Source organism: Dyadobacter sediminis, from assembly GCF_005860765.1.
Classification (GTDB): Bacteria; Bacteroidota; Bacteroidia; order Cytophagales; family Spirosomataceae; genus Dyadobacter; species Dyadobacter sediminis.
Window position 1 is genome coordinate 1 of sequence record NZ_VCEI01000031.1, and the last position, 114,549, is coordinate 114,549.

A 114,549-nucleotide genomic window follows, 5' to 3' on the forward strand; every position below is an offset into this window, starting at 1 on the left:
GGACTATGCCCATCCGGAATTGGGGCATGATCCTGAATCAGTTTTTGACTATTTTTGAAAATAGGGTCAGGCTATAAGCTTCGCCCAACCCCGATTCAAAAGTTTACACAGTTAATGCGATAGTCCCAAAAATTCCTTGATAGATCTCTATCCGAAACATATTCAAACCACTCATTTGCACTAATAGGTAGCTCTTCGGCAAATTTTTCTCCATTTTTAAAATAAGTACCAGCCAAAGTATATTTTGGAACGTAACCGAAAGGTTGCTTCAACCATTTGAAAGGAAAATCATGACTGTGTTTAAACCATTTAACTTTACCTTGAACAGAGCATACGAGCATAATGGGATGTTTATCAATGGTCATAAGCCTGAGAACCGTGGCTGTTATGCTAGCTCCATATTTCTGACTTATATCTTGAACAAGACTGAAGTTAAATGAACGTTTCACACAGTCCTTTTTTACTCTGCTCGCTGGTAATAGAAGGGATGCCGCAAAATGATCAGCCTCTATTTCAATAGGATTTTTTGACGCAAAATTAGTATAAGATGGATGCGAGGGGGTTCGTCCATTCAATAAAGCTTGCCTATGCTCATCAATAAAATAATGACCCAGCTCATGTGCAAATGTAAATCTTGGTCTAGCTTGCCTCAAATCCCCATCTAGCTTAGTATTTACAAAGATGTGAAAAGAGCCGTTCTCAAATTCAATTAAGCCATCAAATGCACTTCCGTAGTCACCATTGCTGAATGTGATTCCCTTCATTGTAGCTATGTGCTCAGGAAGGACGATTTCGGAAGGGCAATACAGCTCAGCAATCGTTTCGGCAAGTTCTGATAATTCAATTTCTCTTTTCCTTGAAAGCATTAACCTTCGCTTTTTTTTCTTTGAGACGATTTAAGCTTGTCTTGTACCATTTTTTTTCTAATCTCCTCTGTAATCTCTCTCCCCTCTCTTGCTGCCTGAGCAAAATTTTGAGAATAGTCAGGTCTCATTTCAATCACACTGTTAAGTGATTTTTTCCCAACAATGGTTCGATGTAAAAAAACATACGGATCTTTAATACGCTCAGGCAGATCATTCCTAGCTGCATCAAGATCTAATTGGAGCTGACAAAAGTCACTAACTGTTTTAGGGAAGATAAAACCCAATTCTCGCAGGGACTTGTCGATACCGTCATCGAGCAAATCTTCAGTATTATTTATATCGTCAATCATGATTGGCCTATTTTCGTATGAACATATGTGGTTGCAGTTTCTCCTTAATTGAATCACGAAATTTCTGCAGTATCTTACGAATATTCTCTCGCGTCGTCCCCCACTTCTTTTCTAAGGCAGTTAAAACTTCATTGGGTGTATATTTCCCGGGTATATGATGATTATAAATAGTAAGTATTATATCTCGATCTCGTTCAGACAACCTTGACACGTACTCGCGGACGTTTTTTAAATTTTGCGAATCCTCAACATGTTCTGTCTCAATAATTGCAGATCCAACATCCAATAATTCTGATTTCTCCAGATTCTCAATAAAATCATCATAATCATCATCCAAATACTTAATGACACGAGCATCCTCAATTATGTGAGTGTCTGCAAAATCACTGTCAATTCCTTTGCTCTTGTACTGCTCCTGCAAGTAATAGTCATAAAAAACCCTTTGCATTATTGTAGTCATCCACTTCATAATAGAAATCCGCACATTTGACGGATTACGGATTTTACCCTTCTTAAACGTTGAGGCCTTGTTGTAAACGATATTAAAAGTGTCTGCTAGAAGATCCTGTGCTTCATCTTCATCTTTTGTGACTCCAGCTGCCACACGAAGCATAATATCCCAGTATCGACTGTATATCTTTCCATAGGCGTCAAGCGCCTCGTAAGGAAAATCGTCTTTTAGGCCCATCAACTCTATTAGATAATCGTCTGACTCGTCTAAGTCGGCCGATGTCTGTAAATTTTCTATCATTATGTGAGGGTATCTACGTAGTATACAAGAAAGTGTGAAAAAAGCATTTATACTGTATTCACGCAATTCCGTATATAGGTTAAGGAGCAACTAGTACAAATTTTAATTCTCAAAAAATATTTTCAAAGCATGACTAGTTGACGATGGGATTAAAATGATTTAAACTTAGAAAAAGCCAGTTCACAATAGAATTAAACAGAAATCTATATGAAATTAGAAAATCGGCAGTTACAACACTTTATTAATAAGATAAAACTTCATCCTGAAAACATGGAGAAATATCGAAATCAAGTAAAAAACTTGAAAGAAAAATTAGAAAAGAGAATCAGTGAAGACCGTTCAAATGGTCTAAAAGTCACTAAATACATTATTGCTGGCTCATGGAAGAAACATACAATATTAAAGCCCACGGGAGATAATCCAATAGATATTGACTTAGTACTTTTTGTCGCGGGGGACAGAAATATCCATAAAGACCTTAAGAAGTTATACGAATTCATCATCGAATATTTGACAAGTATCTATCCTCAAAAAGATATTAGTAAAGACGTAGATGCGGAGGGAAATACTAAATCAGTAACAATTACGTTTAGCGGCACTGGCTTACAAATTGATATTGTTCCGGTAGTACCCCTAGACGACCCCGCAGATTACGTTTGGCAACCTAGTAGACGTGGTGGAAAAAAATATATAACGAGCATAAATAGACAGCTAGCCTTTTCAGTAGATAAAAGAAAAAACAACCCGTCATATACCTCGATTGTTAGAGCCATTAAATGGTGGAAAAACTATAAAGAGTTGTATCCTACAGATGAAGAGCCTGGGCTCTCTTCATTTGCCATAGAGCTAATTGTAGCTCATTTAGACGAGCAATTTGGAGTTCAAGAAAATATTGAAGAGGGAATTATCAGAACTTTCCAGTTTTTAAGTGCTCCTACCTTCCCCATAATTACATTTAAAAATTCTATCAATTCTGTTCCTACAAATTTTGACACGCCAATCTACATTGCTGATAACACGAATAAAGAAAATAATGTACCTAGAAGAATGACCGACATAAAATGGAAAGAAATAGTTGATGAGGCAATAGATGCATTTGATACTTTGAATATTGCGCAAGCAAAAAACAATGAAGGAGACACTATTCAAGAGTGGAAATATATTTTTGGACCAACCTTTAACATTAAATAACGATGTACGGAACAACCACTAAAACTAGCACATATACAGTTCTCGATATTAGAAGAACCTTTGAGGGTTGTGAGGTCGACATTCGAACAATTGCTCGAAGAACAGGAAAATGGTCCATGGAATACGTTGATAAAATATTTCATGATATTTTAATACTTGCAGAAAGTGAGTACTTATATTCCGTTGATATCACCTTACTTGAAGATGGAACAAATAAGGTTTTGCGGGCTTCAAAATTTGTCGTTAATAGTCTTGGCACAACTACTGAAAGTGAACGGGCAGGCAAAAATAACGATTGGACAGATCTCTCTAACACACATCTGTCGGTTATCCTATCATATACTTCAAAATGGAATTCACTGTCCGAAGATCAAAGAATACATTTTCAGAATAAATTAAAAATTCTTTGGACACCATCTCAAATAGATAACAGTTTTCCACATCTTAGCAATAGCAATGCACAATTGTACGCTAGCAAAGGATATGAACTTCAAAAAACAAACTTCAAGTAAATGGAATCAATTTTTGACAAAATAATTGAGCTTCCAAGCTCCACAATTCAGGAACGAGCAAAAGGACTCGTTGGATTTGATAAAAAATTCAGCAGGATCTACTCTAATTTGAAATTACTACTTGACCAAGAGGGCCTAGTATCCTGGAGCAAGAAATTTCACAATACGGAGCTCCCAATCATAGGCCAACTAAATGAAAAATACCCACTGGTAATTTTAGCAGGAGATGCAGGTACAGGTAAAACTGTCACTGCAGAAGCAATAGCTGATAAAATTATGAGAGAATTAAAAAGAGATGGATTTTTTCTCAAACTCAGCACTAGAGTAAGGGGAGAAGGTTTACATGGTCAAATGGGGAACTTAGTAAACGATGCTTTTGCTGAACTGAAGAAACAAGCCGGGAAACGCAGAATTGCATTTTTATTGATTGACGAGGCCGATGCCATTGCATCTACACGATCAACATTACAGATGCATCAGGAAGAAAAAGCTGCTGTTAACACCCTTATTCAAAAAATAGATGAAATTAGAGAATTAGAGGGACGAGCTATACTTTTTATGTCCACCAACCGGCTACATTTTATTGATGAAGCAATTATTCGAAGAGCATCAATAATTTTAGAGTTTGAACGGCCGGACACAGCAGAAAGGATCCAACTATTTAAAAATAGCCTTGCTGGTTTCGAGCTTGCTGCCCATGAACTCGAAGAACTGGCTGAATTAACAGGTCCTGAACGCAATGGGGGATTAGGCTTTTCTTTTTCCGATATAAGGCTGAGAGTGCTCCCAGAAGCAATTGCCGCCGCATATCCAACGCATGCCCTTACATACAAGACGATCAAGGATGTTCTTTCTAAAATCAAACCAAGTCCGAAAATCATATGAAACTGTTCATCGAGGTTCTGGTATCTTGTATATTAATAGGTGCTGGTGCACTTAGCAGTCAACCTTTTTGGGAATCTGGATTCACTCAGGCAGGGGTAATAACCTTATTAACCTTCATTATAACTGCTACTGTTACAAACTTTAAGAGGTTGAAGCTCGCCTTACATTTGACATGGTTGTCAATTTTTAATAAGAGAATACGATTCTCAATGTCCTACCTTTACCTTATTAAAATTGATGATAAATACCTATTAGTCAAAAATTTTAATTTTGGGCACTACCAGCTAGTAGGGGGAAAATACAAACGGTTTGACAGAACTCAAAGTATTTTGCAAAATGACTTTAAAGCAATTGATGACTTGAAATTAAAAAATTCTGGAGGTATGAAGGATGACTTTGCCCTTTTCGTCCCAGCAAGAAAAGCGTTGAAGTTTATTGACTGGTTTAATTCGGGTAAAGATAGGGAAATATCTCATTGGCGAGAATTTTATGAAGAGTTGATCGAAGGCAAATCCTCAGTACTATCTCAAAAAAACTTTAAGTACGTTAATTACTATTTTAAGGGAACACTTACTACGCCTATTCATCGAACTCCTGGCTGGAATTGTAATGAAATTCTACAGTACGATATTCTTGAATTGATTCCTACTCCTGAACAAGAATGTGAGCTCAGAGACTTACAAAAAAATGGCGACACTGACTACGTGAAATGGGCAGACGAAGATTTAATTCAGTGCTTAGGTCACTGTAGGCGTCAAAAGAAACTCCTTTATAAAATAGGCGCTCACACAAAGTGGGCTTTAAATATGAAATGGGATGATAATTAAAAATTCGATTATATGGATGATGGATCAATAAGTGATAAAAACGAAATCGAGAAATATCAGAAAGAAATAAAAAGGATCAAAGTAGTTATAATATTTTTATTAATACCTTTCTTATTATATATCATAATTATAGTTTTTAGGTATTTTGCGCTTACAACATCTGAATATTACACGAATACTTCTATTGCTAAGAATCTAGGTATCATATGGTTTATGCTTATCGTTATTTCAGGCGGAATATGCCTTTTTTTGTGGCGAAATAGCAATCAACAGTTTTGGTACGGTGCTACTGAAGTAATTGGATCACTGCTCTATACATTTTACTATCTCGATGAAGAGACAAGTTTACCCTACATAAACTGGTTGACAGCATTTTATTTCTGTGTTCGTGGCTTTCAAAATATGTCTGATGGCTTTAAAAAGAACTTTGAATTTAAAGAAATGGTATTAACATTACTTTCACTAGGCATTAACTTATCCGAAGGAATATTCAATGTAATTAGAATAAACAAAAAAAGGTAATAGGAATTGTAAATCTGGACACTATTTTAAAATCTGTGTAGATGAGCTTTGTCCTAATTTTGATCCTTATGCACACAACTATTATCAAGCATGATTTTAAAAATTTAAGTACAAAGCACTTCTGCTAGGTTTACTTGGAGGATCACAAATTTTCTCGACTGATTTTTTGTAAATCACACTAATAAAGTGTTTTCAAGTAACTTTGCCTTTTTGCAAATAAACTAGCCTCAAACTTAGACTGCAATTGTTTAGCAGTAAACCCAACATCCTGCCCTTTAATTGGTATACCCCGATAACTATAACTAGTATACTTTAACTTTCCCTCTTCAACCTTAAACTTACACTGAATACCCTTCTCCTTTAACAGTAATTCTAGATCCTCAAGACTATTACACTTCTGCTTTAAAGCTGATTTAATAGCCAAATTAACAATCTTCTGAGCTTCCTTCTGATTCTCAGCAACATGCCGCAATTTCCCCTCTTGAAGCTTCTCTACTAAAGCAAAATTAAGTTCCTGTGTGATCTCCTTACATATCCGAACGTTACGCGCATAATTATGCGAAGTCTCCAATGCTTTACTCCCATCTGTTGGTACTCGGTTGATGTAAATATGTATGTGCTTGTGCGGCTTGTCATGATGCTGGTAAACTGCAATCTGATGATCTTTAGGATCAGCACCCATTTTGGAACAGTACAGATTTGCAGCTTCGATCATCTGCTCTTTGGTTGGGTTCTCTCCCGGTTTCCAGTTGAGAGAAGAATGCCATACTGGTCTTTTACACCGGCTGCCTGCTGCCTCTTGTTGCATTTCCATTGCTATACCGAGTGGATCTAGAGACACGACATTGTGCAGCAGCAAAAGTTCCGATTTACCTTCGATCTCTTTACCGTCTAAGCTATATCCAGCGCCATAGTTAATAGCACCTAGGAAACTAGATCCGATAGTTGTCTTTGCTATCATTTTTTCAGAATGCGTTTAAGTTCATCTAAAACTTCTGTGATCGGTTTTTGATAGAAAAAACCCTTATTAGCAAATGCAGCCAATTGATTGAGGTTAGTTCCAATCCCTTGTAGATTCCGTTTTTCCTCCTTGTCAAAACGAGCTTGTACCGGATGGCCAGTTCCAAGTTTGCGTAAATATTCTGATACTGAAAGTCCGGCCAGAGTAGCCTTTGATTTGATTTTAATGTAGTCCTGCTGGGTGACGCGTAGCGGAATCGTTTTGTCTTTGTTTTCCCTTTTAGCTTGGCTTGACTGACGGGTATCTTCATGAGAATTTTCTTCCATGGCGCTAATGATTGCTTTAAATATTTAAGTTGATGGGGTTCAGGGCGGAGCCCTGGCAAGACAAGGGAGGAACGACCGTTGTGTTTGCAACTGCAATTCGGAGCGTAGCAGAAGAATTGTAGTTACAAACACATGGCTTGCTTACAAGTGCCTAAAGAAGGTGGTATAAACAAGTCTAAAATGGTCGAATCCGGTCGAATTAAGTATAAATTTAATGGCAACTTATTGATTGTCAGACTCCAAAAGAACTATAACTGCTTTCTCTTTTTTTAGGTACTCATATTCCTTACCAATTTTTATTGAGTTGGCTTTGGCCGCAGGACGTAGTACCAAATACTTTTTAGATTCAAATTCTCGTATATCTGCCACTCTGATCATTTGCTTAAATGCATTGAAGTTGGGATACTGCTCTACGAAATTTGAGATCTCGTTGTACTTTTCGTACTGTCCGACATAATATGCAATGAATAAGATTCCTGTTAAAACAATGAGTGAAGGACTAAGCAATTTGCCCAAGCCAAAAAAGAACGCTTGCCTGTCATTTTTAAAATGAACTGCATGTACCTGACCTTTGATAAGTTGAGCTGCATTACCAATTTCCTTTGTGGACTGCTGAACCGTTTGACTGAAATTACCAAAGCGATCATTCAGTTCGGTCAGTATTACGGCTGTCCATTCATCCATTTCGTAGCCATACTTGGCTTGGAAGCTACCTTTTATTCTGGTTAGTTCTTCCTTAGTTATTTGTGAGCTCATCTTTGAAATTGTCGTTAAGTTCCTTTTTTAATCTGATTCTTGCCCCTGTCTGGTATTCATTAATACCATAACCTTTTCTCACGCCGTCAAGAATTTGGCTGCCTAGGTTTGAGCCAGGATCAAAATCTCCGAATGTTCGAAATCTTAATCCTAATACTTCACAGTTACGTTTTAGTTCTTCAGATAGTGTTGAAAAATTTTTAAACGTTGTGATGCTTTGCCAGACAGTCACTTCGAATTCACCACGCAGGGCAATCACAAGCTTTTGTAGATAATCTATGCTTGGAATGTATGCCCCACCGCCTCCAATAACTACGTGAAAATTAGCTTTACAATCCAGTTCATCAACGAATTGCTTGAATGGCAAGTCAAGCTCAAGAAGTGCTGGGAACTGCTCAGATTCCGGAGCACCTAAATCAAAATAAATCAGTTCAAATCGAGCATCCACAAGGCTCTCTATATAAGAAACCAGATTATCTCTCACCAAAACTTCTTTCTCATTAAGCAGCGATACTGCTTCTGTGCGGGATTCTCCTAAAAATTTAAGCTGCCGACTGGATGTACCAGTGGAGCTATCCAAATCCACAAAAAGGGATTTCTCGCAATTTTGATTAGCTATACCAAGTAGGTAGGTAAGCAGACTTTTTCCTACACCGCCCTTGGCTTGAAGGATGAAATTGAGCTCTTTCATTTGTTAGAAAATTTACTTTTACGTGGGAAATTTGAACTTGTATTATTTTCGTCCGGATCGGTCCAGCTAATATCCTGTACGTTGGCAGGTGTACTAGGTTTTGATAAATTCAAATCTATTAAAGGTGGCTTGGTTAATGATCGACCAATCTCTTTAACCGGATCTGACCCGTTAATCTTTCCATTGAAGTAATGACGGCAATACTTGATATCAGCAGCTTGAACCAAATCCTTCTCGCCCAATTCCTGATTGATAAGTTCTGCTATCATTGATAAGGAGGCGTTCATAGTGATTCTGTCTTTAAACAGATCGTAAAGCATCCGCTTTCGCTTTGGATCCTTTCTTTCATATAGCCGGAGCAGCACACTTTTGTTCATCACACTTTCTGTTTTGAGTTAAATAATCATTCAGATCCTTATGATCGGAGTAGAACATGCTCATATCTATCACACGAGGATACATCTGTTTGATATAGGATGCGGCTTTCGTTCCGGATAGATCATTATCGAGAAATAGGAATTTGGAGTCGTAAGCAGATAAAGGCTCTGATACCTTAGCAAGCAAAGAAAGAGAATTGAGGATTATGTAACTCGAGTTACTGACATGAAAAACAGGCAGCATCAGATATGATAGAAAATCCATAAAACCTTCAAAGACAAGTAAGTTACTACCTCCGTTTCCAATGAAAGTAATGTCCTTTGGTGCTATGCAGGATTTAAATCCTTTACTCCTTAGCTCGTAACCGCCTAACTGGTTTTTGAAGCCTAGTCCTCGAAATACATGACCCTGATTCGAGTAGGTAAGCTCTGTACAATACTGGTTAGCAACTTCAATGCAAATACCCCGTGTATTGAGATAATCAATCAAGGCAAGATCCTGAATGTAACCTTCCTTCACTATACGCAGCTTATTCCTACTTGGCATCTCTGGAACCTGCGCTGCTGGTTGCGGGTGAAAAGAAGAAAAATCACAGGTTATTAACCTGATCACCTCTCTTACGTCCTCCATTTTGAAAATTTTGCAGGCTAAGTCTATTAGATTGCCTCCTACCCCGATGCCATGGTCGTACCAAAGGTTTTTATTGATATCTACTTTAAATGAAGGATATGCTTCCAGATCCCTTATCATGCTGATATACCAATAGTTATCACCTTTTTTGGATGCAGGTTGAAAGCCGTTGTGGCTCAAAAAACCTACAATGCTATATTGCTGATTCAACTGTTTTGCATTCATTTTTTTTCTTTTTCACCCGCCCTTGTTCCGTTCCGTTCCATGTTCCATACGTTCCATTCGTTCCATTTTACTAAAAAATTCACCTATAGTATTGATAATCAAAGAGTTCCATTTTTAGCAAAAATTTTGGGCGAAAAATGTGGAACAAATGGAATTTTGGAACTTTTGGAACGAATGGAACAAACGGAACATCTGGAACAAATGGAACATCTGGAACAAAATGGAATTTTTGGAATGGTTGGAACAAATGAAATTTTGGAACGAATGGAACAAACGGAACGGATGGAACAAATGGAACAAAACGAAACTTTTGGAACGAATGGAACATCTGGAACAAAATGGAATTTTTGGAACGGATGGAACAAATGGAATTTTGGAACTTTTGGAACAATCGGAACGGATGGAACAAATAGAATTTTGGAATTATCAGATCATTTGATTGAGATCGTTCTATGCCTTTTTATTTCCTCGAACATTTTTCTCACAATCCCCTCTCATAAAATTTGGAGGGGTTGTGAGAGAAAATGTGAATCCATTATATCCACCTATTCGTTTAACCAGCGATGGATAGTCCCTTTGCCCCTATTTAATATTTTAGCAATTTGCTCTATGGTCTTTCCCTGATCCCTCAACTCACGGGCTAAGTCCTTTTGCTCCTCTTTTACCGGCATAGACTCTACTCCGATGTGCTGCGCTTCGTCAATATCATCTTGAACAAACTCGAACCATAAAGAATCAGGATTAAGCCGGATCAGCTTTGCCCCATCTGTCTCTTCGCAATGCCTAGATTTAGAGCGTTTGAGGATACGATACTGAATGTCTTGCTTACTTCTGCGAAGAAACATGTCGCTGTCTGTCAAATCAGACTTCACTCCTGACCCACTTTGAAGATCACTGTCAGTAAGCAAATTCTTTGTGTGCTTCCGAGTATGATCTGTTATAATGATTGTCGTGTCCAGCATATCACGAAGAGTTAAAATAAGGTGCATGGCTTTTGCGACTTCCTTTCCATTGTTTGTATCTGAATTTAAAAAAGCAACTCTAAAGTTGTCCAGGACAATCAATACCGGCTTGTGGATTCTCGACATTTCAATTATTGCCTGCGCTTCTTCTTCCAACCCCTTTTTGGTTGTATAGACATAACTCTGATAGGTCGAAAAATTTATCTGTTCTGGCGGTGCTTCAAACAGCCGAGCTAATCTTCTACTGATCGTGTCTTCACTCAACTCACAGTTTATAAACAACGTGTTGCCATGGTACTCGATTGGCTCATTCCATAGCTTCGGCCATCCTGACGAAATGGCTATACAAGCTTGGAGACCTAATAAGGTTTTTCCGGTACCTCGCTCAGCTGCAAAGATCACAGCGGAGTTTTCAAGTATGTAATTTCCAAGCAATCTCTTGAGAGGAGCGAGCGTCCTTCCATTGACTGCAAGATCCTCCATGTTGTTCAATGAAGATTTATGTAAAATCTTTCCTTCCAAATGGTTGTGAAAACCATTCAAGGCAGCTAATTTTGTCATACTAATTTTGTTAAGATTTTTTGGAGGGGTAATGCGGATCAGGCATTATCCCTTTTTCTTTGATTTCTGGTTTGTGTACATGTAATTTAATACCTCGGATTTCACAAAATAAATTCTTCGGTGAAGTCTGCGATATGGTAGTCCGTCCTTTTGCCACTGGTGAAGAGTCACTAGGGAGACGTTAAGCTCCTTGGCCATTTGCGCTCGTGACAGGAGTCTTTCATCACTAGCGGACACCTGATCAACCTTTGGGCTAAAAGCATTCTTAAACTCTTCTTGAATCACCTGTCTGGTGAAGTTTTTAAACTCGTCAAACTCAATTACTACTAGTTTGGTCATGGCACATTTGTTTTTGATAGATGATGGCAAATGTTGAGGCAAAGGCGCAAGAAAAGCAAGTATGAAAAAGTATGAACTTTGCGTTAACTAGTATTAAATGCATCTAGACGCTGTATAGGCGTATTTTGCTGAATGTCGTGTAGAGGTGAGAAAAAGCTAAATTTCTCCTTCGAGGTAAGAAATGATAAAGTTTGTGATATGGTTTTGTCGGAAAATGACAGGAAGAGCTCCGGATTCAGCAGTCTATTTCTGAAACCTTTTGTGAAAGCTGGATTAGGAAATACTGTAAACTTTGAAGTTGCAAATCTGGAATTTTGCAGGAACTGTAAACCAGAATGTAAACCAAACAAAAAACCGCTCGATAATTTTAAGATTATCAAGCGGTTAGCTTTGCATTCTGTGGTGATGGACGGAATCGAACCGCCGACACAAGGATTTTCAGTCCTTTGCTCTACCGACTGAGCTACATCACCGCTTTCAGTTGGCCCCGTTTGGGACTGCAAAAATAGAAGTCTGTTTTAGCTTTACAAACTAATTGAAGAAATATTTATGAAATTATTCAATTATATTTTCTACTTACCTCATTCCCTTGACTTTAACTTTCCATAATAATTATTTTGTTTGAAAACCATTTGCAGCCAGTTACATTTTTCCCATATTTGTTAGTAGTATGCTTGCATACTAATGACTTTTGCCAGAAACCAATTCATTTGCAATGGAAGCAATTCAGCAAATACTCTTTATCGTTGTGCTTGGAATAGCCGGCTGGATGGTTTTTCAGCGGGTGCAGCTTATCAAATCTACAATTAATCTTGGCAGGCCCGAAGATCTTACCGATCAGCCGCAGCGACGCCTTTCCACCATGATGCGCATTGCATTCGGTCAGAAAAAGATGTTTGACAAGCCTTTGATCGGTATTCTGCACTTTGCCGTGTACGCCGGTTTTATCCTGATCAACATTGAAGTCCTGGAAATTGTACTGGATGGAATTTTGGGAAAGCATCGTCTTTTTGCTTCGTTCCTGGGTTCGTTTTATCCGGTTCTCATCGGCTTTTTTGAATTGCTGGCAGTTGCTGTGTTGCTCGCCTGCCTTGTATTTCTTTTTCGCAGAAATGTGGTGAAAGTAGCGCGTCTGCAACCCGTTCGTCACCGTGAGATGAATGGCTGGCCGGCACTGGACGGAAAGCTGATTCTGATCTTTGAAATTGTCCTGATGATTGCCATTCTGACCATGAACGCTGCCGACAGTGTATTGCAGGATTTAGGCAGTGCGCATTATCCCAAAACCGGAAATTTTTGGTTTAGCCAGTTTTTAAAACCGTTGTTTGAAGGCTGGAATGAAAATGCGCTGATCCGTTACGAACGTGCCGCATGGTGGTTCCATATACTGGGTATCTTTGCATTTGCCGTTTATGTTACCTATTCCAAACATCTGCATATCATTCTTGCTTTTCCGAATACCTATTTTTCAAGGCTGATCCCGAAAGGTGAAATGAAGAACATGCCGGAAATTACCAATGAGGTAAAAATGATGCTTTGGCTGGAAAACTCATCGGGCGGAACTTCCGAAGTTCCGGAACGCTTCGGTGCAAAGGATGTACAGGACCTGAGCTGGAAAAATCTGATGGATGCTTATTCCTGTACAGAATGCGGGCGTTGTACCGCGGCTTGTCCGGCCAACATAACGGGTAAAAAGCTTTCTCCCAGAAAAATCATGATGGATACCCGTGATCGCCTCGAAGATGTGGGCAGGAACATGAAGGCCAACGGAGGAAAATTTGTCGATGACGGAAAAAGCCTGATCGGTGATTACATTTTGGAAGAAGAAATTCTTGCCTGCACAACCTGCAACGCATGCGTGCAGGAATGCCCTGTGCTTATTAATCCGCTGGATATCATTCTTCAGCTTCGCCGGTACAAGGTAATGGACGAAGCACATGCGCCCGGTTCCTGGAACACGATGTTCCAGAATCTGGATACCAATCAGGCTCCGTGGAAATTTTATGCCGGAGACCGCTTTAACTGGACGGAAGGTCTTGAACAGAAATCTGCCGGATAAGCAGCCATTCATCTAAATTGTAATTTCATGAGTGATTTGACATACAAGGTCCCGACAATGGCCGAAATGGCTGCTGCCAATGAATCTCCGGAAGTGTTGTTCTGGGTAGGCTGTGCGGGCGCATTTGACGACCGGTACAAAAAAGTGACGGTCGCTTTTGTAAAAATACTGAACAAGGCAGGAATCAGATTTGCGGTACTTGGAACGGAGGAAAGCTGTACCGGCGATCCTGCCCGGCGTGCCGGAAACGAGTTTACTTTCCAGATGCTCGCCATGTCCAACATTCAGGTGCTAGATATGTACGGAATCAAGAAAATCGTTACGGCATGTCCGCATTGCTTCAATACGCTGAAAAATGAATATCCCGAACTCGGCGGCCATTATGAAGTAATTCATCATTCGGAATATCTTCAGCAGCTGATCAATGAAGGCCGTGTCCGGCTGGAAGGCGGCGAAACATTCAAAGGCAAAAAAATTACTTTTCACGATTCGTGCTATCTTGGCCGTGCCAATGACATTTATGAAGCGCCGCGGCATGTACTGGAAGCGCTGGATGCCGATCTGGTGGAAATGAAACGCTGCCGCACAAAAGGCCTTTGCTGCGGTGCCGGCGGCGGACAAATGTTCAAAGAGCCGGAGCCGGGACGTAAAGACATTAACATTGAACGCATCGAGGAAGCAATAGCAACGGGAGCAAATACTATTGCGGTTGCCTGCCCGTTCTGTATGGTTATGATGACGGACGGCGTCAAGAACAAGGAAAAAGAGGACGCTGTAAAAGTGTACGATCTGGCCGAACTGATCGCACGGGCAGAAGGCTTGTAAACGAAACAACAGAACTTAGTTTTTACCGGTCTTGTTTTAAATTACCGGCAAATAGCCTTTCTTAAATCGGTTTTTCAGGAAATTAAAAATTACAAAGTTATGTACATTCCATTCAGCGATATAGATTTACAGTCAAGAGTCTGGATTTATCAGGCAGACAGAACCATAACCAATGAAGAAGCGGGCATTATTACCGAAATGCTCAAAGCTTCTCTGGATGAGTGGAAAGCGCATGGCAAGCCGCTTACGGCTTCGGCAAAAGTGTTTGAGCATCGGTTCGTAGTCATTGCCGTGGATGAAAGTGATGAACTGCCGAGCGGATGTTCGATTGATACTTCTGTTCATTGGCTGAAAGAAATCGGTCAGCGCATGAACATTGATTTTTTTGACCGTTCACTGGCTTATTTCGACGATAACAATACCGTTCAGACGATGGCAGTGCCAAAAATCAAACAGGCTGTCATGGATGAAGTGATTACGCCTTATACGACCATTTTTGACAATCAGGTGGCCAATAAAGCGCAATGGCTGAAAAGATGGAAAATACGTGCTTCCGACTCGTGGCTGAGCCGTTATTTTGCGCAGCAGACAAGTTCGTAAGTTTAAAATAGCTGTTTTGTGAATCAAATACCCGAATCCCGAATGAAATTTCTGCCCTTTGTCCGGCTGTTGTTAATTTGCCTGTTATTGTCAGGATGCAATGAAAATGTCGTTTATAAAGCGCATGAAAATATTGAGGACGGTCTTTGGTATATCAACAACAAACCTTCTTTCAAGGTCGAAATAACGGATACGGTAAGTGCTTACAACATGTATTACGTGCTGAGAAACGCATTTCAGTATCCTTATTACAATTTATATCTGACCAGAAATGTAATCGGCCCGGACAACAAGCAGATTTCCAATACGCTGGAAGAAGTTTATCTTTCCAATGAAGTATCCGGAAAACCGTACGGCCACGGGCTTGGCGATCTGTTTGATCATAAAATCCCTTTTCAGAAAAATTACAGGTTCAGAAAAGCAGGAATTTACACGTTTACACTCTCGCAGTCCATGCGCCAGAATCCGCTTCCGTTTATCATGAGCGTCGGAATCTGTGTTGAAAAAGTGAAAACCGAATAAACTGCAATCAGCTTTCCGCATTGGCTGCCGGCGAAGACGACGGAGGCGGATTGCCGGATTCATTCTTCTTTTTGGATTTGTTGCGGTACCGGCGGTAAGGCTTTTTCTTGAATTCCGGAGCTGCTTCTGCCTTTACATCGGTTTCTTCCTCTCTCCGTTCTTCCCTTCTCCGTCCTACCCTTTCTCCTTCCCTTCTTATTTCCGCTTTTTCTTCAGCTACTTCGTGTACAGGTTCTCCGAGTAAAAAGCCGTAAGGTTCAAGGCTCGGAATCGTATCCAGAACGACTTTCAGAATGGCGGTAACAGGTAACGCAAGGATTAATCCGGAAAGTCCCCACAATTGTCCGCCCAGAAACAAGGCAACAATGGCTGCAAGCGGGTTCACACTCACTTTCGACCCGACAATGTTGGGTGTTATAAAATTTCCTTCCAGAAACTGCACAAAGCTCATCACGCCGATCACGCCGACTGCATACCACGGTGAATCCATGGTAACAATGCTCAGCAAAGCAGGAAGTATGGAACCGATCAGTATGCCGATATAAGGGATCAAAATCAGGAACCCGGCCAGAAATCCGAAGAAAATGGCATGCGGAATGCCAAGGATCAGCAAGCCGATGCTGTTCAGAACACCGACAATGAGAATAACCAGAAACAATCCGGAAAGATAGCTCTGGATTACTTCATAGATTTTCTTCAGAAGCAGATTCAGTTCATCATTGGAAACATTGGTAACGGCCTTGTGAACAAAACGCCTGAAGAAATCGCGGTACAAAAGGAAAAAGAAGATGTATAAAGGAATCAGGATGAATGTGGAAATGGCTCCCGTTGTTGTAACCAGTGTGTTCAACAGAACGGCCCTTCCTTCGCTCAATGCATTGATCAGATACTTTTTTGCCTCGCTGACCTGCTGGCTCCGGCTAACGTTCAGATAGCGTTCGCCCATTGTAAGCGCTTGGTCCAGAATGGTTTCTGCCTTTTCAGTTATTCTGGGAAGCTCCTCTGCAAAACTCCCGATCTGGATCGAAACGACATAAACCAGAATGGTGATCACAACGAACAAAGCCAGTATGCTGAGCAAAATAGCCCCGATCCGCGGCACACGGTGACGTTCCAGCCATGCACAGACCGGATGCAGCAAAATGGCCAGCAAAATTGAAAATGCAAGTGGAATGATTGTTTCCCGCAATGTAAACAGAATATACACCGTTGCAATAAGCGCCACAAGTATGCTGGCCAGCTTCAGGTAAGCAGGTGTTTCTCTATCTTTGTTTGGGAGTGGACGTAATGTTGAATTCATGAATAAATTAATGTATCTGTGGTATGCGGTAAAAACGGTTTTGTGTACTTGTCAGCCGGATCATAGCATCAATAATTTCGAAAAGGTAAAATCCCATTATCAGATCAAAAAAATCGGTACGCTCCCGGCGGTTGCTGCTGAAAGTTCGGGGCTTGCTGCAGGTAACGGAGAAAATTCATTCTGGACTCATAATGACAGTGGCGGAAAAGCAGAACTTTATGAGTTCAATCTTTCCGGAAAATTGCTTTCAACAAAAACTGTTCCCGGTGCAAAAAATATGGATTGGGAAGACTTGGCAAAAGATCCGGAAAACAACATCTATATCGGAGATTTCGGCAATAACGCAGGAAACAGAAAGTCTTTTGACATTTACAGGATTCCGCCCGATCAGAATGCTACGGAAAAAATCACTTTTGAATATGCCGCCCAGAAAGGTACATCCGGAGCTTCGGATATACCGGAATTCGATTGCGAGGCATTTTTTTATCATGATAAAAATCTATACCTTTTTTCGAAAAACTGGACCAAAGACAAACAGGTAAAACTGTACCGCCTGCCTGCAGAAAAGGGGAACCACAGCCTCTCGCCTGTTGACAGCATTTATATAGATGCGCTCGTGACTTCTGCAGACATCAGCCCGGACGGTAAAACTTTTGCTGTTCTGACTTATGGAAAAGTACTTTTATTCGGAGTAAGCGGGAATGAAATCAACTTTAAAAAGCCGCTTGGCTGTTTCCGGCTGGTGAAAATGCAGAATGAAGCCATTCTCTTTTTGAATAATACCGACATGCTGGTTACAAACGAACAAGGCAGTATTTACCGAATTACTTATCGCTGATATTATGTTTGTGTTAACATTGTCCCGAAACATATAATCTGAACGTCACATCCGCTAATTTCATGCTGCGTTTTAATAATTAACTCAATGAGCACCGCTAAATCTGCCTCATCAGCCCCGAAAGTTCTGGTTGTTGATGATGACTCTGATATTGTTGAACTTCTGGAATACAATCTCAATAAGGAAGGCTACAACGTTCTGACTGCCTGTAACGGCAAGAAAGCAATTGAAATTGCCAGAACATTCATTCCGGACCTGATCCTGCTGGACATTATGATGCCTCAGATGGACGGCATTGAAACCGGACGGATGCTGCGCCAGAACCCGGATATCAGAAATACTTACATTCTTTTTCTAACGGCCCGTTCCGAGGAATATTCGGAAGTTGCGGCTTTTGAAGTGGGTGCCGACGATTACATTACAAAGCCGATCAAGCCGCGTGCGCTGATGAGCCGCATCAACGCATTGTTCCGCCGTGAAGCACAAAAAGCAGAATCCGGAGATCAGATCGATATTCTTGATTTATCCATCAACCGGAAAAACTATACGGTTACGCAGGATTCGGAAAAGTCTGTTGTTTTACCTAAAAAGGAATTTGAACTGCTGTTTTTTCTGGCCCAGACGCCCGACAAGGTCTTCAGCCGGGACGAACTGCTTCAGAAAATCTGGGGCGCCGACATATACGTGCTGGAAAGAACCGTCGATGTGCATATCCGTAAACTGCGCGAAAAACTGGGCGACCGATATATCAAAACGCTGAAAGGAGTCGGCTACATGTTCAGTACGGAACAGTAAGCTATTTCTCAATTTCATCCGGCTTGTTTTTGTCTTTTTCCTTGTCTTTCTTTTTGCGGAAAGCCAGTTTTATATTCACTTCGCCATTTTCATCAATAGCGCGGAGAAATATTTTTGAACCTTCTTTTTTCTCTTCATTATTGGGGTCAAGCACATAGGTTGAATCCCGCTTTTTAAGATTGCTGAGCGGTATCTGGATGTTGATATCTGTTTTGGTACCAAAGCTGTAAATACCGTCAATGTAAAGCGTAAGCACGTTGGATTCGATTTCCAGCGGCTGAATTTCTATTTCCTGTCCTTTCAGTATAAAGTCCGTCCGGATCGGCGCAAATTTTACGCGTTCAAAATTCCGGTTTTTAAAGATAAGCCGTTTCATTTTCATAAAAGGCTCAAAATTAATGATGTAGCCGTTTGTGAAATCGATCCGCAGATTTCCTTTCATCGTCGAAGGAACAAGCCGGACGTTGTTATTCAGCCTCGATTCGAAATTGAAATCCGTACTCAAAATGCCTTTCAGATTGTCGTGCGTAAACGTTTTCTGGCCAAAATTGTCAAAAGAATAAAAGACCGAATGGACATCTGCATTTGTAATTTTCCCTCTTACTGCCAGTCGCGGCAAAGGGCTTGCGCCTGAATTGTCCATTTCGCCGGAAATCCTGACCTTGCCTTTTCCAAATGCTTTCATTGTAAAATATTCGATGCTTACGGCATTGTTTTTAACTGTAAACTGTCCTTTTACATCTTTGGCGTTGAAGTTGCGGTACTTAAGATTTTTGGAATCCAGCTTGGCAACAACCTGCATCTGATCAATGGCTTCATCCAGCAACTCCGAAAGTTTCAGCTTCTTTTTCCTTTTGACCATTGTTTTTCTAGGCGCCAGCAAGGTTTCAAGCCAGTTCAGTTTCCAGGTCGGAATATTGATATTTACATTGGCTGTCAGCAGCCTAGGCGAACCAAACAGATAAGGAACCAGATCCACGACAGTTCCCTGCAGATACATCATGTTTTGCCCGTCGGAAAGGCTGATTGCCGGAAATACGAGTACTTTTTCATTGAATGTAAAATCCCCTTTGATTTTAGCCAATTTTACTTGCCGCGGCAAATAATCCATGGATATGTTATTGAGCGCTACTTTTCCGCTCAGCTTTCCGTTAAAGCGTTCTTTTTTGGGATCATAAAAGTTCTTGAGACTTCCGTCAAAGTGAAAATCAATTTTCGCCGTTCCGTTGCGAAACCGGTAACGAACCGGATCCAGAAGCTCGTTCATGTTACTGGAATCGGCAGAAACGACGCCGTCCAGCTTGGCAACAGGATTGAAAAAATTGGTAATGGCAAGGGAAAACTTGAACGGTATTTTTTCAAACATCCCGACAACATTCGGAGCAGTAATCCGCGAATTGTAAATGCTTGGAAACTGCGCGGTATCAGCCTGATTTGTAAAATGCCCCGTAGTCTGCATATTCCGCAGTACGCCGACAGGCAATTCATATTTGAACGGCTCCGTCTTGAAAAAAACGTCAACACGCGGCTGTTCGCCGTTCAGCTTTCCGTCCACTTTCACCTGCGTATCTACAGTAGCCTGAATACCAATGGAATCGAGCTGTTCCCGAAGTCTTCGTGTCAGGAGCGGCAATGCATTTTTGACAGCTATTTTCTTTACGCCGAAACTCAGGTTGAAAGCTCTTGTTGTGTCCGAAAAGTCAAACACTCCGTTAATGCCGATTTTATCATGCGTTGCACTTTCCAGTGAAGATGGTGCAATCAGGAGTTTTTTGGTATTTTCATTATACGAAAGCGCCAGATCAAGCATGGCTTCCTGCTTGACCAGAAATCCGCCTTTCCGGGGCTTGAATGTAAGCCCGTCAAAGAAAACAGATCCGGTAAACCGGGCATTCGTAGCGGTATCCGTGACATTCGTTATGTTGACAGCGTCATGAAAAAGGGCACCGTAATATTTTTCTTTGACAGAATCGGAATAGCTGACCGCGAAATTGATAAATCTCAGGTTTCCAAGTTTCTTCACGATTCCGTCCCGATGGCCTACGTCGCGGTTAATGGTTGAATCCTGCGGCGAGGACCTGAAAATCGTAAGGTTCGAGTAGCCGTCCTTTTGTACAAACATTTTCAGGCTGCCATTCTGTAAAATCAGGTTTTTGATCTTGATATCACCTTTGTAAAAGTTCTGCAGGTCCAGCGCAACCTGCATGTATTCTGCTTCCAGAAATGGCTTTTTATGAATCTGATAAAGGCTGTCGGTCAGTCTTACATGCTCCATGGTAAAGTTCAGGCCGAACTGACCTTTAAACGGCCGAAACTTAAAATCCTCAATTTCAAGGTGTCCGTTCAGGTTTTCATTCACCATTTCCTGGACCGTACGGAAGAATTTTTCTTTATTTCTGTAAACCCAAATTTCAACCGCGCCAAATAGAAAGAACGCACATAAAGCAACTACACCAAAGATTTTTAAAATTCTTGCAAACATGAACGGAGAAGGATTTAACGAATAGATGTATGTGTTAAACTACTGAACAGCCGGTTACTGTATACCTCATACGCAAGGTCATTAATAACGTGCCAGAAATCATACCGTTTGCTGGATACAGGATCTTGCCGGCTTTAATTTCGATATTCACGTCAAAATGTACTAATTTGGCGCACTATTTTGAAATACAGACATTTGTTATTTTAATTACTGCTGTAAAATGCTACTGAGCGAACAGGAAATATTACGTCGTCAAAAACGGGAAGAACTGATGCGGTTAGGTATTGAACCTTATCCTGCCGAAGAATTTGTGGTAAATACTTACGCATCCGACATTACCAAGAATTACGAAAACAACAAGATTGATTACAAGTATGTAACCATGGCCGGAAGGCTCATGGGCTTTCGTATTATGGGCAGTGCGGCCTTTGCCGAAATGCAGGACAGCACGGGCAGGATCCAGCTCTACTTCCGCCGCGACGACTTGTGCCCCGGTGAAGACAAAACGCTTTATAATACCGTTTTCAAGAAATTGCTGGATATCGGCGACATTATCGGCATTACAGGTTTTGTTTTTACTACGCAAACGGGCGAAATTTCCGTTCATGTCCAGGAATTTAAAATCCTTAATAAATCACTCCGTCCGTTGCCGGTTGTAAAACGGGACGAAGACGGGAATATATACGACGGCTTCACCGATCCCGAACTGCGCTACCGCCAGCGCTATGTCGATCTGATCGTAAATCCGGAAGTCCGGGATATTTTCATAAAAAGAGCCCGGATTATCACAACCATGCGCTCTTACTTTGATTCGAAAGGCTGGCTGGAAGTGGAAACGCCCGTGCTGCAGTCCATTCACGGTGGTGCGGCAGCAAGGCCGTTTGAAACACATCATAATGCGCTCGACGTTAATTTGTTTCTGCGTATCGCTACGGAGTTGCATTTGAAACGATTGATCGTAGGCGGTTTTGAAGGCGTTTACGAATTCGGCAAGCTTTTCAGGAATGAAGGCATGGACCGCACGCATAATCCGGAGTTTACAACCGTAGAATTGTATGTGGCATACAAGGATTATCTGTGGATGATGCAGATGACCGAACAGGTGCTGGAACAAGTAGCTATGGCCGTTAACGGAACCACAAAAGCGGTGTTCGGCGATAAAGAACTGAACTTTGCCGGCCCGTACCCGCGCCTGAGCATTACGGACGCCATTCTTCAGTATACGGGACTCAATGTGGACGAACTGGATGAAGCGGCCATTCGTGCAAAGTGCCGGGAATGGGGAATGGAAGTAAGCGAAAGCATGGGCAAGGGTAAATTAATTGATGAAATTTTTGGTGAGAAAGTTGAGGAAAATATTATCCAGCCCACATTCATCATTGATCATCCTGTTGAAATGTCTCCGCTTACAAAGAAACACCGTACCAAAAGCGGAATGGTGGAACGCTTTGAACTTTTCATTAACGGCAGGGAAATCGCAAATGCCTATTCCGAATTGAATGATCCGATCGAGCAGCGTGAACGCTTTGAAGACCAGCTTAAACTGAAAGAACGCGGCGACGACGAAGCCATGGAAATGGATGACGACTTTCTCCGTTCACTGGAATACGGAATGCCGCCTGCAGCGGGGATCGGGATCGGAATTGACCGCCTTACAATGCTGCTGACCAATAATTCCAGCATTCAGGAAGTACTGTTTTTCCCGCATATGCGTCCTGAAAAGAAGCCTGAAATGGCCAAAGAAACGGATTACATGAAAGCGGGCGTGCCTGCAGTATGGATTCCGGCTTTGCAAAAAATGAACATTCTGACCATTGAACAGCTGAAAGCAGCCAGTCCGAATAAAATTTTCAATGATCTTGGCGGCATGCGGAAGAAGCTTAAAATAGAAGAAAAAATGCCTTTGCTGGACGAGATAAAAGCATGGGTTGAATAGTTATAAAAGTAAAAATGCCGCAACGAATTGCGGCATTTTTACTTTTCGCAAAAAAAATACAACTATATCTTTTTTACCTGCACAGCGTTTAGTCCTTTCTTGCCTTCAACGACTTCGTATTCTACTTGATCGTTTTCACGGATAGTAAGTCCTCCCAATCCTGTCACATGGACAAAAATGTCTCTGTTTGTGTCGTCTTCAACGATGAAGCCGTATCCCTTAGCTTCATTGAAAAATTTTACAGTACCTGTTGGCATAATAGTTGAAATAAAAAAATTGAAATAAGGTGAAAATACAAAGGGGTTGCAAGCGTTTCAGATTTAACCTCTTATAACGTTACCAAATAATTGAGGGAGGCTCAACCCATTGGCAAAAGAAATTTTGGTATTTTTAGTCAGGACATGCTGATTATAATGAACAACTTACAAAACCTTCAATCACAAAGAAACAAAAATTGTTTGTAAAACAATTTATTTGAATAAAGAATTTGAAAACTTACGAGTAAGCGGTAAAGCAGTTTGGGAAGTCAATTTGAATTAAATTCAGGATTTGGATTGTATCTCAAAGCTAAAATCCTTAATTATGAATTAAATCTTGCAATAAAAGGTATGAACAGACTTCGGTATTACGTGGAAGACCAGATATTTGGTGTGTGTGCGAAGTTGGGCGAAAAGCTTAATTTCCCTGCCAGCAGTATACGGCTGTACTTTATTTATGCAACCTTCATGACCTTTGGCTCGCCTATTATCCTGTATCTGATCATGGCTTTCTGGATGGAAATCCGTCAGCACTGGCGCAGGCATAACAGTCCCACTATTTGGGAGTTATAGGATTTTTGATTCCTGTAAGCTGATAAAACCTGTGTTTTCCCAGCACAAAATACTCCCACACAACGCTTCTGTAATATAACGGAGCACGGTAAGTTGTTCTCTTTGTTGATTTCAACAAAGCCGGTATCATTCCGTAAAAAGCAAAGTGCGCCCTGATAATGGCAATTACATCCGGCCATGCGCCTGTGGCCATAAACCGTACACTGGAAATCCCATCCAGAACCAGTCTTATAAAAACCGTTTTCCATCGCCGGCCTTTCGGCAGGTTCTTAAAAAGCATGATGAGATTGTTCCTGTAATTCAGAAAGGTTTTCCTTGGATTGGACTTGTGAAGCGTTCCTCCGCCGACGTGGTAAACGACTGATTTTCCGCAGTACGTAACCCGGTACTGCATGTTAAGCAACCGCCAGCACAAGTCGATTTCTTCCATGTGGGCAAAAAACTGTTCGTCAAACCCGGATGCTTCATGAAATGCTTTGGACCTTATGAAAAGGCATGCACCCGTGGCCCAGAACACATCTTTTTCATCATCATACTGGCCGGAGTCCTCTTCCCGCGTATCGAAAATACGTCCGCGGCAGAACGGATAACCCAGATAATCCATGTAGCCACCGGCTGCACCTGCATATTCAAAATGTGTCGGAAGATCGTAGGAACGGATTTTAGGCTGGCATGCTGCAATGTTCTGATCCGAGTCCATAAAGGCAATTACCGGCTCGATCCAGTTGCTCGTGACCTCAATATCGGAGTTCAGCAGTATGTAGTAATCTGCCGAAATATGCCGGAGGGCTTCATTGTAACCTCCGGCATATCCGCGGTTTTCAGGAATCGAAAGCTTCCTGATTTCAGGATAATTTTCGTGCAGCCAACTGAGTGAATGGTCCGTGGAAGCATTATCTGCAACCCAGATATCGTATCCTTCTGAATACCGGATTACATATGGAAGAAACTTTTCAAGATAATGCTGACCGTTATAATTCAGGATTACAATCGCAACCGTGGAAGCCATTAAATTTCATTTTATTTCATAAACCCGCCAAGATCCAGTCCCGGGATGTTGGGTAGTACGCCGTCTGTTGCTTTCTGCAGGTGTTCTTTGATCTTAGGCTCAATATTCTCAAATGCCTTATTGACTGCCGCTACGATTAGATCCTGAAGCATTTCCTTGTCATCCGGATTAATCAGGTCTTTATCCAGCTCAAGGCCGATCAGTTCCTTTTGTCCGTTAACCGTTGCTTTTACCATTCCGCCTCCGGATTCTGCAGTCTGCGTAATTACTTCCAGCTCATCCTGAGCTTCTTTCATACGGGACTGAAGGTCTTTCATTTTACCCATCAGGCCCATCATATCTGCCATATTTCCAAACATATCGCTGCTGTTAAGTTTTACGCTGGTATAAGACCATTTTGATTAAAATGGTTCCTATCTCAGAAGCATAAATGTACCACTTTTTTCAACAGTTTGATTGATATCGTCCGTGAATGTAACTTTATAAATGTATGAACCCGTTGGTGCATTGACACCGTTTATTTTGCCGTCCCAGCCATCCGCAAGGGCATTTGAGTGGAAAATTACTTCTCCCCAGCGGTTGAATACGGAGAAGGTAAAGGTTTTCAGCTGCGCAGACTTTGCCAGCAGCACATCGTTGAAACCGTCGCCATCAGGCGTAAAAGCATCGGGAACAAAGACACCGGCATTCCGTCTGTAATGGATAACATTGGAAAAACTCTCGAAACCGGGCACACTGGAAATTGCCTTAACCTGAAAATCATATTCCAGCTCACTTTTCTTATCCAGCTTCATAAAATATCCGTGGCTTTTCTGAACCGGAATTTCCTGCTGTGTTCCGCTTGTACCTTTTTGTATTATGCTATACTCTTTCAATCCGCCCAAAATCGGAAGTTCTGTGTTCCAGAAAAGTTTTGTCAATTCATTTTTGAGCAATATTGTGCAGATCGGCTGAGTTGGCGGCAGTTTTTGCCCGCATGAATTCTGATAGCTTAACCGGTAGCAATACGATTTTTCAGCGGTTTTTACGGAAAGGTCAGCGTACTCGTTCTGATTATACAAAGTTGTGATTTTCTTGAACACGCTGCTGCCTGCTTCCGCTTTGTCTATGGATAAATCATACGTGCTGTTCGGGCCGGAACCTGGAATATTTGCCTTTATTGTTACGGAATTATCACTCATGACAGAAACCGAAGCCTGCTGAATCGGTTTGGGAACCGCTATTTCTGCCTTGATTCCTATTGGGGCCGAAGCCGAAGTTACGTCATTGATCCGGGCGACAATCTGATACTCGGCATAACTTCCGCACTGCACATCTTCATCGGTGTACGTAACTTCGGAAACCGATGAAAATGACTTGATAACCGTTCCGTCACGCAGCAGATCATAGCTTTTGAACCCGTCGGGACTGCCGTACTGGTTCCATGCAAGTACGATTTTTCCGTCTTCAGATTTTCCTGAAAGCACCATGGAATGGATGACTTTGCTGTCCATTTCGCCGGAACACAAATCCTCCGAGGACAATTTCAAATAATAAACCTGCTTTACATTCAAACCTTTGATGTCATAAGGCTGCGTTCCGCCGGAAGACCGCGTTCCTGCAGTAATATAAGAAACACCGTCCGTACTGTGTTTAATGCTCGTTGGAATGGCCGTAATGCCCAGATAATTAAGCCGGATCGAGCCGTCCCCGCGCATTTCAACCGATTTAATCTGAATACTGTTGAGCTGCGCCTGCTTAAAGGAAACGGTTGCTGAATAAGGACGGCCGCGCGTACAGGATGCATTGGAACTATACAGCCCGGTTACTTTTACAACCGGACTTGCCGAAGTATTGTTATAGTAATGTTCCGCTGACATCACTGCGCCTTTTGCAACAATCTCGACAGGACTGTTATCGCCCCAGTTGATTTCATATTGATCGTATGCCTGAGAAACCTTGTTGTCCTGTATAACAAGGTTTACTTTCCCGCCGCCGCAGGAAGTATATTGCGCAGTAACTGGCTGACTTTCATAGACTTTGACATTCCGGCATGCAGTTGCTATTTTTCCGGAAGAAAGAAATACCCGCTGAAGAATCGTGAAATTTCCCGCCGTATTGTACTGGTATGAGGAGAGATTTATATAGGCCGGATTGGCATTTCCCTTGTAATCCAGTACATATTCCACCGCAATCGGATCGGGAACCGTATTGCTGATCTTGACAAGCAGCGGCGCGCAGCCTTCACTTTTATCAAGTCCGAAACCACCTCCGCCCACATCACATAAACCCTGGCTTTGTACGGAATTATTCAGGTATGAAGCCAATAATGGCAAGACAAACAGCAATTTCAATTTCATAAGTGTGTGCAACATTTAATAATAACTTTTTCAAAAAATTAAAATTAACGTTGAGCATCACGAAATCCGGTTTATGACCAGAGCAAATTTCCTCTGATCCAGAAACCTTTAAAATCTTCACTTATACCTTTTTCCTTCTAACTTTTCACTTCCTACATCCAGACACGTTCATTACCGGATCAGTAAAAAGCTCCCTTCTTTCCTGACTTCCTTACCCGCAGCATCCGTCAGGTCAATTTTGTACAGATAATATCCTGCCGGCGCTTTTCCGCCCGACGTATTGCCGTCCCATCCTTCCGCGGCATTTTTGGAATGAAAAATCACTTCTCCCCAGCGGTTGAATACAGACATACTGAAATCCGTCACAAAATATGCTTTCACCTCAAACCTTTCATTGTACGCATCTCCGTTTGGCGTAAATGCATCCGGAATCAGCAAAATGGCATTCTGTGAAAAATTGAGCACATTGGAGTAACTCACCAGATTTCCGCTTGCCGAGTTCGCTTTTACCTGAAAAGAAAACGCCGACTGCGCTTCCAGATCCAGTGCATGGCTTGTTTCCAGCTGCTTTGGAATTTCATCCAGCACGTTTCCGGTTGTTGCATCCGTCTGCACAAGATCGTAAGAACTTATTCCCTGCGTAAAAGGAGAATTCCCGTTCCAGGAAATGGTGGAAGTGCTGTTTTCCAGAAATATGGAGCATACCGGCGAACTGTAGTCCGGTCCGCGCACATTACAGGCATTTTCATAAATAAAGCGATAACAATACGAACTTTCATTTGTATTCACGCCTGAATCTTCAAACTGCAGACTTTGATTATCCAACGGTGAAACCTGCTGAAAATCCGTACTTCCGAGCAAAGCCCTTTCCACAATCAGATCGTAAGTGCTTGTAAGCCCTTCGCCTGTAAGTTCAACTTGCGTTGAGATGGTTTTTTCATCTTTAACCGTCACACTGGCCGTACCGATTACTTCCGGAGCTACTGTTTTTGGCTGAAGACGGACAGGAGCAGAATACGAACGCACATCATCGGAGACAACTGCTACAATCACATATTCGTAATCAATGCCGCATTTTACATCCGTATCCAGGTAAGAAAGCTGATCCGAGGTGACAAAAACCACCGTTCCGTTACGCACCAGCTGATATTGCAGCACACTGCCCGAAAACGTCAGATGCTCCCACGAAACGGATATAATTTCATCCAGTGAAAAATCGCCTTCTTTCAGCAACATGCTACTGACGATCGGACTTTCGATTGTATTGCCGCAAATATCCGTGGAAGACAGCCTGAATCTGTAAATCTGTGCAGGATTGAGATTACCGATGGTTACAGAATGCGAGCCTGCGGACTGGCTGGTTTTACCCGTTGGCGCAAACTGGCCGTTTCCGCTGTCCATCAGAATTTCGGTCGGAACGCCTTCCATGCCGTCGTATATGATTTTGGCTTCTCCGGACGCAAGCATTTCAACGGTCCGGATTCCGACTTCCGTCAGTGGCTGCGGCACAAACGGGCCGGTGAATGTAGTGGAAACCGAACTTTGTTGGCATTGTCCGCTATTGTATCTTCCGCTTACGATGATATCCGGGATATTTCCGCCATTATAGGTATGATTCAGCACAAGGTTATCGCTGCCCGTTAAAGTGACCGTCTCCTTTGAACCGTCGCCCCAGTTTACTTCAATAAAGTCATACGATTTTGAAATACTGTCATTGGTAATGGACAATTGCGCTTTTCCGTCGGGGCATTTGATGAGATTGGCCTTTGGCGCTCTTGTTTCCAGCACTTCTATATCCTGGCATTGGCTGAAACCTGTTCCGTTTGCACTTCCAAACTGTAAAATGGTATAAGTACCCGGCGTTGTATAAACATAGGAAGAATCCTGCGTAATGTCACCCGCGTCCGGCGATCCTTTCGACCTGTCAAAATTGAAAGCATAACTTATGTTCTCTGCGCCGGCCACTTCATTCTGAACGGAAATGGTCAAAGGCGCACAGCCTTGCGCTGCGCTGATTGAAAACCCACCTGTAGTTCCGCAATTTTGTCCTGAAACCTCGTTGTGAAAAAGTGTGAATATGCCGAATAAGAGAAATAACAGTAGTAGTCTGATCTTCATAAGTTGAGTAAAAGTTGTATCCGAAATCAGGAGTCTGTGATTGGAAAAGGTTTTTGAAACGGAACCAGAGAATCCTTTGTTTAAATGCAACGGAGGTTCAAAAATAGAACTTTCAATATTAACACTGTACCTTTGCAGTGTAAAAACGAGTTTTTGTACAAAACTATTTTTTATCGACCTTATTAATGAATAACAATAGCAACTCAATTGTGCTTGATTCCATAGAAGAAGCCATAGAAGCCATCCGCAGAGGTGAATTGATTATGGTAGTCGATGACGAAGACCGCGAAAACGAAGGTGATTTCATTTGTGCCGCCGAACTTGTCACACCCGAAATCGTGAATTTCATGGCGCGTGAAGGCCGCGGCCTCATCTGCGTCCCGCTTACAGAAGAGCGCTGCGCCGAGCTGGAACTGGAAATGATGGTCGGCAATAATACCGCATTGCATGAAACGGCCTTTACCGTTTCTGTTGATTTGCTGGGCAACGGCTGTACGACGGGTATTTCTGCGAGCGACCGCGCCAAAACCATTCTTGCGCTTGTCAATCCGGAAACAAAACCTGCCGATCTTGGCCGCCCGGGACATATATTTCCTTTAAGGGCTAAAAAAGGCGGTGTGCTCAGGCGTACGGGCCATACCGAAGCTGCGATTGATTTTCCGCGTCTGGCCGGATTGTCGCCGGCGGGCGTGCTGGTAGAAATCCTGAATGAAGACGGCTCCATGGCGCGTCTTCCGCAACTGCGTGAAATTGCGGACCGGCTCAAACTCAAACTGGTCAGTATCAAAGATCTGATTGAATACCGGCTTCGCAAGGAATCGCTGATCAAAAGGGAAATCGGTGTGGATATGCCTACGAACTGGGGCCATTTTGACCTTATTGCGTATCGTCAGATTAATACGGGCGATCTGCATCTGGCTTTGGTTAAGGGAACCTGGGAAAAAGATGAGCCTGTACTTGTACGCGTTCATTCTTCCTGCGTAACCGGCGATATCTTCGGATCGTGCCGCTGCGATTGCGGTCCGCAGTTGCATGCTGCGATGGACATGGTGGACAAAGCCGGAAAAGGTGTTATTGTTTATATGAATCAGGAAGGCCGCGGAATTGGTCTGCTGAACAAACTGAAAGCCTACAAATTGCAGGAAATGGGCCGCGACACCGTAGAAGCCAATCTCGAACTCGGGTTTCCGATGGACGACAGGGATTACGGCGTTGGTGCCCAGATTCTAAGAGACCTGAATGTTACAAAGCTGAAACTGATTACCAACAATCCTAAAAAACGTGCGGGATTGATCGGTTACGGACTGGAAATCATGGAATCCGTCAATATCGAAATCTTGTCGAATCCGCATAACGAAAAGTATCTTTTGACAAAAAGAGATAAAATGGGGCATAACCTGAATAATCTTACCATTTCCACAACGCAAGGATGACGGCTGTTCAAATTGTCACTTCTGAAAGCGATATTCTGAAATGCCGCAGTGCGATACAGGCATTGCGGCCATTGCTCACCGGCGATCTTTATATCGAAGCGGTACAAAAAACATTGGCAGATAACCGGCAGATCATTTTCATTGAAGAGGCAGACGAAGCGGTAGCTATTGCCGTTTTTGAAACAGGTTACAATTTATTCCGTGGAAAATATATTTACATTGATGACCTTTCCACACTTCCTGCACACCGTAAAAAAGGGTATGCAGGAATATTGCTGGACTGGATCATGAATTATGCAAAGCAGGAAAATTTCAATGAGATTCATCTTGATTCCGGCGTTAACGAAGCACGGACAAATGCACACAGGCTGTATCTGAACAAAAGATTCCAGATAACCAGCATGCATTTTGTAACCAGAGTCTGAATTGTACTCAGGCTTGTCAATTGGATTTATTAACAGCGGTATCAACTTAAATGGATATTAATCAGGTTTTTGAAGCATTTAATTCCCTGCGTGTACTGGTTATCGGAGATGTTATGCTGGACTCGTATGTCTGGGGAAAAGTAGAAAGAATATCACCGGAAGCGCCCGTTCCGGTTGTCAATGTCCGGAAACGCGAGTACCGGCTCGGCGGAGCGGGAAATGTTTTATTAAACGTGCAATCTCTTGGCGCAGAAGCCATTGTATGTTCCGTTATTGGAACAGACAGTGCAGGCGATTTGCTGCAGGAAAGCCTTCGCGCCAAAGGCCTGAACTGTGAAGGCCTGATCCGGAGCGAAAACCGCATTACAACCATCAAAGAACGCATCATTGCAGGCTCTCAGCAAGTTGTGCGTATCGATACGGAAACAGACAAGCCCGTATCAAAAGCAGAAAGTGAAAAACTGGTTGCCAAAGCCAAAGAACTCATTCCTTCCTGCCAGGTCATTATTTTTGAAGATTACGACAAAGGCGTTCTAACGCCGGAATCTATTGCTGAAATCACTTCCTTTGCCAACGCGCAAAATGTTCCGACCGTTGTCGATCCCAAAAAGCGCAATTTCCTCTCCTATCATCATACCACGCTTTTTAAACCCAATCTGAAAGAGCTTCGCGAGGGCCTGAAAGTGGAATTCAATGTGGATAATCCCGATGAATTGCAGTCGGTTGTGCAGCAATTGAAAGAAACACTACATGTAAACGGCGCATTGATCACGCTTTCGGAACGAGGCGTCTTTATTGATTATCAGGAAGAAATCCACAAACTGCCTGCGCATATCCGTCACATTGCGGATGTTTCCGGAGCCGGCGATACGGTCATCAGCATTGCGGCATGCTGCATCGCGCTGAACTTGCCTCCGAAAACGATTGCTGCTGTTTCAAATTTAGGCGGCGGGCTCGTCTGCGAGCTTGTAGGAGTCGTTCCGATTGATAAAAAGCGACTGAAAGCAGAAGCCGAAAAATTATTTTAACAAACCGTTATGCCAGCTTTATTTACCAGTTTATTCCCGATTGACCCAGTCCCATTCTGCGGGTAAATTTGGACGAAAGTTTGGAGCGGCTTGTGATGTAGCGTACACTTGCGCCGATATACGGCGTAACCGCCGGGTTTTCGGAAGAAAGATTTTGCCGTGCACTGTTGAAAGTTCGTAGCTGACGGAAAGTGGAAACACCTGCTTCCAGCGAAATATTCAGTGCCGTAAACAAATGCGCATTGGCCGAAATCCCGGTTTTTATATGCCTGTAATTTTCACGCATCAACTTTTTCTCTTCGGGTGTCTGCACCTGAAAACCGCCGCTGTAACCATTCAGACCGGCTAGCATATCCACATTAAACCATTTGGTCGCTTTGTAATTTACGTTGGCCATAAACGGAAGCAACGCGGATGCGCGCCAATGTTTTCCCAGTCCTTTATTAACGCCAAGAACCGGAACGAAACGCAGTTTCTGGTTATAAGTCAGAACGGAACCGTACATAATCTGTGTACGCAGTCCCAGAATATGCATCCGGGCGGCGCCTCCCCAGAAAAACGGCTGCGGACTGAAAAATGTTTCGTTCGTTTCTGTGATGCCCAATCCGCCGCCGTATACCCACAGCCGGTCTTTAATACTCGCCTGCAGACGGATCACGCCCAACGAAAGGGTTTTGTAGCCGTTTTCCGGATTGTTCTTGCCGTCAATAGTCGGCTGAATCTGATTGTACTGCGCCAGCATCACCGTGTGAACTGCCCGGAGATCGAATTTTTTCTTCAGACTGTATCCAAGCTGTACTTCGCTTTGTACCGGAATGATGCCCAGAAATCCGGTCCGGGTCATTCCGAAATCCTGCGTTCCGTTCAGGCTCGAAGGAACGGCATAATCCGCTTTTAAAGTAACATTCGGGTAAAAAAGCCTGCTCAGGGCAAAATGCTGCGCATTTACAGAAGTTACACTTGCAAGTAAAAGACAGGCAGACAGCCAGCGGAAAGAGATCATGCGAAGAAATTAGGTGCGTGGATTTGGCAAATAACGTCAAAATTTATGACCTATTGTACGACATACTGTTGTATGCTATTTTGATAAAAAATATGTTCTTTTACAAACACTGCACTTACACTACATAAATATATGTTTCAATTACCTTCTCTGCAGACACTTGCAAAAAGTCTTTTACACACTTTTACAAGATACAAGTGGATCATACCAATCATTTTCGTTAAAACCGTTTTGCTAATCTGGCATAATGAAACGGCGTTTGATGATAAAAATTCAAGATACCTGCTCGTAAGAGCAATCTATACAGCTTTTATTGCACTTCCACTCACGCTTGCTGTTGAACTTGCAGCGGAAAGACGGTTATGGAGAACGCCGGTCAAAATCGGAATACTGGCCATTTTGGCTGCGCTTCTGGCTTTGTTCTTCTTTACGCTTGCACCCGAACCCGATCAGGATGATTTATACCGGTTTTTCCTGTTCATGGCAGGAGCTCATCTGCTGGTCTCTTTTGCGCCGTTTTGGGGAGTTAATGAACCCAACGGATTCTGGCAGTTCAATAAAACGCTTTTTCTTCAGATCCTGAATGCCACTTTATACGCCGTTACCCTGTATATCGGATTGCTTATTGCGGTAGAAACGGTGCAATTTCTGTTCAACATCAAATTTTTGTTTCAAATAGAACAGGATCTGATGACTGTCATTTTCACTTTTTTTCATACGCTCTTTTTCCTGAGCAAAATTCCCGAGCCGCTTGCCGGTCTGGAAAATCAATCGGATTATCCGTCCGGACTGAAAATATTTACGCAATATGTGCTTTTGCCGCTTGAAGTTATTTACCTCGTTATCTTGTACGTTTATACAGGCAAAATTCTTGTGCAGTGGAAGTTGCCGGAAGGCGGCGTTGCTTATCTTGTACTTGCATTTTCAACAGCCGGAATTCTGGCGTTGCTGCTGCTTTATCCGTTACGAAAAAACCAGCATGAACGCTGGGTTAACCTTTTCAGTCACCGTTTTTACTTGGCCTTGCTGCCGCTGATTGTATTGCTTTTTACCGGGATTTTTCGCCGGATCAATGATTACGGCATTACGGAAAACCGGTATCTCGTTGCGGTACTTGCCTTCTGGCTGCTTGGAATAACGGTTTATTTTCTGTTTGGCAAAAAAGAAGACATCCGCTGGATTCCGGTCACGCTGTCGGTTATTTGTTTTGTACTGCCAATTGGCCCATGGAATATTTTTCAAGTTGCCAAAAACAGTCAGCTCGAAAAATTTCATGATTTGCTTACCGAATACAAACTTCTGGATAGGCACGGGAAAGTTACAGGAAAAGCAAAAATGCCCGCAGAGGATTACGAGCAGGTTTTTTCCATTGCCCGGTATTTTACTTCGCGCGACAAGGAAGCACTTGCGGGTTATTTTTCCAATTTGCCAAAAAATCGAAAGCATGATTACCAACTGGATAATGCAATAGAAGACCGGCTAAGGGATCATATCACAAGCAGTAAAGCCGAAGATTTCGACAATTACATGTCCTATTCTTCACGCCATGCTTCGGGAATGCAATCAGATTTCTTGATTGAAGGCTTTGACCATTTGTTTTTCTTTGACGCAGTGGAAACCACGATTACAACACACCGTGAATGGCAAATCAAAGCGGAAGATCGGGGCAGGATTTTAACTGTTTACAAAGCGAATAATAAAGTTTTCAGCATTGATATTGATAAAAAAATCAAAGAACTGAACAAGAAATTCGGGAGAAACAATACAGAAGTTCCTGCCTCCCGGCTTTTTATCGACAATCAAAATTCAGAAAACCGGATTCGGGTTATTTTTAAATCCATATACTTAAATGGCCAGTATTATTCATGTGAAGGAGTATTTTTGTACAGTGATTTGAACCATAAAAAATAACCTTTTATAGCATTTCACCGTCCATTTTGCTGGCTTTTTAAATCTGCAAGATCTTTGGTACGTGCAGTTGTCTTTTTTTCAGTAATTAAATCTGGTAAACTGATTACTTGAAACGGAACGTCTTCAAAATCGGCTTGTAGACTTCTTTTGTAACAGACATCAAAATCCTGTTCAGAAGATGCATTACATCATCACTGCTGATATCCATAAAAAGCGCTTTTTTGTTTAACGGATTGGAACGGTAAAGTTTTCCAGCCAACTTGTTTAAACGTCCAAGTGCTTCAATATTTTCAGAATAACGATGCTGTAAAATGTTAACGGATATAATTTTAACTAGTCAGTTTCTAAAAATTTAGATAAAAAATCCAAACAACTAGCACAAATTCCATGTACAAAAAAGCCCGGAACATTGCGGTTCCGGGCATTGGATTGTGGCTAGTGGCTCTTAGCTTTTGGCAATTAGCTTTTAAAACTTCATTTCAGAAAAAGCTAACCGCTGATAGCTAACAGCTAATCGCTTACACAGCCTTTTACAAATCTATTGCTTCGCCGTATGCCGCTTCTGTTGCTCCTTTTAAAGCTTCTGACATGGTCGGGTGCGGGTGGATCGAACGCAGGATTTCGTGCGAAGTTGTTTCCAGTTTACGGGCTACAACCACTTCGGCAATCATCTCGGTAACGTTTGTTCCGATCATATGCGCTCCGAGGAACTCACCGTATTTGGCATCAAAAACGACTTTTACAAACCCGTCCGTCGCACCGGCTGCTGAGGCTTTTCCGGAAGCTTTGAACGGAAATTTGCCTACTTTAATGTCGTAACCTGCTTCGCGTGCTTTCTTTTCAGTGAAGCCTACAGAAGCGATTTCAGGCTGGCAGTACGTACATCCCGGAATGTTTCCGTAATCGAGCGCTTCTGTTTTGTGGCCTGCAATTTTTTCAGCGCAGATAATTCCTTCTGCTGTTGCTACGTGCGCCAAAGCCGGGCCCGGCGTACAGTCACCGATTGCATAAAAACCGGGAACGCTGGTTTCGTACCATTCGTTAACCGAAATTTTGCCTTTATCCGTTTTGATGCCTGTTTCTTCCAGACCGATATTTTCAATGTTGGAAACAATTCCGGCTGCTGAAAGCACTACGTCCACTTCAAACGTCTTTTGTCCGTCCGGTGTTTTTACAGAAACCACACAGCCGTTTCCGGATGTATCAACATTTTCTACCGTAGAATTCACGTAAGTATCTACGCCGAGCTTTTTGTATTGTTTTGCAATTTCTTTTGAAATTTCCTCGTCTTCAACAGGAACAAGGTTTGGAAGGAATTCAACAACGGTAACTTTCGTGCCCATGGCTGCATACACGTATGCGAATTCCATCCCGATTGCCCCGGAACCTACTACCAGTAAGCTCTTTGGCTGAAAATCAAGGCTCATTGCCTTGCGGTATTCTATAACTTTTTTTCCGTCAATTTTGATGTTCGGCAATTCACGGGCGCGGGCGCCTGTTGCTATGATTACACCTTTGTTCGCAGTATAATCCGTTTTGTTGCCGTCCTTGTCTGTTACTTCAACCGTTTTGTTTCCTTTGGCTTTACCGGCGCCCATAATGACGTCGATCTTGTTTTTCTTCATCAGGAAAGAAACGCCTTTGCTCATACCGTCGGCCACACCGCGGCTGCGTTTGATCACTGCGCCGAAGTCAGCCGAAGAATCACCTACATTGATACCATAATCTTTTGCATGCTTGATGTATTCGAAAACCTGAGCACTTTTCAGGAGTGCCTTGGTGGGAATACAGCCCCAGTTAAGGCATATTCCACCTAAACTTTCTTTTTCAACAATTGCTACTTTAAGTCCTAATTGGGAAGCACGAATGGCTGCCGGATAACCCCCGGGGCCGCTACCAATTACAATCACATCATATGTTTGAGCCATTTTCAGGTATTTTTATTGTACGAAATGGGTTGACAAAATTTTCACGCAAAGGTAATAAATATAGTCTGGAAATCGGCAGCGATTGTCATTGATAGTCAAGGATTGTCAGTAACGGGTGTAAATGGAAAGAATTGTCGTGGTTGTCATGTATTGTTATGGATTGTTATGAGTTGTAATGGATAGTCATGAGTTGTCATGAGTTGTTATGGATAGTCATGAGTTGTCATGAGTTGTTATGGATAGTTGTGGGTTGTAATGGATTGTCAGGAGTTGTTGAAAGATGTATTAATTTATGGATTTGGGATTTTGATTGTTTGGATGTTTTGATGTTACTTCTGCTATTTTAGTTCGTATCAAGGAAGCTGACGGGTGATACAACAGAAATGATGCTATGAAACTGGAAGATCTGCAGATTTATAAAATGGCCATGCAGCTTGGCGAGGAAGTCTGGAGTTTGGTTGAGCCTTGGAGTTACTATGTGAAAGATACCCTTGGAAAGCAGCTTGTACGGTCTGCGGATTCGGTTGCGGCCAATATATCAGAAGGTTTTGGACGGTATCATTATAAAGAAAACCTGAACTTTTGCTTCTATTCCCGTGGTTCTTTAAGAGAGACATTGACATGGCTGACAAAGGCCAAATACAGAAACCTCATTACCTTAGAAAAATTCGAAGAATTAAGTCAACTTTGCGAAACATTGTCAGTAAAGCTCAATAATTACATCAAAACAATTGGTAAAGCCGGCAAAGTCCAGCTGTAATTGATAAACACAATAAACCATTAAGGACTAAATGCAACTATTAATGACTACAAGTGATTATCAATGACTAAAACTGACAAAAAATGACCATAAGTGACTAAAACAATATTTAGCAATCATTTCTAATATTTACATTTAATTTTTAACTAACCACTTAAACTTCAAATGACAGCAGAGCAATTGAAAGACTTGAAAGCCCGTGTAGAGGCTTTGGGGAGGTATCTTTGACTACGATAACCGAAAAAGACAGCTAGAAGACCTTGAACAGCAGACTGTTCAGCCGGAGTTCTGGAACGATTCAGAACGTGCCGAAAAAACAATGCGTGAAATCCGCGGACTGAAATTCTGGACAAACGGGTATGAAGAGCTTGCCAGATTGCGCGACGATCTGGATACCATCTGGGAATTTTACGAAGCAGATGAAGCCACAGAAGAAGAAGTAGACGAAGAAGGTAAAAAACTCTCGGATAAACTGGAAGAAGTAGAGTTCCGGAAAATGATGGGAGAAGAAGGCGATGAGTTGCCGGCTGTTATCGAGATCAATGCCGGTGCGGGCGGAACAGAGTCGCAGGACTGGGCTTCCATGCTGATGCGGATGTACATCATGTGGGCTGAGAAAAACGGCTACAAAGTACGTGAAGTCGATTTGCAGGATGGCGATGTTGCCGGCGTAAAATCGGTTACACTCGAGATTGACGGAGAGTATGCATACGGCAACCTGAAATCCGAGAACGGCGTACACAGACTTGTGCGCATTTCCCCTTTTGATTCCAATGCAAGGCGCCATACCTCGTTCACTTCGGTATATGTGTATCCTTTGGCGGATGACAATATCGAAATTGACGTGAACATGGCTGATATTACGTGGGATACATACCGTTCCGGAGGTGCCGGCGGCCAGAACGTGAACAAGGTGGAAACGGCCGTTCGCTTGCACCACAAGCCATCAGGAATTATTATCGCCTGTCAGCAGGAACGTTCGCAATTGATGAACAAGGAAGTTGCCATCCGGCTTCTGAAATCACGTTTGTACCAGATTGAGCTGGAAAAAAGAAATTCTGCCCGTGCAGAAGTGGAAGCTTCCAAGCGTAAGATCGAATGGGGCTCGCAAATCCGGAGCTACGTACTGGACGACCGCCGCGTTAAAGATCACCGCACAGACCACCAGACTTCCAATACGGAAGCTGTACTGAATGGCGAGATCAACGATTTTATCAAAGCATACCTGATGGAATCGTAATATGATAATGAAAACCTCCGGACAACTTCTGATCAGAAGCATGCTTGGAGGTTTTTTATTTTTTGTTACCTTACTTTTAAATGAGAAAAGATGACAGGAATCAGATATATTACAAATGACAAAGGCCAGAAAACAGATTTGATAATCAGCCTGGAAGAACATGGCCGGATTGTAGAAGATTTACTGGATGCTTTACTGGTTGAAGAACGGAAGTCTGAAGATACAATTTCATTTGACGAATTTGTAAATCAATTGAAAGCAGAAGGAAAGCTGGATGAATGACCGCTATGAAATAATTATTTCTGCTTCTGCACAAAAGGAAATCCGGAAATTGCAAAAACCGGAAATTAAGAAAATTGTAAAAAGTATTGGCTTTTTGTCCAGCAACCCGCGTCCTGCCGGATGTAAAAAACTGATTGGCACAAAAAATACTTACCGCATCAGAGTTGGTGATTATCGTGTTCTTTATTTGATCGAGGACAAATTGAGAATTGTTGAAATTGCCGGCATAAAGCATCATCGGGAAGCCTATGAATAGCATTCAATGAAACTTCATTGTCACAAGCTGGGCGAAGGCCCTAACGTACTGCTTGCTTTTCACGGCATTGGTCAGGACGGAATCAGCTGTTTTGATTCCTTTGAAAAAAATCTCGGAGATCATTATACAATTTATGCATTTGACCTGTTTTTTCATGGGAAAAGCAAGTCTTTAGATAAGCAACTGATTAGCAAGGAATACTGGTCCGAATGCATTCACGAATTTCTTGATAAAAATAATATCCTGCATTTTGATGTCGCCGGTTTCAGCATGGGCGGAAGATTTGCGCTGGCAACACTGGAAGCATTTCCGGAGCGGATTGAAAATGTATTTTTAATAGCACCCGACGGCATTTCAGAACATCCGCTTTATAACCTGGCTTCCCGGTTTCAGCCGGCACGATGGCTTTTCCGGCATTCCATGCAGCGTCCTGAAACATTTCTGCGTACTGCGGGATATTTACAGAAAGCCGGACTCGTTCATAAAAGTCTGTTCCGGTTCACACAACAGCTTCTTGACACCCCTCAGAAAAGGCAAACCATTTACAATTCCTGGACCGGATTCAGGAAATTGAAATTTGACATTCCCGCCTTGTACCAAACTGCTGTTCAAAATGATATTCGCATTTTCCTGTTTACAGGCAAATACGACAAGCTCCTGAAACCTGCCCATGTAAAAAAACTGGCTGAAATGTTACCGCCAAACCGGTACATTGTGCTCAATTGCGGACATACGCAAATGGTTGAACAAGCCTGTTTGCAGATGTGTGCTTTAATTAAGTAACTTGTGAATCACTCCGATGATTTATGCAGCAGGATTTACTGAAAAATGATACAAACTGGCGCCTGAAAGCCATTATCGGCGGTTCTGCCGGAAACCTCGTCGAATGGTACGACTGGTATGCATACTCCGCTTTTTCCCTGTACTTTGCCAGCAGCTTTTTTCCTGACTCCAATCCTACCGTTCAGCTTATCAATACCGCCGGCATATTTGCAGTGGGTTTTCTGATGCGGCCTATCGGCGGTTATGTTTTCGGAAAACTGGCGGACACCAAAGGCAGGAAACTGGCGATGACATGGTCCGTGCTGCTGATGTCGTTCGGCTCACTGCTGATCGCCTTTCTTCCGGGTTATCATACCATTGGCATTGCTGCACCTGTTTTGCTTTTGATTGCCCGGCTGCTGCAGGGATTGAGCGTTGGCGGAGAATACGGAACTTCTGCGACTTACCTCAGCGAAGTTGCAACCAAAGAAAGACGTGGTTTTTATTCCAGTTTCCAGTATGTCACGCTTATCGGCGGACAATTGATTGCATTAGGATTACAGCTTGTTCTTCAGAGAATATTTCTTTCGGATCAGGAAATGCATGAATGGGGCTGGCGGGTTCCGTTTGTGATTGGTGCATTATTGTCGTTGGTTGCACTTTATCTGCGAAGCAACCTGCATGAAACCGAAGCTTTTCAGAATAAAGAAGAGTATGTGAAAAAAAATGGCTCCATGCGTGAACTGCTGAAACATCCGAAGGCGCTTACAACGGTTGTAGGATTGACCATGGGCGGAACGCTTGCATTTTATACTTATACCACTTACATGCAGAAGTTTCTGGTAAATACGGTTGGTTTGTCCAAAGACCAGTCTACAATGCTCACTTTCTGCTCATTGCTGCTGTTTGCCTTGTCGCAGCCGCTTTTCGGAATGCTGAGCGACCGGATCGGGCGGCGGCCATTACTGATCGGATTTGGCATTTCAGGGACTTTGCTTACCGTTCCGCTTCTGACGACATTGAGCCAGGTCACGACAATGTGGGCGGCTTTTGGTTTATTAATGGCCGCACTTATTATTGTAAGCGGCTATACTTCCATCAATGCCGTTGTAAAAGCAGAATTATTTCCTGTGGAAGTGCGTGCGCTCGGCGTGGGACTTCCCTATTCATTGACTGTCGCCATTTTCGGAGGAACTGCCGAATACCTTGCACTCTGGGCCAAAAACCTTGGTCATGAAAGTTACTATTACTGGTATGTGACCATCTGTATTTTCATTTCCCTCATCGTGTATGCACGAATGAAAGATACCAAGCATACTTCGCTGATCGATTAACAAAAAAGCTGCTTTTATGAAGACCAAATGCTCTTAGAATAGATAAATTATCTCTTGACAAAATCCTGTTAATATCATAACTTTCTGGAAACCAAAACTTTCATTGTTATGAACATGATTGACAGAATCGAGCATTGGGGCGACACGCATCATCCGGCGTATATGGATGCACTCAGAGTTGTCCTGGGAGTACTTCTTTTTGGTAAAGGGATCAGCTTTATTAGCGATACCGGAAATCTGACAAAACTTCTGCACAGCCTGAACATTGATCTCTGGTCGGTTATGGCGGTGCATTACGTTGCTTTTTCGCACATTTTCGGCGGTTTTCTGATTGCAATTGGTTGCTATACACGAACAGCTTCTATTTTTCAGATTCCTATTCTGCTCGTTGCGGTATTCTTCGTCAATATCCGGGCCGGCTTTTCCTATCTGAATTCTGAACTCTGGCTTTCCATGCTGACGCTTGTTCTGGTTATTACATTCAGCATCATCGGATCAGGACGTTATTCTACCGATGAATGGATGAGAAAACATGATCGTTGATTGCCAAAAGCTCCTTCAATTTACTTGACCGTGTATTTCTCAAAGATATCCGGTATGTCCAGTTCCTGCCGAATACTTTCAACTTCTTCCAGCAATTTATCCATTTGTCTTTTTAATTCGTCAGTTAACGGATCTACTTTCCGGCGGGTAAATGTTGAAATGGGAAAACCCCTTTTCTGAAGACTGTATTTGGCAATGACGGGATAAGCGGTATGCACCAGATCCATTGAATCTGTAAAGAATTTTTGCAAGCGGCTTACATCATTCTGGCGTTCAGAATTATTGTAATGTTTACAGATCCAGACAATCAGTTCCGGGTAAATATTGCCCTGAATACAGGATAAGCCGGCTGCGCCTGCAAGCAGCGACTGTACGGCATTGACCATATATGCGTCGTAAAGCCCGAAATGAAAACCTTTTGCTGCTTTAATGCGATCCGTAACTTCATGAATGTCGAGCGAAGTGTCTTTATGATAAATTATTCTGCCGGTCTGAACCAGTTCTTTAAGCAATCCGCTTTCTATCAGCCTTTTGTAAGGAACCGGACATTCGTAAAATCCGAGCGGAACATCGTTTGTCAGGTCAAGCAATTCCTTTGCTCTGGAAAGGAAAATTTTATCGGATTCATTTTCATCCGCCAGCAAACTTGTAATGATGATTACAGCCTGTACTCCGGTTTGATAAATGCGTTTTACGAAATCGGCCTGCAATGAAACCGGCCCGCCAAATGTGCCCGTGGCAACTACCGGAACTCTTCCCGCAGCCTTATTGACGACCGTTTGTGTTACTTGCAGCCTTTCCTCTTCATTCAATTCATACATTTCACTGGAAAGACAGTTGGCAAAAAGACCCGCGCAGCCTGCTTCCATGTACATTTCTGTAAGCAGTTTCAGTCCTTCATAATCGACTTCTCCGGAATCCAGAAATGGAGTAAGCATTACCGGAATAAATCCTTTTGGCAAGGACAAGGCATGGTCAGCAGGTGTCATTTGAATCTGGTTTTTATAATTTACTTGCCGGAATATTGCCGGATTTTGAAACGGGTTAATTCTTGTCGAGCAGCAATTTTTCATTTCTGGAAACGCGGCCTTTCAGCTTCGTCAGCAATAATCCTGTTAAAAATATGGAAAGCGTCCCAACGACCATAATCATATTCTGATGAAGCGGGTTTTTGAAAAAAGCGTATTCTTCGGGCAACTGCGTAGAGAAAGTCATCCATATAATGACCAGAATGCCGATGATCGTAGCCGTCAGTGCTTCTGCATTTCTTGTGTTTTTTGAAATAATTCCCAGTAGAAAAAGGCCGAGCATTCCGCCGGCAAAAATTCCGGATAACAACCACCATACATCCAGCACGCTTTTTACGCCGATCATGGCAATGCCGGTGAGCATGCCGAGCAAGCCGAAGATTGTTGTAGCAATGTAGAGCAGCCGCATGGATTGTGTGGAAGTTAAATCCGGCTTGATGTATTTCTTGTAAATATCGACCGAAAAAACCGTTGCGGAAGCGTTCATTCCGGAACTGATCGTGCTCATCGCAGCGGACATGATGGCGGCAACAATAAGTCCGAGCAACCCGTGCGGAACACTTGTTACCATGAAATGAGGCATTACTTTATCGCCGTAATCGGCAGGCATAAGGGTTGAGGCAAGATTTGAGATCTGCTGTGAAGATCCGTTCGGCAGTCTTTCAGCGGCAACCTGCATTTTGAGCATATCGATCAATTGCGGATTGCTCTCATAATAAGCATACAGGCATGATCCCAAAAGGAAGAAAATGAGCGAAACGGGTAAATAAAGGTAAACGCAAAGCCATACGGAACGCGAGGCTTCTTTAACGGAGGAAGTTGTGTGATAACGCTGAACGTAATTCTGATCCATGCCGAAATTATTAAGGTTCATAAAAAACCCGTATAACAGCACCACCCAGAATGATGACTGTGTAAAATCCGGACGAAAACTGCCGAGGCTGAATTTGTCATTTTCCCTGCCGATTTCGACAATGCGCATCAAACCGCCTTCCATGCCGGAAACGACAAGATAAAGAATGACCAGCGCTCCGATTGTTTTAATAATTCCCTGAACAACTTCCGTCCATATAACTGCTTCCATACCGCCCATGACGGTGTATAAAATGATGCAGATCCCGACTACGATCATGATGGCGGACATCGGATAACCGGTCAATGCCTGTAAGCTCAGTGCAATCCCAAAGAAAATGGAACCCATTCTTGCGAGCTGCGTTAGCAGAAAGCAGACAACGGCGTATGTGCGTGCCCAAGGCCCAAACCGGTTTTCAAGATGTGTATATGCTGAAACTTCGCCGGTATGCCGGTAAAAAGGGATGAAGAAGCGTGTTGCAATCCATGCTGCAAAGGGCATAGACAAACTGAAAACAAACGAGTTCCAGTTGCTTCCGAACGCTTTTCCCGGAACGCCGAGAAAGGTATTGCTGCTCAGAAAAGTAGCGTAGATGGAAATTCCGATTGCCCAGCCGGGTATTTTGCCCGATGCTTTTGTAAACTGATCGGCATTGCTGTTATTTCTGGAAAAGTAAATACCGACAGCGACCATTCCTGCGAGATAGGCTAATACAATAGTCAGGTCAATGAAGGGCAAAGATTTCATTCCGCTTTGTTCAGAAGTATGATAATATCAAAAAAGCAAGATCAATCGGTCAATTTCCCGGCTTTTCATATCCCGATTATTACAGAATTTTCGACCGTACCTGAAAAAGCATAAAAAACCGGAATGCTACTTTATCCGTTTTTGTCCTTGAAAAAGTAACCGATACCCAGCGTGGAAATGACTATCAAGACGATCAGAACAATTTTGGTAAATAATCCTTCATTCGGATGTTCCAGCAAGTAGCGGATATTCTGTGCTTCTCTTCCTGCCCAAACCGCCAGAATGGTTCTCGGGATCATGCCCAGCGTTCCTCCCACCAGTACTTGCCTGAACCGTGCGCCTGCCATGGCAAAAAACAGATTGGTGATGGCAAAAGGCAATACCGGTGAAAGTTTTGCAAAGAAAATCAGTCGGAATTGGTTTTTCTGAAATCTTCTTAATAGCCCGGCCGTTTGTGGATAAACCTGTACCAAATAACTGCGGATCAATGAGGCCTGCATCAAACTGGCCAAGCCGTAAATAATGGCAATTGCTCCGAGATTGAGCCCAAAAAGCAATGGCAAGGATGTCCATCCGATAAAATATCCGTAAACCAGTGCCAGAAATGTCGGCGGCGTAAGCGCCAGGGAAGATGCAAGGGTTAATACAAGTGTTACTCCTACCCACCATTCATATGGCCAGCTTCTCAGCATACTTTCGTGGTTAACTGCCCAGACGGTTGCAAGGGAAGTGGTCAGCAACGGCACAACGGAAAGTAAGATGCTTATGACAACGGGCAGGGAAAATTTTTTGCGGGACGATGTCTCCAAAATGATTTTGTTAAATGATGACTTTGTTCCGGTATGCGCATAACCGCTTGCTTGCATAAAAGGTTTTTTAAAATCTTACCTTTATCGTCAGGATTATTTACTTTTCCGCCACGAATACACGGATTGACACGGATGTTTTAACCGGATTCGTGTGTATTGGTGTATTCGTGGCAATTTACAACTGATTATTATGAAATTCGGAACAAAGGCTGTACATGCGGGCGTAGAACCAGATCCGGCAACGGGTGCCATTATGACGCCGATTTATCAGACTTCCACCTACGTGCAGGAAAGTCCGGGCAAACATAAAGGCTACGAATATTCACGTACACACAATCCCACAAGGACAGCCTTGCAAAATGCATTGGCAGCTCTGGAAAACGGGAAACACGGAATTTGCTATGCCTCCGGACTGGCCGCGACGGATGCCGTATTAAAATTGTACCGTCCCGGAGATGAAATTATTGCGACTAACGATATTTACGGAGGCACTTACCGCATTATGAAAAAGGTTTTTGAGCCTTTCGGACTGATATTCCGGTTTGTAGACATGAGTGAAACAGCCAATATTACAGACGCCTTTTCAGACAAGACAAAGATGATCTGGATTGAAACGCCTACAAACCCGCTGTTGAAAATTCTTGACATAGGAAAAATAACAAGCCTCTGCAAAGAAAACAATATTCACAGCGTAGTCGACAATACATTTGCTTCGCCCTATCTTCAGAATCCGCTTGATATAGGAGCCGACATCGTGATGCATTCGGTTACCAAATACCTGGGCGGACATTCCGACACTGTGATGGGTGCGCTGATCACGAACAACGATGAACTTGCAAGACAGCTTGCTTTTATCCAGAATGCCAGCGGAGCAGTTCCCGGTCCGCAGGATTGCTTTCTCGTTTTGAGAGGACTTAAAACGCTGCATATCCGCATGCAGCGGCATTGTGAAAATGCCATGCAAGTGGCACGATACCTGGAAAATCACCCGAAAGTCGGAAAAGTATATTACCCCGGACTCCCTTCAAATCCGGGACATGAACTGGCAAGCCGGCAAATGAAGGATTTTGGCGGGATGCTCTCGTTTGAGCTGAACGGAGATATTTATGAAGAAGCCGTCAAAACGATGGAACAACTTAAGGTATTTTCACTGGGCGAATCGCTTGGCGGCGTAGAGTCGCTCTGTACGCACCCGGCCAGCATGACACATGCGAGCATACCCAAAGAAGAACGTCTGAAGGCCGGGCTTAAAGACACACTCATCAGGCTGAGCATCGGTATTGAAGATGTTGCGGACCTGATTGCAGACCTTGAACAGGCCATCGGCGATTGATTGATTGCAGGCGTTGCAATCAAACTTCAAAAAGCTTACTTTTGAAACTACTTTTCAGGCACTAAAAATTAAATATATAAATGGAGTTAACAGGAACAGTCATTGCCTTGCTTCCGGAAGTAAGCGGACAAGGTAAAAACGGAACTTGGCGCAAGCAGGAATTCATACTTGAAATTCCTTCCCAATATCCTAAAAAAGTTTGCATCGCCTTGTGGGGCGATAAAATAGATCAGGCCAACCTGAAGGTGAATGAAACCGTTACCGCTTCCATCGATGTGGAAAGCCGCGAGTACAATTCGCGCTGGTATACAGAAGTGAAAGCCTGGAAACTGGACAAAGGAGGAAGTAGCAGCAATAATGCTTCTTCGGCAAGCAGCGGAAACAGTTCTTTGCCGCCGGTAACAACTTTTACCGAAGACGAATCGGACGATCTTCCTTTTTAAGTTATCTTAATCCTGAAAGCACAACTGCCGGAAAGGTATGCGGCCTTTGATTTTCATTTTATCCAGAAAAATTCAAGGCAGTTTGTTTTAAGGAATATAAAACACATTGGAATATGGCCGTCAGGATTTCTCAGAACTCTGACGGCCTTTATTCTGGTATGACCGGTTTGCTGTTTTTATAAAACCAGAGCTGGAAAGTGACTGCTGTTTACAAATGGAAGTACGCTTAATTTGACTGGTAAGCCATTGACATCGTAAACTTGTCAATCATTTCCTGCGGATGTACTTCCAGGATTCTTGCAAGCACCATCACAACAAGCGTATTGGATGCGATTTTTCTTGGGATTCCGGCAAAAGAAGCAAAAAGGTCAACGGTTACCGATTCTTTTTCGCCAAGAAGCTTCATCAGTTTTTCCTCCTTGTCGCCATACTGAAAACGGATGTCTCTTTCTCCTCTTCCTCGGCGCATGATTTCCTTCATTTCACGGCTCGCCTGAATAGACTTGTCATTTACGCGTATATATGCCTGACGGTTTCCAGTTTCATCCACAACATAATGCGGCTTGTCAATACTGCGAGGAATAGTCAGCACCAGCACATCCCGGTCTGTGCTAACGGGAACTCTTTCTTTTTTAAAGCTTATTTTTGGAAAAATGTACTTGTCGATTGCTTTGGTAAGGGTATATTCGTCTTCCTCTGCATCCTTAAGACCTTTAATGGTTTTATCATCTCCAACACCAACGAACAATTTTCCGCCTCCTGAGTTGGCAAATGCTACTACTTCGCGGACAATTTTTTCAGGATGATTGGATTTCAATTTGAACTCCACGTGCTCACCCTCCCCTTTCTTTACCAGTTCTTTCAATAATCGAAGCTCCATCAGTTGGAATGGAAAGATATCTGAATAATGACAAAATCACTTGTTGGTAATTTCCTTGTCTTTCTTATTGATAACGCTAACAATATACATTCCTTTTGTCATATTTAAAAAAATATCGAACAATAGTTTTGTAATATTCCTACTATAAAAACAAAAAAAACGACACTTGTCAGTGTCGTCTCTTATCTAGTATTCGTCTTCATTAAAAAAGAAATCATCTTTGGTTGGGTAATCAGGCCAAATCTCTTCAATGCTTTCATAAGGCTGACCATCATCTTCAAGCTCCTGCAGGTTTTCAACTACTTCCAACGGAGCGCCTGTTCTGATTGCAAAGTCAATGAGCTCGTCTTTGGTAGCTGGCCAGGGAGCATCTTCAAGATATGATGCGAGTTCGAGAGTCCAGTACATAATATTTTCGCCTATTAATAGTTACTTACTTTTCTGCAAAAGTAAAAAATTTGACATCTTTTAAAAGCTTAAAGCGAAAAAAAAGAAAAATAATTGCTTTATTAAAAATTTAATTTGAATCAATTATTCAAACATTTGAAAATCAATTAAATAGCTGCCATGCGAATTCATTTTTACGTATCCTTGCTTTCGATCTCTTTCTTTATTTGAGCAGTTTGTTCAAAGTGAAAACGGGAAAATGGAAATATTCTTTTTGTCTGTAAAACAAGCTTTGAACCCGACCGGAAATGGTTTCCTGCAAAGTTCCGGCGCTGCAACCAATCCCCGTTTCATGAATTATTCGGATTCGGATTCTTTACCGCAAAACCTTTTTGTAATTTCCCCGATCATTTTAAAAGTTAGATTATGACCATTGAAATTTGTGCCTATTCCCTCGAATCCTGCATCAATGCGCAGGCAGGCGGAGCAGGAAGAATTGAACTGTGCGGCGGATTGGGAGAAGGCGGTACCACGCCCAGTGCAGGACTGATCGAAGTAGTCAGAAAGCACGTTCAGATTCCGGTTTACGTAATGATCCGGCCGCGCGGCGGTGATTTTGTATATGATGTCTTTGAGGAAGAAATCATGAAAAAAGACATCAATCTTGCCAAACAGCTTGGTGCCAACGGCGTTGTACTCGGCGTTCTTTCGGCAGACGGGCAAGTGGATGTTGCCAGAACCAAGGCACTTGTCGATCATGCGTATCCGATGAAAGTTACATTCCACAGGGCTTTTGATCTTACGCCTGACCCCGTAAAAGCATTGAAAGCAGTAATCGCAACCGGAGCGGAAAGAATCCTCACATCGGGCCAGAAACCTTCCGCCATTGAAGCAATCGAGCTTTTGAAAAAACTGACCAAGGAAGCCGGACAATCCATCGAGATCATGGCTGGAGGCGGCGTAAATCACACCAATGCAAAGCAGCTAGCAGAAACCGGCGTACATGCACTGCATCTTACAGCCAAGGCTTTCAGGCCCGGCCGACAGAAATATTTTCCTGCCGAAATATCCATGGCAGGCGAAATTCCGGACGAACGCTCCGTACTTTACAGTGACCTGGGACTGGTGGAAGCCATTGTACAAGTAGTCTCGGAATAAATCCGGGCTTTTAACATGAATATAACCTGTTCTCTAAAATGGCAAAGGCGCTGATTTCCCTTTTGGCAACTATTACTCTCGTCTACATTCTGAACAGGCCGCTTGGCCCGGCACCGGCACTGGGTCCTTTTCTAAGTCCGTTTACGGGTATCTGGCAGAACGGCGAAAAACCGGTTGATCCGGAAAGTGAAGAGGTACTGAAACTGGACAGCCTGAAAAAAGACGTTGTAATCCGCTACGACGATACGGGTGTGCCGCATATTTTTGCTGAGAACGATTTTGACCTTTATTATGCGCAGGGATATGTAACGGCAAAGGACCGCTTATGGCAAATGGACTTGCAGACGCGCGCGGCTTCCGGCCGGCTTTCGGAGATACTGGGAAAAGCGACTTTAGAAATTGATCTGCAAAGCCGACGCCTCGGAATGGGTTACGGCGCCGAGGCCAACCTGAAACTGGCCATGAGTGATCCGCGTTCGCGAGAGGCTTTGCTGGGCTATACGGCCGGTGTAAATGCTTACATTCGGCAGCTTTCAAGCAGGGATTATCCGGTAGAATTCAAGTTGCTTGGCTATAAACCCGAACGCTGGGAACCCATCAATACCATGTACATGCTGGAACAAATGACGCTTAATCTTGCCGGAAGATCCAACGAGGTTAATATGTCCAATGTGCTGGAAAAATACGGGAAAGAAATAACAGATCAGCTCTTTCCGGATTATCCCATGCTGCAGGAAAGTCCGGTTATTCCCGCAGGAACAAAATGGGATTTCAAAAAGCTTCTAATTCCGGCGGCAACTTCTGCATCCAGATTCTCTGATTCTTTGTCGGATTACAAAAAACCTGAAAATTCCCTTCCTGAACGGGAGCCTGAAATAGAAGGAATCGGCAGCAACAACTGGGCAATAGGAGCGGAAAAATCCATAACCGGCTATCCGGTACTTGCCAACGATCCGCATCTTGATCTTTCACTGCCTTCCATCTGGTACCAGGTGCAGCTGCATGCTCCTGAAACAAACGTTTACGGCGTTTCCTTGCCGGGAATTCCTGCTGTCATTATTGGTTTTAACAAAGACATTGCATGGGGCGTAACCAATGTGGACGCAGATGTTTTTGATCTTTATAAAATCCGGTTTAAAGATGATACCCGCAATTTTTACTGGTATGAAAATCAATGGAAGCCTACGCGCAAGCGGGAAGAACTGATTTATGTTAAAGGGGAAAAAGAACCCGTTCGCGAAGAAATTGTTTACACGCATCATGGCCCGGTAACGGATTCTGACAACACTTCCGGAAAATTTCCTACGCTGGCTGTCAAATGGATCGGACATGAGCCGGGAAATACCTTTCTGACTTTTTATGAACTGAACAAATCCCGGAATTACGATGATTACCGAAAAGCAATGACTTATTTCGTTGGCCCGGCGCAGAACTTTGTTTTTGCCGACAACAGTAAGAATATTGCCATTACGGTAAGCGGAAAACTTCCTTTGAAATACAAGGATCAGGGAAAATTCGTACTGGACGGAAGTAAAGCAGCGGATGACTGGCAAGGCTGGATTCCTGCCGGGCAGAACCCATTTGTAAAAAATCCGCAAAGAGGCTTCGTAAGCAGCGCCAATCAATCTTCAACCGATCCGTCGTATCCTTATTATATCAACTGGGTTTTCTCGCCTTCTGAACGCGCCATACGCATCAACGAGCGTTTGTCTGCCATGTCAAAAGCCAATGCGGACAGTTTGAGAAAACTTCAGAATGACAATTACAATGTAACGGCCCGAACGATTTTACCTGAACTTTTGCACATTCTGAATACGGCTGCATTGACCCCGTCACAAAAAGCTTCACTCATTACGCTGGCAAACTGGGATTATCAGAACGATCCCGAATCCATTGCGGCTTCTATTTTCGAGGAATGGATGCCGGCACTGCGCAGTGCAATCTGGAACGACGAGTTCAGCGCTGCCGGCAAGCCGCTGGAACTTCCTTCCCGCGACCGTACCATGTATCTGGTCCTGAAACAACCCGGTGAAAAGTGGTTTGACAACGTGAATACGCCTGAAAAGGAAACATTACCCGATATTGCGTTTTCGAGCTTTAAAGCTGCTCTGGACACACTGAACAACAGACATGGCGCTATGAGTCCTTCGTGGCAATGGTCGAAAGTAAAAGCAACGGAAATCAGGCATTTGAGCAGAAGCCTGAAACCTTTCAATGCACCTCCGCTTACAACAGGCGGCGGAAGCAGCGTAGTCAATGCAACTACAAAAAGGCACGGCCCGTCGTGGCGGATGGTTGTGGAACTGGGACCGGAACCAAAGGCATACGGCATTTATCCCGGCGGACAATCGGGTAATCCGGGAAGTCCTTATTATATGAATATGCTGAAGAAATGGGAAAACGGCGAATTGAATGAACTGGTTTTTCTGTCTTCTCCGGATCGGTCCGATTCACGTTTAACCAAATGCCTGACTTTACACAAGAAATAAATTTCGGATATGAATTTCATTATCATTGTTATTATATCAGCTGTAATGCAGCTTTTCATGCCGTGGTGGATTGTGGCCGTTGTTCCGTTTGCTGTTTATTTCTGGCGTCCGGGAAATTCTCCTTTCCTGGCCAGTTTTGCTGCTATTGCATTCGTTTGGCTGGCGTATGGTTTTTATCTTCATCTGATTTCTGACGGCGCCATGTCAAACAGAATTGCAGAAATACTCTCACTTTCAAACGGATACATACTGTTGCTCGTTACCGCACTCATCGGCGGGCTGGTCGGCGGATTGTCGGGATTATCCGGGTTTCTGATAAAAGGGCTTTTGCCGGGGCGCTTGCCGCATGCTTCTTCTCGAAATTAAACATGTAATTGACAGCGCGTTGCCGATATTCATGGTACTTAAACACAAATCATTATCTTTGCGGCTCGTTCAAAAAACAATAAAACTTTACAAACGTGAATAACAATACTTCGTTAATTTGGAACATCGTGCTTACGCTTGCAGTTGCGGTGTTATTCTTCTTACATTTTTCAAGCAAACCCTCGGCGGATGCAGGCGTGGCAGCAGACGGAAATGTGGTTCCCGGCCGCCGTACCGTTTATGTCCAGGTTGATTCGCTGTTAAAAAACTACGATTTTTTCAAGGATACCCGAAAAGAACTGGAAAACAAGAATTTCCAATTGGAAAATGAACTGAATACAAAAGGCCGTTCATTGCAAAACGAAGTTGCTTTCTTCCAGCAAAAAGCACAAACCATGACGCCGGAGCAGGCACGTTCCACAGAGGCTCAGCTGATGAAAAAACAGCAGGACCTTGTTGCATACAGAGATCAGTCTGCGCAGGCGCTGGGCATGGAAGAAGCCAAGAAAAATGAAGAGCTTTACAAAAACATCCGTTCGTATATTGATAAATACAACAAGGAAAATGGCTACGAATATGTACTTGGCTATTCACTCGGAGGTGGAATCCTGTTCGCCAATCCTTCTCTGGACGTAACCCAGAAAATCATTGACGGCCTGAATAAAGAATACAAAGGCTCAAACAAATCTGCTGCGGCGGATTCTACCAAGAAGAAGTAATTTATTCAATACTATCAAACGCAAAACAGGCGGCCCAATGAATGGGCCGCCTGTTTTGCGTTTGGTCAAAAACTTGTAAAATCCTGAAACCCTATCGGGATTTCAAATCGGTTTACACCGCTGTCGATGAAAACTTCGCGCCGATGTATTCGCGGTTCATACGTGCTATATTCGACATGCTGATTTCCTTCGGGCATTCGGCTGAACATGCACCTGTGTTGGTACAAGCTCCGAAACCTTCTGCATCCATCTGTGCCACCATTTTCTCCGCTCTGATGCTGCGTTCTGCCTGTCCTTGCGGCAGCAATGCCAGCTGGGAAATTTTAGCAGAAACAAAAAGCATTGCCGAAGCATTCTTGCAAGCTGCCACGCAAGCTCCGCATGCAATACATGCAGCCGCTGAAAACGCATCATCTGCTGCTTCTTTCGGTACAGGCAAGCTGTTTGCATCCTGTGCATTACCTGTATTTACAGATATGAAACCGCCTGATGACATAATCCTGTCAAATGCATCCCGGTCCACAACAAGATCTTTCAATACCGGAAATGCCTTTGCGCGCCACGGTTCCACAACGATCGTATCTCCGTCGTTAAAAGAACGCATGTGCAACTGGCAGGTTGTAACACCTTTCAACGGACCATGCGGACGGCCGTTTATATACATGGCGCAGGAACCGCATATTCCTTCCCGGCAATCATGATCAAATGCGATGGGCTCTTTTCCTTCAACTACGAGCTTTTCATTCAATACATCGAACATCTCAAGAAACGACATATCAGGAGAAACGCTATCGAGATTGTAATTTTCAAAACCGCCCGCTGTATCTTTATTACTTTGTCTCCACACTTTGAGCGACAAATTCATATTTCCTTCCATACCTATATTCTTTTACTAAGATTACTTATCCTACAAACTACAAATTTACTGCTGCAAGCAAAACGGTTTTCCGAAAGTCTCCGTTATCAGAGACTCCGGCTAAAACGCTTACTTATAACTTCTTTGTGCAATCTTTATATTTTCATAGATGAGTTCCTCCTTATGAAGTTCCCATTTGTTGTTACCTAAATTTTCCCAGGCAGAAACATACATGTAGTTTTCGTCATCACGTAACGCTTCTCCTTCTTCTGTCTGGTATTCTTCACGGAAATGGCCGCCACACGATTCATTGCGATCCAAGGCATCGATGCACATCAGTTCACCAAGTTCCATGAAATCTGCAATGCGGTTGGCTTTGTCCAGCTCAGGATTGAAGTATCCGGCCGTACCCATTACTTTCACATCTTTCCAGAACTCTTCGCGTAACTGCCGGATTTCAGCAATGGCTTCTTTAAGGCCTTTTTCGTTTCTTGCCATTCCGCATTTATCCCACATGATTTTGCCCAAACGGCGATGGAATGTTTCAGGAGATGTTTTTCCCTGAATGCTCAGCAATTTCTCAATCCGGTCTTTAACTTCTTTTTCAGTTCTTACAAAAGCTTCATGATCCGTGGAGATTTTTCCGGTACGGATTTCACTTGCCAGATAAGCACCGATTGTATAAGGAATCACAAAATAGCCATCCGCAAGGCCCTGCATCAGCGCAGATGCTCCCAAGCGGTTTGCACCGTGATCAGAGAAATTTGCTTCTCCCAGTGAGTACAATCCCGGAACAGTAGTCATCAGGTTATAATCCACCCAAAGTCCACCCATGGTGTAGTGAACCGCCGGATAAATCCGCATCGGCACTTCATAAGGATCTTCTCCGGTAATCTGCTTGTACATATCGAACAAGTTGCCGTATTTTTCTTTTACAACCGCTTTACCCCACAAGGTAATATCCACATCAGATGCATTGTGAATGTTGTTTTTATTCGCTTCTGCACGTCCATAACGCTGAACAGCAGCCGCAAAATCCAGAAATACAGCCAGTTTGGAAGTTCCAACGCCATAACCTGCATCACAGCGCTCTTTGGCAGCTCTGGAAGCAATGTCACGCGGAACAAGGTTACCAAATGCAGGATACCGGCGTTCCAGATAATAATCGCGTTCTTCTTCAGGAATTTCATTTCCCGGGCGGTTGTCATTCTTCGCCTTGGGAACCCAGATACGACCATCGTTACGCAATGATTCCGACATCAGAGTCAGCTTGGACTGATGCTCGCCGGATACCGGAATACATGTCGGGTGAATTTGAGTAAAGCATGGATTTCCAAAGAAAGCACCGCGTTTATGCGCTTTCCAGGCTGCCGTTACGTTACTGCCTAATGCATTGGTAGACAAGTAAAATACGTTTCCGTATCCGCCTGAACAAAGCAGAACAGCATGCCCGGCATGTCTTTCCAGTTCACCTGTAATCAGGTTCCTTGCAATGATACCACGGCATTTTCCGTCGATCACTACAACATCAAGCATTTCATGACGGTTGTACATTTGCACCGTTCCCATTCCGACCTGACGCTGCAGACCGGAATAAGCCCCCAGCAGCAGTTGCTGTCCGGTTTGTCCGGCTGCATAAAATGTTCTCTGTACCTGAACACCACCGAAAGAACGGTTTGACAGCAAACCGCCGTATTCGCGTGCGAAAGGAACTCCTTGTGCTACACATTGATCAATAATACTTCCGGAAACTTCCGCCAGACGGTGCACATTGGCTTCCCGCGAGCGGTAATCTCCGCCTTTTACCGTATCATAAAAAAGACGATGGATTGAATCTCCGTCGTTCTGATAATTCTTTGCAGCATTGATACCGCCCTGTGCAGCAATCGAGTGCGCACGACGCGGAGAATCCTGAAAACAAAAAGCTTTTACTTTATAGCCCAGCTCGGCAAGTGTCGCAGCTGCAGAAGCACCGGCAAGTCCGGTTCCGATTACAATAATTTCAAGATTTCTTTTATTCGCAGGATTTACAAGCGGAACAGAGGAACGGAATTTACTCCATTTTGTTTCCAGCGGCCCTTGAGGTATTTTGGCATCCAGACGAGATGAAGTTGCCATATATGAATGTTATTTAATCAAAAAATTTGAAATAAATTTAAGCTGTACGGATAATCCACAGCTATGTTACTGAACCCAGCCAAAATAGATTGAAATAGGCATTAAAGCGAACAGAAGCGGAATAACAATAGAATAAGTAACTCCGATAAGGGAAACAAACCTGTTATATTTAACATGATTCCATCCCAAAGTCTGAAAAGCACTTGCAAATCCGTGCAGCAAATGCCAGTACAATGAAAAGCATCCGGCAACGTAAATCAGTACAACCCAGATATTCTTGAAGAGATCGAGCATCATCTGATACAGATTCAGTTCTTCTCCCGTTGCAAACTGGTTGGAGCGGTTCGGAATCCAGAAATGAGCCGTATGGATCACCAGAAAAATAAGCAGCAGTGTTCCCAAAAGCCCCATGCTTCTGGAATACCAGGTGCTGTTCGCAGACGGGTTGTTGACAGCGTAATTGACTGGTCTTGCATCATTGTTGGTTTTCCATAACAGAAGCCCGTCAATAATGTGAATCAGAAATCCGGCAACCAGACCGATTTCGAGGGTTCGGATAATCGGGTTGGTTCCCATAAAATGCCCCCAGTGAGTAAATGTTTCTCCGCCGTCATTGTAAAAAATCATGGCATTGATACCGGCATGAATTACCAGAAAAGTTATTAAAAAAAGTCCGGTAAGAGCCATCAGAAGTTTTTTACCGATTGAACTCGTTAACGTTTGTGAAAACCACGACATAGCAAACACGAATGGTTTTAGTGCAAAAATTAGGTATATTTAGAACCTTTCAAAGGTATATCACAAACGTATGCAAGGCAAAAAAACCTAGCTATTTTTATAAATGGGGCTATTATTTATAATGATTATTAAGAATTTGCCCGCCCTATAAAAACCACTTAATTTGACACTTTGTATATGAGTTAGTGAGATACGGCATTATCGCGGTCATGCTTAAAAAACCATACCGTTGCAGATGAATGCAGACGGTCCTGAACGTTATAAGACCAATCGGCTTACAACCATCAGACTGACTCGGCGTATCTGAAGTATAACAAAGTTTTTACAGGATTGGTGCGGTACGGATCTACATGTTTTAGGAGTTGTTTTGTAAGTTTACAGAATCACGAATTATAACATTCTTCCAGCACACATTTTTATTTAAATTTTCGTTGATTTAAATGGTTGACAAATGACGGTTTTTATTGTGCCAACCTCCATCTAATTAGCTCGACTCTGATACTTATGCGACCTGCTTTACGACTCTTGGTATTTTCCTTCTTGCTGACCCTGCTATGCACCGGATATGATGCCATGGCGACACACATACGCGCCGGCGAGATTACAGCAAGAAGAATTTCTCTTACTACCGCAACATACGAGATCAAGCTTACGGCCTATTTTGACATGGAAAACGGTAAAAATGCTGCCGATGCCCAGAACGATGCCTGGTTTACAATCGGCAATGTCGGTTCTACAGGTACGCCGGACATTATAAGAGCCCCGCGCGTCCAACCTATTCTCAATATCGGCAACAATACAACCCAGAACACTTACATCATCAACTATACTTTCCGTTCTACGGGACAATACAGGATTTCTTTTGAAGAAGATAACCGGAACAATGGCATTCTCAACATCGGCCCGCCTCCTACGCAGGGCCTGAACTTTTATGTAAGTACAATCCTTGAAATCAATGCCAACTTCGGACTGAACCGCACGCCGGTGTTGCTTAATGCGCCTATTGATCTTGCAGCGGTAGGCCAGCGCTATATTCATAACCCAAATGCATTTGATGCAGATGGCGACAGTCTTGCTTACCGTTTGTTTATACCACAGAAATACGGTGTAAACGGAGCAGGAATCAACCTCCAGTATGTGGATCCAAACCAGATCGGCGCACCGGGCAGAACAGAAGCCGGTGCTTCTCCCGCTACTTTCAGCATGAATCCGCTGACCGGCGATCTGATCTGGGATGCTCCTGTGGTCAAGGGTTATTACAATGTTGCCTTTGTGGTGGAAGAATGGCGGGATGGTATCCCGATCGGGGAAATTGTGCGAGACATGCAGATTATTGTGGAAGATGCACGGAATGACAGGCCACTTATTACACCTTTGCCGGACATCTGCGTGGTAGCAGGAACACTTATTAACCAGCAGGTAAAAGCAACGGATAAAAACGGGGACAGGCTTACGCTGACCACAAGCGGCGGGGTTTATTCAAATACACTCGTCTCACCCGAAGTTGCCAAATTTACCGTTCCCCAGCAGGGTGCTGCCGGTTCTGTAACCGGCCAGTTTACATGGCAGACTTCCTGCAATCACATCAGGCTTGAACCTTATGACGTGCTCTTTAAAGTGGAAGATGCGCCGGGAGCGGGTGTGCCAAATCCTTCCCTGTTCCGCAAACTTGCCGATATGACAACCCTCAGCATCCGGGTTTACGGACCGAAACCGCTGGGATTGCGGGCTGTTGCTGCCACTGATCCGGCAGGCCCTGCTTACAGACTTTCGTGGAACGCCTATAGCTGCCAGATTGCCGGTGCACGCATAGTCGTTTACAGAAAAGAAGGCTGTACCGATATAATTGTAGATGATTGCCTTACAGGAATTCCTCCGGGTTCAGGATACCAGCGGATCGGAACGGTTCCTGTTAACCAGACTACTTATCTGGATAATAACAATGGCAGCGGACTGCGCGCCGGCATATCGTACAGTTACAGGATCGTAGTGGAATTTCCGCGTCCCGGCGTAACAGCCAATGAACCCGGAAGCCTTATCGGCGGAGGGGAAAGCCTTGCATCTGATGAATTCTGCCTGAACCTGCCTTCGGTCATGCCGGTTATTACTAATGTAACTGTTGATTCCACAAGCGATTCCAAAGGTGTGATTACTGTTAAATGGATCAAGCCGGTTGCTACTGCGGGACTTCCTGCACAGTACAGGCTGTTCAGGGCCGTAGGACAAAATGGAACTGCATTTACACAAATTGCTTCTATCAATACCAACCTTGCAGCGGGTGCGCCCGATACGCTTTTTATAGACAGAAACCTGAATACGCTGCTGAATGCCTATAACTACAAACTGGAATACTGGTATACAGAAGGCGGCAAGCTGGTCAAAATGGACGAAACCGAAACGGCAAGCAGTGTGCGGCTGGAACAAGGCGCAGCACAGCCCAATCAGGTCAGACTGAACTGGTCGGCAATTGTTCCGTGGAGCAACAGTAACCGAATACACCGGGTTTACAGAGAAGACAAAACCAAACCGGGTACGTTTAACCGCATTGCCGAAGTTAGCGTACAAGGCACGCAAACATTTACCTATACCGACGACGGAACAGACAAATACGCTGCTGACGGAACGGTTAATACCACCATTGTGAGCGATTCGACTTACTGCTATAAAGTAGAAACGGTCGGTTCTTATAATAACAGCCAGATCAGGCCGGCGGTACTTTACAACTTCTCGCAGATTCTCTGCGTATCATCTTCCGACACCACAAAGCCGTGCCCGCCGGTGCTGGCGATTGATCCGCTGAACTGCGATTCACTGAATGCGCATCCGGACGCCTTTTGTGATCAGGTGAGTTTTACCAATCATCTTTCTTGGACTTATCCGCAGGAAGTCAACGGCCAGGAATGTGATCCGAATGTAGCTGCATACCGGTTATATTACGCACGATATGAAGGCGATGTTCCGGCACTGCTGACTACAATCACAACCCCGCCGGTTCCGCTTTCCACTTCTTACGATCATCAGGGCCTGACTTCTTTTGCAGGATGTTATTACGTAACAGCTGTGAACAGGTTTGGTGCGGAAAGTGCCCCGAGCAATACCGTTTGCAAAGACAATTGTCCGATGTTTGTGCTGCCGAACGTATTTACTCCGAACGGCGATTCGAAAAACGATATTTTCCAGCCTTACGAATGCCCGAGCTTTGTTCAGTCCGTTGAATTCAAGGTATATAACCGATGGGGCGCGCAGGTATTCAAAACGCAGGACGTCAATGTGAACTGGAACGGCAAAACAAACGCCGGAAAAGAACTGGCAGCAGGACAGTATTATTATGAAGCCGTCATCCATTTTGAGTCGTCCAAAAAAGATAGCCCTCCGACAACCATTAAAGGTTGGGTGCAGTTACTCAGATGAGCTATCCAGTTTTTTCTTTCAAGATCAAGTATTTCCTTTGTAGCCCGGTTAACCATACCGGGCTTTTTGTTTGCTTGTGGATAACTTAAAATACTCTTAACATGAAAACCGCATATATTTTCCCCGGCCAGGGCTCGCAGTTCAAAGGAATGGGGCTTGATCTATATCAGTCATCCGATTCGGCGAAAGTCTTTTTTGAAAGAGCCAACAAGATCCTGGGCTTTGAAATAACAAAAATTATGTTTGAAGGTACGGATGAAGAACTCAAACAAACCAACGTTACACAGCCTGCCATCTTTATACATTCCGTGATCCTGGCCAAGATCAATCCCGACTTTAAGCCAAGCATGGTTGCAGGCCACTCGCTGGGTGAATTCTCCGCGCTGGTTGCTGCCGATGCCTTGTCTTTTGAAGACGGGCTGGCGCTGGTTGCCAAAAGGGCTGACGCCATGCAAAAAGCATGTGAACTGCGTCCTTCCACAATGGCTGCAATTCTCGGGCTGGCTGACCATATTATTGAAGATATATGCGCGGGCATAAAAGATGAAATAGTGGTTCCGGCCAATTACAACTGCCCGGGCCAGGTTGTGATTTCCGGTACCGTAGCCGGCGTGGAAAAGGCTTGTGAGCTGCTGAAAGCCGCAGGCGCGAAAAGAGCGTTGATTTTGCCGGTTGGCGGCGCTTTTCATTCCCCATTAATGGAGCCTGCAAGGGCAGAACTGGCTGCGGCCATTCATGAAGCGCAGTTTCAGCCGCCGGTTTGTACGGTTTATCAGAATGTAAATGCAAAACCTGCAACTGAAGTTACGGTCATTAAGGAAAACCTGATTTCGCAGCTGACAGCGCCTGTAAGATGGACGCAATCCATTGAGCAGATGGTTGCTGACGGAGCAGAAAGCTTTGTTGAATGCGGTCCCGGAAAGGTATTGCAGGGTCTGGTAAAAAAGATTGCCGGAAGCGTGGAAGTAAAAAGCATTTAAATTTTTTTCAATAAAAACTTGACAACCTGAATTACCCGCATTACTTTTGCACCACTGTTTACGGTTTTGGCCGATGGTGTAATGGTAACACAGGACATTTTGGTTGTCTTATTCAGGGTTCGAGTCCTTGTCGGCCAACAGTTTCTTAAAGAGCTCATCCAGAATGAGCTCTTTTTTTATGCATTACAGTCGCAATTATTCTAAACTGACACTAACAGTTTAGAGCTTAAAATTAAATACTTTGATTAGTAACAAAAATTGAACAAAGGTTACATATATTGTCTATTAATAGAATATTTCCAGATCAAATATTACATTAATAATTTATTAACCTAAATGGCACCCATATGAAAGTCGATAAAATCAAAAAGCGTGATCGCGAACGCACAAAAGGAAAGATCCTTAAAGCTGTGGGTGAAGTGATAGAACAGCATGGAACTGAAAAAGTCGGCGTAAACCTTATTGCAAGAACCGCCGGAGTTAATAAAGTTCTGATTTACAGATATTTCAATAGTGTTGATGGTTTGATGGAAGAATATGTAAAGTCAGGCGAGTACACTTCTACATACGAAGCCGAATACTTTGAAAGTATTCCGAATTTGCATCCTGACGAGCGAAGCAAAGCCCTGACCAGCCTGATGCATACTTTTATGAACGACCTGCGCGCCCGTAAATCAACGCGGGACTTGCTCAGGTGGGAAATCGGGACGGGGAAATCGATGTTGTCAGACGCCAGAAATCAGGTTGCCAAAAAGATTCTTGAAAAAATCGGCGACCTTCCCAACTACAATGATACAAGTGCATTGATCGCCTTTTTATCCGCTGGAATCTACTTTCTTGCAATTTCTGCCGATTACCGTGAAAAAATGCTTGATGTTGACCTGCATTCCGACGAAGGCTGGAAACGCATTGAAAATATAATTGAAAGAATTATTACAGATGTCAAAAGCTGAAATCTCTAATTAATGCCCTGAGTTAAAATGTGAGCCTTTTTCCATCGCGGAGAAAGGCTCTCTTTATTTCGGGATATCCCTTTTCCTTCCCTTATATTTGCTTCATTATACTTTTACCAAACGTTATCTTAACCTGAATTTACAGTTGGCGCCAGTAACTTGCGCGCCGGCTCAATGATCATGAGTGCTTTAAAAAAACTGGCCAGTGAAACTGCAATATACGGGATCAGCACGATGCTGGGCCGCTTTCTGAATTATCTGCTGGTGGCGCTCCATACCAAACTTTTTGAACCTGAACAAATTGCCGTACAAGGCCAGCTTTATGCTTATGCCGGACTGGCCATTGTATTGTACACTTTCGGGATGGAAACTGCCTTTTTCCGTTATGGAAGACAAGAAACCGACCGGAAGCAATATTACAACCTCATTCTTAGCGCTGTTATCCTTGTCAGTGTCTTTTTCTCCGGACTGCTTTTCATCTTTGCCGAAAGTGCTGCCGAATTCATAAAATACCCCGAAAATGTCTTCATAGTAAGAATGTTCGCCATCATAATGGCTATTGACGGCATTGTTTCCATTCCGTTTGCGCGGCTGAGACTGGAAGGAAAAGGAAAGAAATTCGTCATGATCAGGGTTGTCAATATCCTGATCAATATTTTTCTTAACATCTTTTTTCTGATAATCTGCCGGGATATTCATGCGGGCAAATACCTGAGTTTTCTGAAACCATTTGTTGATGTGATTTACAGTCCGCTGCATGCGCCGGATTATATCATTATGGCCAATCTGATTGCCAACCTGTTCTTTTTCTGGATGCTGCGGAAGGAACTGGCCGATTTCAGATTTGTTTTCAGTAAAGAGCTTTTCAAACCCGTATGGGTTTATGCATTCCCGATTATGATCATGAATGCAGGCGGCGTTGTGAACATGCTTTTTGACCGCGCGTTTATCCAGTTTCTGTTACCCGAAAATTTTTATCCGGGGCGTACGACCAAGCAGGCCATCGGAATTTATGTACAGTGTTACAAGCTGTCCATTTTCATGAACCTTGCCATTCAGGCTTTCAAATACGCTGCCGAGCCTTTCTTTTTTTCAAAAGGAGAAGATAAAAATGCGCCGCCGGTATTTGCGAAGGTGACCAAGTACTTCATCATTATCTGCGTGCTGATGTGGGTCGGAATTTGTCTGAACCTCGATTTGTTCGCCGAGTTGTTCCTGAAACAGAAAATTTATCATGAAGGGCTTTCCGTTGTACCGTGGCTACTGGCGGGATATCTTTTCCTGGGCATTTATTACAATATGGCGGCCTGGTTCAAACTTACGGACAAAACACAGTACGGAACCTGGCTTACACTCACAGGCGCTGCTATAACCATGGCAACGAGTTTTGTGCTTGTGCCCCATACCGGTTACCTGGGCTTTGCCATTGCCTTTGCCGTATCGGGCTTTGTAACGGTTTCGCTGTGTTATTATTACGGCCAGAAATATTATCCCGTACCCTACGAAGTAGGCTCGGCATTGGGCTACATCGGAGCCGGGGCATTGCTTATCTATGTTTCAAGTTTGTTCAGCTTCAGTGACCTCTGGATCGCCGTTCCTGTACATATGCTTGTATTTGCAGCTTTTGCCGGCGTTGTTTTTTTTATGGAACGGAAAAACATCCCTTTTTTACAAAGAAGATAACCGGCGTTATTTCTCCATTTCCCGCAGCAGCTTGTTGGAAAACAAAAACTCTTTCAGTTCCGGCACATCGGTTTTTACAATTTCGGTATTTAGCCCTTCCCAGAGTTTATTGCCCTGATAAAGAAAGAAAATATTTTGTCCGATTTCCATTACGGAGTTCATATCGTGCGTAATGATAATGGTTGTAATCTGATACTCTTCGGTGATTTCTTTAATGAGTTCGTCAATTTTTACAGACGTGAGCGGATCCAGACCCGAATTGGGTTCATCGCAAAAAAGATACATCGGGTTCATTACAATCGCACGCGCAATGCCGACACGCTTTTTCATTCCGCCGCTGATTTCCGAAGGCATTCTTTTGGCTGCCGCTTCCAGTCCGACGCGCTGAAGACAGAACAAAACCCTTTCCTGTTTTTCTTCAATAGTCTGGTCCGTCAGCATGTCCAGCGGAAAACGTACATTTTCCTCCACCGTTTTGGAGTCAAAAAGGGCACCGCCCTGAAAAAGCACGCCCATTTCCCGCCGTATGGATTGCTGTGTTTCCCTGTCGCTGTTGTAAAAATCGCGGCCATTGTAAAGTACGCGTCCCTGATCCGGTTTCACAAGCCCGATCATGCATTTCAGCAAAACGCTTTTCCCGGTTCCGCTTCCTCCGATAATCAGGTTGGTTTCGCCCTTCTGAAAAGTAGAAGAAATTCCTTTTAAAACTTCCTTACCGTTAAAAGCTTTGACTATATTATCGACTTCAATCATTTCTAGTTTGGTTGTGCTTGTTTGCAGACGTCCTTTTCAGGATTATAATAACAGCTGTGCCAGCAGATAATCCGCAATAAGGATAGAAATACAGCTGTTTGTAACCGCATCCGTACTTGCTCTTCCGACTTCCAGTGCGCCGCCTTCAGTATAAAATCCTTTAAAAGAAGAAATGGATGCAATCAGAAAGCCGAAAACAAATGGTTTTACACACATGAAAAATATATTATACGGCACAAAGGAATCTCTGATCCCGTATAAAAAATCCCGTTCCGTAATAACACCCGTCAGCGTACCCGCGAGATATCCACCAAAAATTCCCAGAAATGCAGAAAAAATAACCAGCATCGGAAAGGTGATCATTGCTGCGATTACTTTTGGCAGAACAAGATAGGAAGCTGAATTGATGCCCATTACTTCCAGCGCATCAATTTGCTCGGTGATACGCATGGTTCCCAGCTCGCTGGCGATATTGGAACCTACTTTTCCTGCAAGTACGATGCAGGTGATCGTCGGCGCCAGTTCCAGTATTTCCATATCCCTGACGATCAGCGCGACTGTGGAAACAGGAATGATCGGACTAACGAGGTTATAGGCCGTCTGAATGCAGGATACGGCGCCGATGAATGTGGAGACAATGGCTACAATGAATACCGAACTTACGCCGATCCCCACGCATTCTTCCATCAGCCGCCGCCAGTAAACCGCCAGCTTCTCCCCTTTCCCGAGCAAGGTTCCTAAAAAAATAAAGTATTTCCCGATTACAGACATAATATCTAGATTGTATTCAATATTTTCGGGAAAATTAGGCAAAAAAAGAAGCAATCAGAAAAATGAATCCATTAGCGGTTATAACCGGCGGAACAAAAGGGATCGGAAGAGCGTCCATTGAACGTTTTCTGGAAAACGGATTTGATGTAATTACTTGTGCCAGAAAGGCTAATGACCTGGAAGCAATGCATAGCGAATTGCATGGACGTTTTCCTTCATCCGCACTGTATTATTTACCGGCTGATCTTTCCATCCGAAGCGAGCTGGATGCGTTTACAGCATTTGTAAAATCAAAAAACCGTGTAACGGAAGTTCTTATCAATAATACGGGCGTATTTATTCCCGGACAAATCCATAACGAAGAAGAAGGAACGCTTGAAAAAACGATGGAAACCAACGTTTACAGCGCATACCATCTTACCCGAAGCTTGCTTCCGGAAATGATGAGAAGCAAAAAAGGACATATTTTCACGATCTGTTCCACGGCAAGCATTATGGCATATCCGAACGGCGGCTCATACTGCATTTCCAAATTTGCATTGCTGGGCATGACTAAAGTGCTGCGGGAAGAAATGAAGCCTCATCAGATAAAAGTGACGGCCGTATTGCCCGGCGCTACCTTTACAGAGAGCTGGAAAGGAACGGATTTGCCGGAAGATCGTTTTATGGACGCCATGGATGTTGCCGACTCCATATGGGCGGCTTATTCGCTTTCTGCCCGTGCCGTTGTGGAAGAAATTTTAATCCGTCCACAGCTTGGAGATTTGGATTGATTAGTAAACAATAACGCAATTTTACTAAATTGCCGCATTTTTAAAATTATTTATTAAACCCATATTTCATTTCATGGAACAATACCTCGGTATAGACGTGGGCGGTACTAACGTAAAAATGGGGATCGTTGACGCTACAGATGGAAGAATTTCAAATTTTTACAGTCACGATACCGCCAGCTGGCGCAATTCAGGGCATTTTATAGAACGGTTGGGAGATGCCATTGCATTGCAGCTTGTTGAATATCCTGAGGTCAGAAGAGTGGGCATCGGTGTTCCCGGACTTACAACGCGTGACCGGACTACATTGATAGAAATTACTGCAATTCCCGAAATTGACGGAATCGCCATTGTTCCAGATCTGAAAGCAAGGTTTCCAAACCATGATTTTTATCTTGAAAATGACGCCAATGCCGCTGCACTTGGAGAATATTATTTCGGAGAAGACAAACTGCCCGAAGATTACATCTTCGTAACGCTCGGAACCGGAATCGGCGGCGCGGCCATTATTGATAAAAAAGTATTCAAAGGCGGCGGAGGAAATGCCATGGAACCGGGACACGTTCCTTCCAAAAACGGGAAAGTGCTGGAAAGAAATATCGGAAAGAAAGAACTGCTTGACCTGGCTAACTCCATGCGTGCCAACTACACCGGGCAGACACAGCTTCCTGCCGATGGTACAATTTCCACAACCGGCCTTGTTGCTGCTGCATCCGGCGGAGATGAACTGGCCAGACAGGTCTTTTATGAAATGGGGTTTTTGCTTGGTGAAGGTCTTGTTTCCATGATCCGTATTTTGGATATAACCACTATTCTGATCGGAGGCGGCATTTCAGCTTCGTTCGAATTTATCCTGCCTGCAATCAATGACCGCTTCAAATACTGGCTTACCCCTTATTATTTGCAGACTATTACGATAAAACGCGCCACACTGGCAAATGATGCCGGACTTTTAGGCGCGGCGTCTTTATGTTTTGATTAATAATTATTTCGGTTATTTTTGTAGAAATACTTAATTCATAACCGTCCTGTTTATTCCTGATGAAATTATCTGTTATAGTTCCAGCTTACAATGAAGAAAAGACTATTTGGAAAGTATTGGAAAAGCTTAAATCCGTTGAGCTGATCGGTGGATTCAGAAAGGAGATTGTGATTGTAAATGATTGCTCCGCCGACAATACCGAAGGCGTGGCCAAAAGGTTTATTCAGGAAAACCCTCAGCTGGAAGTGAGCTATTTCAGGCATGAGTTTAATCAGGGAAAAGGGGCGGCATTACATACCGGGATTCGAAAAGCAAGCGGAGATTATATTATTGTGCAGGATGCCGACCTTGAGTATGACCCGCAGGAATTCAACATTCTTTTGAAGCCGGTTATTGAAGGTTATGCAGACGTGGTTTACGGTTCGCGTTTTATGGGCGGACGTCCGCACAGGATCCTGTTTTTCTGGCATACGATCGGAAACAAGTTCCTAACGACTTTGAGTAACATGTTCACAAATCTGAATCTTACGGATATGGAAACCTGCTACAAACTGTTCCGGGCGGATTTACTTAAAAACATTGTATTACTGGAAAAAAGGTTCGGATTTGAGCCGGAAGTAACTGCCAAGATATCCAAAGTTCCCAAAATCAGGATTTACGAAGTAGGCGTTTCCTATTATGGAAGAACGTACGAAGAAGGTAAAAAAATCAACTGGAAAGACGGTTTCCGCGCATTGTACTGCATTGTACGCTACGGGCTGGGAAGCTAGATCCTTTCATCATCTTTGAAAATCGTCAGACAATAAACAGGTTATTGTTTGACGATTTTTTGTGTAATTACCTCACCCGCTGAATTTTGCAGTTCAAGAATATAGGTTCCGGCCGGCCACATGGCAATATTGAGCGCAAAGTTCTTTTCTGCTTTCAATCTCGAAGCATAATAACGCTGACCTTTGATATTGTAAATATTAAGCTGTCCGGTAGCCGGCTGCTCGAAATTGACGGTTAAAAGATTGCTTGCAGGATTTGGATAAACCTGCCAGAAAAGCTCTTTTTTATTTGGTTCCACACCAAGTACGGGCGGTGAATCAATGGCTACATCGTAAAATGAAAATGCGCCAAGTCCTCTTTTGTTCCGCAGGAACGGACCACTTAAAAATCCGATTTTAAGACCGCCGGGTTCCGGCAGGTTTTTAGGGAAAAAATTCGGGAGATAGCTGATTTTAGTAGCGTTGGACGATTCTTTCAGCGTAAGTATAACTTCATTGCCTTCTACTCTTCCGGAAAGTATCTGCTGCTGGGTTTCATCTCGGTCCAGATAAAAAAAGTCTTTCAGGCTTAGTGTCAACGGCTGGCCATTCTGGCCTGTAATGACGGTATCCGCGGCCCATTTCAGTTCCTGGCCTTCATCAAAAGTCAGTATGATTTCATTCCTGCTTTCTTTTGTAAACCTAGCATTAATGATATCCGGACAGCTAACGTTGCTCGTATCTGTGGAATAGTAAAGCGAAGGTCTTAAAAAAGCAAAGAGCCTGCGTCCAATTTCTTCATATCCTGCCTTGCTGTAATGAACGCCGTCATATCCCGGAACGCCAATGGGCGTAAAATGATCTGTTTTGGGGTAAATGTATTTTGTGCGCCGCAGAAAGTCTCTGATCTGCCCTCCTACCGGCGTTGTATTTTCATGATTCAGAACGATCACGTTACTCTGCATCACGAGAAACTTTTCCACTGCAGGATAATCCTTATCCCAATATTTATAAAGCTGATCGTACTGTGTGGCATAATTGGGAATGTACTCGAATACTTCCTGTTCACCGTGCATCCATACAAATGCACGGATGCGGCTTGGCTTGGCAACGTTCACGCGATAAAGAAGTGAGCCGTAAAGTGTATTCTGATTGGCAGGATTGGCATTGTCTCTCTGCAGAAATTCACTGATCTTTTTTCCGGGCAAACATCCGTTGATTATACAAGTCGGAATGCCTTCTTCTTCCAGAATCATTCTCTGGAGCTGAATTTCCCATGCGCCGACATACGTCCACGACCAGCCAGATTGAATCCAGAGTGTATCTGCAGGCGTAATGGCCGGGCTTCCGTCCGGAACTCTGGCAATGGTACGGCAATACTTGTTTGACCAGTCACCAAAAACCGTCGCTGCGCCATTGGATTGTCCGCTTACAACAAAGAAATCACCTGCAACAATATCCGTCCGTTTGATGAGCTGCATGGAATCTTTCCCGTTTCGGGCATACACTTCGAAATCATAATCGGCCATTTCAGCTTTGATGACCGGCAGCAATTCAAAAGTAGTCGTCGTTTTACCGTTGTAGCGCAAAGAATCTTTTGTATACGCAAACCGCTCTTTGTTTCTGTAAGTAACCACGGAAATATAATCCCAGCCCGGGATTTCGATCATACCCGAAATCGGTACTTCCGCATAGCTGCTGTCATCACGTGCATATAACTGAAAATCTCTTGGAAGACGGTCAAAAATCACCGAATAGGCACGCTGCGCAAAAGTATGATCCGCATATGTGACAAGCAGGATAAAAAATACTACAACCTTTGTTCTGGTAAAATTCATTTCATTCAGTACTGTTTATAAATGCCTGGACCTACTTTTATCAGATCCTGTTTTAAAATCAATAACTCGACTTCTGTATAAATTATTTTATTGTCACCGGCTTTGTAACCGCTTCTTTTTCAGATAAAGACCAATGCGCATCGAACATCGTCAGAAACCATAAAGCCATAATTACCGGCAGGGAATATTTGTCCCACGAAAGCTGCGCTTTGCCAAGCAGCAACGTGTTCAGAACCATCATCCACCCCGCAAGATTGAATTCCGGTGAAATAAACCGCATCAATGTCAGCAGCATCAGCAATCCGAAACACAGCTGTTTGATCAGGCCTGAAATCCCGATTGTCATCATAAACTGGTCAATGTAACCCAGATATGGCCAGGTGAAATACGGATTATGTGCCTGCTTTGCCGGAAAAATCACTACGATAACGACAGTAAATAACAATAATAATACAAAAAGACGAGGATGCCTGCGCGGGTAACTTGCAAAGTACTTTATTTTCCCTGTCAAAATAACTTCCGGTATAACGTAATAAACGGCCAGACAGACACATGCGTACATGACATAGCCGAAGTTGTATTTTACAAGCTTGTCGGAATCGTAATGCTGCTGCGCCATTACTTCGGCCGGTGCCGGGCCTTTCCAGAGTAAAAACCACGGTATGATGCTTAAAACCGCAATGGCGTAATAGATCCAGACTTTCTCCATGAGCAGCCGGTTTGTGAAGTCTCTTACATTCGATGAACTTCTGAAGACATTGCAGAATTCATAAGCTACGATGGCAGCCGGAAATGCAAGCATATACTGACGGCAGCTTACTGCCGCAACAAACAGCAAAAGGCCGCCCAAGTGCATGCGTTTCAGGTAGGCAATAATGCCTGCAAGTACAAAAAACAGCGCAAAAATATCCGTGTAATAATAAACGCTGCAGAGGTAATAGTTGGGAAAAGCCATCAAGCCCGCAAGGCAAAGCCAGAACCTTTTTGAACGATCGGGGCTGTTCCAGATAAACAGCATCAGCAGCAGAAAGCTTGTCGTAAAAGTAAGCAGCCTTAAATACTGGATATTTCCCCCAAAAGCATGTACAATCCAGCCGCCAAGTATGAACGGAACCGGCGTATTCAATTCATTATAACTTTTCAGAAGATCAATGGAAGGCAGAATTTCATGACTGAAAAGTACTGCAGTCGGCAAGTAATGAAATTCGTCCTGATATAATGCTACGGTAAAACGATCTTTCAGTAAAAAGATGATCAGGAACAAAACTGTAACAAATAGCGATGTGTATAATTTTCTGGAAACCATGGTGTTTGTTTAAACAAAATTTACTTCGGCGCTCAGTCGGATTCCGAATTTTTCCTCCACAGAATCCTGTATTTTTTCTGAAAGCCTTTTGATATCATTTCCGTTGCCGCCGCCGTAATTGACCAGCACCAAAGCCTGCCTTTCATGTACGCCGATGGAACCTTCACGGTAACCTTTCCAGCCTGCTTTTTCGATCAGCCATCCGGCAGGAACTTTTACCATACGGTCGTTGACAGGATATCCCGGCATTTCGGGATAACGGTTTTTAAGTGCTGAAAACTGCGTTTCGGCAATTTCCGGATTTTTAAAGAAACTGCCCGCATTCCCGATTTGCGCAGGATCGGGAAGTTTGCTACGGCGAATGTGGATGACGGCGTTGCTTACGTCTTTTATGGTTGCTTCAGTTACATTCAGTTCCTGTAATGTTTTCTGAATATCTCCGTATGCAATGTTAAGAACAGGATTTTTACTGAGCTTGAAAGTTACATTTGTAATAATGTACTGATCTTTCAGCTCCTTTTTGAAGATACTTTCCCGGTAACCAAACCGACATTCCTCTTTTGAAAAAACCCTTAATGTGCCGTCATTTACTGCAACCGCTTCAACGGAGACAATCACATCTTTAACTTCAACACCGTAAGCGCCTATGTTCTGCATCGGGGCCGCGCCGACGGTACCGGGAATGAGCGAAAGGTTTTCAACACCGCCGTAATTTTTTTCAACGCAGTACATGACGAAAACATGCCAGTTTACGCCGCCGCCCAGCCGCAGCCAGATATTTGCATCGTCTTCCTTTATTTTTTCAATTCCCCTGATATCCGGATGAATGACAAGCGCATCCATATCTTTTGTGAACAGGACATTGCTTCCGCCGCTCAGGATAAATTTTGGCGTCTGCTGCCATACGGGATCCAGCAGGATTTCAGTTAATTCATCAACGGACCTCACTTCTGCAAAATACCGTGCAGTGGATTCCAGCCCGAAAGTATTAAAGTGACGAAGTGAAAAGTTGGTCTGGATTTGCATAGAAAATACGGATAAGTCGGGCAAAGTTAGGTATTACATTGAAAATTGCGCAGTATGGTGATTCATCCATTTTTAACTAAGTTTGTAAGCTCATTTGTAATAATGATAGGTATGTTGCTGAAAAACAAACTTTTCTGGACTTTCCATATTGGAATTATCATTCTTTCAGGATGTAGTAAAAAAACGGTTGTCAGTACATCTTCCGCAGAGTACCGGGAAGATCTTGCAACGGTGCGGCCCCGCCCGAAATTGGCGGAACCTGCAACGGAAAAGAAACCGGATGCAACCACTCCGGTTCCTTCAAAGCCGGCTTCCGGTGCAAGCGCCGACAAACCGTTATATGTGAACAAAAAGCTGGAAACCGTACTGGATACGCTGGCAAAGCAGAACAAATCGATACGTTATATCAACGGCTTCAGAATCCAGATTTATGTAGGAAATGTGCGGCAGGAGGCAGATGAAGCCAAATCCTATATTTATCAGACGTTTCCTGATATGTTTCCGTATGTAACCTACACTCAGCCGACTTACCGCGTGAAAGTCGGGGATTTCATGTACCGAAGCGATGCAGAACAATACTTGGAACTCATACGGGAACAGTATTCTTCTGCCGTTATCCTTGCAGACCGGGTAGAAATAAAGCGCAGCCTTCTGCTAAATACATCGCTTGAAAACAACTGAGATTTGCGGCACTTGACTAAATTGCGCGCTCAATCAACCGGATACCATTTATCCACACATACATACTGATCATCATGAAAAAAGCCCTAATTACCGGAATTACCGGACAGGACGGTTCTTATCTGGCAGAACTTCTGCTGGACAAAGGATACGAAGTACACGGTATCAAGCGCCGGAGTTCACTCTTCAACACGCAGCGCATTGATCACATTTACGAAGATCCGCATGAGAAGAACGTCCGCTTCCATCTGCATTACGGTGATTTGAGCGATTCAACCAATATTATACGCATTGTTCAGGAAGTACAGCCCGACGAGATTTACAATCTGGGTGCCATGTCACATGTTCAGGTCAGTTTTGAAGAACCGGAATATACAGCCAACGTGGACGGAATCGGGACGCTTCGTATTCTGGAAGCGGTCCGGCTTCTGGGACTGACCAAGAAAACACGCATTTATCAGGCTTCCACATCCGAACTTTACGGACTTGTTCAGGAAGTGCCGCAATCCGAACGCACACCGTTTTATCCGCGCTCGCCTTATGCCGTTGCCAAACTGTATGGTTACTGGATTACGGTAAATTACCGCGAAGCTTACGATATGTTTGCGGTAAACGGGATTCTGTTCAATCACGAATCACCGTTGCGGGGTGAAACCTTTGTAACCAGAAAAATTACCCGCGCCGTTGCCCGGATTGCACTGGGCCTTCAGGATAAGGTTTATCTCGGAAACTTGGACGCGCAACGCGACTGGGGACATGCCAAGGATTTTGTAGAAGCTATGTGGCTTATTCTTCAGCAGGACGAACCCGAAGACTTTGTAATTGCAACCGGCATTACAACCCGCATCCGGGATTTTGTAAAAATGGCATTTGCAGAAGTTAATATTGAAATTGAATTTACAGGAGAAGGCGTGGACGAAGTCGCCAAAGTTGTACGCTGCAACAATCCTGACTTTCAGATTGAAGCAGGCAGAGAAGTCGTTGCAGTAGATCCGCGCTACTTCCGCCCCACAGAAGTGGAGCTTTTAATCGGCGATCCCACAAAATCAATGACCAAACTGGGCTGGAAACCGAAGTACGACCTGAAAGCACTTGTGAGCGATATGGTTGCAGCGGACGTTATGCTGTTTAAAAAAGACCGGCTTCTGGAAAGCAGCGGCCACCGCGTTCCAAACTATTTTGAGTAACAATTCGATTGTACGCTTATAAATGAAAATGCCCTGAACATTGAAATTCAGGGCATTTCTGTTTAAAAATCTAGTATTGTATTACAATCAGTAAAGATCATCAATCAAAATTAACGCTAAAAGCCAGTCGCTAAAAGCTAACCGCTAACAGCTTTCCATTAAACCGCGCCCGGTACTTTCTTGATGGATTTTGCAATTTTAATCAGCGTTTCCGGCTTCTGATAACCGATAACCTGCTTTACGATTTTTCCGTCCGGATCAATAAAGAACAATGTCGGGTAACCTTCCAGCAGATATTTATTGGCAAGCGCCGGACCTTCGCCGCTTTCCATATCAAACTTTACATTGATGAAGTTTTTATTGAAAACCTCTGCGACATCAGGACGGGTAAAAACGTTTTTCTGAAGCAACTTGCAAGGTCCGCACCAGGTTGTGTACGCATCAAAAAATATTACTTTTTTCTCCTGTTTGGCTCTTTTCAGAATGGACGCCCAAGTTGCTTCTGTAAACTGGATTCCTTTTTCTTCCGCCTTGTTACTACTGTTTTTGTCATCCGCCTTTACAGCTGAGAAAGTCAGGGCAAGACACATTAGAAGAAAAGCTGTTTTTTTTAACCCTTGCATAATTTATCTGGTTTGATTCGGTTCTGATTAGTCAATAACGAAAATACCCTTTTGTTTTATTTTATCCAAAGCCTTGGAATCCGCTTGTTTGCATATTGCGGTAAAACATTTTTTAAAAAGTAACTTTACAGTCTCAATAACGTAAAAAATTTATGAAAGTTCAGGATGCCAGATATGTTATGAGCAATTCGGATTATCAGAAATGCCCTTCGCCTGATTTGCCCGAGTATGCTTTCATCGGAAGGTCCAATGTGGGCAAATCGTCGCTCATCAATATGCTTGTGGAAAAAAAGTCGCTGGCCAAAACTTCGCAGCAGCCTGGAAAAACGCAGCTTATCAATCATTTTCTGATCAATAATTCGTGGTACCTCGTCGACCTGCCGGGTTATGGCTATGCCAAGGTCAGCAAAGTGGAGCGCGAGAAATGGGAAAAGATGATCGGAGATTATCTTCATAACCGTGAAAACCTGATCTGCACCTTTGTACTGATTGATATCCGTCACAGCGCACTGGCCGCAGACCTGGATTTTATGGCGAATCTGGGCGAAGCGGGCATTCCGTTCCATATTATTTTTACCAAAGCGGACAAGCTCAAATCCGGGCAGGTTGCGAGCAATGTGGAGGCATACAGGCAAAAACTGGAAGAAATATGGGAAGAAGTGCCGCCGATGTTCATTTCTTCGGCAGAAAAAAATGAGGGCAGGGATCCGATTCTGGAAACAATAGAAACTTATAACCAGTCGTTTCAAAATACAAAGTAGCCGTAAGGTTGTTTAAGGGCCAATCTTTCTGTTATTTTGCGCAAAATTTAGTCATAGCATTCGACACAAAATCAAGATCTATCTAATAGTTAAGAAAGGATGAGTGAAAAAGCAGAATCAACCGGAATGGATTTGTTGAAGGAAATTGCCAATGTTTCAGGGAAAAGCGGTTTGTTCCGGATTCTGAAGCCAAGCCGTGCAGGCGTAATCGTTGAAAGCCTGGATGAAAAACGTGAAAAAACACTGATCGGGCCGACAGCTCGCGTTTCGGTGTTAAAAGATGTTTCGATCTTTACAGATGGCGAAGAAGAATCCGTTGCTCTGGCTGATGTTTTTCTTAAAATCCGGGAAGTACACGGCGAAGAAATCGCCTTGCCGGTAAAAACATCTTCTGAAAAAGAACTGATCGAGTTTCTGGATGAAGTTCTTCCCGAATTCGACAGATCCAAAGTTTATGTTTCCGACATTAAAAAAATCATAACCTGGTATAATTTATTGTCAAAATATACGCCTGAGCTTTTTGCCGTACAGCAGACCGAAGAAGCAGCAGCAGAGCCAGCTGCGGAAGCTGCCGCAGAACCGGTTAAGGAGGAAGAAAACGAAGCTTAATTCAGGATTACAGACGAATTGCAATAGAACCCTGTCGTACCGGCGGGGTTTTTACTTTTCAAAAGATCCGGCAAAAACAATCATGATCCCTATTTCTGACTTTATAGATCACACGCTGCTTGGCCCGACGGCAAGCGAAACGGATATCCGCAAAATTTGTGAAGAAGCCTGGATCCATCAGTTCAAAGCCATTTGTGTGGCACCGTCTTATGTAACCTATGCCGTTGAAATGCTGGAATTTTGTCCCGTAAAAATTGAAATTGCTACGGTAATCGGTTTTCCTTTCGGCTATTCAACAACCAGGTCAAAAGTATCTGAAGCCAGTGATGCTTTGCAGAACGGAGCTACGGAACTGGATGTTGTCATGAACATTTCCCGCTTCAAATCCATGGCTTATCTGAGCGTGCGTGAAGAATTAAGAATGCTTTCCGAACGGACGCATGAAAAAGATGCCTTGCTCAAAGTCATCGTGGAAACGACTTTTCTGGATTCTTTTGAATTGTACACGGCTGCTGAAATCTGCGCCGAATCCGGCGCAGATTTCATGGTGACTGCCACCGGAATGGCAGGAAATCATTCGGATGAAGAAACCGTTCGCAAGCTGAAAATGATACTGCCGCCGCATGTCCGTATAAAAGCAGCAGGAGAAATACTGACGCATGCACAAGCTCGTGCTTTTATTGACGCAGGCGCATCGCGCATCGGAACTGCAAGCGGAATTTCGATTGTTTCTGAACTATGAACAGGCAGCGGATTTTGCTTCTGAGCGCTGTTCATCCGGCAACAGACCCGCGAATTTTGTACAAAATTGCGCCTTCACTGGCCATGCACTATGAAGTTTTCTGTGCATTGCCCAATGCACATCCGGATCAGCAGGAAAGCAATATTGCATTCATTAATCTTCCCTGTTTCCGGCAATTGCTGTCCAGACTCCTGTTTTGTCATCCGGTTATGCTGTGGAAATGCCTGCGTATTCGTCCGAATCTGGTGCATATTTTTGTTCCCGAACTGATTCCCGCAGCTTTTCTTTTTAAATGGCTTGGAGCAAAGATTATTTACGAAGTGCAGGAAAACCTTTATAAAAAATTCAGCATCAAGCAGTTTAATAATGGTTTACTGTTCCGCTCCATTTTCAGGCTTTTTGATCATCTTGCCCGAAAAAGCTTTTTCTGCGTTTTTACGGAAGACGCTTATCTTGATGAGTACGATAATCTTGCATTTCCGCATGCCATAATTCATAATTATGCTTCCATTCCGTTTATTAATGAATACGGTGTCCGGAGATTTGCGGCAAATGACAAACCGGAATTTTTCTACGCAGGTGTGATTTCCATGGAAAGGTGCTTTGATGTTCTGGTTACGGCATTGTCAAAGTTGAAAAGCCGGTATCCGGATTTTAAAATGCACCTGTTCGGGTCCGTCCGTTTTCAGCCGGACGAAGCAGCAAGTTTGCCGGGTTATGCCGAGATTCGCCCGAATCTGATATTTTACGGGTACACAGACCAGAAAACGCTGCTTTCCTATGCAAAAAATGCGCTTGCCGGCATTGCACTGCTGAAACCGGTTGCGGATTACCCTGATTCCTACACAACCAAATTGTTTGATTATATGGCTTTGAAATTGCCCGTTGTTGCATCTGATTTCCCGCTTTACAGGCGTGTGGTGGAACAATCGGAATGCGGGTTTTGTATTTCTCCTTATGATGCCGGTATATTGTACCAGAAACTGCTATGGCTGATCGAAAATCCCGAAAAAAGTGCCGTAATGGGCAGAAACGGACGGAAAGCAGTCGAAATGCATTACAACTGGAAACAGGAAGAAGCCGTTCTTTTATCATTTTACCAAACAATCCTGGAACATTCAGGTGAATCATAAAAGATTATAATTTATAAAACTTATTATTGAATTGTTCAAATATTAAGTGCTACGATTTCTACGAAATATTTAACTTTCGGAATCAAATAGAATCGTAGCTTGCGAAGTCAACTTCTCAATCATGTATATTAATACAGTCAGTCATTATTTGCCAAGCGAAGTAATTGGTAATGAATATTTTACAAATATTAACAATCTGTCTCACGAGTGGATTGTAGAACGTACCGGAATTTCAGAAAGACGTAAAGCTTCTAAGGATGAAAATACAACCACAATGGCGATCAAGGCCGTTGAATCCCTGCTTGAAAGCATTCCTTACAGTAAAAACGAAATCGATCTGATTGTCGGGGCAACTTACACACCTTATGATACCATTGTTACATTGGCTCATGCCGTTCAATATCAGCTTCAGATCCCGGATATTCCGGTTGTAAGTATTTCATCCGCCTGTTCTTCCCTGCTGAACGCCATCGAAATTGTTGAAGGCTATTTCGCACTTGGCAAAGCATCTAAAGCCATTGTTGTCGTATCAGATCATAATACGGCTTATTATAACGAAATGGATACTGTTTCCGGACATTTATGGGGCGACGGTGCTTCTGCAATTCTGATTTCAAAGGAACGCCAGACCGACTCGGATATGCAGATCAAAAAGCTCATTACGGGCGGTGCAGCCACAAGCGGGAAAGCGATAGAAGCCGTCGTACTGCGCCCGAACGAGCGCGGCGTTGTGATGCCTTTCGGTCGCGATGTATTTCAGAATGCCTGTATTTATATGCCGAAAGTCAGTCAGCAGGTTTTGCAGGCATGCGGCCTTACCATTGATGACCTTGATTATCTTATCCCGCATCAGGCCAATCACCGCATCAGTCTGAATGTAATCAATACGCTTGGAATCCCGGCGGAAAAACTCATTTCAAATATTCAGTATCTGGGAAATACGGGCTGTGCAGGCTGCGCCATTGCACTTTCTGAAAATAAGGACAAGTTTAAAAAAGGAGAAAATATTGTCATCACCGTTTTTGGCGGCGGCTACTCTTACGGTGCCATGCTGATTACGGTATAATCGAAATCCGTTTTTAAACAGTTTATAAAATAAAATCCTTTCAGCAAATTGATGCTGAAAGGATTTTATTTTTGCGATTAGCTTTTAGCGATTAGCTGCTGGCTATTTATTTTAAAGCTGTTTTTATAAAAGTTCAGAAAACTCCTAAAATCCATTTTCCAGGTGCCGTTAGCTAAAAGCTAATTGCTGATAGCTAACAGCCATTTAATTCACTTCCGGCTCTGCAAACATCGCAGGCTTCCATGTATTGTTTTCAGGGTTAACGTCCGGCAGGCTGTGCTCCGGATCAATGGTTACCGAGCGGATAGCCTGCTGTGTAGATGCTTTGAAAGTCCAGCTTCCGCCGCGCTGCCAGATTTCAACGGGCAGTTCCACTCTGGTTTTTTTGCCGCTAACTTCTTCAATATCCACCTTGGCCGGCATTGCCCAGCGATCCAGGTTTTCTATTGTGATAAAAGACCCTTTTTGCGGGTTTTGCTCCACATAGCTGACGTCTTTCACACTCTGATCCAGTTTGTAATTTTCAAAAAACCAACCTTTCCAGAACCAGCCCAGATCTTCTCCGGCTGCATCTTCCATTGTCCTGAAAAAATCGTATGGCGTAGGATGTTTGAAAGCCCAGCGTTGAACGTACAAATGGAATGCATAGTCAAACCGGTCTTTTCCAAGAACCTGCTCTCTGAGCATTTTCAAACCGAGTGCCGGCTTGTAATAGGCTTCCCAGCCAAGGTTTACAGCTTGTACAACATCCGGAATTGTCATGATCGGATCTGCTTTCGGACGGAAAATCATCGGTGCGAGCCGCTGCATGTCATTCATTTGAGGACTTTTATATTCTCCGTTGTTGAAATTATCTGCTGACAGGAAGTTGATAAAAGTATTGAAACCTTCATCCATCCACGCATATTTACGTTCGTTGGTACCCACAATCATCGGGAACCAGTTATGGCCGAATTCATGATCTGTTACGCCCCAAAGATCGTCTTTACGGCTTTTGCTGCTGCAGAATACAATTCCAGGATATTCCATACCGCCAACGATGCCAGCGACATTGGTCGCAACCGGATAAGTATATTCATGAATATAACCGGAATAAAATTCGATGCAGCCTTTTACGTATTCCGTGGAACGTCCCCATCCGTCCAGACCGCCGTCTTCAGCAGGATAAACGGATTGCGCCAATGCCGTTTTCCCTTTCGGCAAATTCATTTTTGCAGCATCCCAAACGAACGCCTTGGAAGTAGCCCAGGCTATATCGCGTGCCTGAAGGCAGCGGAAACGCCATGTTAATGTTCCGGATTGTTTAGGTCGCGTTGCCGAATTGGTTACTTCTTCTGCGCTGCGGATGATTACAGTCTGGTCACTTTTTGCTGCATCGGCCAGTCTTTTGCGCTGTTCAGCCGTAAGCACATCATTCGGGTTCAGCAATTCTCCCGAGCCGACGACGATATGGTCCCAGGGAACGGTAACATTGTATTCAAAATCGCCATATTCCAGGTAAAACTCTCCGGCTCCAAGGTAAGGAAGCAGGTTCCAGCCTTCAATGTCGTCGAAAACAGCTACACGAGGATACCATTGTGCCATTTCATAAATAATACCGTTTTTGGTTTCCAGCGTTCCCATACGGTCAGAACCGTACTCCGGAATTTTGAATGAATAAGCAATTTTGATTTTAATAACATCTCCGTTTGCTTTTACAGGCGTATTCAGACGGATCTGCATGCGTGTATCGGTAATTTTGTAATCGGCCTGTGTAAACTTGTCTTTTCCCTGCTGCACAGAAACAGCCTGAATGGAATCGCCGCCGTTAAAACCGGTATTTCCAAAACGGCCGCCTGTAACCGGCGTAGTCCTTCCGCCTCTCGAATGATCGCTGAACGCATTCTGATCCAGCTGAAGCCAGATGAATTCAAGGTTTTCCGGACTGTTGTTTTTGTAAGTCAGTTCCACGTCGCCGCTTACGATGCCTTTTGCTTCGTCAAGTGCAACATTGATCTTGTAGTCGGCCTTGTTTTGCCAGTATTTCGGGCCGGGCGCACCGCTTCCTGTACGGTATTCATTTCCAGGCTGAAAATTAAACAGAGGATGAAAAAGCGTATGCGCATCATACTTCGGCTTTTCAGGCTCCTGCGCAAATGCATTGAAGAATCCAAGGCTGCCCATAGCAAACAGTCCGAGGCGAAATATTAAAAGTTTCATTCGTATGATTTAATAAATATGTAATTGTAAACGAGCAATATACAGCTTTTCGCCTTTTTTAAAATAAAAAGTTTGATTTTTGCCTGTGAATAACGGTTTAAAACAGGCTTTGATTTTTCGTCAGTAAACATTCCATGCACCCACGCCTTTCTGTTGATGAATATACCAAAGGAATTCTGGCAGGCGACAGAAACACGCTCAGCCGGGCTATAACTTTAACGGAAAGCAGGCTCCAAGAGGACAAAATACTGGCTGCGGCAATTCTTCAGAATGTTCTTCCCTATACAGGCAATGCCTTGCGGATCGGGATTACAGGCGTGCCCGGCGTCGGAAAGAGTACATTCATAGAAGTGTTAGGAAAACATATTACTTCACTCGGAAAACGCGTTGCTGTTCTGGCGATTGATCCTTCCAGCAAAAAATCGGGCGGCAGCATTCTGGGCGATAAAACACGCATGGAGAAACTGGCTCACGATCCGATGGCTTTTATCCGGCCGTCGGCAACCGGTTTGTCGCTCGGCGGCGTGGCCCGAAGCACCCGTGAAAGCATGCTGCTTTGCGAAGCTGCCGGTTATGAAGTCATTTTGATAGAAACCGTCGGTGTAGGCCAGTCGGAAACGCTGGTGAAAGGCATGACAGATTTCTTTCTGCTGCTGATGCTGGCAGGTGCCGGTGACGAGCTTCAGGGAATGAAGAAAGGGATTACAGAAATGGCGGATATGATTGCCATAAACAAGTGTGACGGCGATAACAAAGCAGCGGCACAAAAGGCGATGGCCGCGTTCAGGAATGCACTTCATTTGTTTCCAAAGCCGGAATCAGGTTTCAGCAATCCGGTTGTATGCTGTTCCGCATCCGAGGAAAGCGGCATTGCGGAAATCTGGGAACATGTGCAGCGCTTTCATGAGATTACGTCAGAAAATGACTTTTTTATAAAAAACCGGCAATTGCAAAGTCTGGAATGGATGCAGGATTCTGTCCGGCAAATGCTGGAAGAAAACTTTTACGATCATCCGGATATTAAGCGTAAATTAACGGCTGTAAGGAAAGCAGTTACAAAAGGCGAGCTGCTTCCGGTTGCCGCTGCACAGCAATTGATTAATTTGTTTGTAAAAAGAACGATATGATCTTGTAATGGAAACACAGGCTTTCATTTGTGGTACAGAAATTATAAGCTGAGATTTCCTGATTTAAATTTAAAGTTGCATCCTAATTCACAATAATCAACAATTTATAATTTATGAAAAGAATGATTAACGCTTTGAGCAGAGTTACTTTACTGACTTTCATTTTTACTGCACTTGCATTTTCTGCATGTAAAGACAAGGATGATCCGGATCCCGTTTTGCCCGATACCAATCCGATCGTAGGCAAATGGCAGCTTACAGCCATTACGCCGGAAGTAGCCGGCACCAATATTCCGGCACTTGTTTTCCTGACGACCGTTGCGCCGTCCTGTCTTTACGATCTGAAACTTACTTTTAACGCAAACAATACGATCACGACTTCAGACTGTGACGCTGCAGTTTCCCTTATTGAACCGTTTGTACCCATTGGTACCGATGCAAAATGGGAAGTGGATGGCGACAAACTGATTCTGACCAAAGGATCAGCCAGCGAGGAATTCAAAATTACGCAAACGGCTACGGACCTGACGGTTGTTGTAAACACTCAAACAGATACCACCAAGCCGGCTGTAAATGTTCTGTTACTGTTTAAAAAAGTGTAAAATCAGAAAGCTGGCATCCAGTTAAAGCCGTAGAACAAAGCCGGCTTTAACTGGTATGGTCACAAATGATGACCCATTTGCCGTTGATTTTTTTCCAGAGAATCGTATAGTAACCTTCCAGATCGCCTTTTTCCGGGCGTGTCAGATGAAATTTGCCAACCAGAAAAGCAACGTCCGGCTGCGGCTCTGTAAAATTGATATACGTAAATTTCAGCGTTCCCATGGCAGCACGGTCCGGATAGCGCTTCAGATAACCTTCATAAGTTGCTTTATAGCCATAAGTAACGCCGCTTTTCCCTACAAACATCAGCGAGTCGGATTCCCAGTAGCCATTCATAAAAGCTGCGATATCTCCTTTGTTCCAGTCGGATGCCTGCCGGTCCATAATGGCATAAATAGTTTCCCTGTTACTTTTGATTTGCGCCATTCCTGAAACAGCTGTGGTGAGCAGAATAAGGGTAAAAAGCCAGTTTCTCATATTTTTTACGATTTTTGCAAAATGAATCCTGATTTTAAATATACACGAAAGATTCATTCCAAAAGATTGTATTTACAAATCAGCATCCAACCGGCATGAGCAAGTTCGATCATTTATTCAAAAAGCTTGACCGCCAGAAATATCCGTTCATTGATGGCATTTATTATTTGTTCATTCTCGTTTTTCTGCTCATCCTGTTCATCTTTTTTTCCTGACCTGTGGACAAGCTGCCTTACCTTTTCATTCTGAATCCCAATTCCGGCACTTCCATTGGTAAAAAAGCGGAAATAATCGGGCAGGTGATTCAGAACTTTGCAGAAAAAAGCGGGAATCAGGCCACGGTTCTTTTTACAAAAGAGCGCGGCCATGCCACTGCGATTGTAAGGGAAAACCTTGCAAAAACAAACTGGAAAGCCATTGTAGCTGTTGGCGGCGACGGCACGGTAAATGAGATTGCGCGCGCATTGATCGGCACGGATACGCCGGTCGGAATATTGCCGCTGGGATCGGGAAACGGACTGGCCAGGCATCTCGGCCTTCCGCTTACGCTGGAAGGATCGCTTAAAAGGATTTTTGAAGGAAAAATCATCACCATTGACAGCGCGCAACTGAACGACATTCCGTTTTTCTGCATTGCCGGAATCGGCTTTGATGCCTATGTCGGCTATTTGTTCAGTCAGCAAAGCAGACGCGGGCTTGCTACTTACGTTCAGGTTTCCGTACAATCTTACTGGAATTACAAACCGCAGTCGTTGCGGCTAAATGGTGTTGATACACAGGCATTCTCCCTTTCTTTTGCCAACGCCGGCCAGTTCGGGAACAATGCTTGGGTTGCGCCTCAAGCCAGTCTTCAGGATGGATTGCTGGACGTATGCGTTATAAAGCCTTTTCCGAAATGGTACGGAACCTCGCTGGCGTACAGGCTTTTTACCAAAGGGCTTAAAAACTCACGTTACATTGAATACCGGAATATGACGGAATTGTCTGTGGAAATGGATGCGCCGCCCGTCATCCATTACGACGGCGAACCGATGCAGCTGGAAACAAACTTTATTAAAATTAAAATAAATCCCGAAAGCTTACGTGTAATCGTTTAAGGTGTTTTTATAAATAAAAGTACGTTTTGCAGACACTAAATCCATTTGTTTTATGTCAAAGAAAAACCGCGAAGGCATTATATACTCCACCAATCCCGATTATGAATATCAGGATTCAGGAAACGAAGAACCCGAAACATTGTCACCTGCACAGCAGGATTTAAGGATTTGGCTCGACCGCAAAGGAGGCGGGAAAGTTATTACAGTTGTGAAAGGCTTCATCGGGACAAACGCCGATCTGGAAGCTTTGGGAAAACAGCTTAAAGCACTTTGCGGAAGCGGCGGAACGGTAAAAGACCATGAAGTACAGATTCAGGGCGATCACCGTGAAAAAGTAATCAACTGGCTTGCCGGAAAAAATTACAAGGCAAAAAAAGCGGGAGGTTAATCCTCCCGCAAGTTATAAAGTGGCGTTGGTGTCCAGTTCTGTCGGTGCAGGCAACTGCTTTGGTGTTTCAGCAGCGGGCGGAAAATTACTGCCGCGTCCGGTGTCAAGTACTTCCACGTTGGTGACAAAGAATTGCGTATCGCCATTCCACGGCAGCTGGAAGAACTTTTCCTCGTAAGTAAGAGAAACACGGTGCCCGTTTGCAATCGCATCTTCCAGCTTTGCAATGGCATCTTTATTTTTACTGCTTACTGAAAATATCCATCGCTGGGAATTCATAGTTCCTTCCCCTTCATAAAGGCCGCCCATTCTGAGTTCGCCTTCATAGGTTTTAAATAAATACCCTTTGTTACTTAGCCTCGTAACAAAACCTCCGCGCTTTCCTTCGCTGTAATATCCAAAAGTAAGGTAATACAGGATTCCAAACACAATGGCCAGAAATATGGCGAATATGACCCATTTACGCATAACAGTAATTTTCAGTTTTTTGGTACAAGCGAACTTCGCAAAACAGTTTGATTTTTCCTAGTCATTATTTTGCACGAATGGCAATGACCGGATCCATCCGTGCGGCGAGCAAAGCAGGAATTATTCCCGAAAGCACGCCTATGATGCTGGAAACTCCCAATCCCAGAATGATATTTCCGGGAGTAAGTAAAATTTCCAGCGATCCTGCAGGAACAAATGACAATAAGTATACCAGAAATATCCCGACCACACCGCCCACAAGGCTGAGCATAACCGCTTCAAACAGGAACTGAAAAAGAATGGAATAGTTTTTAGCGCCGAGCGACTTCTGTATACCAATGAGATTGGTACGTTCTTTTACGGAAACAAACATGATATTGGCAATTCCGAAGCCGCCTACCAAAATGGAAAAACTGCCGATTACCCAGCCGGAAAGCGTCAGTACTGCAAAAAGTCCTTCCAGCGCCTTTGCGGCAGCTTCGGGACGATTCAGTGAAAAATTATTTCCGTCTCTCGGCTTTATTCCTCTTTTGGTACGCATCAAGCCTGTAATTTCCGCTTCTGCTTCCAGCATGCCTTCATCGCCGGGCAGTGCTTTCACTACAATATCCGCATTTCTGCGCCCTGACTGGAATAATTTAGAAAATGAAGCAAAAGGAATAATACAGATCTTGTCCGGGCTGCCACCGAAATTCACAAGACTTTCTCCTTTTTTAACCTGTACGCCGACTACTGTAAATTTATTTCCTGAAAGCTTGAACTCCTTTCCGACAGGATCCTGTCCCGGAAACAACGATTCGCCGATGTCTGCACCGATTATAGCTACATTTCGGGCATTGTTCGTTTCCAGCGGGATAAAATACCTTCCCGCGCCGATTGCAATATCGGCTATCTGATTATACTCATACGAAACGCCCTGGATTTGCGCTATAATGCTGTTTGAACGGTTTTTTAGGGTTGTGCTGCCATGAAAGTCCATAACGGCCACAGCACTGGCATTTTCCATATTTTCATACAAATATTTGTACTCGGCAAACGTCGGTTCCGGCCACTGAAAATATTTCCACCACTGGTACTCACCGCCAAAACCCCACGGCCATTTCTGAACGTAAATTACTTTGTCGCCAATGAAGCTCAGACTGTCCTTGATGTTCTTTTCCAGCGAATCCACAATGGTAAATACCGCTACGATAGCAAATATTCCAACCGTCACGCCAAGCAGCGACAAAATGGTACGGGTAATGTTGGATCTCAGCGCCTGAAGGGCAAATCGAAAACTTTCCAAAAGCTGCCGTAAAATTTTCATAAGGACATGATGTATAGAATAAGCTTGAATTTTTCCTGTGGAATTCAAAAGTTAGCAGTTAAGTACAAGGTCCTAAAACAAATTGGTATAAATGGCAATTAAAAATGACCAAACTGGATCCATGCATTTTAACAGTAAAAACATTCTGTGGAAAAATTTCATAAAACACATATAATATTCCTGTTTATAAAGACATTTAATATCTTACATCATCCACTACAACACAACTGAAATGGCTGTACGTTACCAATTACTTTTTCTGGCCGGCATGTTGCCCGGGTTTCTGGCTGCTCAGAAACCGGTTCAGGAATCGACTGGATTTTACCAGTTTCTTTCGGATGATCCCAACCAGAAACCATTCTACAGCGACCGGCAAGGCGTAATTGCCCAAAACGGAATGGTGGCTTCTGCGCATCCGGAAGCATCCAGAGTAGGCGTTGATATATTGAAAGCAGGCGGTAATGCCATTGATGCGGCTGTTGCCGTTCAGTTTGCACTTTCCGTTGTGCATCCGTCGGCCGGAAATATCGGCGGAGGCGGTTTTCTGGTTTTCCGGGATAAAGACGGCAAGAGTTTCAGCATCGATTTTCGTGAAAAAGCACCTGCAAAAGGTCATGCGGACATGTATCTGGACAAAGACGGCAATGTAATCCCGAATGCAAGCATACTCGGCCGGCTGGCTTCAGGCGTGCCGGGTTCCGTAGCCGGAATGGCGGAAGCACATTCGAAATATGGAAAATTATCGTGGAAAGCCGTTTTGCAGCCCGCCATTGATCTGGCGGAAAAAGGCGTGATCCAGACGGAAAGGGAAGCACGCGGGCTGAATGCTATCAAACAGGACTTATTGAAACTGAATCCGGGTACAAAATATTTTATCAATCCGTCCGGAAAAGAATGGGTTGCCGGTGATGTTTTAATTCAGAAAGATCTGGGGAAAGTTTTGCGCCGCATACAAAAGAAAGGCCGGGACGGATTTTATGCAGGCAAGACGGCCCGAAAGCTGGTTAAAGACATTAACCGCAACAACGAAGGAATTATCAGCAAAAAAGATCTTGCAGCGTACAATGCGCAATGGCGGCCGACTATCACTGAAAATTACAAAGATTATAAAGTAATCACCATGTCGCCTCCGTCCAGCGGCGGCATTGCGCTGGTGCAGCTGATGCGGCTTACCGAACAGCATCCGCTGCGTAAATGGGGCTGGCACAGCGATTCGACCATTCAGGTGATGATCGAAGCCGAGCGCCGCGTGTATGCAGACCGGGCGAAATTTCTGGGCGATCCCGATTTTATTAAAATTCCCTCAGAAACACTGATGAGCCGGGATTATCTTCAGAAACGCTGGAATGATTTCAGCTGGGATAAAGCAACAGACAGCAAAACCATAGCGGGCGGCACCTTTCCGGGATACGAAAGTCTGGAAACGACGCATTTTTCCATTGTGGACAAAGAAGGAAACGCAGTTTCGGTAACCACAACATTGAATGGAGGCTATGGCAGCCGTGTTGTTGTTAAAGGCGGCGGGTTTTTTATGAACAACGAAATGGACGATTTCAGCATAAAACCGGGCGCACCGAACATGTACGGACTGATCGGTAACAAGGCCAATGCCATTGCCCCCGGCAAACGCATGCTTTCTTCCATGACACCTACGATCATTGAAAAAGGCGGCAAGCTGCTGATGGTTGTAGGCACGCCGGGCGGCTCGACGATTATCACATCGGTATATCAGACAATCCTGAATGTGCTGGAACATGGCATGACGATGCAGCAGGCCGTAAATGCGCTGAAATTCCATCATCAATGGCTGCCGGACAAAACTACTTTTGAGGCCAACGCTTTTTCGGAGGGAACGATCAGGAAATTGCAGGAAAAAGGATACATTCTTGAACAGCAGCGTAATACGATTGGCCGTATGGACTGCATCCTTGTAAACCCGGACGGCACGCTGGAAGGCGGCTCCGATACGAGAGGCGATGACACAAGCGCAGGTTACTAGCCTGTACCGTACTTTTTTCCGGATTGATTCAGGATCTTGTCAGTTCCCGGATTAATCCGGAATGCTGCGGATACAATGCCTGCAATGCTGCCTGCTCTGCCATTTCAAAATCCTCAAAGTCAAAACCCGGCGCTACGGTACAGCCAACCAATGCATAGGAACTTCCGGCACACGGACGGGATGCAAACCAGCTTCCGGCCGGAACAACGGCCTGAAACGTTTCTTCTTTTTCAGGATCATTTCCCAACCGGATTATTTCCAGATTTCCTGTTTCGGCATCAATCACAAAGATTTCCAGCGCGTCACCTGCGTAAAAATGCCACATTTCATCAGACTGAATCCGGTGAAATGCAGAAAAATGATGTGCTTCCAGCAAAAAGTAAATACCCGTTGAATAACACCTTGCTCCTTTAAAGCGCTTTGGCAAAGCATCCTTTTCAATCATTTCTGCCGAACGGTAAGTTTCTGTAAAATATCCGCCTTCAGGATGCTGCTTCAGGCTGTATTTTTTAATCCAGAAGGACGCTTGTTGCATAGATTGCTGTAATCAGATTTTTGAAATAATCCTGTATGACGGTTTTAGGGTTTTGCCTTTTACTCAATTATACATTCTTCTGCTTTAAAATGAAAAGGATTAATTAATTTTGCTCAAAATAAATCATAAACAATCAAATTTGATCAAATGAATAATAACAAAGTGACCATCATTTCTGAAGACATTCTTTCCGACAATTGGTATACGCTTAAAAAATACACGTTTGATTACGAACGTGAGGACGGAAAAGTAGAGCGCCAGTCGAGGGAATCATACGATCGCGGAAACGGCGCAACGATTTTGCTTTACAATACCGAAAAGCAGACGGTGCTGCTCACAAGACAATTCCGCATTCCGAGTTATGTAAACGGCAATCCGTCCGGAATGCTGATTGAAGCCTGTGCGGGTTTGCTGGACAAGGATAATCCGGAGGATTGTATTATCCGGGAAACCGAAGAAGAAACCGGATACAGAATCAAATCCGTCCAAAAGATTTATGAAGCTTATATGTCGCCGGGATCTGTGACCGAAATACTCTATTATTTCACAGCTGAGTATTCGGACGATATGAAAGTAAGTCAGGGCGGCGGAAAAGAACAGGAGCAGGAAAATATTGAAGTTATGGAAATTCCGTTTGTTCAGGCACTGGAAATGATGAAAAGCGGAGAAATAAAAGATGCAAAAACGATTATACTGCTTCAGTATGCGCAGATAAACGGCTTGTTCAAAGCATAAAAAAGCTGTCCCGAAATCTTTCGATTCGAGGACAGCTTAACAATTTATCTGAAACTATGAAATCGGGTCAGGAATAGGCATTGTTTCGGGTGTAGCCGCAGTCGCTCCTTTGTTTCCTGTAAATTTTTCGTAAAGATCTTTAAAAAATGCTTCAGCTTCCGGAAAGCTGCTCTTTAAACCGTCAAATCCTTTGGCTTTCAGCTCATCCAGATACTCCGGCGCTTTATTCACGGCCCCTTCTGCATCTGATTTGATATTGTTTGCTTTTGTCTTCAGATCTTCCAGAAGCTTTTCTCCTTCTTCACTCTGAAGATATTTGTGCGCAGCTACTCCGGCAGCAGCGCCAAGAATAAATGTGGCCAGGTGTTTTGAATTTATGCTCATGATTTCCAGTTACTTGATTTAAAATTAGTTAAAGATTAAATTTCTTTACAAAAAATGTGCCTTACTGATTCGAAACGGTTCCCAGAAAAGTTATGCCTGCATTTCAGCAATGTTCAACTACTTTACTTAATTTCAAATGCAGCCTGCATGCGGTAACTTATTTTTATTTTCTGGTAAGCAATATCGCTGTCCGGAGCAGCATCCGCCTCGGCCATCGCCATGGTTCTCATGTTTGATTTTGCAAACATTGGTTGCGGATAATACACGTTTTCGTCCAGTTCCCGAACTTCAAGCACTTGTCCCAGTTTCTGGTCAAGCGCTCCCAAAAGGTAATTTGCTTTTTCCTTTGCTGCTTTTAATGCATCAATTTTTACCTGCTTTTTAAACTCTTCTTTTTTGGAATGATCCACACGGGCAACATTTGCATATTGTATGCCCCGGCTGTCTATTTTTGACAGTACGCCGTCCAGCTTGTCCGAGCGGTCCACTTTGAGTTCGTATTCCTTGCTTTCCAGAAAAGTAGTCGGTTTTTTCTTTTTGTCCGCATAATTCTGATAGCCGCCCAAGCTGCTGACTGACAATGCCTCTTTGGGAAAACCTGCGTCTGTAACCGCTTTGATAAGCTGCTTTTCCAGTGTGCTGATTATTACTTTGTTTTTCTGGCTTTTTTCATCTTCGTAGTATTCTCTTAATGAGATACTGAAATAAATTTCGTCGGGGACAACTTCCATTTCGGCAAAGCCTGCTACTTCAATTTTCCGGACCGGATTTTGTTGTGATGAATTCATTTGTGCAAGAGAAGGGAATACAACAGCACCGAACATCAGTGCTGCAAGCAAAATGGTTTTTTTCATGGCTTGATAAATGATGGTATAAGTTAAAAATGGCCTGAACTGACGGCAAAATTAGCATTTGTTATCAGTTTTAAAGGTTAGATAGAAACACATGCCAAAGGTTTAAGCAAGTGTAAAAATGATTCCCGTTTTATGATATGACCGGGTTCATCGCAGCTCATAAAAAATGCGAAAACAAAGAGTTACCTTTTTGTCTTCGCATTTTTTGATCGTAAAACCGTAGAGTTGCTTTGCTGGAATTTCAGGTAAAATTCTGATAAATGGAGTCCATTATACGGACAAAATGCTGATAATCGGAGTCATTAAGACTTCCCCATCCTTTTCTGCGAATGTCTGCCACAATAGGAAAAGCCTGATTATAGATAGCTTCTCCATTCTTGGTAAGAAACAGATTAAACTTGCGCCTGTCTCCGGCAGCAGGGCCACGCTGCACCAATCCTTTTTTTTCCAGCAGATCGATAATGCGCGTAACGGTTGGCGGGTCTTTGAACGTAAGTTCTGCCAGCTCGTTCTGACTGATTCCCTGTTTGCGAAATATATGATCAATAAGAACCCATTGATCCACCGTCAAGTCAAAACCTGCTTCTGTAAGCTGCTTTTGCAAAGCGTTCCTGATTTTCTTGATAGTCGTGTCTATTTTGAAAAAGTAGGCACGCTGATCGGAATGATGTGTCATGCGGAGTACGGTTGAGATTAGCGACAATAAGGACTACCTTTTATAAGTCCGCTCAACTATTCGTCTACTAATAATTGCAGGAAAATTTAATCGATGGTTGTTTCTACATGACCTTTAATTAAATACTATTAACCTCAGGAGTAACAAAATGATTTATCAAGCAGTAACATTACATTAACCAAGCGTATAATAATCCAAACTATTCTAGTGCATTCTTGGAACAGTTTCTGAATATCGCAATTCTATGCTGTTTATATAAAAATTGTTAAGTTCAACTTTGTCATTCTGATTGAATTTACACGAAAAAGGTCTGCCCTGAAATATATTTCCTGGCAGACCTTTTATTAATTATTATAACGTAAACTACGCCGAGTTTCTGGCCGCATTGATAATCCCGAACATAGCCCGCATAATCAGTTGATTGTACGTTTCTACATCCACCGGCAATGTTTTGGAATCCTGTGCCAGCATCTGCAGTGCATATTGCTGAATGGTGATCAACGGCAGGACAATCCGTTCACGCGTTTTGATGGAAACCTTTGTAATGTTGTTGCTGTCAAGCAATTCCTTCTGCGCTGAAACTTCCAGCAGCAGATCGCGTGTCAGCAGAAATTCATTGTACATTTTATCCCAGAATTCTGTGTAATCTTCTTCGTCACGCAGGTATTTGGTTGCAGGAAAAAATGCTTTCGACAGCGACTGCATGGAGTTTTCAATCAGTGTCCGGAAAAAGAGCGACTTCTTGTATAACTGGATAATATCTTCTTTCCTGCCGTCTTCAATCAATTGCTGAATGGCCGTTCCGAACCCGTAAAAACCCGGCACGTTCTGTTTCATCTGCGCCCACGATCCTACAAACGGAATCGCACGCAGATCTTCAAATTTCAAGCCTTCATCATCGTTGCCGCGTTTGGTAGGACGGCTGCCTATGTTCGTCTGGCCATAAAAACGCAGCGGCGTCTTTTTGTCAAGATATTTTACAAACATCGGATGATTTTTAAGATCAAGATAAGAGTTATAGGCGGCCTCCGCCATTTGTTCAATCAATACCTTGTCGTTTTCAGACAATTCTTCTTCAACCCTGCTTCCTCTGAACAAATGATTTTCAAGTCCGGCCGTAAAAAGCCTTTCCAGATTATACATGGCCGTAGTTACCGTTCCATAATTGGAACTGATCGTTTGTCCCTGTACGGTCAACTGAATTTCCTTATCCTCAATGTCTTTTCCCAGAGAAGAATAGAAATTATGGTTATTGCCGCCGCCACGAGCAGGAGGTCCGCCGCGTCCGTCGAAGAAAGTGACTTTAATCCCGAATTCCCGTGAAACCTGCGTCAGTTCTTCTTTTGCACGGTATATAGACCAGTTTGCTCTCAGATAACCGCCGTCTTTTGTTCCGTCTGAAAAACCAACCATAATGGTCTGATGGTTTTCACGGTTATTTAAATGGTTCCGGTAATATTCATTCTCATACAACTGGCGCATAATACCCGGCGCATTGGCAAGGTCGTCCACCGTTTCAAACAACGGAACCACATCCAGCGCCAGCTTGCCTTCTTCATCGGCAATGAGGTTTTTGGCCAGAGCCACAACCTGCATGACATTCAAAGCCGAAGTATTATTGCTGATTACATAACGATGTGCCCCTTTTTCCCCGTTGTTGTGCTGAATTGTCTTGATAGCACGGATCGAGCCCAGAATATCTTTTGTCAGTTCATCTTCGTAGTCTTCATCACGCAGCGGAATGTTCAGAGAAAGGAGCAGATCAATTTTCTTTGCTTCATCCCAGCTTTCGTAATCACTGTATTTCAGCAGAGGAACCTTCTTTTCAAGTCTTTTTAAAATATCTTCCCACGCTTTTGCATGCTTGCGGCTGTCCTGACGAACATCCAGGCTGGCAAAAAAGAACCCGAAAATATTCAGTTTCAGGATAAAATTATCCAGCAGCTCCACAAACAATCCCTGATGCTTGGAAACCAGCACTTCGCGGGATTTCAGCAGCTCATCAATCAGTTCCTGTGCGTTGCTGTACCCTTCCTCAAACGGCCCGAAAATGGTACTGTTCATTTTTCTCTCCGCCAGTGCAACAGCCTCATCCACACCCTTGAAAGTCAGGCGGCGCCTTAATGTTCTCAGATCACGGTAATAGCCTCTCAGCAACGTTTCTCTTAATCGGGCTGCAACCTGAAGTGTGATTTCAGGGTTTACAAACGGATTGCCGTCCCGGTCGCCTCCCGGCCAGAAACCAAGCCGGTAAACATTCGGGTAAGGCCAGTCGTGCACGCTCATGCCCAGGCCGTTGATCAGTTTTTCAAGAATGGAAGGAATCGCATCGTAATATACATTCTCAAGAAACCAGCAAAGGCTTACAGCTTCATCGAAAGGAGTCGGTTTTTCGTGATTGATAAAAGCCGTTTTGCCGAGTTGCAGAAGCAGCTGATTTACTTCGGTAAAATCGTTTTTCTTGATCGCATCTTCAAGATCGTTGATGATGCCCAGCACTTTACCGGAGTAAAACTGCGTAGGATGTGCGGTAAGCACAATGCGCACGCTGAAATCTTCCAGCTTTGCAAGCAGCTTTTTCTTAAGTTCTTCACTGTCCAGCCGATCCGTCAGATAATTGACAGAGCCTTTTCCGGTCAGGTCATGCGTAAGATCAAAGGCTGCATCTTCCACAGAATCGAAAAGCACTACTTGCCGTTCAATGTACTGAATAAAAGCAAAAAGCAGATCTGCCCTTTCCTTTGGCGTAGCAGTTTCCAGCAATTCCGAAAAAAAATGCTCAATGATTTCCTTTGGAGATTTCCCTTCCTGAAATCCTGTCTCACTTTGTTGTGTAAGAATGGGAAGCAACGAACCTGTCTGAAAAATGCCGCGATAAGGCAAACTCAGAAAAAGGCTGTTAAAAATATTGTACTTCGTTACAACTGCGTCCTGGAAACTATTATTCATATTCTGAAGACAAAATTATATTCTGAAACTTGCAATAAAAGCAAAGATACTCTTAAAAAATGGGTTTCAGGCCTTTGGATGGGCTTGCTGATGTGTTTTTTTAAGCTTTTCAATGGAGTTGTGCGTATATATCTGTGTTGCTGCCAGATTTGCATGGCCCAGTAATTCTTTGATGGCATTCAGGTCCGCGCCTCTGTTGAGCAAATGCGTTGCATAGGTATGACGCAATACGTGCGGACTTTTTTGTGAAAGAGTAGTTACAGCAGATAAATATTTTTTTACCGTTCGCTGAACAAAAACCGGATAAACCGGCTTGCCGGAATCTGTAAGGATAAGAAAATCCGTATCTTCGGAAGGTGCTCTCAGTTGCAGATATTTGATGAGCAGTTCAGTCAGCGAAACGGAAACGGGAACAATACGCTCTTTGGACCTTTTCCCAAAAACCCGGATGGTCCGAGCCGCCAGATCCAGGTCTTTTACTTCCAGACTGACGATTTCCGCAAGACGGATGCCGCTGCCATACAGCAGTTCCATAATGGTACGATCGCGTATTCCTTCAAAATCATCGGTAAATGCAGCTTCTTCAAAAAGCATTTCCATGGATTTTTCTTCTACAAACGCAGGCAGCTTTTTACGGGTTTTTAAAGCAGAAAGAATTTTGGAAGGATCGTTTGAAATCACTTTCCTGCGTTTCAGAAAGCTGTAATAAGTACGCAAAGAAGCAATTTTGCGGTTAACAGACGATGGATTGAGACTTTCTTCCATCAGGCTCACAACCCACGACCGGAGCATGGGCGGGCTGGCACTTTCCGGCGTACTGCATTCATACTGGAACAGCAGATACTTCTGAAACTGGTCCAGATCCGTCTGATATGCTTTCACCGTATGCTCACTTGCACGTTTCTCAAACTTCAGGTATTCCAGAAATAATGTTATCATGGCCCTAACATACAAAAAAGAGCAATCTGTGACAAGACTGCTCTTTTTGTACTGATAGGATATAACTTTTCCTTACAGGATCTTTCAGAAACAAATTCCGGAGAACTAGTCTTCTAAATGACCGTAGGTTTTTTCTTTGTAAACGGCACGCAAAACTTCGAAACGACGTCTTACAGATGGCTTTTCGAAAGCAGTACGGGCGCGAAGCTGGCGCATTGTACCAGTTCTTTCAAATTTCTTCTTGTAACGCTTAAGAGCGCGGTCAATCGATTCGTTGTCTTTAATGTTTATAATAAGCATGCTTATAAAATATAATGTTCTTTGAATTGGTTTCTGAAATCGGACTGCAAAGAAAAGCTATATCCAACAGAAAATCAAGAAATAAGTCATTAATATTAGGTTATTTTTGTATTAATTGTGCTGGCATACAAACCACTAACCCGCTAAACAGCCCGATATGAACGCGCGACTGGGAATTATTGACTTAGGAACCAATACTTTTCATCTCCTCATCACAGACAAAACAAACGATTCTGCCACTACCGTTTTTCATGAAAGCAGGCCTGCCCGGATCGGGCTTGGCGGGATCAGCAAGCGCATTATAACACCTGAAGCCCGTGACCGCGCACTTGCCGTCCTGGAATATTTCCGGGAAAAGCTGGATTTCTTTGGCGTCAAACAGGAGCACACATTTGCCTTTGGAACCAGTGCCATCCGGAATGCAGATAATCAGGCCGACTTCTGTTCAGAAATCTTGACTAAAACCGGCATTTCCATTCATGTAATCGACGGCAACCGGGAAGCTGAATACATTTACAAGGGTGTACGTTACGGCGCCGCTCTCCGAAATGATCCCTGCCTGATCATGGACATCGGCGGAGGTAGTGTAGAATTTATTATAGGCAATGAAAACCAGATTTTCTGGAAGCAAAGCTTTGAAATCGGCGGACAGCGGCTGATGGAAAAATTCATGCGAAATGATCCGATGTCACAATCAGACAGAAAGAACCTTTACAATTATTTTGAAGAAAACCTGATCCCGCTTGCGAATGCTGTTCACCAGTATGCACCCGTGAAGCTTGTCGGCTCTTCCGGGACATTTGATACGCTTGTTGACATTGATTATCAGTATAGAACAAACTCACGGCCTCCCAAAAACGAGACGGATTTTACGCTTCCGCTAGCAGAATTTTACAGGATTTACACGGCTATACTTTCCGGTAATCATCAGGAACGCATGCTTATACCGGGCATGATTGAACTGCGCGTGGACATGATTGTCGTGGCAGTCTGTCTTGTGGATTACGTCCTGAAAAATTACGGCATCAATAAAATACAGGTTTCCAGTTACGCGTTGAAAGAAGGTGTGCTCGCCGAACTTCTGAATATTTAACTACAAACTAGTTTCTCTTTTGACCTAATATTACTTGTTATTGCAAGTAATGTTTATTTTTGTATACGTGCTTAATTAAACCAACTCTATGCGATTTGTTCGTTACCTACTTCTGGCGGGTCTGGTACTCGCGTATTTTAGTGATGCTCACGCCCAAAAGAAAAAAGACAAAAATGAGAAACAGGAGGACGTCAAGATTGATAAAGCCGTTGAGGCAGTTGCCACTGCAGTAAAAGACAAGCTGAAAGATGACCGAAGAAAAAGCCCGAAAGCTTTTAAGGATCTAATTGATACAACCATTGCCGTTAGCCAGAAAGGAATGATTTCTGTGCATAAAATGGATGAAAAATGGTATTTTGAAATACCTGATTCCTTACTTGACCGGGATATTATGGCCGTTACGCGGTATTCCAAAACGGCAGCCGGCGGCGGTATTTTTGGCGGGGAAGAAGTGAACAGGCAGATGATCCGCTGGGAAAAGGGCATGGACAATAACCTGCTGCTGCGCTCTGTAACGATTACAGTTGCCAGCCCGGACAGTACAAAACCTATTTTCCAGGCAGTTAAAAACTCGAATTCCGATCCGATCATCGGTGTTTTTGAAGTCCGTGCCGTCCGGAAAGAGCCCGGTGCAAAATCGTCGGTTGTTGAAGTAACCGACTTTTTCAATTCTGATAATCAGGTATTTTCGCTCAGCTCCGTCAGCAAGCAACTGCTCAAATTGACCTCGTTCAAAAAAGAAGCTTCCTATATTGAAAAAATCTGTTCTTACCCGATCAATACGGAAATCAGAACGGTAAAGACCTTTTCGGTTACGCCTCAGCTGCTGACGTCTTCGCCGGTTCCTTCTATCGGTCAATATTTGCCTTCCGGACTTGATGCGGGTGTTATTACACTGGAAATGAACACATCGCTGATTCTGCTTCCGAGACATCCTATGAAAAAAAGGACTTTTGACAGCCGTGTCGGTTATTTTGCGAACCAGTATGCCATTTTCGGAGAAGAATCTCAAAGATCCGACATTGAAACGTTTGCGGTAAGATGGAGGCTGGAACCAAAAAGTGAGGAAGATGAAGAACGTCAGCGCATCGGCGAACTGATTGAACCCAAAAAACCAATCGTTTATTACATTGATCCGGCCACTCCGAAAAAGTGGCGAAAATACCTGAAAGCCGGCGTTGACGACTGGCAGGTTGCGTTTGAGGCTGCCGGCTGGAAAAATGCCATTCGTGCCGAATACTGGCCTGAAAACGATACAACCATGAGCTTGGAAGATGCGCGCTATTCTGTAATCCGCTATTTTGCTGCCGATATACAGAATGCGTATGGCCCGAATGTGCATGATCCGCGCAGCGGCGAAATCCTGGAAAGTCATATTGGCTGGTACCATAATGTGATGCGGTTGCTTCGAAACTGGTATATCATTCAGGCTGGCGCCGTGGACCCGAAGGCACGCAAGAAAAAATTCGACGATGAACTGATGGGTCAGCTTGTACGGTTTGTTTCGTCGCATGAAATCGGCCATACGCTTGGTTTACGGCATAATATGGGCGCGAGTTCGGCAACGCCTGTGGAAAAACTGCGCGATAAAGAATGGATCGAACTGCACGGACATACGGCCTCCATTATGGATTACGCACGGTTCAATTATGTGGCGCAGCCCGAAGACAGTATTACAAATCTTTTTCCGAGAATCGGGGATTATGACAAATGGGCGATTAAATGGGGTTACAGCAGCATTTCTGACTGCAGCGGTGCATCTGGCGAAAAAGCACGGCTTAATGCCATGACAATTGAGGCTTACAAGGATCCGCGTCTGCATTTCGGAACGGAAATCAGCCCTTACGACCCGCGTTACCAGACAGAAGACCTGAGCGACAATGCCATGAAAGCCTCGGAATATGGTATCAGAAATTTGAAAAGGATTCTTCCGAACCTGATTGAATGGAGCAAGGAAGACGGGGAAAGTTACAAGGAACTGGACGAAATTTACAGCAATGTTGTAGCGCAGTACCGCAGGTATCTCGGGCATGTAATCAAGAATGTCGGTGGTATTTACGACAATCCCGTTACATATGACATGGAAGGTTCCACTTTTGAAACGGTTCCGAAAACCATTCAGAAAGAAGCCATTGAATTTTTAAATACCCAGTTGTTTAAAACGCCTGCCTGGCTGCTGGATCAGAATATTTTAAGCAAGATAAAACCGGAAACCGGCGTGGAATCGGTTAAGGCTTTGCAGGAATATACGCTTACGTCGCTGTTTGCCGGAGACCGTGCGGTGCGCTTGATGGAAACGGGGCTTACTTCAAAGTACTATACGCTGGATGATCTTTTTACTGATCTGGAAAGCGGGATCTGGTCGGAAGCAAAAACCGGAAAAAGCATTGATCTGTACCGCAGAAACCTTCAGAAAGTTTATACTGAAAAACTGATCGATCTTTTGAAACCCGGAAGGGCAAATGTGTTGTCTGTTCCTGTCGGAATAACTTACGGCTATTCTACACGCGTTGTGGAGCTGGACAAAACGGATTTACCTTCTGTTGCACGTGCGCATCTTGAAAGCCTGAAAACGACATTACAGCTTTCCGTTGCCAAAACCAGCGATAAAATTACAAAATATCATATGCAGGATGTATTGCAGCGAATCAGATTTGCGCTTGATCCCAAATAGAGAAAATTTGCCGGGCATGAAGTACAACCTGTTTTTTGACCTAAATCCTTATGCTGAAACTGACTGATATTCTTCAAAAACATCCGGAATTCGATGCCGTTGTCCGAAGTCGGAAACCGTACAGAAAACTGGATTTTTCCAAAAGCAATGAAGAATTACTGCGTCTTGATCTGTCTGAAACAGCTGTATTTTCAGAATATGTATCAAGCAAACTTTTGTCCGGCAATGAATTTACCGGCATTGGCGGGTATGCGGAAAACCGGGTTATTTACCGGAACATGCGGCATTTTACAAATGAACAAAACCCGCGCAGCATTCATCTTGGAACGGATATATGGATGGATTCAGAAGAACCGGTTTATGCTCCGCTGAACGCAAAGGTTCACAGTTTTGCATTCAACAATCAGTACGGCGATTATGGCCCGACTATTATTTTATGCCACGAATTGCAGGAAGTCGCCTTTTATACCTTGTACGGACATTTGTCTTTACAATCTCTGGACGGATTGTATGCAGGAAAAAGCATTGCATCGGGCGAACGATTTGCTTCCATTGGAACATACCCGGAAAACGGAGACTGGCCTCCGCACCTTCATTTTCAGATCATGGAAGATATGAAAAACTATTCAGGAGATTTTCCCGGCGTAAGCAGCGTTCCGGATCAGCCGTATTATTTATCCATTTGCCCTGATCCAAACCTGATTCTGAGAATTCCGGAAAATGAATAAACAAATGATTTGCTGCGATTTTACAAATATTTACAAGACAGCAGCAAACCAAAATAATCTTTTTAAACAGTTCAGACCTGCTTTTTATAAATCACCGTAGCAGCAGACTGGGCGGAAGCCAGAATCGTAAGGTCTGCAATGGTTACGCGTGCCGGCGCATTCACGGCATAAAGAATGGCATCTGCAATATCGGCAGCCTGCAAAGGATCAAATCCCTGATACACTTTTTCTGCACGGCTTTCATCTCCTTTAAACCTTACAAGCGAAAACTCAGTTTCCACTGCGCCGGGTGCTACGTTTGTCACTTTGATTCCGTGCTGCGTCAGTTCCAGCCGCATTCCTTCACTTACCGCTTCCACGGCAGCTTTTGAGGCACAATAAACAGTGCCGTTTGCATAAGTCTGTTTTCCGGCAATGGAACTGATATTGACGATATGGCCTTTCGCCCGTTCGAGCATTAGTGGAATGACGGCTTTGGAAACATACAGTAATCCTTTTACGTTGCCGTCGATCATCGCGTCCCAGTCTTCCATATCGCCTTCATCGAGCGAGCCAAGTCCGTGTGCGTTGCCCGCATTATTGATCAGAATATCTATATTTTTCCATTCGTCGGGCAAAGATCCGATCATGGCCAGTACGGCACCTTTGTCACGGACATCGAATACAAGCGTGGTTACCCGGACCTGTGAAGACACAGTTCCGGAAACTTCATCCAGTTTTTCCTGACGGCGGCCGCAAAGAATAAGATCGATTCCTGATTTGGCAAATACTTCTGCTGTTGCTTTTCCTATTCCGGAAGTAGCTCCGGTAATTAATGCAATTCGGGACATTATTAGAATTCAGTTCGTTTGTAATCGGACAAAAAGCAAAATGATTTTACTTCTTGTTCTTTGGAATATTCAGACTGCTGAACTGGCCTTTCTCCAGTTGCGCCGCCTGACTGAATAAATGAACGGCCTGCTGATAAACATTGTCCATCGGGTTCAGAACCTGAAAGACTTCGTTGTTCAATCCGTTTTTTTGCTTTCTTCCCCAAACGTAACGGCCGATAATGGCTTTGGTTTGAGAAGCGATAACCGGTCTGGAAAGATTCAGCTCCTTTTCATTGGGCTTGATACCGGCTTTTGAAGCATCCTTAACCATATCGGACAGCATTTCGTCCGTGATCTGGAAATTTTGCAAGAATTCATTAAACGTTTCTTTTTCCAGCTTTTTCTGGTTTGCATTGGCGTATCGCAATGCGTATTCACGGATGATATTTTTAGAATAAAGTTCAAACAGGTACTTGCTGTTCATCAATGTATCTTTCGGAACAAATATATCCGGCGTAATACCACCTCCGCCATAAACAATCCTTCCGCCGTCCGTTTTATAGACCTTGCTTTTATCAAACTTGATGCTGTCCACATTAAAAAGCTCGCCGCTTTCATACCGGTGCGAAAGATCCTGACTGTAATCTTCCCCTTTTCCAAGTTCGTACGGCTTTTGGATACTGCGTCCGCTCGGCGTGTAATAACGGGAAATTGTTAACCGCAATTCGGAGCCGTCCGTCAATTTGATCGGCATTTGCACCAGACCTTTTCCATAAGATCTTCTTCCTACGACCAAAGCCCTGTCATGATCCTGCAGAGCGCCGGCCAAAATTTCGGATGCCGATGCACTTCCTTCATCCACAAGTACGATCAACGGGCCTTGTTCAAACAATCCGTCCACATGCGAACGCGTTTTTCTGTCAAACCGGCTGTCTTTTCCTTCGGTATAAACCAGCAGTTTATCACCGGAAATAAATTCATCGGCCATACTCGTCGCACGTTCCATATAGCCGCCGGGATTGCCTCGCAGGTCAAGAATCAGGTTTTTCAAACCATCTGCTTTCAGTGTTTTCAAAGCGGATTTGAACTCATCAAAAGTTGTTTCCGAAAAACGGCTGACTTTGATATAGCCAATTTCATTATCAACCATATAAGATGCGTCCACCGAGTAAGTAGGAATGCGGTCACGAACCACGGCAAAATTCATTTTCTCGTTCAGTCCTACCCTTTCAATGGCCAGATCAACTTTTGTTCCTTTTTTACCTCGTAAAAGTTTATAAACCTGCGCGTTGGTAACGCCCGGCCCGGAAAGATTCTCCTTGTTTACAGAAAGGATCCGGTCGCCGCTTTGTATTCCGGCTGCTTCGGACGGCCCGCCGCTCAGCGGTGTCACTACATAAACCGTATCGTTATAAATATTGAATTCAACGCCGATTCCGTCAAAGCCGGATTCCAGCTGCGACCTTGCGGCAGTTGCCTCTTCTGCGTTGAAGTACGCCGTATGCGGATCCAGTTTTTCCAGCATTTTTGAAATGGAGAAATCAACCAGTTCGTCTGTATTGACAGAGTCCACATAATTATTCTCAACGAGCATCAAAACCTCGCGGTATTTTGCATATCCTTTGGCGACATCCGAAAGCTTGCGTCCGCCGCTGAAAAAAGTACTGCCCAAAAGCACGCCCGCAGCAAGTGTAATACCGATAATGATAGGCAGTCGGACAACTGAACGTGAATTGCGAATCGGGGTCTGGGAATTTTCTGGATTCATTCTAATAGAATTAAAAAGGAGTGAGTGTCAAACCTGCTTTCGGAAGCCTATTCATTAACGTGAAATAAACGATTTTGGTTGCCTAAAGCAAATGAATATCAATGCATATCATCAAACAAAAGCCTTCAGAGACTCAGGATTGCGAACGGTATCCATATTGATGCATTTCAATGGATCTTCGCCCATTAGAATCCGCTTCATCGGAGCTTCAATTTTCTTGCCGTTCATGGTATAAGGAATATCATTTACCTGCTCAATCGTGTCCGGAACATGCCGCGGACTGTACTGGCTTCTCAGGACTTCCTTTATCTGCTGTTTCAGTTTCTCCGTAAGTGTTTTGTCCTTGCCCAGAACCACAAACAACGATATGGTTCCGCCGCCGCTCTCTTTTTCAAGGTACACGGCCAGACTGTCTTTTACATCCGCGATGCTTTCTACGGCACGGTAAATTTCGGCAGTTCCGATCCGTACCCCGCCACGGTTTAAAGTAGCATCCGACCGGCCATGAATGATTACCGATTGCCGGGAAGTTATTCTGATCCAGTCGCCATGCCGCCATACATTCGGGTACATTTCGAAATAGCTGCTGTAATATCTTTCGTCATCTTCATCGTTCCAGAAATATACCGGCATGGACGGCATCGGACGCGTAATGACCATTTCTCCAAGTTCATTTTGTACCGGTTTTCCGTTTTCGTCATAAGCTTCTATCCGGCAGCCCAGCATACGGCACTGGATTTCTCCGGCATAAACCGGCAGAATAGGACAGCCGCCTACGAATGCGCTGCATACGTCCGTTCCGCCGCTCAATGAAATGAGCCACACATCTTTTTTAACTTGCCTGTAAATCCATTCGTAAACTTCCGCAGGCAGAGGAGAACCCGTAGAGCCGATTGTTTCCAGCTTGTTGAGCCGTTCAGATGCAATGCTTACGCCCGATTTCATGGAATTGATGAAATAACTTGCACCGCTTCCGAAATGCGTGATTTTTGCCTTTTCAGCCAGCGTCCACAAAACCTGCGAAGAAGGATATGCAGGCGCACCGTCGTACAAAACCAGTGTTGCACCGCACAACAAAGAACCCAGTGCGTAATTCCACATCATCCATCCGGTTGTAGAGTACCAGAAATAACGGTCGCCCGGCTTTACGTTCTGATGCAGGATCAATGCCTTGAAATGTTCGAGTAGGCAGCCGCCTACGCTGTGCGTAATGGCTTTTGGCTGTGCGGTTGTTCCCGATGAATACAAAATCCAGATCGGGTGGTCAAAAGGAACAGGCTCAAAGTCAATGCCAAAGTTCTGAAGGTGCAGAATATCCTCCCAGGAAGTAAAGCGCTCGGGCTTCGTTTCCGAATCGATGTTGCTGATTAAAACCGTATCCCTGACAGAAGGCAGTGAAAATGACAGATCCTGCGCAAATGATGTTATGTCGTATGTTTTTCCGTTATAAGAATAACCGTCTGCTATGAAGAGTACTTTGGGTTCAATTTGTAAAAAACGGTCCATAATAGCCGCTTTACCAAAGTCCGGCGAGCAGGACGACCAAACGGCGCCAATGGAATTGACAGCCAGAAATGCCGTTACAGATTGCGGAATATTTGGAACTACTGCTGCTACGCGGTCGCCGGGTTTTACGCCACGCTGTCTGAGCCATGCCGCCACAGCTGCAACTTCGGCTTCAAGCGTATCCCAGGAAATTTCCTTTAGTGCGGATTGTTCCGACTGGAAAACAATGGCCGGGCGGTCCTTTGTTTTATTTCTGAAAATATGTTCGGCATAATTCAGTTTTGATCTTGTAAACCATTTGGTTCCGATCATTCCGGACTGCGGCCTCTGAAGGACTTCCAGATAAAGATCGTGTGACTTGATGTTGAAATAATGCCAGAGACTTTCCCAGAAATCTTCCAGATCCGTTACCGACCAATCCCACAAATCATGATAAGAACGAAAATAAAGACCTTTTTTAACAAAAAGCCAATCCATATACCTTTTGAGGTTGGATTGTTCCTGTAAATTTCTTCCGGGCTTCCATAGCGGTTGCTCCTTGACTTCCACTGACATATCTATTTCATTTTATTGAAGGTTGTAAGCATAAAGGGCATTTCAGCTACTTTTACTTAATAGTACTAATAAACGTTCTGTTATTACTTTTGACATAGCCAAAACAAAAAAATTTACTTGAAAAATTTAGCTTATCTTTGTATTCTAAAATTCAAAAACACTTAGTACTCTGATCATCAGATACGTTGGCAAGATGATTTTAGTGGCAATTACAATTTTAAGGCTAATTAAAATCACTTTCAGTTACAAGGTAATTTGTTAAGAGGAAAATAAATCCAGTAGTGATACTGCATTCCTAATGAGAAAAAGAACAAACAACCCGAAGGAAGCAAACGCTTCGCGACCTTCAAACGGCGGGCAAAAGACCTTCCGTAAAAGCAACGACGGCACTGGCCGTTCATTCACAAAATCACGTCCGGAAGTAGAAAGCCGTTTCAGCAAGCCCAGCATCAAAAAGTCAAGCCTGAGAACAGCTGCTTCCAAGCCGGAAAACGCTGGACAAAAAGCAAGGCCGAATTTTGATCACGAAAAAAGCCGTTCCGAACGCCCGCGTTTTGACAAGCCTGCTTTCACAAAATCCGGACCGGACAAATTTGGCTCCGGCAAACCAAGGCCTTTCAAGCGTGAAGACGATTTCCGTGGCGAAAACGACAGACGCGAGTTCACGCCCAAAGACCGTGCATTTGAACCAAGAGACCGTGCGACCGGAAATTCTGACAAACCCCGTTTTGAAAGAAGAGGTAATGAAAGGCCCGGCCGGGATCAGGAATCTTTCAGATCAAGAGAAAATTACGGACAAAAAGAAAGACCTTCCGGCGAAAGGCAGGAAAGAAGCCGTTTTGAAAGAACGGACCGCAACGAACCGCGTGAATCCAGATCAGCTCCAGGCAATTCATTCAGAGACAGACAGGAAAATACGGAATTTAAAAAAAGAGGAGATTTTAGCCGTACCGACCGGGAAAATCCGCGCAGGACGTCAGCTGAACATTCATCTGCCGAAGAAGACCGCAGCGGCGTGGACAGAAGAGTAGGACGTTTTGAAAGTGCACCGCGGTATAACCTTTCGGAATACGAGAAAAAATCAGCTCCAAAACGCAAAGAAAAAGAAGAAGATTCAGAAATCCGTCTTAACCGGTATATAGCCAATTCAGGCATCTGTTCGCGCCGGGAAGCAGATGATCTGATTTCTTCGGGCCAGATTTCTGTAAACGGTAAAACAATCACAGAAATGGGCTACAAGGTTAAGCTGACCGATGTAGTGAAATACGGAAAAAAGTCGCTTAATCCTGAAAAAATGGTTTATATACTGATTAATAAGCCAAAGGATTACATTACAACGACGGATGATCCGGAAGAGCGCAAAACCGTGCTGGACCTGATTCAGGGTGCGTGTTCGGAGCGTGTTTATCCGGTTGGACGTCTGGACCGGAATACGACGGGCCTGCTGCTGTTGACCAATGACGGCGAACTTGCTGAAAAGCTGACGCATCCATCCGGAGGCATCAAAAAAATATATCAGGCGGAGCTGGACAAGCCGATTACCAATGAAGATTTTGAGCTTTTACAGCACGGCCTTGAACTGGAAGACGGATTCATCCGCCCTGACGAAGTCGGAATTGTCACGCCGGATGCAATGGTCGTAGGCCTTGAAATTCACAGCGGCAGAAACCGCATTGTGCGACGTATGTTTGAGCATCTTGGATATGAAGTTCAGAAGCTGGACAGAACGGTTTTTGCAGGACTGAACAAGAAAGACTTGCCGCGTGGCAAATGGCGTTTCCTAACCGAGAAAGAAGTTGTTAAACTCAAATTCATGCTCTGATCAACATTTGACCGATTGCATATAAAAGAGAAAGGCTGCCTTGAAAATCAAGGCAGCCTTTCTCTTTTATACTGAATATATTACAATCTGAAACCAAAGGAATAAATGTCGTACGGCGCATCCGGATACAATCCTTCAAATTGCACCATGGACTCTTCCTTTCCGGCAATTGCGCTCTGGAATTCTTTCACTGTACGAACAGCCTTTCCATTTACTTTGGTAATGATAAAGCCTTCTTCTACTTGTGAACGGGCAAATTTACCACCTTCAATAGAGAGCACTTTTACGCCGCCTTCCAGTTTGTAACGGGAAAGACGTTGTTTCTCCTGATCACTCAGATCACCAAACTGTGCACCCAGTGCATTCATGATAGCAGCCGTTTCATCGCGTTTGATGATGTCTGAGCCGCCGGTTCTGTTACGCAGGGTTACAGTCAGATCTTTTTCGCTGCCGTTACGGTTTACGGTCAGATTCACTTTGTCACCAGGCTTGTGCAAACCAATTGACTGCTGAAGCTCAGGAATGGAATGTATATTTATTCCATCTACTTTCACAATCACGTCACCTTTATTTACGCCGCCTGCTTTTGCAGCACTGTTCTCGGTAAATTCACGAACGTAAACACCGTCATTTACTTTTACACCATATTCTTCAGCTTTTCTGCTGTCGAGGTCGTCAAGCGCAATGCCGAGGTATCCACGTTGAACGTTACCAAATTTGATCAGGTCGGTTGAGACTTTTTTAACAATGCTGGACGGAACTGCAAATGCATAACCTGCAAAACTTCCGGTCGGACTTGCAATGGCTGTGTTGATACCGATCAGTTCTCCTTTCAGGTTAACCAATGCACCGCCACTGTTTCCGGGGTTGACAACTGCATCTGTCTGGATAAAAGATTCAAGCGGAGAGTCACCGGCTGTAGCAGCAGTAGGTTTTACACCATTACGACGGCTCGACTGACCAATAATTCCCAATCCACGGCCTTTTGCACTTACAATACCAGCCGTTACGGTAGATTCCAGATTGAACGGGTTACCGACTGCGACAACCCACTCGCCTACTTTTACCGCATCAGAATTGCCAAGCGTTACAGCAGGCAGATCTTTGGCTTCCACTTTAATGACCGCAATATCCGTAGAAGGATCGGTACCGATTACTTTGGCTCTGAATTTGCTCTTGTTATGAAGCGTTACTTCCAGTTCCTGAGCACCTTCCACAACGTGGTTGTTAGTTACAATATATCCATCCTGAGAAATGATTACACCGGAACCTGATGCCTCGGACGATTGCGGGCCACGGGAACCGCCTTCAAATTCATCACCGAAAAAATCCCTGAAAATATCAGGAATCTGCTGACGTGAAGCCTGACGTGTGATTGTCGATTTTATGTGAACTACTGTCGGAGTTGTTGCTTCGGCTGCATAAACAAAATCGCCCGGTGTCCCCACCGGAATACCGGTAGAAGTAAAGCGGTTGATGGATTCCGCAGCAGCTTCCTTAATAATTACATCTCTGTCACTATCTGTACCTAATAGTTTAAAGCCAGCAAGAGTTGATGCGCTAGAAATCAACCCAACCAACACTAAACCTTTCCAATTTGTTTTCATAGACATATGTTGGGGTTTTATTTTTGTAAATAAATAACGCAAAGCAAATAACAAATTATTCCCGTATCCGGCTCATTTAACATTATTTAACAGTGACATTCCTTTAAATAATTCATTAAAAAACCCTGCCAGTTCAGCAAACAATTTATTATTAACTTGGTTCATAACAAAGGCGTTATTTATAAAAATAACGCCTTTTCAATTTATCAGCTAGTTAGGCAATCTCGATTGCACGGGCTGGCTTTTCTTTGGCTTCTTCGCGTTTTGGCAAAGCAATGCTTAAGATACCTTCAGAATAGTTTGCTTCAATTTTGTCTCCGTTAACTGAATTCGGCAATGTGAAAGTGCGCTGGAAAGAAACATAATTGAATTCCCTGCGTGTGTACTTTTCATTCTTTTCTTCCTCTTTATTTTCTTTCTGGGCCGAGATTGTCAGCTGGTTTTTTTCCAGGTTCAGTTTGAAATCGGATTTCTGCAAACCGGGAGCAGCTACTTCTATGCGAAAACCTTCTTTACTTTCTACAACATTTACAGCCGGAACGCTTCCCGAAAAAGCAGGAGCAGCAAATTCGTTGAAAAGATCTTTTCTGAAAATTCCGTTCAGGTAAGAAGGATTTGCGAAATGTGTTTTAACAAGCGTGTTCATTTTATAAGATTTTAAGTTTCTAAATTTCAGTTTTTATAATTCCCTTTCGGTATACTGATATTATCAACTTTTATTCCTCACCTGAAAAAACAGAAAATACATGACACAATGTCTTGGTAATGGAAGCAAATCCATTTTACAATGACAACATGGCTGATTCTCAGCAAAAATACAGGTCAAAATGAAAGGCGAGTAGCCATTTTATCTTAACTCAAGAAGTGCACAGGCTTGTTCAGAGGCGGATTGCTCTGCTTTTTTCTTGGTAAATCCGTTGCCCGTAGCAAATGGCTCGTCATTTACAAGAATTTGTGAGATGAATTCGCGGTGGTGCCGCGTTCCGCGTTCTTCAAGGATTTCAAACCGGATTTCCTTTCCTTCACGCTGCGCCCATTCAATAATGAGGCTTTTGAAGTTGGCATTGTTCTGGATAATACTATCCAGATCGTAATGGGTAATAAGCTTGCTGATAATGAACGTTCTGGTGAAGCGGAAGCCCTTGTCCAGATAAATGGCACCTACAAACGCTTCCAGTGCATCGCCGTACATGGAAGAACGGGGCGACATGCCGCGGCGGTTGCCGTCATATTCGATCAGATGGTCCAGCCCCAGTTTGCGGGAAATCTGGTTAAGCGATTCGCGGTTTACAATCCGGGAACGGATTTCGGTAAGAAAACCTTCGTCTTTGTAAGGATATTTGGTAAAAAGAAATTCCGCTACAACCATTCCGAGTACGGCATCACCGAGGTATTCCAGTCTTTCATTGGACTCGCGGAAACCTTTTATGGCTGTTTCTCTGGACGCAGAAGTATGGCGGAATGCAAGCTGATAAACGCCAAGATTGGAAGGCCGGTCGCCAATTACATGTGCAATCGATTCCTTAAATTTCTTATCCTCGGCACTTCCGGCCCGGAAGAGAGAAAGTATCGGTAAAAGGATTCGCTTTGCCACGTATAAAAGTTTACTCAGTCTTCATACTTTTTGAATATGACCGATGCGTTATGACCGCCAAAACCAAAAGTATTACTTAGGGCAATATTGACCGTGCGTTTTTGTGCCTCATTGAAGGTAAGGTTCAATGCGGGGTTAATATCCGGATCATCCGTAAAATGATTGATCGTAGGAGGAATGATCTGATCTTTGATTGCCATGATGCAGGCTGCTGCTTCAATGGCTCCGGCTCCGCCCAACAAATGCCCGGTCATTGATTTCGTGGAACTGATGTTCATTTTATAGGCATGTTCTCCGAAATATTTTTCAATAGCCTTGATTTCCTGAGGATCGCCGATCGGTGTTGAAGTTCCGTGCGTATTGATATAATCAATATCTTCAGGCTTCAAACCTGCGTTTTCAACTGCATTTTTCATCACGATCTGTGCGCCGAGACCGTCGGGATGCGGCGCCGTAATATGATAAGCATCCGAAGACATGCCCACGCCGATCATTTCTGCATAGATCTTAGCCCCGCGTGCTTTTGCATGGTCAAGTTCTTCCAGAATAATGGCTGCACCGCCTTCTCCCAACACAAATCCGTCACGGTCCTTGTCATAAGGCCGGGAAGCAGTTTCAGGAGAGTCGTTTCTTTCGGATAATGCTTTCAGTGCATTGAAACCGCCGACACCGGCATTGGTTATGGCCGCTTCGGAACCGCCTGAAATACATACATTCATCATACCCAGCTTGATATAATTATATGCATCGATCAAGGCATTGGTTGCAGATGCGCAGGCAGATACGGTAATGAAATTGGGACCGCGAAAACCATAGCGAATGGAAAGGATTCCCGATGCGCTGTCCACAATCATTTTTGGAATAAAAAATGGATTGAATCTGGGTGTTTTACCATTTTCAGCAAAGTTTACAACCTCATCTTCAAAGGTTTTCAAACCGCCGATACCGGCACCCCAAATAACACCGGCTTTGTCGAGATCAAGCGTATCTTCGCCAAAGCCGGCGTCCTTCATTGCTTCATCTGCTGCAATGACGGCATACTGGGCAAACGGATCCATTTTACGTGCTTCTTGTCGAGGAATGTAATTGTTGATATCCAGACCTTTTACTTCACAGGCAAAGCGTGTACGAAACTTTTCAGCATCGAAACGCGTGATTGGTGCTGCTCCGCTTACACCTGCAACCAAATTTTTCCAAAAGGTAGAAACATCATTTCCAATGGGTGTTAATGCACCCATTCCTGTAATTACAACTCTCTTAAAACTCATAAAATAGGGACAGAAATAGAAAATGATACTGGTGAAACCGAATTACTTCACGTTTTCTTCCAGATATGCAACAGCCTGGCCAACTGTACCGATGTTCTCCGCCTGATCGTCAGGGATAGAAAGGTTGAATTCTTTTTCGAACTCCATAATTAATTCAACGGTATCTAGAGAGTCCGCTCCCAAGTCGTTCTGGAAGTTTGCTTCTGGTGTTACTTCCGACTCTTCAACGCCGAGTTTTTCGACTATAATTTGCTTAACTCTTTCTGAAATTGCTGACATTTTCTAATCACTTTTTGGTTAAAATCGCAACAAAGAAAGATATTTCAGTTCAATTTTTCAAAATTTTTTTAGTTCATATCATTTATTGTATTCAGTGCATGCAAGATTAAAAAAGCAGAAAATCAAATGTTTAAAGATTATACGTTCCAAGAAATCTGGCAATTGTAAGGAGAACTTTATGGATAAATGTACCTTCGCAAAAGTTTTTTAACCGTGAAATAAATATTGTATGATTTCCATAGCGAATATAAAAAATGCCGATTCTCCCATGTTTTTTCTGCTTGCAGGCCCCTGCGCAATCGAAGGCCGGGATATGGCATTACGCATTGCTGAACACATCGTTACAATTACCGAACGGCTAAACATACCTTACGTTTTCAAAGGTTCGTACCGGAAAGCCAATCGGACCAAAATTGATTCTTTTACCGGGATCGGGGACGAAAAAGCATTAAAAATCCTGAAAGAAGTAAGCGATACTTTCGGCATTCCCACTGTCACGGATATCCATGAATCGCATGAAGCTGCGCTTGCCGCAGAATACGTGGATGTATTGCAGATACCGGCTTTTTTATGTCGCCAAACGGAATTGCTTGCTGCGGCCGCCAGAACGGGAAAAGCTGTTAATGTCAAAAAAGGGCAGTTTCTTTCCGGCGCTTCCATGAAATTCGCTGTTGAGAAAATCAATGAAATCAATCCGGATTGCCAAGTTATCCTTACAGACCGGGGAAACAGCTTCGGATACGGAGATCTGATTGTGGATTATCGCAACTTACCGGAAATGAGCAGCTTTGGCGTTCCTGTCGTTATGGATTGCACGCATTCCCTGCAGCAGCCTAACCAGAGTTCCGGCGTGACCGGCGGAAAACCGAAACTGATCGAGACCATTGCAAAAGCGGCCATTGCCGTAGGCGCCGACGGCCTGTTTATAGAAACCCATTTCAATCCTTCCGAAGCGAAATCAGACGGAGCGAATATGCTTCCTCTAGACCAGCTTGAAGGACTTTTGGAAAGACTCGTGCGTGTCCGTGAAGCAATCCTATGATTTTACGTATTATTAAAACACAAATATTCTGTGTTGTTTTCTGCTGCCATTTTATCGTTCCGCAGGCCAGCGCCCAAAAGGATTCAACACTTTGGGTTGTCAGGCCAGCAGACGTAATCCCGCCGGTTTCGCTTGCGCTTGCCGGATTGGTGACGCAGGGAAAAATCAGCCGTCATTTACAGGAAAAAATGGTTTCAAAATATCCTTCTTTTCACTCCAGTCTGGATGATTACCTCTTGTATGCGCCAGCGGCAGTAAGCCTCGGACTTGCTTCTGCAGGAGTTAAAGGAAAACATTCGTTGGGCGATCAGGTTATTCTGGCCATTTTATCCAATGTTATTTCTCAAGGCGTAACCCAAAGCCTGAAACTGATCGTCCGTTATCCGCGTCCGGATCGTACAGATTATTATTCCTTTCCTTCCGGGCATACCACGTCGGCTTTTACCAATGCTACGATTCTGCATGAAGAATACGGAGAACGAAGCGTTTTGTACAGCATTGGCGGTTACGGCACGGCCACCGCAGTCGGGTCCATGCGGATTCTAAATAACAGGCACTGGCTTGCGGATGTTTTAATGGGCGCCGGCATAGGCATCGGTGCAACAAAGGCGCTTTACATCAGTTATCCTTGGCTTCAGAAAACAGTACGGAAAATAAAACATAAAAAACCTGCGGAGTTAAAAAGCAACTGACAAAGGGTTGTCACTGGCGATGGTTTCATTTGCATAAAACAATTTAATTTCGTTCCAATGCAGACAAAAACCATTCAGCCGATTCACGTTTTATTTTTTGAAACGGAAACTTCTTTCAACAACATTATGCAATATGTGCGCGTGGTTGCACACCGTTTATATCAAGAAGCCTATCGTAAAAAACTGGAGGTAACCGGTCCCATTTACTGGATTTACAAGGGTGCGGACGGAAATCCGGAAACCGAATTCAATCTTTCCATAGCATTGCCGGTGTCGTATTCGGAAGCCGAACTTGCCGATTCGGAATTTAAACTGAAATACCTAAATCCGTTTGAATGCGTTGCAGGACATCTGTATGGAAGCTGGCAAGGGCTTGGCAGAATATATGGCGAACTGGCGAACGAACTGGCAACACAAAAGCGGATCATATCCGGTGAAAACCGTGAAATTTACCTGAATATGGACTTTGATAATCCTGAAAATAACATTACCGAAGTTCAGATTGGAATTGCGAGATAACTTTATCAACATCAAATCTTCCGTGTATGTCTTACTGTAACTACGTCAATAACACCGTTTCAGAGCAACCCGATTATCTTCTCAATAAATATTATCATGATCATCAGTACGGATTTCCTATTGATGATGACAATGAATTGTTTGGCCGTTTGATCCTGGAAATAAATCAGGCCGGGCTTAGCTGGACGCTTATGCTGCGAAAACAGGAAAGTTTTCGTACGGCTTACAGCAACTATTCAATTGAAAAAATTGCTGCTTACGATGAAGAAGACCGGGAAAGATTAATGCAGAATCCGGGCGTAGTACGAAACC

Annotated in this window: 113 protein-coding genes and 2 tRNA genes (1 of these 115 only partly in view); 61 read left to right on the forward strand and 54 right to left on the reverse strand. The window is 43.7% G+C overall.

Annotated elements, in window-relative coordinates:
* Positions 1-95: 95 nt before the first annotated feature.
* The 3 genes from FEM55_RS23065 to FEM55_RS23075 are packed head-to-tail and all read right to left on the reverse strand — an operon-like array spanning position 96 to position 1,967.
* Positions 96-866, reverse strand: a complete 771-nt coding sequence (locus tag FEM55_RS23065) for an ImmA/IrrE family metallo-endopeptidase (RefSeq protein WP_138283691.1) — start codon at positions 864-866, stop codon at positions 96-98.
* Positions 866-1,216 carry a hypothetical protein gene (locus tag FEM55_RS23070; protein WP_138283692.1) on the reverse strand — a complete coding sequence of 117 codons (351 nt, stop codon included), beginning with the start codon at positions 1,214-1,216 and terminating at the stop codon, positions 866-868. The genes FEM55_RS23065 and FEM55_RS23070 overlap by 1 nt, the downstream gene beginning before the upstream one ends.
* A 7-nt stretch (positions 1,217-1,223) precedes the next feature.
* Complete coding sequence (locus FEM55_RS23075; RefSeq protein ID WP_138283693.1) at positions 1,224-1,967, reverse strand: RNA polymerase sigma factor; 744 nt, start codon at positions 1,965-1,967, stop codon at positions 1,224-1,226.
* A gap of 207 nt (positions 1,968-2,174) precedes the next feature.
* Here FEM55_RS23075 and FEM55_RS23080 point away from each other — a divergent pair, with 207 nt between their 5' ends.
* From FEM55_RS23080 to FEM55_RS23100, 5 genes are read left to right on the forward strand one after another with little or no spacing between them, the layout of a single operon-like run.
* A complete protein-coding gene (locus FEM55_RS23080) occupies positions 2,175-3,158 on the forward strand; it encodes a CBASS oligonucleotide cyclase (RefSeq protein ID WP_138283694.1) in 984 nt (327 codons plus the stop codon).
* A 2-nt stretch (positions 3,159-3,160) separates the two neighbouring features.
* Complete coding sequence (locus FEM55_RS23085; RefSeq protein WP_138283695.1) at positions 3,161-3,670, forward strand: HORMA-1 domain-containing protein; 510 nt, start codon at positions 3,161-3,163, stop codon at positions 3,668-3,670.
* Positions 3,671-4,555 (forward strand): ATP-binding protein, encoded by an 885-nt coding sequence (locus tag FEM55_RS23090; protein ID WP_138283696.1) that lies wholly within the window; start codon positions 3,671-3,673, stop codon positions 4,553-4,555.
* Positions 4,552-5,382 carry an SMODS-associated NUDIX domain-containing protein gene (locus FEM55_RS23095; RefSeq protein WP_138283697.1) on the forward strand — a complete coding sequence of 277 codons (831 nt, stop codon included), beginning with the start codon at positions 4,552-4,554 and terminating at the stop codon, positions 5,380-5,382. The genes FEM55_RS23090 and FEM55_RS23095 overlap by 4 nt, the downstream gene beginning before the upstream one ends.
* 12 nt (positions 5,383-5,394) lie before the next feature.
* Entirely contained in the window at positions 5,395-5,904 is a 510-nt protein-coding gene (locus tag FEM55_RS23100) for a hypothetical protein (RefSeq protein WP_138283698.1), read from the forward strand.
* 178 nt (positions 5,905-6,082) lie between these two features.
* Here the strand turns inward: FEM55_RS23100 and FEM55_RS23105 are convergent, their stop codons facing one another.
* From FEM55_RS23105 to FEM55_RS23130, 6 genes are all read right to left on the reverse strand, one after another.
* Entirely contained in the window at positions 6,083-6,865 is a 783-nt protein-coding gene (locus FEM55_RS23105; protein WP_138283699.1) for a relaxase/mobilization nuclease domain-containing protein, read from the reverse strand.
* Positions 6,862-7,191, reverse strand: coding sequence for a plasmid mobilization protein (locus FEM55_RS23110; protein ID WP_138283700.1), 330 nt, complete (start codon positions 7,189-7,191; stop codon positions 6,862-6,864). The genes FEM55_RS23105 and FEM55_RS23110 overlap by 4 nt, the downstream gene beginning before the upstream one ends.
* A 222-nt stretch (positions 7,192-7,413) precedes the next feature.
* Positions 7,414-7,947 (reverse strand): hypothetical protein, encoded by a 534-nt coding sequence (locus FEM55_RS23115; protein ID WP_138283701.1) that lies wholly within the window; start codon positions 7,945-7,947, stop codon positions 7,414-7,416.
* Positions 7,928-8,638, reverse strand: coding sequence for a P-loop NTPase family protein (locus FEM55_RS23120; protein ID WP_138283702.1), 711 nt, complete (start codon positions 8,636-8,638; stop codon positions 7,928-7,930). The genes FEM55_RS23115 and FEM55_RS23120 overlap by 20 nt, the downstream gene beginning before the upstream one ends.
* The gene (locus tag FEM55_RS23125) at positions 8,635-8,925 is read right to left on the reverse strand and encodes a hypothetical protein (RefSeq protein ID WP_188584538.1); all 291 of its coding nucleotides are present in this window, start codon (positions 8,923-8,925) and stop codon (positions 8,635-8,637) included. Before FEM55_RS23125 ends, FEM55_RS23120 begins: the two co-directional genes overlap by 4 nt.
* Positions 8,926-8,983: 58 nt before the next feature.
* The gene (locus tag FEM55_RS23130) at positions 8,984-9,871 is read right to left on the reverse strand and encodes a DUF8464 domain-containing protein (RefSeq protein WP_138283704.1); all 888 of its coding nucleotides are present in this window, start codon (positions 9,869-9,871) and stop codon (positions 8,984-8,986) included.
* A gap of 220 nt (positions 9,872-10,091) precedes the next feature.
* Between FEM55_RS23130 and FEM55_RS25055 the strand changes: the two genes are divergently transcribed.
* Positions 10,092-10,310: a hypothetical protein gene (locus tag FEM55_RS25055; RefSeq protein WP_171036641.1), complete on the forward strand. Its 219-nt coding sequence runs from the start codon at positions 10,092-10,094 to the stop codon at positions 10,308-10,310.
* Between the two features lie 106 nt (positions 10,311-10,416).
* Here the strand turns inward: FEM55_RS25055 and FEM55_RS23140 are convergent, their stop codons facing one another.
* The 3 genes from FEM55_RS23140 to FEM55_RS23150 all read right to left on the reverse strand — a co-directional run bounded on the left by FEM55_RS23140 (position 10,417) and on the right by FEM55_RS23150 (position 12,206).
* Positions 10,417-11,394 carry an AAA family ATPase gene (locus FEM55_RS23140; protein WP_138283705.1) on the reverse strand — a complete coding sequence of 326 codons (978 nt, stop codon included), beginning with the start codon at positions 11,392-11,394 and terminating at the stop codon, positions 10,417-10,419.
* Between the two features lie 45 nt (positions 11,395-11,439).
* Positions 11,440-11,733, reverse strand: coding sequence for a helix-turn-helix transcriptional regulator (locus tag FEM55_RS23145; protein ID WP_138283706.1), 294 nt, complete (start codon positions 11,731-11,733; stop codon positions 11,440-11,442).
* Positions 11,734-12,133: 400 nt separating this feature from the next.
* Positions 12,134-12,206 (reverse strand) — tRNA-Phe (locus FEM55_RS23150).
* A 242-nt stretch (positions 12,207-12,448) separates the two neighbouring features.
* Here FEM55_RS23150 and FEM55_RS23155 point away from each other — a divergent pair.
* The 4 genes from FEM55_RS23155 (at position 12,449) to FEM55_RS23170 (ending at position 15,739) form a co-directional block, all read left to right on the forward strand.
* Positions 12,449-13,792 (forward strand): 4Fe-4S dicluster domain-containing protein, encoded by a 1,344-nt coding sequence (locus FEM55_RS23155; protein WP_138283707.1) that lies wholly within the window; start codon positions 12,449-12,451, stop codon positions 13,790-13,792.
* Positions 13,793-13,819: 27 nt separating this feature from the next.
* The gene (locus tag FEM55_RS23160; protein WP_138283708.1) at positions 13,820-14,617 is read left to right on the forward strand and encodes a (Fe-S)-binding protein; all 798 of its coding nucleotides are present in this window, start codon (positions 13,820-13,822) and stop codon (positions 14,615-14,617) included.
* A 99-nt stretch (positions 14,618-14,716) separates the two neighbouring features.
* Positions 14,717-15,217: a hypothetical protein gene (locus FEM55_RS23165; protein WP_138283709.1), complete on the forward strand. Its 501-nt coding sequence runs from the start codon at positions 14,717-14,719 to the stop codon at positions 15,215-15,217.
* Between the two features lie 42 nt (positions 15,218-15,259).
* Entirely contained in the window at positions 15,260-15,739 is a 480-nt protein-coding gene (locus tag FEM55_RS23170; RefSeq protein ID WP_138283710.1) for a gliding motility lipoprotein GldH, read from the forward strand.
* A 7-nt stretch (positions 15,740-15,746) separates the two neighbouring features.
* Here the strand turns inward: FEM55_RS23170 and FEM55_RS23175 are convergent, their stop codons facing one another.
* A complete protein-coding gene (locus FEM55_RS23175; protein ID WP_138283711.1) occupies positions 15,747-17,039 on the reverse strand; it encodes an AI-2E family transporter in 1,293 nt (430 codons plus the stop codon).
* Here FEM55_RS23175 and FEM55_RS23180 point away from each other — a divergent pair.
* Positions 17,038-17,877 carry an SdiA-regulated/phytase-like domain-containing protein gene (locus tag FEM55_RS23180; protein ID WP_138283712.1) on the forward strand — a complete coding sequence of 280 codons (840 nt, stop codon included), beginning with the start codon at positions 17,038-17,040 and terminating at the stop codon, positions 17,875-17,877. The two genes, FEM55_RS23175 and FEM55_RS23180, sit on opposite strands and share 2 nt — an antisense overlap.
* An 87-nt stretch (positions 17,878-17,964) precedes the next feature.
* Positions 17,965-18,672 carry a response regulator transcription factor gene (locus tag FEM55_RS23185; protein WP_138283713.1) on the forward strand — a complete coding sequence of 236 codons (708 nt, stop codon included), beginning with the start codon at positions 17,965-17,967 and terminating at the stop codon, positions 18,670-18,672.
* A 1-nt stretch (position 18,673) separates the two neighbouring features.
* On the opposite strand, the gene FEM55_RS23190 is transcribed toward FEM55_RS23185, so the two are convergent.
* A complete protein-coding gene (locus FEM55_RS23190; protein WP_138283714.1) occupies positions 18,674-21,154 on the reverse strand; it encodes an AsmA family protein in 2,481 nt (826 codons plus the stop codon).
* A 220-nt stretch (positions 21,155-21,374) separates the two neighbouring features.
* Here FEM55_RS23190 and lysS point away from each other — a divergent pair, with 220 nt between their 5' ends.
* Positions 21,375-23,090 (forward strand): lysine--tRNA ligase, encoded by a 1,716-nt coding sequence (gene lysS / locus FEM55_RS23195; protein ID WP_138283715.1) that lies wholly within the window; start codon positions 21,375-21,377, stop codon positions 23,088-23,090.
* Positions 23,091-23,152: 62 nt separating this feature from the next.
* Here the strand turns inward: lysS and FEM55_RS23200 are convergent, their stop codons facing one another.
* Positions 23,153-23,347, reverse strand: a complete 195-nt coding sequence (locus FEM55_RS23200; protein WP_026629450.1) for a cold-shock protein — start codon at positions 23,345-23,347, stop codon at positions 23,153-23,155.
* A gap of 351 nt (positions 23,348-23,698) precedes the next feature.
* Between FEM55_RS23200 and FEM55_RS23205 the strand changes: the two genes are divergently transcribed.
* Positions 23,699-23,920 (forward strand): PspC domain-containing protein, encoded by a 222-nt coding sequence (locus tag FEM55_RS23205; protein WP_138283716.1) that lies wholly within the window; start codon positions 23,699-23,701, stop codon positions 23,918-23,920.
* On the opposite strand, the gene FEM55_RS23210 is transcribed toward FEM55_RS23205, so the two are convergent.
* The 4 genes from FEM55_RS23210 to FEM55_RS23225 form a co-directional block, all read right to left on the reverse strand.
* The gene (locus FEM55_RS23210; RefSeq protein ID WP_138283717.1) at positions 23,904-24,929 is read right to left on the reverse strand and encodes a glycosyltransferase family 2 protein; all 1,026 of its coding nucleotides are present in this window, start codon (positions 24,927-24,929) and stop codon (positions 23,904-23,906) included. The genes FEM55_RS23205 and FEM55_RS23210 overlap by 17 nt on opposite strands.
* Before the next feature lie 11 nt (positions 24,930-24,940).
* Positions 24,941-25,288, reverse strand: coding sequence for a YbaB/EbfC family nucleoid-associated protein (locus FEM55_RS23215; protein ID WP_138283718.1), 348 nt, complete (start codon positions 25,286-25,288; stop codon positions 24,941-24,943).
* 54 nt (positions 25,289-25,342) lie between these two features.
* Positions 25,343-27,268: a T9SS type B sorting domain-containing protein gene (locus FEM55_RS23220; RefSeq protein ID WP_229209393.1), complete on the reverse strand. Its 1,926-nt coding sequence runs from the start codon at positions 27,266-27,268 to the stop codon at positions 25,343-25,345.
* 171 nt (positions 27,269-27,439) lie between these two features.
* Complete coding sequence (locus FEM55_RS23225) at positions 27,440-29,386, reverse strand: T9SS type B sorting domain-containing protein (protein ID WP_138283719.1); 1,947 nt, start codon at positions 29,384-29,386, stop codon at positions 27,440-27,442.
* Positions 29,387-29,571: 185 nt separating this feature from the next.
* Here FEM55_RS23225 and FEM55_RS23230 point away from each other — a divergent pair, with 185 nt between their 5' ends.
* Genes FEM55_RS23230 through FEM55_RS23240 form a run of 3 tightly spaced genes read left to right on the forward strand, consistent with a single transcriptional unit; the run spans position 29,572 to position 32,272 of the window.
* Positions 29,572-30,819 carry a bifunctional 3,4-dihydroxy-2-butanone-4-phosphate synthase/GTP cyclohydrolase II gene (locus FEM55_RS23230; protein ID WP_138283720.1) on the forward strand — a complete coding sequence of 416 codons (1,248 nt, stop codon included), beginning with the start codon at positions 29,572-29,574 and terminating at the stop codon, positions 30,817-30,819.
* Positions 30,816-31,244: a GNAT family N-acetyltransferase gene (locus tag FEM55_RS23235; RefSeq protein WP_138283721.1), complete on the forward strand. Its 429-nt coding sequence runs from the start codon at positions 30,816-30,818 to the stop codon at positions 31,242-31,244. Before FEM55_RS23230 ends, FEM55_RS23235 begins: the two co-directional genes overlap by 4 nt.
* 50 nt (positions 31,245-31,294) lie before the next feature.
* Positions 31,295-32,272, forward strand: a complete 978-nt coding sequence (locus FEM55_RS23240; protein WP_138283722.1) for a bifunctional heptose 7-phosphate kinase/heptose 1-phosphate adenyltransferase — start codon at positions 31,295-31,297, stop codon at positions 32,270-32,272.
* A gap of 22 nt (positions 32,273-32,294) precedes the next feature.
* Here FEM55_RS23240 and FEM55_RS23245 read toward each other — a convergent pair whose 3' ends face one another.
* Complete coding sequence (locus FEM55_RS23245; protein WP_138283723.1) at positions 32,295-33,275, reverse strand: DUF6268 family outer membrane beta-barrel protein; 981 nt, start codon at positions 33,273-33,275, stop codon at positions 32,295-32,297.
* A 231-nt stretch (positions 33,276-33,506) separates the two neighbouring features.
* Between FEM55_RS23245 and FEM55_RS23250 the strand changes: the two genes are divergently transcribed.
* Positions 33,507-35,186, forward strand: a complete 1,680-nt coding sequence (locus tag FEM55_RS23250; RefSeq protein ID WP_171036642.1) for a DUF4153 domain-containing protein — start codon at positions 33,507-33,509, stop codon at positions 35,184-35,186.
* A 530-nt stretch (positions 35,187-35,716) separates the two neighbouring features.
* Here FEM55_RS23250 and lpdA read toward each other — a convergent pair.
* On the reverse strand, positions 35,717-37,114 hold the full coding sequence (gene lpdA / locus FEM55_RS23255) for a dihydrolipoyl dehydrogenase (protein ID WP_138283725.1): 1,398 nt from the start codon (positions 37,112-37,114) through the stop codon (positions 35,717-35,719).
* Between the two features lie 391 nt (positions 37,115-37,505).
* Here lpdA and FEM55_RS23260 point away from each other — a divergent pair, with 391 nt between their 5' ends.
* The 7 genes from FEM55_RS23260 (at position 37,506) to FEM55_RS23290 (ending at position 42,291) form a co-directional block, all read left to right on the forward strand.
* Complete coding sequence (locus tag FEM55_RS23260; protein ID WP_138283726.1) at positions 37,506-37,874, forward strand: four helix bundle protein; 369 nt, start codon at positions 37,506-37,508, stop codon at positions 37,872-37,874.
* A gap of 165 nt (positions 37,875-38,039) precedes the next feature.
* Positions 38,040-39,114 (forward strand): peptide chain release factor 2 gene (gene prfB, locus FEM55_RS23265; protein WP_138283727.1). Its coding sequence is split into 2 segments (ribosomal slippage): positions 38,040-38,099 and positions 38,101-39,114, totalling 1,074 coding nucleotides; the frame shifts between segments, so codons are not numbered across the junction.
* A gap of 90 nt (positions 39,115-39,204) precedes the next feature.
* Positions 39,205-39,396, forward strand: a complete 192-nt coding sequence (locus tag FEM55_RS23270; protein WP_138283728.1) for a hypothetical protein — start codon at positions 39,205-39,207, stop codon at positions 39,394-39,396.
* Positions 39,389-39,652: a type II toxin-antitoxin system RelE family toxin gene (locus FEM55_RS23275; RefSeq protein ID WP_138283729.1), complete on the forward strand. Its 264-nt coding sequence runs from the start codon at positions 39,389-39,391 to the stop codon at positions 39,650-39,652. Before FEM55_RS23270 ends, FEM55_RS23275 begins: the two co-directional genes overlap by 8 nt.
* A 6-nt stretch (positions 39,653-39,658) precedes the next feature.
* A complete protein-coding gene (locus FEM55_RS23280) occupies positions 39,659-40,435 on the forward strand; it encodes an alpha/beta fold hydrolase (RefSeq protein ID WP_138283730.1) in 777 nt (258 codons plus the stop codon).
* A 23-nt stretch (positions 40,436-40,458) separates the two neighbouring features.
* A complete protein-coding gene (locus FEM55_RS23285; protein WP_138283731.1) occupies positions 40,459-41,748 on the forward strand; it encodes an MFS transporter in 1,290 nt (429 codons plus the stop codon).
* Between the two features lie 108 nt (positions 41,749-41,856).
* The gene (locus FEM55_RS23290; RefSeq protein WP_138283732.1) at positions 41,857-42,291 is read left to right on the forward strand and encodes a DoxX family protein; all 435 of its coding nucleotides are present in this window, start codon (positions 41,857-41,859) and stop codon (positions 42,289-42,291) included.
* A gap of 20 nt (positions 42,292-42,311) precedes the next feature.
* Here the strand turns inward: FEM55_RS23290 and FEM55_RS23295 are convergent, their stop codons facing one another.
* From FEM55_RS23295 to FEM55_RS23305, 3 genes are all read right to left on the reverse strand, one after another.
* Entirely contained in the window at positions 42,312-43,280 is a 969-nt protein-coding gene (locus tag FEM55_RS23295) for a dihydrodipicolinate synthase family protein (protein WP_138283733.1), read from the reverse strand.
* A 55-nt stretch (positions 43,281-43,335) separates the two neighbouring features.
* A complete protein-coding gene (locus tag FEM55_RS23300) occupies positions 43,336-44,919 on the reverse strand; it encodes a sodium:solute symporter family protein (RefSeq protein WP_138283734.1) in 1,584 nt (527 codons plus the stop codon).
* A 131-nt stretch (positions 44,920-45,050) separates the two neighbouring features.
* On the reverse strand, positions 45,051-45,785 hold the full coding sequence (locus tag FEM55_RS23305) for a TVP38/TMEM64 family protein (RefSeq protein WP_138283735.1): 735 nt from the start codon (positions 45,783-45,785) through the stop codon (positions 45,051-45,053).
* Positions 45,786-45,918: 133 nt separating this feature from the next.
* On the opposite strand from FEM55_RS23305, the gene FEM55_RS23310 reads away from it, so the two are divergent.
* Both FEM55_RS23310 and FEM55_RS23315 read left to right on the forward strand, forming a co-directional pair.
* A complete protein-coding gene (locus tag FEM55_RS23310) occupies positions 45,919-47,061 on the forward strand; it encodes a cystathionine gamma-synthase (RefSeq protein WP_138283736.1) in 1,143 nt (380 codons plus the stop codon).
* A gap of 80 nt (positions 47,062-47,141) precedes the next feature.
* On the forward strand, positions 47,142-47,504 hold the full coding sequence (locus FEM55_RS23315) for a DUF3127 domain-containing protein (protein ID WP_138283737.1): 363 nt from the start codon (positions 47,142-47,144) through the stop codon (positions 47,502-47,504).
* Between the two features lie 226 nt (positions 47,505-47,730).
* Here the strand turns inward: FEM55_RS23315 and FEM55_RS23320 are convergent, their stop codons facing one another.
* Entirely contained in the window at positions 47,731-48,384 is a 654-nt protein-coding gene (locus FEM55_RS23320; protein ID WP_138283738.1) for an AlbA family DNA-binding domain-containing protein, read from the reverse strand.
* Between the two features lie 186 nt (positions 48,385-48,570).
* The gene (locus FEM55_RS23325) at positions 48,571-48,792 is read right to left on the reverse strand and encodes a DUF2795 domain-containing protein (RefSeq protein WP_013927448.1); all 222 of its coding nucleotides are present in this window, start codon (positions 48,790-48,792) and stop codon (positions 48,571-48,573) included.
* Positions 48,793-49,030: 238 nt separating this feature from the next.
* Between FEM55_RS23325 and FEM55_RS25060 the strand changes: the two genes are divergently transcribed.
* The 5 genes from FEM55_RS25060 to FEM55_RS23345 all read left to right on the forward strand — a co-directional run bounded on the left by FEM55_RS25060 (position 49,031) and on the right by FEM55_RS23345 (position 53,503).
* Entirely contained in the window at positions 49,031-49,201 is a 171-nt protein-coding gene (locus FEM55_RS25060) for a hypothetical protein (protein ID WP_171036643.1), read from the forward strand.
* On the forward strand, positions 49,198-49,929 hold the full coding sequence (locus tag FEM55_RS23330) for a copper homeostasis protein CutC (RefSeq protein WP_138283739.1): 732 nt from the start codon (positions 49,198-49,200) through the stop codon (positions 49,927-49,929). The genes FEM55_RS25060 and FEM55_RS23330 overlap by 4 nt, the downstream gene beginning before the upstream one ends.
* A gap of 38 nt (positions 49,930-49,967) precedes the next feature.
* The gene (locus tag FEM55_RS23335; RefSeq protein WP_138283740.1) at positions 49,968-52,418 is read left to right on the forward strand and encodes a penicillin acylase family protein; all 2,451 of its coding nucleotides are present in this window, start codon (positions 49,968-49,970) and stop codon (positions 52,416-52,418) included.
* A gap of 9 nt (positions 52,419-52,427) precedes the next feature.
* Positions 52,428-52,784, forward strand: a complete 357-nt coding sequence (locus FEM55_RS23340) for a hypothetical protein (protein WP_138283741.1) — start codon at positions 52,428-52,430, stop codon at positions 52,782-52,784.
* 95 nt (positions 52,785-52,879) lie between these two features.
* Entirely contained in the window at positions 52,880-53,503 is a 624-nt protein-coding gene (locus tag FEM55_RS23345) for an OmpH/Skp family outer membrane protein (protein ID WP_138283742.1), read from the forward strand.
* A 112-nt stretch (positions 53,504-53,615) separates the two neighbouring features.
* On the opposite strand, the gene FEM55_RS23350 is transcribed toward FEM55_RS23345, so the two are convergent.
* The 3 genes from FEM55_RS23350 to FEM55_RS23360 form a co-directional block, all read right to left on the reverse strand.
* Complete coding sequence (locus FEM55_RS23350; protein ID WP_138283743.1) at positions 53,616-54,380, reverse strand: succinate dehydrogenase/fumarate reductase iron-sulfur subunit; 765 nt, start codon at positions 54,378-54,380, stop codon at positions 53,616-53,618.
* 108 nt (positions 54,381-54,488) lie between these two features.
* Positions 54,489-56,477, reverse strand: a complete 1,989-nt coding sequence (locus tag FEM55_RS23355; RefSeq protein ID WP_138283744.1) for a fumarate reductase/succinate dehydrogenase flavoprotein subunit — start codon at positions 56,475-56,477, stop codon at positions 54,489-54,491.
* A gap of 66 nt (positions 56,478-56,543) precedes the next feature.
* Complete coding sequence (locus FEM55_RS23360; RefSeq protein WP_138283745.1) at positions 56,544-57,215, reverse strand: succinate dehydrogenase cytochrome b subunit; 672 nt, start codon at positions 57,213-57,215, stop codon at positions 56,544-56,546.
* A gap of 573 nt (positions 57,216-57,788) precedes the next feature.
* Here FEM55_RS23360 and FEM55_RS23365 point away from each other — a divergent pair.
* The 5 genes from FEM55_RS23365 to FEM55_RS23385 all read left to right on the forward strand — a co-directional run bounded on the left by FEM55_RS23365 (position 57,789) and on the right by FEM55_RS23385 (position 64,242).
* Positions 57,789-60,626, forward strand: coding sequence for a T9SS type B sorting domain-containing protein (locus FEM55_RS23365; protein ID WP_138283746.1), 2,838 nt, complete (start codon positions 57,789-57,791; stop codon positions 60,624-60,626).
* 101 nt (positions 60,627-60,727) lie between these two features.
* Positions 60,728-61,606 (forward strand): ACP S-malonyltransferase, encoded by an 879-nt coding sequence (fabD, locus tag FEM55_RS23370; protein ID WP_138283747.1) that lies wholly within the window; start codon positions 60,728-60,730, stop codon positions 61,604-61,606.
* Positions 61,607-61,673: 67 nt separating this feature from the next.
* Positions 61,674-61,744: transfer RNA gene (locus FEM55_RS23375), tRNA-Gln, on the forward strand.
* A gap of 209 nt (positions 61,745-61,953) precedes the next feature.
* Positions 61,954-62,559 (forward strand): TetR/AcrR family transcriptional regulator, encoded by a 606-nt coding sequence (locus tag FEM55_RS23380; RefSeq protein WP_138283748.1) that lies wholly within the window; start codon positions 61,954-61,956, stop codon positions 62,557-62,559.
* Between the two features lie 180 nt (positions 62,560-62,739).
* A complete protein-coding gene (locus tag FEM55_RS23385) occupies positions 62,740-64,242 on the forward strand; it encodes a lipopolysaccharide biosynthesis protein (RefSeq protein ID WP_138283749.1) in 1,503 nt (500 codons plus the stop codon).
* Positions 64,243-64,248: 6 nt separating this feature from the next.
* Here the strand turns inward: FEM55_RS23385 and FEM55_RS23390 are convergent, their stop codons facing one another.
* A complete protein-coding gene (locus FEM55_RS23390; RefSeq protein ID WP_138283750.1) occupies positions 64,249-64,995 on the reverse strand; it encodes an ABC transporter ATP-binding protein in 747 nt (248 codons plus the stop codon).
* A 42-nt stretch (positions 64,996-65,037) separates the two neighbouring features.
* Positions 65,038-65,766, reverse strand: a complete 729-nt coding sequence (locus tag FEM55_RS23395; protein ID WP_138283751.1) for an MlaE family ABC transporter permease — start codon at positions 65,764-65,766, stop codon at positions 65,038-65,040.
* Positions 65,767-65,828: 62 nt separating this feature from the next.
* Here FEM55_RS23395 and FEM55_RS23400 point away from each other — a divergent pair, with 62 nt between their 5' ends.
* The 3 genes from FEM55_RS23400 (at position 65,829) to FEM55_RS23410 (ending at position 68,291) form a co-directional block, all read left to right on the forward strand.
* Positions 65,829-66,539 carry an SDR family oxidoreductase gene (locus FEM55_RS23400; protein WP_138283752.1) on the forward strand — a complete coding sequence of 237 codons (711 nt, stop codon included), beginning with the start codon at positions 65,829-65,831 and terminating at the stop codon, positions 66,537-66,539.
* 73 nt (positions 66,540-66,612) lie between these two features.
* Positions 66,613-67,521 carry an ROK family protein gene (locus FEM55_RS23405; protein WP_138283753.1) on the forward strand — a complete coding sequence of 303 codons (909 nt, stop codon included), beginning with the start codon at positions 66,613-66,615 and terminating at the stop codon, positions 67,519-67,521.
* A 59-nt stretch (positions 67,522-67,580) separates the two neighbouring features.
* Entirely contained in the window at positions 67,581-68,291 is a 711-nt protein-coding gene (locus FEM55_RS23410) for a glycosyltransferase family 2 protein (protein WP_138283754.1), read from the forward strand.
* A 41-nt stretch (positions 68,292-68,332) separates the two neighbouring features.
* Here FEM55_RS23410 and FEM55_RS23415 read toward each other — a convergent pair whose 3' ends face one another.
* The 3 genes from FEM55_RS23415 to murB form a co-directional block, all read right to left on the reverse strand.
* Positions 68,333-70,108, reverse strand: a complete 1,776-nt coding sequence (locus FEM55_RS23415) for a T9SS type A sorting domain-containing protein (RefSeq protein WP_138283755.1) — start codon at positions 70,106-70,108, stop codon at positions 68,333-68,335.
* A gap of 82 nt (positions 70,109-70,190) precedes the next feature.
* Positions 70,191-71,414: a Dol-P-Glc:Glc(2)Man(9)GlcNAc(2)-PP-Dol alpha-1,2-glucosyltransferase gene (locus tag FEM55_RS23420; protein ID WP_138283756.1), complete on the reverse strand. Its 1,224-nt coding sequence runs from the start codon at positions 71,412-71,414 to the stop codon at positions 70,191-70,193.
* Between the two features lie 9 nt (positions 71,415-71,423).
* Positions 71,424-72,440 (reverse strand): UDP-N-acetylmuramate dehydrogenase, encoded by a 1,017-nt coding sequence (gene murB, locus FEM55_RS23425; RefSeq protein ID WP_138283757.1) that lies wholly within the window; start codon positions 72,438-72,440, stop codon positions 71,424-71,426.
* A gap of 111 nt (positions 72,441-72,551) precedes the next feature.
* Between murB and FEM55_RS23430 the strand changes: the two genes are divergently transcribed.
* Both FEM55_RS23430 and gmd read left to right on the forward strand, forming a co-directional pair.
* Positions 72,552-73,121 (forward strand): SPOR domain-containing protein, encoded by a 570-nt coding sequence (locus FEM55_RS23430; protein ID WP_229209394.1) that lies wholly within the window; start codon positions 72,552-72,554, stop codon positions 73,119-73,121.
* 74 nt (positions 73,122-73,195) lie between these two features.
* Positions 73,196-74,308 (forward strand): GDP-mannose 4,6-dehydratase, encoded by a 1,113-nt coding sequence (gene gmd / locus FEM55_RS23435; protein ID WP_138283759.1) that lies wholly within the window; start codon positions 73,196-73,198, stop codon positions 74,306-74,308.
* Between the two features lie 158 nt (positions 74,309-74,466).
* On the opposite strand, the gene FEM55_RS23440 is transcribed toward gmd, so the two are convergent.
* Positions 74,467-74,898 carry a thioredoxin family protein gene (locus tag FEM55_RS23440; RefSeq protein WP_229209395.1) on the reverse strand — a complete coding sequence of 144 codons (432 nt, stop codon included), beginning with the start codon at positions 74,896-74,898 and terminating at the stop codon, positions 74,467-74,469.
* 185 nt (positions 74,899-75,083) lie between these two features.
* Here FEM55_RS23440 and yihA point away from each other — a divergent pair, with 185 nt between their 5' ends.
* The 5 genes from yihA (at position 75,084) to FEM55_RS23465 (ending at position 79,242) form a co-directional block, all read left to right on the forward strand.
* On the forward strand, positions 75,084-75,692 hold the full coding sequence (yihA, locus tag FEM55_RS23445; protein ID WP_138283761.1) for a ribosome biogenesis GTP-binding protein YihA/YsxC: 609 nt from the start codon (positions 75,084-75,086) through the stop codon (positions 75,690-75,692).
* A 99-nt stretch (positions 75,693-75,791) separates the two neighbouring features.
* Complete coding sequence (locus tag FEM55_RS23450) at positions 75,792-76,301, forward strand: DUF5606 family protein (protein WP_138283762.1); 510 nt, start codon at positions 75,792-75,794, stop codon at positions 76,299-76,301.
* Positions 76,302-76,383: 82 nt separating this feature from the next.
* Positions 76,384-77,043: a deoxyribose-phosphate aldolase gene (deoC, locus tag FEM55_RS23455; protein ID WP_138283763.1), complete on the forward strand. Its 660-nt coding sequence runs from the start codon at positions 76,384-76,386 to the stop codon at positions 77,041-77,043.
* Entirely contained in the window at positions 77,040-78,176 is a 1,137-nt protein-coding gene (locus FEM55_RS23460; protein WP_138283764.1) for a glycosyltransferase, read from the forward strand. The genes deoC and FEM55_RS23460 overlap by 4 nt, the downstream gene beginning before the upstream one ends.
* A 121-nt stretch (positions 78,177-78,297) precedes the next feature.
* Positions 78,298-79,242, forward strand: a complete 945-nt coding sequence (locus tag FEM55_RS23465) for a 3-oxoacyl-ACP synthase III family protein (protein ID WP_138283765.1) — start codon at positions 78,298-78,300, stop codon at positions 79,240-79,242.
* Positions 79,243-79,446: 204 nt separating this feature from the next.
* On the opposite strand, the gene FEM55_RS23470 is transcribed toward FEM55_RS23465, so the two are convergent.
* A complete protein-coding gene (locus FEM55_RS23470; protein WP_138283766.1) occupies positions 79,447-81,441 on the reverse strand; it encodes a M1 family metallopeptidase in 1,995 nt (664 codons plus the stop codon).
* A gap of 134 nt (positions 81,442-81,575) precedes the next feature.
* Here FEM55_RS23470 and meaB point away from each other — a divergent pair, with 134 nt between their 5' ends.
* Together meaB and FEM55_RS23480 are read left to right on the forward strand one after the other, a co-directional pair.
* Positions 81,576-82,568, forward strand: coding sequence for a methylmalonyl Co-A mutase-associated GTPase MeaB (meaB, locus tag FEM55_RS23475; protein ID WP_138283767.1), 993 nt, complete (start codon positions 81,576-81,578; stop codon positions 82,566-82,568).
* 113 nt (positions 82,569-82,681) lie between these two features.
* Entirely contained in the window at positions 82,682-83,170 is a 489-nt protein-coding gene (locus tag FEM55_RS23480) for a lipocalin-like domain-containing protein (protein ID WP_138283768.1), read from the forward strand.
* Between the two features lie 46 nt (positions 83,171-83,216).
* On the opposite strand, the gene FEM55_RS23485 is transcribed toward FEM55_RS23480, so the two are convergent.
* Positions 83,217-83,648: a YybH family protein gene (locus FEM55_RS23485; RefSeq protein ID WP_138283769.1), complete on the reverse strand. Its 432-nt coding sequence runs from the start codon at positions 83,646-83,648 to the stop codon at positions 83,217-83,219.
* Positions 83,649-83,866: 218 nt separating this feature from the next.
* Here FEM55_RS23485 and FEM55_RS23490 point away from each other — a divergent pair, with 218 nt between their 5' ends.
* Together FEM55_RS23490 and FEM55_RS23495 are read left to right on the forward strand one after the other, a co-directional pair.
* Positions 83,867-84,745 carry a diacylglycerol/lipid kinase family protein gene (locus FEM55_RS23490; protein WP_138283770.1) on the forward strand — a complete coding sequence of 293 codons (879 nt, stop codon included), beginning with the start codon at positions 83,867-83,869 and terminating at the stop codon, positions 84,743-84,745.
* A 52-nt stretch (positions 84,746-84,797) separates the two neighbouring features.
* Positions 84,798-85,133: a translation initiation factor gene (locus tag FEM55_RS23495; RefSeq protein WP_138283771.1), complete on the forward strand. Its 336-nt coding sequence runs from the start codon at positions 84,798-84,800 to the stop codon at positions 85,131-85,133.
* 12 nt (positions 85,134-85,145) lie between these two features.
* Here the strand turns inward: FEM55_RS23495 and FEM55_RS23500 are convergent, their stop codons facing one another.
* Both FEM55_RS23500 and FEM55_RS23505 read right to left on the reverse strand, forming a co-directional pair.
* Positions 85,146-85,601, reverse strand: coding sequence for a DUF8785 domain-containing protein (locus FEM55_RS23500; protein ID WP_138283772.1), 456 nt, complete (start codon positions 85,599-85,601; stop codon positions 85,146-85,148).
* Between the two features lie 64 nt (positions 85,602-85,665).
* Positions 85,666-86,907, reverse strand: coding sequence for an ABC transporter permease (locus FEM55_RS23505; protein WP_138283773.1), 1,242 nt, complete (start codon positions 86,905-86,907; stop codon positions 85,666-85,668).
* A gap of 232 nt (positions 86,908-87,139) precedes the next feature.
* Here FEM55_RS23505 and ggt point away from each other — a divergent pair, with 232 nt between their 5' ends.
* Complete coding sequence (gene ggt, locus FEM55_RS23510; RefSeq protein WP_138283774.1) at positions 87,140-88,906, forward strand: gamma-glutamyltransferase; 1,767 nt, start codon at positions 87,140-87,142, stop codon at positions 88,904-88,906.
* Between the two features lie 28 nt (positions 88,907-88,934).
* Here ggt and FEM55_RS23515 read toward each other — a convergent pair whose 3' ends face one another.
* Positions 88,935-89,441: a cupin domain-containing protein gene (locus FEM55_RS23515; RefSeq protein ID WP_138283775.1), complete on the reverse strand. Its 507-nt coding sequence runs from the start codon at positions 89,439-89,441 to the stop codon at positions 88,935-88,937.
* A gap of 147 nt (positions 89,442-89,588) precedes the next feature.
* Between FEM55_RS23515 and nudK the strand changes: the two genes are divergently transcribed.
* A complete protein-coding gene (gene nudK / locus FEM55_RS23520) occupies positions 89,589-90,176 on the forward strand; it encodes a GDP-mannose pyrophosphatase NudK (protein ID WP_138283776.1) in 588 nt (195 codons plus the stop codon).
* A 54-nt stretch (positions 90,177-90,230) separates the two neighbouring features.
* On the opposite strand, the gene FEM55_RS23525 is transcribed toward nudK, so the two are convergent.
* The 6 genes from FEM55_RS23525 to rpsU all read right to left on the reverse strand — a co-directional run bounded on the left by FEM55_RS23525 (position 90,231) and on the right by rpsU (position 96,278).
* Complete coding sequence (locus FEM55_RS23525) at positions 90,231-90,560, reverse strand: YtxH domain-containing protein (protein ID WP_138283777.1); 330 nt, start codon at positions 90,558-90,560, stop codon at positions 90,231-90,233.
* A 122-nt stretch (positions 90,561-90,682) separates the two neighbouring features.
* Positions 90,683-91,414, reverse strand: coding sequence for an SIMPL domain-containing protein (locus tag FEM55_RS23530; RefSeq protein WP_138283778.1), 732 nt, complete (start codon positions 91,412-91,414; stop codon positions 90,683-90,685).
* 241 nt (positions 91,415-91,655) lie between these two features.
* Complete coding sequence (locus tag FEM55_RS23535) at positions 91,656-92,090, reverse strand: MarR family winged helix-turn-helix transcriptional regulator (protein ID WP_138283779.1); 435 nt, start codon at positions 92,088-92,090, stop codon at positions 91,656-91,658.
* Positions 92,091-92,453: 363 nt separating this feature from the next.
* Positions 92,454-95,039, reverse strand: coding sequence for a phosphoenolpyruvate carboxylase (locus FEM55_RS23540; protein WP_138283780.1), 2,586 nt, complete (start codon positions 95,037-95,039; stop codon positions 92,454-92,456).
* A gap of 66 nt (positions 95,040-95,105) precedes the next feature.
* Complete coding sequence (locus FEM55_RS23545; protein ID WP_138283781.1) at positions 95,106-95,978, reverse strand: tyrosine-type recombinase/integrase; 873 nt, start codon at positions 95,976-95,978, stop codon at positions 95,106-95,108.
* Between the two features lie 105 nt (positions 95,979-96,083).
* Positions 96,084-96,278 (reverse strand): 30S ribosomal protein S21, encoded by a 195-nt coding sequence (gene rpsU / locus FEM55_RS23550; RefSeq protein ID WP_026629542.1) that lies wholly within the window; start codon positions 96,276-96,278, stop codon positions 96,084-96,086.
* Between the two features lie 157 nt (positions 96,279-96,435).
* Between rpsU and FEM55_RS23555 the strand changes: the two genes are divergently transcribed.
* The 3 genes from FEM55_RS23555 to FEM55_RS23565 all read left to right on the forward strand — a co-directional run bounded on the left by FEM55_RS23555 (position 96,436) and on the right by FEM55_RS23565 (position 100,773).
* Complete coding sequence (locus FEM55_RS23555; RefSeq protein ID WP_138283782.1) at positions 96,436-97,371, forward strand: Ppx/GppA phosphatase family protein; 936 nt, start codon at positions 96,436-96,438, stop codon at positions 97,369-97,371.
* Positions 97,372-97,459: 88 nt separating this feature from the next.
* Positions 97,460-100,045, forward strand: a complete 2,586-nt coding sequence (locus FEM55_RS23560) for a zinc-dependent metalloprotease (protein ID WP_138283783.1) — start codon at positions 97,460-97,462, stop codon at positions 100,043-100,045.
* Positions 100,046-100,095: 50 nt separating this feature from the next.
* Entirely contained in the window at positions 100,096-100,773 is a 678-nt protein-coding gene (locus FEM55_RS23565; RefSeq protein WP_138283784.1) for a peptidoglycan DD-metalloendopeptidase family protein, read from the forward strand.
* A 71-nt stretch (positions 100,774-100,844) separates the two neighbouring features.
* On the opposite strand, the gene FEM55_RS23570 is transcribed toward FEM55_RS23565, so the two are convergent.
* The 3 genes from FEM55_RS23570 to FEM55_RS23580 all read right to left on the reverse strand — a co-directional run bounded on the left by FEM55_RS23570 (position 100,845) and on the right by FEM55_RS23580 (position 105,414).
* Positions 100,845-101,603, reverse strand: a complete 759-nt coding sequence (locus FEM55_RS23570; RefSeq protein ID WP_138283785.1) for an SDR family NAD(P)-dependent oxidoreductase — start codon at positions 101,601-101,603, stop codon at positions 100,845-100,847.
* Between the two features lie 46 nt (positions 101,604-101,649).
* A complete protein-coding gene (locus FEM55_RS23575) occupies positions 101,650-103,353 on the reverse strand; it encodes a S41 family peptidase (RefSeq protein WP_138283786.1) in 1,704 nt (567 codons plus the stop codon).
* A 111-nt stretch (positions 103,354-103,464) separates the two neighbouring features.
* Entirely contained in the window at positions 103,465-105,414 is a 1,950-nt protein-coding gene (locus tag FEM55_RS23580) for an acetoacetate--CoA ligase (RefSeq protein ID WP_138283787.1), read from the reverse strand.
* Positions 105,415-105,712: 298 nt separating this feature from the next.
* Here FEM55_RS23580 and FEM55_RS23585 point away from each other — a divergent pair, with 298 nt between their 5' ends.
* Positions 105,713-107,236 (forward strand): pseudouridine synthase, encoded by a 1,524-nt coding sequence (locus FEM55_RS23585; protein WP_138283788.1) that lies wholly within the window; start codon positions 105,713-105,715, stop codon positions 107,234-107,236.
* A gap of 80 nt (positions 107,237-107,316) precedes the next feature.
* Here FEM55_RS23585 and FEM55_RS23590 read toward each other — a convergent pair whose 3' ends face one another.
* The 5 genes from FEM55_RS23590 to FEM55_RS23610 all read right to left on the reverse strand — a co-directional run bounded on the left by FEM55_RS23590 (position 107,317) and on the right by FEM55_RS23610 (position 111,984).
* Positions 107,317-108,843 (reverse strand): Do family serine endopeptidase, encoded by a 1,527-nt coding sequence (locus FEM55_RS23590; RefSeq protein WP_138283789.1) that lies wholly within the window; start codon positions 108,841-108,843, stop codon positions 107,317-107,319.
* 214 nt (positions 108,844-109,057) lie between these two features.
* Complete coding sequence (locus FEM55_RS23595) at positions 109,058-109,489, reverse strand: Hsp20/alpha crystallin family protein (protein ID WP_138283790.1); 432 nt, start codon at positions 109,487-109,489, stop codon at positions 109,058-109,060.
* Positions 109,490-109,690: 201 nt separating this feature from the next.
* Positions 109,691-110,437 (reverse strand): ribonuclease III, encoded by a 747-nt coding sequence (rnc, locus tag FEM55_RS23600; RefSeq protein WP_138283791.1) that lies wholly within the window; start codon positions 110,435-110,437, stop codon positions 109,691-109,693.
* A 14-nt stretch (positions 110,438-110,451) separates the two neighbouring features.
* Positions 110,452-111,705: a beta-ketoacyl-ACP synthase II gene (gene fabF, locus FEM55_RS23605; protein WP_138283792.1), complete on the reverse strand. Its 1,254-nt coding sequence runs from the start codon at positions 111,703-111,705 to the stop codon at positions 110,452-110,454.
* A 42-nt stretch (positions 111,706-111,747) separates the two neighbouring features.
* A complete protein-coding gene (locus FEM55_RS23610; RefSeq protein WP_138283793.1) occupies positions 111,748-111,984 on the reverse strand; it encodes an acyl carrier protein in 237 nt (78 codons plus the stop codon).
* Between the two features lie 229 nt (positions 111,985-112,213).
* Here FEM55_RS23610 and kdsA point away from each other — a divergent pair, with 229 nt between their 5' ends.
* The 4 genes in view from kdsA to FEM55_RS23630 are tightly spaced (at most 57 nt apart) and all read left to right on the forward strand, a layout consistent with a single transcriptional unit that may run on beyond the window.
* The gene (gene kdsA / locus FEM55_RS23615; protein ID WP_138283794.1) at positions 112,214-113,026 is read left to right on the forward strand and encodes a 3-deoxy-8-phosphooctulonate synthase; all 813 of its coding nucleotides are present in this window, start codon (positions 112,214-112,216) and stop codon (positions 113,024-113,026) included.
* A complete protein-coding gene (locus tag FEM55_RS23620; protein WP_138283795.1) occupies positions 113,023-113,718 on the forward strand; it encodes a phosphatase PAP2 family protein in 696 nt (231 codons plus the stop codon). The genes kdsA and FEM55_RS23620 overlap by 4 nt, the downstream gene beginning before the upstream one ends.
* A gap of 57 nt (positions 113,719-113,775) precedes the next feature.
* On the forward strand, positions 113,776-114,237 hold the full coding sequence (locus FEM55_RS23625) for a GyrI-like domain-containing protein (RefSeq protein ID WP_138283796.1): 462 nt from the start codon (positions 113,776-113,778) through the stop codon (positions 114,235-114,237).
* Between the two features lie 26 nt (positions 114,238-114,263).
* On the forward strand, positions 114,264-114,549 hold the 5' portion of the coding sequence (locus tag FEM55_RS23630; protein WP_138283797.1) for a DNA-3-methyladenine glycosylase I. It continues 266 nt past the right edge of the window; only the first 286 of its 552 coding nucleotides appear in the window; it begins with the start codon at positions 114,264-114,266; its stop codon lies beyond the right edge, outside the window.

What these genes read in the sequence shown, in the direction of transcription:
- FEM55_RS23465 (WP_138283765.1), top strand. Translation starts at nt 78,298, where the DNA reads ATGTATATTAATACAGTCAGTCATTATTTGCCAAGCGAAGTAATTGGT.
- FEM55_RS23175 (WP_138283711.1), bottom strand. Translation starts at nt 17,039, where the DNA reads ATGAATTCAACATTACGTCCACTCCCAAACAAAGATAGAGAAACACCT.
- FEM55_RS23420 (WP_138283756.1), bottom strand. Translation starts at nt 71,414, where the DNA reads ATGGTTTCCAGAAAATTATACACATCGCTATTTGTTACAGTTTTGTTC.
- FEM55_RS23580 (WP_138283787.1), bottom strand. Translation starts at nt 105,414, where the DNA reads ATGTCAGTGGAAGTCAAGGAGCAACCGCTATGGAAGCCCGGAAGAAAT.
- FEM55_RS23540 (WP_138283780.1), bottom strand. Translation starts at nt 95,039, where the DNA reads ATGAATAATAGTTTCCAGGACGCAGTTGTAACGAAGTACAATATTTTT.
- FEM55_RS23430 (WP_229209394.1), top strand. Translation starts at nt 72,552, where the DNA reads ATGTTGCTGAAAAACAAACTTTTCTGGACTTTCCATATTGGAATTATC.
- FEM55_RS23235 (WP_138283721.1), top strand. Translation starts at nt 30,816, where the DNA reads ATGACGGCTGTTCAAATTGTCACTTCTGAAAGCGATATTCTGAAATGC.
- FEM55_RS23525 (WP_138283777.1), bottom strand. Translation starts at nt 90,560, where the DNA reads ATGAGCATAAATTCAAAACACCTGGCCACATTTATTCTTGGCGCTGCT.
- FEM55_RS23415 (WP_138283755.1), bottom strand. Translation starts at nt 70,108, where the DNA reads ATGAATTTTACCAGAACAAAGGTTGTAGTATTTTTTATCCTGCTTGTC.
- fabD (WP_138283747.1), top strand. Translation starts at nt 60,728, where the DNA reads ATGAAAACCGCATATATTTTCCCCGGCCAGGGCTCGCAGTTCAAAGGA.
- rpsU (WP_026629542.1), bottom strand. Translation starts at nt 96,278, where the DNA reads ATGCTTATTATAAACATTAAAGACAACGAATCGATTGACCGCGCTCTT.
- gmd (WP_138283759.1), top strand. Translation starts at nt 73,196, where the DNA reads ATGAAAAAAGCCCTAATTACCGGAATTACCGGACAGGACGGTTCTTAT.
- FEM55_RS23105 (WP_138283699.1), bottom strand. Translation starts at nt 6,865, where the DNA reads ATGATAGCAAAGACAACTATCGGATCTAGTTTCCTAGGTGCTATTAAC.
- FEM55_RS23330 (WP_138283739.1), top strand. Translation starts at nt 49,198, where the DNA reads ATGACCATTGAAATTTGTGCCTATTCCCTCGAATCCTGCATCAATGCG.
- FEM55_RS23260 (WP_138283726.1), top strand. Translation starts at nt 37,506, where the DNA reads ATGAAACTGGAAGATCTGCAGATTTATAAAATGGCCATGCAGCTTGGC.
- murB (WP_138283757.1), bottom strand. Translation starts at nt 72,440, where the DNA reads ATGCAAATCCAGACCAACTTTTCACTTCGTCACTTTAATACTTTCGGG.
- FEM55_RS23460 (WP_138283764.1), top strand. Translation starts at nt 77,040, where the DNA reads ATGAACAGGCAGCGGATTTTGCTTCTGAGCGCTGTTCATCCGGCAACA.
- FEM55_RS25060 (WP_171036643.1), top strand. Translation starts at nt 49,031, where the DNA reads ATGGAAATATTCTTTTTGTCTGTAAAACAAGCTTTGAACCCGACCGGA.
- FEM55_RS23315 (WP_138283737.1), top strand. Translation starts at nt 47,142, where the DNA reads ATGGAGTTAACAGGAACAGTCATTGCCTTGCTTCCGGAAGTAAGCGGA.
- FEM55_RS23205 (WP_138283716.1), top strand. Translation starts at nt 23,699, where the DNA reads ATGAACAGACTTCGGTATTACGTGGAAGACCAGATATTTGGTGTGTGT.
- FEM55_RS23555 (WP_138283782.1), top strand. Translation starts at nt 96,436, where the DNA reads ATGAACGCGCGACTGGGAATTATTGACTTAGGAACCAATACTTTTCAT.
- FEM55_RS23230 (WP_138283720.1), top strand. Translation starts at nt 29,572, where the DNA reads ATGAATAACAATAGCAACTCAATTGTGCTTGATTCCATAGAAGAAGCC.
- FEM55_RS23220 (WP_229209393.1), bottom strand. Translation starts at nt 27,268, where the DNA reads ATGAAATTGAAATTGCTGTTTGTCTTGCCATTATTGGCTTCATACCTG.
- FEM55_RS23355 (WP_138283744.1), bottom strand. Translation starts at nt 56,477, where the DNA reads ATGGCAACTTCATCTCGTCTGGATGCCAAAATACCTCAAGGGCCGCTG.
- FEM55_RS25055 (WP_171036641.1), top strand. Translation starts at nt 10,092, where the DNA reads ATGGAATTTTTGGAATGGTTGGAACAAATGAAATTTTGGAACGAATGG.
- FEM55_RS23595 (WP_138283790.1), bottom strand. Translation starts at nt 109,489, where the DNA reads ATGAACACGCTTGTTAAAACACATTTCGCAAATCCTTCTTACCTGAAC.
- FEM55_RS23120 (WP_138283702.1), bottom strand. Translation starts at nt 8,638, where the DNA reads ATGAAAGAGCTCAATTTCATCCTTCAAGCCAAGGGCGGTGTAGGAAAA.
- FEM55_RS23405 (WP_138283753.1), top strand. Translation starts at nt 66,613, where the DNA reads ATGGAACAATACCTCGGTATAGACGTGGGCGGTACTAACGTAAAAATG.
- FEM55_RS23495 (WP_138283771.1), top strand. Translation starts at nt 84,798, where the DNA reads ATGTCAAAGAAAAACCGCGAAGGCATTATATACTCCACCAATCCCGAT.
- FEM55_RS23280 (WP_138283730.1), top strand. Translation starts at nt 39,659, where the DNA reads ATGAAACTTCATTGTCACAAGCTGGGCGAAGGCCCTAACGTACTGCTT.
- FEM55_RS23350 (WP_138283743.1), bottom strand. Translation starts at nt 54,380, where the DNA reads ATGGAAGGAAATATGAATTTGTCGCTCAAAGTGTGGAGACAAAGTAAT.
- FEM55_RS23275 (WP_138283729.1), top strand. Translation starts at nt 39,389, where the DNA reads ATGAATGACCGCTATGAAATAATTATTTCTGCTTCTGCACAAAAGGAA.
- FEM55_RS23140 (WP_138283705.1), bottom strand. Translation starts at nt 11,394, where the DNA reads ATGACAAAATTAGCTGCCTTGAATGGTTTTCACAACCATTTGGAAGGA.
- FEM55_RS23575 (WP_138283786.1), bottom strand. Translation starts at nt 103,353, where the DNA reads ATGAATCCAGAAAATTCCCAGACCCCGATTCGCAATTCACGTTCAGTT.
- FEM55_RS23485 (WP_138283769.1), bottom strand. Translation starts at nt 83,648, where the DNA reads ATGAGAAACTGGCTTTTTACCCTTATTCTGCTCACCACAGCTGTTTCA.
- FEM55_RS23500 (WP_138283772.1), bottom strand. Translation starts at nt 85,601, where the DNA reads ATGCGTAAATGGGTCATATTCGCCATATTTCTGGCCATTGTGTTTGGA.
- FEM55_RS23325 (WP_013927448.1), bottom strand. Translation starts at nt 48,792, where the DNA reads ATGTACTGGACTCTCGAACTCGCATCATATCTTGAAGATGCTCCCTGG.
- FEM55_RS23075 (WP_138283693.1), bottom strand. Translation starts at nt 1,967, where the DNA reads ATGATAGAAAATTTACAGACATCGGCCGACTTAGACGAGTCAGACGAT.
- FEM55_RS23245 (WP_138283723.1), bottom strand. Translation starts at nt 33,275, where the DNA reads ATGATCTCTTTCCGCTGGCTGTCTGCCTGTCTTTTACTTGCAAGTGTA.
- ggt (WP_138283774.1), top strand. Translation starts at nt 87,140, where the DNA reads ATGGCTGTACGTTACCAATTACTTTTTCTGGCCGGCATGTTGCCCGGG.
- FEM55_RS23110 (WP_138283700.1), bottom strand. Translation starts at nt 7,191, where the DNA reads ATGGAAGAAAATTCTCATGAAGATACCCGTCAGTCAAGCCAAGCTAAA.
- FEM55_RS23155 (WP_138283707.1), top strand. Translation starts at nt 12,449, where the DNA reads ATGGAAGCAATTCAGCAAATACTCTTTATCGTTGTGCTTGGAATAGCC.
- FEM55_RS23180 (WP_138283712.1), top strand. Translation starts at nt 17,038, where the DNA reads ATGAATAAATTAATGTATCTGTGGTATGCGGTAAAAACGGTTTTGTGT.
- FEM55_RS23570 (WP_138283785.1), bottom strand. Translation starts at nt 101,603, where the DNA reads ATGTCCCGAATTGCATTAATTACCGGAGCTACTTCCGGAATAGGAAAA.
- FEM55_RS23530 (WP_138283778.1), bottom strand. Translation starts at nt 91,414, where the DNA reads ATGAAAAAAACCATTTTGCTTGCAGCACTGATGTTCGGTGCTGTTGTA.
- FEM55_RS23090 (WP_138283696.1), top strand. Translation starts at nt 3,671, where the DNA reads ATGGAATCAATTTTTGACAAAATAATTGAGCTTCCAAGCTCCACAATT.
- FEM55_RS23070 (WP_138283692.1), bottom strand. Translation starts at nt 1,216, where the DNA reads ATGATTGACGATATAAATAATACTGAAGATTTGCTCGATGACGGTATC.
- FEM55_RS23080 (WP_138283694.1), top strand. Translation starts at nt 2,175, where the DNA reads ATGAAATTAGAAAATCGGCAGTTACAACACTTTATTAATAAGATAAAA.
- FEM55_RS23130 (WP_138283704.1), bottom strand. Translation starts at nt 9,871, where the DNA reads ATGAATGCAAAACAGTTGAATCAGCAATATAGCATTGTAGGTTTTTTG.
- FEM55_RS23190 (WP_138283714.1), bottom strand. Translation starts at nt 21,154, where the DNA reads ATGTTTGCAAGAATTTTAAAAATCTTTGGTGTAGTTGCTTTATGTGCG.
- FEM55_RS23585 (WP_138283788.1), top strand. Translation starts at nt 105,713, where the DNA reads ATGAGAAAAAGAACAAACAACCCGAAGGAAGCAAACGCTTCGCGACCT.
- FEM55_RS23395 (WP_138283751.1), bottom strand. Translation starts at nt 65,766, where the DNA reads ATGTCTGTAATCGGGAAATACTTTATTTTTTTAGGAACCTTGCTCGGG.
- FEM55_RS23240 (WP_138283722.1), top strand. Translation starts at nt 31,295, where the DNA reads ATGGATATTAATCAGGTTTTTGAAGCATTTAATTCCCTGCGTGTACTG.
- FEM55_RS23515 (WP_138283775.1), bottom strand. Translation starts at nt 89,441, where the DNA reads ATGCAACAAGCGTCCTTCTGGATTAAAAAATACAGCCTGAAGCAGCAT.
- FEM55_RS23125 (WP_188584538.1), bottom strand. Translation starts at nt 8,925, where the DNA reads ATGAACGCCTCCTTATCAATGATAGCAGAACTTATCAATCAGGAATTG.
- FEM55_RS23160 (WP_138283708.1), top strand. Translation starts at nt 13,820, where the DNA reads ATGAGTGATTTGACATACAAGGTCCCGACAATGGCCGAAATGGCTGCT.
- FEM55_RS23305 (WP_138283735.1), bottom strand. Translation starts at nt 45,785, where the DNA reads ATGCAAGCAAGCGGTTATGCGCATACCGGAACAAAGTCATCATTTAAC.
- FEM55_RS23290 (WP_138283732.1), top strand. Translation starts at nt 41,857, where the DNA reads ATGAACATGATTGACAGAATCGAGCATTGGGGCGACACGCATCATCCG.
- FEM55_RS23590 (WP_138283789.1), bottom strand. Translation starts at nt 108,843, where the DNA reads ATGAAAACAAATTGGAAAGGTTTAGTGTTGGTTGGGTTGATTTCTAGC.
- fabF (WP_138283792.1), bottom strand. Translation starts at nt 111,705, where the DNA reads ATGAGTTTTAAGAGAGTTGTAATTACAGGAATGGGTGCATTAACACCC.
- lysS (WP_138283715.1), top strand. Translation starts at nt 21,375, where the DNA reads ATGCTACTGAGCGAACAGGAAATATTACGTCGTCAAAAACGGGAAGAA.
- FEM55_RS23535 (WP_138283779.1), bottom strand. Translation starts at nt 92,090, where the DNA reads ATGACACATCATTCCGATCAGCGTGCCTACTTTTTCAAAATAGACACG.
- FEM55_RS23115 (WP_138283701.1), bottom strand. Translation starts at nt 7,947, where the DNA reads ATGAGCTCACAAATAACTAAGGAAGAACTAACCAGAATAAAAGGTAGC.
- FEM55_RS23065 (WP_138283691.1), bottom strand. Translation starts at nt 866, where the DNA reads ATGCTTTCAAGGAAAAGAGAAATTGAATTATCAGAACTTGCCGAAACG.
- FEM55_RS23545 (WP_138283781.1), bottom strand. Translation starts at nt 95,978, where the DNA reads ATGATAACATTATTTCTGGAATACCTGAAGTTTGAGAAACGTGCAAGT.
- FEM55_RS23215 (WP_138283718.1), bottom strand. Translation starts at nt 25,288, where the DNA reads ATGTTTGGAAATATGGCAGATATGATGGGCCTGATGGGTAAAATGAAA.
- FEM55_RS23440 (WP_229209395.1), bottom strand. Translation starts at nt 74,898, where the DNA reads ATGTGTCTTGCCCTGACTTTCTCAGCTGTAAAGGCGGATGACAAAAAC.
- FEM55_RS23380 (WP_138283748.1), top strand. Translation starts at nt 61,954, where the DNA reads ATGAAAGTCGATAAAATCAAAAAGCGTGATCGCGAACGCACAAAAGGA.
- FEM55_RS23565 (WP_138283784.1), top strand. Translation starts at nt 100,096, where the DNA reads ATGCTGAAACTGACTGATATTCTTCAAAAACATCCGGAATTCGATGCC.
- FEM55_RS23410 (WP_138283754.1), top strand. Translation starts at nt 67,581, where the DNA reads ATGAAATTATCTGTTATAGTTCCAGCTTACAATGAAGAAAAGACTATT.
- FEM55_RS23390 (WP_138283750.1), bottom strand. Translation starts at nt 64,995, where the DNA reads ATGATTGAAGTCGATAATATAGTCAAAGCTTTTAACGGTAAGGAAGTT.
- FEM55_RS23365 (WP_138283746.1), top strand. Translation starts at nt 57,789, where the DNA reads ATGGCGACACACATACGCGCCGGCGAGATTACAGCAAGAAGAATTTCT.
- FEM55_RS23610 (WP_138283793.1), bottom strand. Translation starts at nt 111,984, where the DNA reads ATGTCAGCAATTTCAGAAAGAGTTAAGCAAATTATAGTCGAAAAACTC.
- FEM55_RS23620 (WP_138283795.1), top strand. Translation starts at nt 113,023, where the DNA reads ATGATTTTACGTATTATTAAAACACAAATATTCTGTGTTGTTTTCTGC.
- FEM55_RS23100 (WP_138283698.1), top strand. Translation starts at nt 5,395, where the DNA reads ATGGATGATGGATCAATAAGTGATAAAAACGAAATCGAGAAATATCAG.
- FEM55_RS23300 (WP_138283734.1), bottom strand. Translation starts at nt 44,919, where the DNA reads ATGAAATCTTTGCCCTTCATTGACCTGACTATTGTATTAGCCTATCTC.
- yihA (WP_138283761.1), top strand. Translation starts at nt 75,084, where the DNA reads ATGAAAGTTCAGGATGCCAGATATGTTATGAGCAATTCGGATTATCAG.
- FEM55_RS23480 (WP_138283768.1), top strand. Translation starts at nt 82,682, where the DNA reads ATGAAAAGAATGATTAACGCTTTGAGCAGAGTTACTTTACTGACTTTC.
- FEM55_RS23170 (WP_138283710.1), top strand. Translation starts at nt 15,260, where the DNA reads ATGAAATTTCTGCCCTTTGTCCGGCTGTTGTTAATTTGCCTGTTATTG.
- FEM55_RS23165 (WP_138283709.1), top strand. Translation starts at nt 14,717, where the DNA reads ATGTACATTCCATTCAGCGATATAGATTTACAGTCAAGAGTCTGGATT.
- FEM55_RS23095 (WP_138283697.1), top strand. Translation starts at nt 4,552, where the DNA reads ATGAAACTGTTCATCGAGGTTCTGGTATCTTGTATATTAATAGGTGCT.
- FEM55_RS23200 (WP_026629450.1), bottom strand. Translation starts at nt 23,347, where the DNA reads ATGCCAACAGGTACTGTAAAATTTTTCAATGAAGCTAAGGGATACGGC.
- kdsA (WP_138283794.1), top strand. Translation starts at nt 112,214, where the DNA reads ATGATTTCCATAGCGAATATAAAAAATGCCGATTCTCCCATGTTTTTT.
- FEM55_RS23400 (WP_138283752.1), top strand. Translation starts at nt 65,829, where the DNA reads ATGAATCCATTAGCGGTTATAACCGGCGGAACAAAAGGGATCGGAAGA.
- FEM55_RS23085 (WP_138283695.1), top strand. Translation starts at nt 3,161, where the DNA reads ATGTACGGAACAACCACTAAAACTAGCACATATACAGTTCTCGATATT.
- lpdA (WP_138283725.1), bottom strand. Translation starts at nt 37,114, where the DNA reads ATGGCTCAAACATATGATGTGATTGTAATTGGTAGCGGCCCCGGGGGT.
- FEM55_RS23560 (WP_138283783.1), top strand. Translation starts at nt 97,460, where the DNA reads ATGCGATTTGTTCGTTACCTACTTCTGGCGGGTCTGGTACTCGCGTAT.
- FEM55_RS23185 (WP_138283713.1), top strand. Translation starts at nt 17,965, where the DNA reads ATGAGCACCGCTAAATCTGCCTCATCAGCCCCGAAAGTTCTGGTTGTT.
- FEM55_RS23285 (WP_138283731.1), top strand. Translation starts at nt 40,459, where the DNA reads ATGCAGCAGGATTTACTGAAAAATGATACAAACTGGCGCCTGAAAGCC.
- FEM55_RS23320 (WP_138283738.1), bottom strand. Translation starts at nt 48,384, where the DNA reads ATGGAGCTTCGATTATTGAAAGAACTGGTAAAGAAAGGGGAGGGTGAG.
- FEM55_RS23450 (WP_138283762.1), top strand. Translation starts at nt 75,792, where the DNA reads ATGAGTGAAAAAGCAGAATCAACCGGAATGGATTTGTTGAAGGAAATT.
- FEM55_RS23625 (WP_138283796.1), top strand. Translation starts at nt 113,776, where the DNA reads ATGCAGACAAAAACCATTCAGCCGATTCACGTTTTATTTTTTGAAACG.
- FEM55_RS23335 (WP_138283740.1), top strand. Translation starts at nt 49,968, where the DNA reads ATGGCAAAGGCGCTGATTTCCCTTTTGGCAACTATTACTCTCGTCTAC.
- FEM55_RS23505 (WP_138283773.1), bottom strand. Translation starts at nt 86,907, where the DNA reads ATGAAAATTTTACGGCAGCTTTTGGAAAGTTTTCGATTTGCCCTTCAG.
- nudK (WP_138283776.1), top strand. Translation starts at nt 89,589, where the DNA reads ATGAATAATAACAAAGTGACCATCATTTCTGAAGACATTCTTTCCGAC.
- FEM55_RS23385 (WP_138283749.1), top strand. Translation starts at nt 62,740, where the DNA reads ATGAGTGCTTTAAAAAAACTGGCCAGTGAAACTGCAATATACGGGATC.
- FEM55_RS23295 (WP_138283733.1), bottom strand. Translation starts at nt 43,280, where the DNA reads ATGACACCTGCTGACCATGCCTTGTCCTTGCCAAAAGGATTTATTCCG.
- FEM55_RS23470 (WP_138283766.1), bottom strand. Translation starts at nt 81,441, where the DNA reads ATGAAACTTTTAATATTTCGCCTCGGACTGTTTGCTATGGGCAGCCTT.
- FEM55_RS23225 (WP_138283719.1), bottom strand. Translation starts at nt 29,386, where the DNA reads ATGAAGATCAGACTACTACTGTTATTTCTCTTATTCGGCATATTCACA.
- meaB (WP_138283767.1), top strand. Translation starts at nt 81,576, where the DNA reads ATGCACCCACGCCTTTCTGTTGATGAATATACCAAAGGAATTCTGGCA.
- FEM55_RS23145 (WP_138283706.1), bottom strand. Translation starts at nt 11,733, where the DNA reads ATGACCAAACTAGTAGTAATTGAGTTTGACGAGTTTAAAAACTTCACC.
- FEM55_RS23270 (WP_138283728.1), top strand. Translation starts at nt 39,205, where the DNA reads ATGACAGGAATCAGATATATTACAAATGACAAAGGCCAGAAAACAGAT.
- FEM55_RS23310 (WP_138283736.1), top strand. Translation starts at nt 45,919, where the DNA reads ATGAAATTCGGAACAAAGGCTGTACATGCGGGCGTAGAACCAGATCCG.
- deoC (WP_138283763.1), top strand. Translation starts at nt 76,384, where the DNA reads ATGATCCCTATTTCTGACTTTATAGATCACACGCTGCTTGGCCCGACG.
- FEM55_RS23340 (WP_138283741.1), top strand. Translation starts at nt 52,428, where the DNA reads ATGAATTTCATTATCATTGTTATTATATCAGCTGTAATGCAGCTTTTC.
- FEM55_RS23210 (WP_138283717.1), bottom strand. Translation starts at nt 24,929, where the DNA reads ATGGCTTCCACGGTTGCGATTGTAATCCTGAATTATAACGGTCAGCAT.
- FEM55_RS23360 (WP_138283745.1), bottom strand. Translation starts at nt 57,215, where the DNA reads ATGTCGTGGTTTTCACAAACGTTAACGAGTTCAATCGGTAAAAAACTT.